Origin of the sequence: Pseudomonas sp. B28(2017) (assembly GCF_002113025.1) — a bacterium.
Lineage (GTDB): Bacteria > Pseudomonadota > Gammaproteobacteria > Pseudomonadales > Pseudomonadaceae > Aquipseudomonas.
Genome location: NZ_NEJH01000014.1, coordinates 1 through 108,084, shown reverse-complemented (window position 1 = coordinate 108,084; position 108,084 = coordinate 1). Strand labels below are relative to the sequence as shown.

The window sequence follows — 108,084 nt, the reverse complement described above, 5'->3', positions numbered from 1 at the left end:
TTTGCTTACTTTTTTTTCGACTGAAAAAAGTAAGGCGCCGTAAGGGCGCAAAGGTGATTCAGCGTCACCTCGGCAAATGGATAAGCTCACAACTCACAAAACCAACGCCAACGCCAACGCCAATCTTCCCCGGTAATCCGTGATGAACCAAAAAAAAGGCCTCGCATCAGCGAGGCCTTTCATTTGGGCTTCAATCTGTTCAATTCTGCGACCTCAATCCCTGAGAAAGTCCGAACATGAATAACAACAAATCATGATCGGGTCGAGTGGCCACGGATGCCTTCGCAACCCGCGGCAATGGACAATGTTCTTCTGCGTTTATCGAGCTGAGAACCTGGGGGCGTGGTTGCTCCCAGGCTGCCATCGCGATCGATGCAACTGCCAAGGCTCCTACCAGAAACAAACCTCGTGCAATTTCGAGTTTCATCGTTATAAACCCTTGATAGCGCTGCCAAACGCCGTTTCATAAAAGTAGACGAGCTTTTTCCAGTCTGCTTCGCTGAACGACGAGTGGCGACGTAATTGCTTCATGTCATGGGCCGCTGCGCGATGAGCGGTAAAACGCTGTCGGGATTTCTCCAGATCGATCAGGGCCACTTCGACCTTGGCCGTCTCGCCCTCACCGGTCACGCGAACGAATACGTGCTTGTCGTAAAGGCAACCGTGCTGCCAGCGGCCCTTGTGCATGCGCGCCAGGTTTTCAGCCAGGTCCTTGAGCACGCGGTCATGTATGGCTTCACCATGACGCTCGCGACCGCCACCGGCGTACCAGCGATCGATTTCCTCAAAGCCGTCCAGTGACCTGGTGACCAGCAAGGCACGCCATTTGTGCACTGGATCACGCTGCGCGCCGCAGAAAACGATATGCGGAACCCTTACGCCAAGCGCGGCGACACCGTTGAGCGCAGCACTCTCGCGCAGTACTGTCGGCCGCCCGAAAGGGTGCTGCCAGCTACGATGGATATGCCCGGTCTGACGCTTGGCGTAGAGCAGTTGACCATCACTGCCCATCACTCGTTGAACGCCGCTTTCCCCGCCGCGACGGACGTTAGGTTCCTCTACCCATTCACCGCGCTGATTCCAAAAGTAATCGAAGCGATCCTGGGGAGCGACTTCCGTTTCTGCTGCATACTGCACTGCCATCCTGTTACCTCTTGCGTAATACGTAAACTCGCCACATGGCATAGAGCGGCAAAAAGTCCAGTTGTTCCTGGATGCGGAAACCCGCCTGCTCAAATTCCTTTTCTACGGTAGCGACCGGTAACACAAAGCGGTTTTGGTAACCTTCCTGCCCACGGGTTTTCTCCGAACGCTTGCGTTTCCAGGCCTTGAAGTTGCCATCGACCCACAGCGAAAGGATCACGCTGTCACGGGTAACTCGCTCGAATTCGCGCAAAATAGCCATGCGATGCTCGGCTTCACCGATGTGGTGGAGCAAGCGCATGCAAAAAATGCTGTCGACGGCGTTGTCCGGCAAGGCGATGTCGAATGCAGACGTGCGCAAGGGCTGTACCCGTTTCACCACGTGGGCGGGTTGCGCCTGGGTTGCGACCTTCAGCATGGACTCCGAGTTATCGGCACCGATGATCACGCGGTTGGTTTTCTCCGCCAGCAAGGGCCAGAAACGCCCCGCACCGCACGGCAAGTCGAGGATCAGGCCGGGCTCGCCAACCAGGTCCAGCGCCTTGCGCGCCAATTGTTCGTCACGCCAGTGGGACAGTCGACGGCCGAGACCTTCCTGGTGTTTGCGCAAATAGCGTTGCGCGTGTTGCTCGTCGTACTTTTCGGAAAAATCGAGTTTGATCGGGCCGTCCATCACCTGGTCTCCTGAACTTCTGATAGCAGCTACCTTAGGTTTCGCGGTGTCGGTGACAGGTGATTCACTTGTGAAAATTTCATTACGGGAAACCTGGAAGTATTACAGGCTTTTACAGAATTGATAGGGGTTTGCCGGTCGCCTGACTCAACAGATCAGGTTCGGGACAACTCCACCTGAAAACGACAACCATTGGGCTCCATGGTTGTCAGGCTGACGCTCCAGCCCTGGTTTTCACAGATCCGCTGCACCAGTGAAAGCCCCAGGCCCAACCCTTCCCCGCGCTGTTCGTTGCCCCGGACGAACGGTTCGAACATCGCCTCGCGTTTTTCCTCGGGAATGCCCACGCCACTGTCTTCGACCAGAAAGCCCGTGCCCGTCAGGGTCAGGCGGATGAAGCCCTGTTCGGTGTAATGCAAGGCGTTGCGCAGCAAGTTCCCCATCACCGCGTGCAAGAAGGTCGCATTGTAGCCCTTGGCCTCGGGGTTGCCCGGTTCGAAGATCAGCTTCAATCCTTTGCTTTCAATGGGCTCGCGCCACAAACCGAGCAGGCCCTCGGCCACCTGGCCCAGGGACTGCTGTGGCGACATGCTGGCGTCTTCACGCTGGGCACGGGCCAGCATCAGGAAGGTTTGCACCAGCTCACGCATTTCTTCACATGCCCGGGCAATGCGCTCGACCTGGGCGCGACCGCGCTGATCGATACCTGGGTTTTCCAGCAGCAACTCGCAGGAACTGGCCAATATCATCAAGGGCGTACGCAATTCGTGGCTGACGTCGCTGGTGAACAACCGCTCGCGGGTCAGGGCCTGACGCAAGCGCCCGAGGGTGGCATCGAAGGCCACGGCCAGCTCGCCCACTTCGTCGGCGGCATAATCCGGAGCCAAAGGAGGAGCCAAACCGAGCAGTTGATCGCGATGGCGTACCTGACGGGCCAGCCGCACCACCGGCGCCATGACCTTGCGTGCCAGGACCCAGCCGAGAAACACCGCCAGCGCCAGGCTCAATACGAACCCCACCAGCGCCACGGCAAACAGCACCCGCTCACGCTCTTCGAAGTCGCTCTGGTCCTGCAACAGCACGTAACGTCGGCCGTCGACGATTTCGACCATGGCGTGGTACGACAGGTTTTCACGGAACACTTCGTGGAAACCCGGCTCCAGGTGCCGCAGATCCTTGGGCAAGCTGAAATCACCCGGTCCGCCGCTGAAGTAGAACAATTGGTCCGGTTCGGGACGATGGCTCCAGTCCGTGACATTGTCCATCAGCAACAGGCGCTGCAAATCGCCGCCCAGACCTGCCGAAATCAGTTTTTCTTCCACCAGGTGCACGGTCGCCACGATGCCCATGGCAAAGGTACCCGCCACCAGTGCGCCCATCAGCGCAAAGGCAATGATGATGCGTTGAGCAAGGCTCTGCTTAAACTCCATCACGGCCCTCGGCCAGGCGATACCCCACCCCGTGCACGGTTTGCAGCAATGGCTTGGCGAACGGCTTGTCGATCACCTGGCGCAGTTGGTGGACATGGCTGCGCAGGCTGTCGCTGTCCGGGCAGTCATCCCCCCACAGCGCTTCTTCAAGAATTTCACGGCGCAGCACATGCGGGCTTTTCTGCATCAACACGGCCAGCAACTTCAGGCCGACCGGGTTGAGCTTCAGCAACCGGCCTTCGCGGGTGACTTCCAGGGTGTCGAGGTCATAGCTCAGGTCGCCGACCTGCAAGGTCCGCCGCCCACCGCCCTGGGTCCGGCGCATGATCGCTTCGATACGGGCCGCCAGCTCAGACAGGGCAAACGGCTTGATCAGGTAATCATCAGCACCGGACTTGAAGCCTTGCAGACGGTCATCCAGTTGATCACGGGCCGTGAGCATGATCACCGGCGTTTCGCGGCGGGCATCTTCGCGCAGGCGCTTGCACAAGGTGTAGCCATCGATGCCGGGCAACATGATATCGAGCACGATCAAGTCGTAGTGCTCGGTGGCCGCCAGATGCAGGCCAGACAGACCATCCTGCGCGCAATCCACGGTATAGCCTTTGAGCCCCAGGTAATCAGCCAGGTTGGCCAGGATATCGCGGTTGTCTTCAACCAATAGAATTCGCATGGGTATCTCTCCGTCCACAGTAACGGCCGTCATGGCCCGCGCAGCTTAAGGCCAAGTGTGACTCACGGCTAGGGGAAGGCTGTGCATGGATCAATTCGCTCAACCAGTAGGTATGATTGACAAGTTTTTCACTATCGATTCACAGGCTGACTACAGCGGCCAGTGAAGACTGTCACGCGATTGATAATAAGGAATATAGAGAATGGACTATTTGAAGACGGCCCCCATGCGCTTTTTGCTGCTGGTCACAGGCGCCTGGCTGGCAATTTTTTTTCTGACTCGAACAGTCCTGCTTCTCACACACCTGGATGAGGCCGGAAGCGGCTTCCTGTCGGTGTTCGGCATCGGCCTGCTCTACGACCTGGGTTTCATTGCCTACGCAGCACTGCCCATGGGCTTCTACCTGTTGCTGTGCCCGCCGGCCCTGTGGCGCACGCGTGGCCATCGCTGGTTCCTTCAGGGGTTGCTGACGGTCAGTCTGTTCGCGATGTTGTTCACCTCGGTGGCCGAATGGCTGTTCTGGGATGAGTTCGGCGTGCGCTTCAACTTCATCGCCGTCGATTATCTGGTGTATTCCGACGAAGTACTGAACAATCTGCTTGAGTCATACCCGATCGGCACGCTGTTGAGCATCCTCGCCGTGCTGGCCGTGGCCCTGAGTCTTGCATTGCGCAAACCCTTCAACGCCGCACTTGATGCACCATTGCCGCCGCTGCGTGGGCGCTTGCTGAATGCGCTCGGTTTGTTGATCGTCGCTGGCCTGAGCATGCAACTGCTCAGCCAGGACGCCCCGCGCGCCCAAGGTGGCAACGCCTACCAGAACGAACTGGCGAGCAATGGCCCGTATCAATTCTTCGCGGCATTCCGCAACAACGAACTGGACTACCCGCAGTTCTACAGCACACTGCCGTCGGCCGTGGTTGCCCAACAGATTCGCGCCGAACTGGCAGAACCCAATGCCCGCTTCGTGGGTCAGGACCCGCAGGACATTCGCCGGCAGATTGATAACCCGGGCGCACCGCGCAAGCCCAATATCGTGTTGGTCACCATTGAAAGCTTCAGCGCCAAGTATATGGGCAGCAACGGTGACACCCGTAACCTGACCCCCTACCTTGATGCCTTGCGCAAGCAGAGCCTGTACTTCAACAATTTCTACGCCACCGGCACCCGCACCGACCGCGGTCTGGAAGCCATCACCCTGGCGATTCCGCCGACACCCGGTCGCTCGATCGTCAAACGCGTGGGTCGTGAAAGCGGCTTTGCCAGCCTTGGCCAGCAACTCAATGCCGTGGGCTACGACAGTGTGTTTGTCTATGGCGGGCGCGGTTACTTCGACAACATGAATGCGTTCTTCAGCGGCAATGGTTATCGCGTTGTAGACCAGAGCAGCGTCGAGGAGTCGGAGATTCACTTCAAGAATGCCTGGGGCATGGCCGACGAAGATCTCTACAGGCAGACACTGAAACTGGCCGATGCCGACTACGCCAGGCAGCAGCCATTCCTGCTGCAACTGATGACGACGTCCAACCATCGCCCTTACACCTATCCGGACAACCGGATCGACATCAAGTCCGGTAACGGCCGTGACGGCGCAGTGAAATACACCGACTACGCCATTGGTCAGTTCCTTGATCAGGCGCGTCAAAAACCCTGGTTTGACAATACAATCTTCGTCTTTGTCGCCGACCACACCGCTGGCAGCGCCGGTAAGGAAGACTTGCCCATCGCCAACTATCAGATTCCGCTGTTCATCTATGCGCCCAAGTTGATCGAAGCTCGGGAAACTGCACAATTGGCCAGCCAGATCGATCTGGCGCCAACGTTGCTGGGTTTGCTCAATCTGGATTATGAATCGACATTCTTTGGCCGTAACCTGTTGCAGGACAACCCGCTGCCACCACGCGTGGTGCTCGGTAACTACCAGCACCTGGGGTTGTTCGACGGCAAGGACCTGGCGATCTTGAGCCCACGCCAGGGCTTGCGCCGTCACGATGACGCGCTGACTGAAAGTCGCGAGTCCCGGTCTACCGCCAGTGATCCACTGATTACCCGCGCAATCACCTATTACCAAACCGCCAGTTATGGCTTCAAGCAACAGCTGCTTGGCTGGAAGGCACCCAAGGAGGGTGCCGGTCAAGTCGGCGAACGTTAACCGAATCGCCCCGGGCTGATGCCCCGGGGCTTTTTCCTTTGTTCAGGATCCACCATGTCATCAACTGCTGTCCGCCCCGCCCCTCGCCCGCTCAATTACTGGGTGTGCCTGGGGGTTCCCGCCGTTGCGGCGATCGTTCTGGTGTTGCTCGAACTGACCTCACTGGACATGGACCTTGCCAAGCTGTTCTACGACCCGGTCGCGGGTGACTTCATCGGACGGCACAGTTACTTCCTGGAAAACATCCTGCATACCCGCGCCAAGCAGGTAGTCATCGCCTTTTCGGTGTTCGCCATCCTCGGCTACGTCGCTTCGTTCTTCATGACCAGGCTCAAACCGTTCAAGCGTGAACTGGGTTGCCTGGTGCTGTCCCTGGGCCTGGCGACTTCCTTTGTCACCCCCATGAAAGCGGTGACCGCGGTGCAATGCCCTTGGAGCCTTGAGCAATTCGGTGGTCACGAGACCTACAGCGAACTGTTGAGCCCTCGCCCGCACACCGAAAAACCGGGACGTTGCTGGCCCGGCGGCCATGCGGCCACCGGTTTCACCCTGTTTGCCCTGTTTTTCGTATTGCGTGACCGTCGCCCGCGCATGGCTCGCGCAGCGTTTGTCTTCGCCTTCGCCCTCGGCTCGGTGTTCTCCATCGGGCGGATGATGCAGGGCGCGCACTTCTTCTCGCACAACGTGTGGACGGCGGTGTTCTGCTGGCTGATTTGCCTGGGGTCGTATTACTGCGTTCTGTATCGACCGGCGTTGAAGGCTGAACGCGAGGCAAATGCAGTGCCTGTCAGCGCCTGAACCACAGTTCAAATGTGGGAGAGGGCCTGTTCGCGATGACGGAGTGTCAGTCAACAGGTTTGTTGGCAGCAACACCGCATTCGCGAGCAAGCTCGCTCCCACTGGTGGATCCATGTGACCTTCGGATTCCGGACAATAAAAAACCCCGCCTGCTTTCGCAGGCGGGGTTTTTTATTACAGGGGTAAGGCTGGCTTACATCATGCCGCCCATGCCGCCCATACCGCCCATGTCTGGCATACCGCCGCCAGCTGGAGCGTCTTTCTTCGGTGCATCAGCGATCGCAACATCGGTGGTCAGCAGCAGACCGGCAATCGAAGCAGCCGCCTGCAGCGCCGAACGAGTTACCTTGGTTGGGTCCAGGATGCCCATTTCGATCATGTCGCCGTATTCGCCGGAAGCAGCGTTGTAACCGAAGTTACCTTTGCCGTTCTTGACTTCGTTGACCACGACGCTTGGCTCGTCACCGCTGTTGGCGGAGATCTGACGCAGCGGCGCTTCAACGGCACGTTTCAGAACAGAGATACCGACGTCCTGGTCAGCGTTGTCGCCCTTAAGCTCGGAGATCGCTTGCAGGGAACGGATCAGCGCTACGCCACCGCCAGGCACCACGCCTTCTTCAACGGCTGCACGAGTAGCGTGCAGGGCGTCTTCAACGCGGGCTTTCTTCTCTTTCATTTCAACTTCGGAACCAGCGCCAACCTTGATCACTGCAACGCCGCCGGACAGCTTGGCCAGACGCTCTTGCAGTTTTTCACGGTCGTAGTCGGAGGAAGTTTCTGCAACCTGGGCACGGATCTGGCTGATGCGTGCTTCGATGTCGCCCTGTACGCCAGCACCGTCAACGATGATGGTGTTTTCCTTGGACAGGGTTACGCGCTTGGCGTTACCCAAGTGCTCCAGGGTAGTGCTTTCCAGGCTCAGGCCGATCTCTTCGGAGATGACGGTACCACCGGTCAGAACAGCGATGTCCTGCAGCATGGCCTTGCGACGGTCGCCGAAGCCTGGCGCCTTGACGGCTGCGACTTTAACGATGCCACGCATGTTGTTCACAACCAGAGTCGCCAGGGCTTCGCCTTCAACGTCTTCGGCCACGATCAGCAGCGGACGGCCGGCTTTGGCAACGGCTTCCAGTACTGGCAGCATTTCGCGGATGTTCGAGATCTTTTTGTCGACCAGCAGGATCAGCGGGCCGTCCAGCTCAGCGACCATGGTATCTGGCTTGTTGACGAAGTACGGGGACAAGTAGCCACGGTCGAACTGCATGCCTTCAACAACCGACAGTTCGTTTTCCAGGCCCGAGCCTTCTTCAACGGTGATCACGCCTTCTTTACCGACTTTTTCCATGGCTTCGGCAATGATGTCGCCGATGGAGTTGTCGGAGTTGGCGGAGATGGTACCTACCTGAGCGATTGCCTTGGTGTCAGCGCATGGCTTGGACAGGGCCTTGAGCTCTTTGACGATCGCGATGGTCGCTTTGTCGATACCGCGCTTGAGGTCCATCGGGTTCATGCCGGCAGCGACGGCTTTCAGGCCTTCGTTGACGATCGACTGAGCCAGAACGGTAGCGGTGGTGGTGCCGTCGCCTGCGTCATCGTTGGCACGGGAGGCAACGTCTTTGACCAGCTGCGCGCCCATGTTTTCGAAACGGTCTTCCAGTTCGATTTCTTTGGCGACGGAAACGCCGTCCTTGGTGATGGTCGGAGCGCCGAAGCTCTTCTCGATGATCACGTTACGGCCTTTCGGGCCCAGGGTCGCTTTTACTGCGTCAGCCAGGACGTTGACACCGGTGAGCATTTTCTTGCGGGCGGAATCGCCGAATTTAACTTCTTTAGCAGCCATGATCGATATTCCTTAAATACTTTGAAGTAGCGGGAAAATGAGCGGGTAATCAGCCTTCGATAACAGCGAGGATTTCGTTCTCGCTCATTACCAGCAGGTCTTCGCCGTCGACTTTCACAGTGTTGCTGCCGGAGTAAGGACCGAACACAACCTTGTCGCCCACTTTCACGGACAGTGCACGCACTTCACCGTTTTCCAGTACGCGGCCGGTGCCTACAGCGAGGATTTCGCCGCTGTTGGCTTTTTCAGCAGCCGAACCTGGCAGGACGATACCGCCAGCGGTTTTCTTTTCTTCTTCGCTGCGACGGATGACGACGCGGTCATGCAGAGGACGAAGCTTCATTGTCGATCTCTCCTAATTGTGGTTTTCATCGGCCGGTGTAGTCCCGGCGGGTTTAACAAAGGCCGGCAGTGCCGGTTGCGGTTCGTCAAGCGAACCGCGGAAGTCTGTCTGGCATGTTCGCCAGAAACCTTGCGGTGACCGTTACATAAGGGCGCATAAGCTTATTACAAGGGCGGGGATCGAAATTTTTTCAGGTCGATGTTCCGCAAACGAACACGGCACCCGAAGGTGCCGTGTGTAGAGTGCCATTACTTGGTATCGCGGTGTTCGAACTCGCCTTCAATCACGGTCGGCTCACGCCCCAGCGGCTCACGGGGGGCTGGACCGCCGCGTGCCTGCAGGTCGTCGGCGAACGCTCGCTGACGCATGGCCTGCTCTTCGGCGCGCTGGCGCATTTTACCCGCCAGCAGGCGGCGACTGAACGGCAGCAGCATGAGCAAGCCGATCACATCACTGATGAAACCCGGAAGAATCAACAGGCCACCGGCCAATGCCAGCATCAGGCCTTCGAGCATGGTCTGGGCCGGCAGCTCACCGCGGCTCAGGCTTTCACGGGCACGCAGGGCCGTCGCCAGGCCGGCGATACGCAGCACGAACACACCGAACATCGAGCCGAGAATGATCAGCAGCAGGGCCGGGAAAAACCCGATGGACCCTGCCACCTTGACGAATACGAACAGCTCCAACACCGGGAACAGCAGAAAGAGCAACAAAAAAGGGCGCATCAAATGGTTCCTCAACGCAAGAATGCCTTGCCAGTTCACCTTAGATGACGTCGCCGTTTCGTGAATTCAAGCATCGGCCACTTCATTTTTCGGCCAATGTTCGGCGTGAGCCAGAGAAACCAAGGCCTCCCGGACTTGTGTCGGCGTATTACAAGGCGCTTGAAACGGCAACCAGTACAGACTTTGACCGATGCGCAGGTGCATGCCTTCGGTGTCGATACCGGCCATTTGCGCCGGCACGTTTGTCGGCAGTCCGGCCAGCTCGACGTAATGGGCGATGGCCTTGGCGTGGTCGGCGTTCATGTGCTCGACCATGCTCAGTTCAGCCTTGCCGGCGAAAGGGTTGGCCAGGGTCAGGTCATTGACCCAATGAATCGCGCCAAAACCGCCGATGTAACGGTGGCGTACCGGCTTGAGCACCCAGAAGTCGAAATCGTGGGCCTTGTGATAACCCTGCGACTCCGGGAAGTAGCGGTAGTAACGTTCGGAGGCGGCTTCGATGGCAGCTTCGTCTTCGAGCTGCTGCGCTTCGGCCAGGTAGGTCAGTCGACCAACGGCCTGGACATCTTCAGCGCCACGCTCGCCCACAAACAGCGAGCATTTCGGGTCTTTCTGCAAATTGTGGGTGTGCTGGGCGATGCGGCTGATCAGGATCAGCGGTCGGCCCAGCTCGTCCAGGCAGTACGGAACCACGGAGCCGAATGGGAAACCGGGCATCGATTTGGAGTGCGTCGAGAGCACTCCACGGTATTCCTTGAGAAGCAATTCTCGTGCATGCTTAGCCGCTTCAACGCTCAATTTATGACTCCTTAGATAGAATCCGTCATAAAAACGGACGAGCTGCTGGTGAAAGTCCCAGCACGCCATCGGGGCAGTTCTCATGTGCAGCCGGGCCACGTCAGGCGCAGATCGAGAGGCTCTCTACAAGGAAACCACTCAGACCTGCTACCGGGGGCATGCGAATGCAACTCACTGACAAAGTAATCATTATCACTGGCGGCTGCCAGGGTCTAGGCCGCTCCATGGCCGAGTATTTCGCAGGCAAGGGCGCGAGGCTCGCGCTGGTGGACCTTAACCAGGAAAAACTCGATGACGCCGTCGCGGCCTGCAAGGCCCAGGGTGTCGAGGCCCGCGCCTACCTGTGCAACGTGGCCAACGAAGAGCAAGTGACCCACATGGTTGCCCAGGTCGCTGAAGACTTCGGCGCGATCCATGGCTTGATCAACAATGCCGGGATCCTGCGTGACGGCCTGCTGCTCAAGGTCAAGGATGGCGAAATGACCAAAATGAGCCTGGCCCAATGGCAGGCGGTCATCGACGTCAACCTGACCGGCGTGTTCCTGTGCACCCGTGAAGTCGCGGCGAAGATGGTCGAGCTGAAAAACGTCGGCGCTATCATCAATATCTCGTCGATTTCCCGTGCTGGCAACGTCGGCCAGACCAACTACTCCGCCGCCAAGGCCGGTGTCGCCGCCGCGACCGTGACCTGGGCCAAGGAACTGGCGCGCTACGGCATTCGCGTCGCCGGCATTGCACCGGGCTTCATCGAAACCGAAATGACCCTGGGCATGAAACCGGAAGCGCTGGAAAAAATGACCGCCGGGATCCCGCTCAAGCGCATGGGCAAGCCGGAAGAGATCGCCCACTCGGCGGCGTACATCTTCGAGAACGACTACTACACCGGCCGGATTCTGGAGATGGATGGCGGGTTGCGGATCTAAGGCCACCACAAAACGACTGTAGGAGCGAGCTTGCTCGCTCCTACAAGGGGATTGCGTTCACACCCTCAATCGTCGCTGACGCTGATGTTCGGCATCGCCGGCGTCAAAGCTTCCTGCAACACGATCCGCGCACCGACATGGCGGGCCAGTTCCTGGTAGACCATGGCGATCTGGCTGTCAGGCTCGGCGATCACCGTTGGCTTGCCGCCATCGGCCTGTTCGCGGATGACCATCGACAGCGGCAGCGAGGCCAGCAACTCGACGCCATACTGGTTGGCCAGTTTCTCGCCACCACCCTCACCGAACAGGTGCTCGGCATGTCCGCAATTGGAGCAGATATGCACAGCCATGTTTTCCACTACGCCCAGCACCGGAATGTTGACCTTGCGGAACATCTCCACGCCCTTGCGCGCGTCCAGCAATGCCAGGTCCTGCGGAGTGGTAACGATGACCGCACCGGCCACTGGCACTTTCTGCGCCAGGGTCAGTTGGATGTCACCGGTGCCTGGCGGCATGTCGATGACCAGGTAGTCCAGATCGCCCCACGCAGTCTGGGTCACCAATTGCAGCAAGGCGCCGGAGACCATCGGGCCACGCCAGACCATCGGCGTGTTGTCATCGGTGAGGAAGGCCATGGACATCACTTCCACGCCATGGGACTTGAGCGGGACGAACCATTTCTGATCCTTGACCTCGGGACGGGTGCGCTCCGGTATGCCGAACATGATGCCCTGGCTCGGGCCGTAGATGTCCGCATCGAGAATCCCGACCTTGGCGCCTTCACGGGCCAGGGCCAGGGCCAGGTTGGCCGCCGTGGTGGATTTGCCCACGCCACCCTTGCCGGACGCCACGGCCACTACGTTCTTGACATTGGCCAGCCCCGGAACCTGTGCCTGGGCCTTGTGTGCGGCAATCACGCTGGTGATCTCGACACGGGCACTTGCCACGCCATCCAGCCCCTGAATGGCCATTTCCAGCATCTGCGCCCAGCCACTCTTGAACAGGCCGGCGGCGTACCCCAATTCGAGCTGAACGCTGACGCGCTCGCCCTGGATCTCGATGTTGCGCACGCACCCGGCGCTGACCGGATCCTGGTTCAGGTAAGGGTCGATGTATTGGCGAAGGACGGCTTCCACCGCTGCGCGATTGACGGCGCTCATGGGCAACTCCGAAAACAGGACTGGAAAGATGACGGGTATCGTACCTGTTCCGAGCGTTCGACGGGATGCTCAAAAGACTGTATCGACCCGTTATTCATCCAATGAAACAGGCTCACGGGGTGAAAAATATGTGCCGGCGCTTTATAGTGGCCGACCTCCGTTTCATCAAGTAGCCGAGCCCCATGTCCGAGCCACGCAAGATCCTCGTCACCAGCGCCCTGCCCTATGCCAATGGTTCGATTCACCTCGGCCATATGCTGGAATACATCCAGACCGATATGTGGGTGCGCTTCCAGAAGCACCGCGGCAATCAATGCATCTATGTCTGCGCCGACGACGCCCACGGTTCGGCCATCATGCTGCGCGCGGAAAAGGAAGGCATCACACCGGAACAACTGATCGCCAACGTCCAGGCTGAACACAGCGCCGACTTTGCCGACTTCCTCGTGGACTTCGACAATTTCCACTCCACTCACGCCGAAGAAAACCGTGAGCTATCGAGCCAGATCTACCTGAAGCTGCGTGACGCCGGGCACATCGCCACGCGCTCGATCACCCAGTATTTCGACCCGGAAAAGAAAATGTTCCTGGCCGACCGCTTCATCAAGGGCACCTGCCCGAAATGCGGCACGGAAGACCAGTACGGCGACAACTGCGAAAAATGTGGCGCGACCTACGCGCCGACCGACCTGAAGGATCCGAAGTCGGCAATCTCCGGCGCTACCCCGGTGCTCAAGGATTCCCAGCACTTCTTCTTCAAGCTGCCGGACTTCCAGCAGATGCTGCAGACCTGGACCCGCAGCGGCACCCTGCAGGACGCCGTCGCCAACAAGATCGCCGAATGGCTGGACGCCGGCCTGCAACAGTGGGACATCTCCCGCGATGCGCCGTACTTCGGTTTCGAGATTCCCGACGAGCCGGGCAAGTACTTCTACGTGTGGCTGGATGCGCCGATCGGCTATATGGCGAGCTTCAAGGACCTGTGCAACCGTACGCCGGAGCTGGACTTCGACGCGTTCTGGGGCAAAGACTCCACCGCCGAGCTGTACCACTTCATCGGCAAGGACATCGTCAATTTCCATGCCCTGTTCTGGCCAGCCATGCTCGAAGGTGCCGGCTACCGCAAGCCGACCGGGATCAACGTACACGGCTACCTGACCGTCAACGGCCAGAAGATGTCCAAGTCCCGCGGCACCTTCATCAAGGCCCGCACTTACCTGGACCACCTGTCGCCGGAATACCTGCGCTACTACTACGCCTCCAAGCTGGGCCGTGGCGTCGATGACCTCGACCTGAACCTCGAAGACTTCGTGCAGAAGGTCAACTCCGACCTGGTGGGCAAGGTCGTCAACATTGCCAGCCGTTGCGCCGGGTTCATTCACAAAGGCAATGCCGGCGTGATGGTCGACACCAACGCCGCACCCGAGTTGACCGAAGCATTCCTGGCCGCTGCGCCAGGCATTGCCGACGCCTATGAGGCCCGCGACTTCGCCCGCGCCATGCGCGAGATCATGGGCCTGGCCGACCGCGCCAACGCCTGGATCGCCGACAAGGCGCCGTGGTCGTTGAACAAACAGGAAGGCAAGCAGGATGAAGTCCAGGCCATCTGCGCCACCGGCGTCAACCTGTTCCGCCAGTTGGTGATCTTCCTCAAGCCAGTGCTGCCGTTGCTGGCCGCCGATGCCGAGGCGTTCCTGAACGTCGCGCCGCTGACCTGGAACGACCACGCGACCTTGCTCGCCAACCATCAGTTGAACGAGTTCAAGCCGCTGATGACCCGTATCGACCCGGTCAAGGTGCAAGCCATGACCGACGCTTCGAAAGAAGACCTGACCGCCAGCCAGACCGATACCGGCGAAGCCGCACCTGCCGGCAATGGCGAACTGGCCAAGGATCCGCTGTCGCCGGAAATCGAGTTCGACACCTTCGCGGCAGTCGATTTGCGCGTCGCGCTAATCGTCAAGGCTGAACACGTGGAAGGCGCCGACAAGCTGCTGCGCCTGACACTGGACATCGGTGACGAGCAACGCAACGTGTTCTCCGGGATCAAGAGCGCCTACCCGGACCCGTCCAAGCTCAATGGTCGCCTGACCATGATGATCGCCAACCTCAAGCCACGGAAAATGAAGTTCGGCATCTCCGAAGGCATGGTGATGGCCGCCGGTCCTGGTGGAGAAGAGATCTACCTGCTGAGCCCTGACAGTGGCGCCAAGCCGGGTCAGCGCATCAAGTAAGATCTGCGGCAAATCGATCCCACAGTCGTACCTGGTGCGACTGTGGGATTTTCATGTCTGGCCCACCCTCCCGCCTTGCCGGATAATGCCTACTCTTTTTAGACAACTGCGCTAAAAAAACCCGTTCTTGTCGGCACGAACAATGACCGAGATCCTGCTTACCCTCATCAGCGCCGCCCTGATCAACAACCTCGTGTTGCACTGGCCGCTGGCCGTCGATCCGCTGTTGGCCGGCCAGCGCCGTCAGGTCCATGCCTTGGGCATTGCGACGACATGCCTGATGCTGGTAGTAGGCATGCTCGGCTACGCGCTCTATCACTGGCTGCTGGTGCCACTGCAGTTGACGACGCTGCGTCTGTTTGTGTTTCTGCCATTGAGCGTGCTGCTGATCAGCCCATTACTGAAGTGGCTGGCGCGGCTGTTTTCGACACTGCCGTTCGAGGGCCTCTGGCCGTTGCTGCTGGGCAATGCCGGCGTACTCGGCGTGACCTTGCTAAATGCTCAAGAGAACAAGGGCTTCTTACACGCCACTGCCTTGAGCCTTGGTGCAGGGTTGGGCTTCTGGCTGGTGTTGAGCCTTTACACTGATTTGCGTGAACGCACGGCCGACAACGATGTTCCCCTGCCCTTTCGCGGCTTGCCGATCGACCTGATTGGTGCCGGCCTGATCGCAGTGGCTTTTCTCGGATTCAGCGGACTGATCAAAACATGAGTCTGATTCAACGCATCGACGCACTCTTGCCACAAACCCAATGCGGCAAGTGCGGCCACCCCGGGTGCAAACCGTACGCCGAAGGCATTGCCCGCGGTGAGGCGATCAACAAGTGTCCGCCCGGCGGCAACGAAACCGTCGCGGCCCTGGCCGAGTTGCTGAAGGTGCCGGTGCTGGAACTGGACATCACTCGCGGCTCGGCACCTGCGCAAATCGCCTATATCCGCGAAGCCGAGTGTATTGGTTGCACCAAGTGCATTCAGGCCTGCCCGGTCGATGCCATCGTCGGTGCGGCCAAACTGATGCACACGGTGCTCATCGATGAGTGCACCGGTTGCGACCTCTGCGTGGCGCCGTGCCCGGTGGACTGCATCGAAATGCGCCCACTGCCACCGAACACGGTACTGCCCGTTGTCGGGGGCCTGGCCCTTACACCGCAGGCAAGGCAAGCCCGCACCCTCAAGCGCGATCACGCACGGAGCCGCTTCGAACAACGCAATGCCCGCTTGCAGCGTGAGGAGCAACAGAAAGTGGCCGAACGGCAGGCCCGACAGCGGGCCGCCCAACCTGCCGAAGCGGCAGTCGATCCGGTGCAGGCCGCCCTCGAGCGTGTTCGCGCACAGAAAGCCGCCCATGCCGATGCCGCATTGAAAAAGGCAAAGATCGACGTGGCGATGAGTCGGGCGCAGCTGCACAAATCGCTGAAGGCCTTCGGACATCCACCGACCTTCGAACAGCAATCGCAGTTGATCGTCTTGCAACAGCAGTTCGAAGCCGCCGAACACAACCTGGCGCAACTGGAAAGCGCCACCCCGCCGCCCCCTGCGTCGACGGTCGCCACTGTGTCGTCAAATGATGCCGATCTGAAACGGGCCAAGATCCAGTTGGCCATGCGCCGCGCCGAACTCAAGAAGGCTCTGGCCAACGAAGCACCGGCGGAACAAATCGAAGCACTGGAGCGTGCACTCGGTGAAGCCGAGCGCCAGGTGGACGCCCATGCCAGCCCTTGAAACAACGGATGATCGCCTGCAACAGGCGATGAAACTGGTGCTGCTGGCCACGCTACCGGGAATGCTGGCGGCGTTCTGGCTATACGGCTGGGGCGTGTTGATCAACCTGGTTCTGGCGGTCGCTGCTGCGCTGGCCGTTGAGGCCGCCGTCGTGCAATGGCGCAAGCGACCACTCAAACCAACCCTGAGTGACGGTAGCGCGTTGGTCAGTGCCACATTGCTGGCTCTGGCATTGCCGCCTTACTGCCCATGGTGGATGCCCCTCAGTGCTGCCGCTTTTGCAATGGTGTTTGGCAAGCACTTGTATGGCGGCGTCGGCTCGAATCCCTTCAACCCGGCGATGCTCGGTTTTGCCCTGGTGCTGGTGGCCTTTCCCCAACCAATGACCCATTGGCCATCGCCCCAAGGCATGGACCTGCTGAGTGGCCTGCAGCAAGTGTTCGGTGTCGGTCATGCACCGGATGCGTGGGTGCAGGCCACGGCACTGGACAGTCTGCGGATCAATAAAAGCCTTACCATGGATGAACTGTTTGCCGGCAACCCGGCATTCGGCCACTTTGGCGGCCGGGGGGTGGAATGGATGAACCTGGCTTTTGTGGCAGGTGGAATGTTTCTCCTGCAACGAAGGGTAATCAGCTGGCATGCTCCCGTCGGCATGCTCGCCAGCCTGTTCATCATCAGTCTGCTGTGCTGGAACGGGTCGGGCTCGGACTCCCATGGCTCACCGCTGTTTCATCTGCTGACCGGCGCGACCATGCTGGGGGCGTTCTTCATCATCACCGAACCGGTGTCCGGCGCCAGAAGCCCTGGCGCGCGACTGCTGTTCGGCGCTGGCGTCGGGCTTCTGACTTATCTGATTCGTACCTGGGGCGGCTATCCGGACGGTATCGCCTTCGCCGTGCTGTTGATGAACCTGTGCGTGCCAGCGCTGGAGCGGTTCGTGGCGGCCAGGCAACAGCCGGAGGCGCCATGAGCCGGACTTCAAGCATCGCGCTTCTGGTGCTTTTGGCTGCACTGGGCTTTGGCGTGACGTACGTCATGCAACTCGTCAGCGCGCCGCGCATTGCAGCCGAACAGCGCCTGATCGACAGCCGCAATCTGCTCGACCTGATCCCGTCAGACAGCTACGACAATCAACCACTCGAACACCCCATCAAGTTCGAAACAACCGTCCTGACCAACAGCACCTTGCTGGGTGGTTATCTGGCGACCCGGGCCGATCAACCCTTCGCGGTGTTACTGCGTAGTCAAACCCTTGGCTACGCCGGTGCCATTGACCTGTTGATCGCTATCGACGCCAATGGCAGGTTGCTGGGCGTCAAAACCCTCAAACAGTCGGAAACACCAGGACTGGGAGCACGGATCGCCGACTGGCCCAATACCTGGCTGCAGATTTTTACCGGAAAATCTCGAACAGAACCCGGTGACAGCGGCTGGGCGCTGAAAAAGGATCAGGGGCAGTTCGATCAGATCGCAGGCGCAACCATCACCTCAAGAGCAGTGATCAATGCTGTCCACGATGCCTTGCGCTACTTCGATGAACATCGGCAACCACTGCTTGGAATACCTGCACATGGATAACTCATCGACTCTGCGCAAGACATTGATGCTGACGCCGCTGATCGGCGCCACCCACTCGCTGATGGCCGCACTTGGCCTGTGCCTGATGTTCATGGTGGTGACCCGGTTGTTCAGCCTGGTCATGGGCGCCTTGCGATCCCGACTGGTCCCTGCGACCCGCCTGCCGGCCAGCATCCTGCTGGCGGCAACGCTCACCATTTGCGCGGAACTCATGGCACAGGCCTGGTCGCTGCAATGGCAGCAGCATCTGGGGTTTTATGGCGCCTTGATCGCCTTGCAATGCGTCGTACTGGAACACACCGGGTACTTTCAGCGCGACTGGCGCCAACGCCTGCGACTCGATGGCCTGTTTGTCACGCTGATGATCTCGCTGGGCCTGCTGCGCGAACTCATCGGTAACGGAACACTTGGAAACCATCTATCGTGGCTGTTCGGGGCAACGCAAACTGACTGGCAAGGCTGGGTGCTGGTGACCGATGGCGGCCTGCGCCTGGCGACATCGGTCCCTGGCGGATTCATTCTGCTCGGACTGCTGATTGCCGCCTGGCAGGCCTGGCGCCCCACACCCACACATTGATTGACGTCGAGGAAACGCACCGCCCATGAATGCCGCAAAACGTCTGGAAATATTCCGCAGACTGCACGAGGACAACCCGGAACCAAGGACCGAGCTGGCCTATTCCTCACCGTTCGAATTGCTGATTGCCGTGATTCTCTCGGCGCAGTCGACCGATGTCGGCGTCAACAAGGCCACAGCCAGGCTGTTCCCGGTCGCCAACACCCCGGCAGCTATCCATGCCTTGGGTGTCGAGGGACTGTCGGAGTACATCAAGACCATCGGTCTGTACAACAGCAAGGCGAAAAACGTGATCGAAACCTGCCGCTTGCTGGTCGAACGTCACGCCGGTGAAGTGCCACAAACCCGCGAAGAGCTGGAAGCGCTGCCGGGCGTCGGCCGTAAAACCGCCAACGTGGTACTCAATACCGCATTCCGTCAGCTGACTATGGCCGTCGACACGCATATTTTCAGGGTCAGCAACCGGACTGGCATTGCTCCCGGCAAGAATGTGGTGGAAGTCGAGAAAAAGCTGATGAAATTCGTGCCCAAGGAGTACCTGCTCGACTCCCATCACTGGCTGATCCTTCACGGCCGCTATGTTTGCCTCGCCCGCAAGCCCCGGTGCGGAAGCTGCCGGATCGAGGACTTGTGCGAATACAAGCACAAAACCTCCGACGATTGAGGCGCTATTGGGATTAGCTAATTGTCGATTGAAAAAATCTTTTTTACCCGCCGGGAGATTGTCGATATAAGGAGCCCCAAAGGCCTTCTTAGCCTGGAGTAATTAAATGAGTACTGGCAAAGAGCAATTGGACGTAGAAGACGACTTCACCACCGCCGAAACCGATGACGCCGAGCCGGTGGTTGAAGTAGCGAAAACTAATCTGAGCAAACGCCGCACCATCGACAATCTGCTGGAGGAGCGCCGACTGCAAAAGCAATTGGCCGATTACGATTTTGACTTATGACACCTGAAAGCCTCCCGAAACGGAGGCTTTTTTTCTAAGCGCCCTACTCCGGTAGCCTCCCCCCGATCGCACAGTTACGTCATTACACCAGACCATTGCGTTGTGCCAACTCGATCAAATCGACCAGAGACCTCGCATTCAGTTTTAGCAACAAGCGGGTTTTGTAAGTACTGACCGTTTTATTACTTAGAAACATTCCATCAGCAATCTCTTTATTGGTCTTTCCTCTGGCCAACTGTTGCAGGACCATCATTTCCCGCCCCGACAATCGATCAACCATATCGGCCTCACTGGCGTTCCCCAAACTGCAACGCACGGTATGCAAGGCTTGATTGGGAAAGTAACTGTAGCCTGACAATACAGCCTTTATTGCACTGAGCAACTCCGTCAGGTCTTGTTGCTTGCAGACATAACCAGCCGCACCGGATTGCATGCAACGCATGGAAAAATGCCCCGGCGCCTGAGAAGTCAAAATCAGAACTTTCATCAGCATAGAGGTCGAAGACAAACGCGCGATGACTTCCAACCCGTCCAGCTTCGGAATCCCGATATCCAGAATGACAATATCCGGCATAAGTTCACGGGCTAGTTGCAGTGCATCTACACCATTATCGGTTTCCGCAATAACTTCGTAGCCATGACGTTCCATTAGCATACGTACCGCAAGACGAATGACAGGGTGGTCATCCACGATCAGCACTTTATTCATGGGCAGTCCAATTTTCGCTGTTCGAATTTTTAGAACCCGCACAATAGCCTAGTCGTTTCATCCATGGCATGTCGTTCCTTCCCGCCACCCACAGCAAGAGACATCCCCTACAAACAATACGGATTCTTCCTACAAAAAACCCTCGAGCGGAATGAACTGAAAACTGTATCGACGTCAGTGTTTCGCACTTTCCAGCAGTCGCTTCTATCGATTTACGACAAAAAATTTCCGAGAACCAGCCTGAACAGCCGCGAACTGACAAACATAACCAGCCACCCCCGTTAAAACGTAACTGATATTTACGCACTCAACATTCATACCAGAAACATCACACACCAGACATCCAATCACTATTACAGAAAATAAATTTTCTTGAGCATCCATCAATACATTGCCAACATTCAAAAAAACCAAAGAACAACACAACAAAAAAGCACTTATCAAAGCAAAAAAACAATGAAAAATACTTAAGCAATCACTACATTAAATCAACCTCACAAACCACTCGAGAAAAGACAAAACAATATGAATGCAGAACATGACAAAAAACGAATTACCAACCCAATGACCATCATTGCGATATTCGCAACGCTCTCTGAAACTTCTGCAGCCGTCTCTCTACCCTTTCTTGATCAAGAAGAACGAGAGCTCTATGTCTGGTTCCTGATCAGCTTTCCGTTTTATTTACTTCTACTTTTTTTTGCGACACTCAACTTCAACTACCGATCACTGTATGCGCCATCCGACTTTGAAAAGGGAAAACATTTCATGAAGGCCATGGATGATGCTGGGCGCTCGGAAAAAAAAGCCTCCGGGAAGTCGCTTGAGAATCACGCTCTGGAAACGTCAACGAATGACCAACAGTCAACTCGGACGCCCTGCGGTGCACAGGACCCGCCAACGGAGATTGCCCTGCAATCCACCGTCCTGGTTCAGCATCAACTTCAGTTACCGGCGCCTATAAAGGACCTGTACATCGTTGATGCACGCTGGATGAGCAAGGAGATCGAATTTGCAGCGCTGCTGGAAACCATCCAGAGGCCACGGGAAAAGACGGCGTACGTGATCCTGTTTGTCACTTGTGCCGTTTCGGAGACTTTGCTGAAAGCCAGTGCGCTTAAACATTCAAGGCAGACCAGGAAGCACTATGCCGCCTTTTATGTTGCCTACAATCTGGACTCGCACAGGTTGACGGTCATTGATCAAGCCGGACAACCGGCAAACAACAACGCGTAGAACAAGACAGACAGTTGGAAGGAGAAAAACAGGAAATCGTCAGCGGCAATAAAAACACCTGACAACGTAGTAACTAGCGTCACCTCCCATTTTCAGGAGCCTGATCTCGTCCTGGACGAGGTCAGGCTCCCATAACGATGTCAAAGGTCTCAGAACAGCTTCCGGCCTTTGTTCGCCGCGATACGCATGCGCAGGGCATTGAGCTTGATGAAGCCCGCTGCATCCGCCTGATTGTACGCGCCGCCATCTTCTTCGAAGGTAGCGATGTTGGCGTCGAACAGCGAGTCGTCGGACTTGCGGCCAGTGACGATCACATTGCCCTTGTACAACTTCAGGCGCACAACGCCGTTCACGTTGACCTGGGACGCATCGATCATCTGCTGCAGCATCAGACGCTCAGGGCTCCACCAGTAGCCGGTGTAGATCAGGCTGGCGTACTTGGGCATCAGCTCGTCCTTGAGGTGAGCCACTTCACGGTCCAGGGTGATCGATTCGATCGCACGGTGGGCGCGCAGCATGATGGTGCCGCCTGGAGTTTCATAGCAGCCACGAGACTTCATGCCCACGTAGCGGTTCTCGACGATGTCGAGACGGCCGATACCGTGTTCGCCACCGATACGGTTCAGGGTCGCCAGCACGGTGGCCGGAGTCATTTCGACGCCGTCCAGTGCGACGATGTCGCCGTTGCGGTAGGTCAGTTCCAGGTACTGCGGCTTGTCTGGAGCTTTTTCCGGGGATACGGTCCAGCGCCACATGTCTTCTTCGTGCTCGGTCCAGGTATCTTCCAGCACGCCACCTTCATAGGAGATGTGCAGCAGGTTGGCATCCATCGAGTACGGGGATTTCTTCTTGCCGTGGCGCTCGATCGGGATCGCGTGCTTATCGGCGTAATCCATCAGTTTCTCACGGGACAGCAGGTCCCATTCGCGCCAGGGAGCAATCACTTTCACCCCTGGCTTCAAGGCGTAGGCACCGAGTTCGAAACGAACCTGGTCGTTGCCTTTGCCGGTGGCACCATGGGAAATGGCGTCAGCGCCGGTTTCGTTGGCGATTTCGATCAGGCGCTTGGCGATCAGCGGACGAGCGATGGAAGTACCCAGCAGGTACTCGCCTTCGTAAACGGTGTTGGCGCGGAACATCGGGAAAACGAAATCGCGCACGAACTCTTCGCGCAAGTCATCGATGTAGATCTCTTTGACGCCCATGGCCTGAGCCTTGGCGCGTGCAGGTTCGACCTCTTCGCCCTGACCCAGGTCAGCGGTGAAGGTCACCACTTCACAGTTATAAGTATCCTGCAGCCACTTGAGGATCACCGAAGTGTCCAGGCCGCCGGAATACGCCAGAACGACCTTGTTTACGTCCGCCATGCCATCACTCCACGGGGTTCTACGGAAAGCCGGGAAGTCTACCGCTCATGCAGAATAATTTACAGTGGCGCGACAGCTTATGACGACGAAGCGACAGATTATGTCGAGAGGGCGACGATGACCACAGAGTCAGGAAGTAGCCGAAGTGGCCGCTTTCGTCGCTTGCGGGGCGACTTGTTCCGCAGGCGCTCCACGCTCCAGGCGTACCGCTACCCGTCGGTTCTTCGCGCGGTTGGCGTTGCTGGTATTGGGCGCCAGCGGATAACGCTCGCCATGGAAGCGCATGGTTATTTGCGACTCCTGGATGCCGTTGGCCTTGAAGAACTCCATCACTGCCAAGGCCCGGCGCCGCGACAGGTCGCGGTTGGTCAGACGGTTGCCGCTGTTGTCGGAGTGCCCGTCGAGCTCGATGTGATTGACCGTCGGATCGGCCTTCATGTACTCCAGCATGACCTGTAGCCTGGCCTTCGCGGCGCTGTCGAGCTCGATTCCGCCGCCGGGGAAGCCGACTTCGGATTGCTTCACCTGCTCGAAGTTCTGCGGCAACAGTTTGGCCACGCAGCTTTGGTAATCGGCAAACGCCTTGCTGAACCTGACCGGCAGCAAGCGCACTTCCGACACCCGGCCATCCCCCGAAGAATGGCGAACCACCGGGCTGCGACCATCCATCAATCCGCTGATCAGGCGTCCGGCCTGAACCTGTGAACTGTTGAACAACACGCTGCCGCTGCCGACTCTCACCGTCCCCAGATTGATATCGTCACGCCCGGGTTGCCACGGTGCCGCAGCGGCCAGCAAGGTCGCCGAACCGCCGCCGATCATCGGGTTGTAGGTTTTCAGACGAAAAGTCGCCTGCTCGCCGGCACGACGCACGAACTCGCCCGAACCGAAGTCGGTAATCGGCTGAGCCAGACGACATTCGAACTTGTCACCCTCGACCGTCCACTCAATGCTCTCCAGACGGGTCTGGAAAGTGAGCGCCATCGCGGGAAGGCTGGCAAACACACTGAGCAAGGCTAAATAACGCTGGCGCACGGGAGGCTCCACTGGCTTCTACAACAAAAAGACCGACACACGCATGTTTACGGCATACCTGTTGGATATCGGAAGCTTCCCGTAAAACTTGATAGCGAGTGCCTGCAAGAGTCTTTTCCGGTAGCATTCCCCTGAGTTTGACCCGCCTGGAATCCCCTCATGTCCGACCGCCTGACCCTGCTGCGTCCCGACGACTGGCACATTCATCTTCGCGATGGTGCCGTGTTGACCAATACTGTTGCGGATGTCGCGCGCACCTTTGGCCGCGCCATCATCATGCCCAACCTGGTTCCACCGGTGCGTAACACGGCCGAAGCCGACGGCTATCGCCAGCGGATTCTCGCTGCCCGCCCGGCCGGCAGCCCGTTCGAGCCCCTGATGGTCCTGTACCTGACCGACCGCACCCAGCCTGAAGAAATTCGCGAGGCCAAGGCCAGCGGATTCGTGTACGCCGCCAAGCTGTACCCGGCCGGCGCGACCACCAACTCGGACTCCGGTGTGACCAGCATCGACAAGATTTTCCCTGCACTCGAGGCCATGGCCGAAGTCGGGATGCCGTTGCTGATTCACGGTGAAGTCACCCGTGGCGATGTCGACGTATTCGACCGCGAAAAATTCTTCATCGATGAGCACATGCGCCGTGTGGTCGAGCGTTTCCCGACCCTCAAGGTGGTCTTCGAACACATCACCACCACGGACGCCGTGCAGTTCGTCAACTCGGCTTCGGCCAACGTGGGCGCGACCATCACCGCTCACCACCTGTTGTACAACCGCAACCACATGCTGGTGGGCGGGATTCGGCCGCACTTCTATTGCCTGCCGATCCTCAAGCGCAATATCCACCAGGAAGCCCTGCTCGACGCCGCCACCAGCGGCAGCGAGAAGTTCTTCCTCGGCACCGACTCGGCGCCCCACGCCCGGCACGCCAAGGAAGCGGCCTGCGGCTGCGCCGGTTGCTACACGGCCTATGCTGCCATCGAGATGTACGCCGAAGCCTTCGAACAGCGCAATGCGCTGGACAAACTCGAAGCCTTCGCCAGTCTCAACGGCCCGCGGTTCTATGGTCTGCCGGCCAATACCGATCGCATCACCCTGGTTCGTGAAGAATGGACCGCCCCTGCCAGCCTGCCGTTTGGCGAGCTGACCGTTATCCCGCTGCGCGCCGGTGAAAAACTGCGCTGGCGCCTGCTGGAGGAACACGCGTGAGTGAAGACCGTTTCGATGACGAACTGGAAGGCAATGGTGGCGGAGGCGGTTCCCGTCATCCAATGGCCGCGCGGTTTCGCGGTTACCTGCCGGTTGTCGTCGACGTAGAAACCGGTGGCTTCAACTCGGCCACCGACGCCCTGCTGGAAATCGCCGCGACCACCATCGCCATGGATGAAAAGGGGTTTGTCTACCCGGATCACACCTACTTCTTCCGAGTCGAGCCGTTCGAAGGCGCGAACATCGAAGCCGCGGCCCTGGAGTTCACCGGGATCAAGCTCGATCACCCGCTGCGCATGGCCGTGAGTGAAGAGTCGGCACTGAACGATATCTTCCGTGGCGTGCGCAAGGCCCTCAAGGCCAATGGCTGCAAACGGGCGATCCTGGTCGGGCATAACAGCAGCTTCGACCTGGGCTTCCTGAATGCGGCGGTTGCGCGCCTGGACATGAAGCGCAACCCGTTCCATCCGTTCTCCAGTTTCGATACCGCAACGCTCGCAGGCCTCGCGTATGGCCAGACCGTGCTGGCCAAGGCGTGCCAGGCAGCGGACATCGACTTTGACGGTCGCGAGGCTCACTCGGCCCGCTATGACACCGAGAAGACGGCAGAACTGTTCTGCGGCATCGTCAATCGCTGGAAACAAATGGGCGGCTGGGAAGACTTCGACGATTGATTGTTCTTTGTAGGAGTGAGCTCGTGCGCGATGTACGTGAACGATAACGCAGGCAGTCTGGCTCCCCGTGGCGTTCTTGAATCCATCGCGAGCAGGCTCGCTCCTGCAGGAGTTCCAGGTTTGTTCCGTGCATAAAAAACCGGCCTCGATGGCCGGTTTTTTTGTACCTGTTTTTTATAGCTGGAGCGTGTGCCTTACAGAGCGGCAGCGTGCTCGGTCAGGTAAGCCGCAACGCCTTCTGGCGAAGCGTTCATGCCTTTGTCGCCTTTTTTCCAGTTGGCAGGGCAGACTTCGCCGTGCTCTTCGTGGAATTGCAGGGCGTCGACCAGACGCAGCAGCTCTTCCATGTTACGGCCCAGCGGCAGGTCGTTAATGATCTGCGAACGGACAACGCCTTTGTCGTCGATCAGGAACGCGCCACGGAAAGCCACACCGTCAGCGGACTGAACGTCGTAGGCCTTCATGATTTCCTGCTTGATGTCGGCAGCCATGGTGTAGCGAACTTCGCCGATACCGCCATTGTTGACCGGAGTGTTGCGCCAGGCGTTGTGAGTGAAGTGCGAGTCGATCGACACCGCGACCACTTCAACGTTGCGTGCCTTGAACTCGGACATGCGGTTGTCCAGAGCGATCAGCTCGGACGGGCAAACGAAGGTGAAGTCCAGCGGGTAGAAGAACACCAGGCCGTATTTGCCTTTGATCGCCGAAGACAGGGTGAAGCTGTCAACGATCTCGCCATTGCCGAGTACGGCCGGTACGGTGAAGTCAGGGGCTTGTTTGCCTACGAGTACGCTCATTGGATATCTCCTGGTGTAATAGCGTGAGAAACAGGGTCCGCATCAGCCTGCCACCCAGAGGCGACAGCCCTGTGACACGATCCCCGGTCGCAAAAGACCGGTCATCATACACCGCGTATTTGAGCTGGCTTAGCTGTTTTTTCCCTGTACGATGAAATCCTCAACGGTTTTGTATCCCCCCGACTTGCCAGGCAGACCGTTCGTCAGCCATACCCGCTCATGACGAAAAGTGTTCTGAAAGCACTTTGACAATCATTCTCGTTAACATTAAGATCCATCGCAATTGAGTCACAATCAGCGACGGTCCTTCCTTATGTATGTTTGCCTCTGCACTGGCGTCACCGACGGTCAAATCCGCGATGCGATCTATGAAGGCTGCTGCAGCTACAAGGAAGTCCGTGTGGCCACAGGCGTTGCCAGCCAATGCGGCAAATGTGCCTGCCTCGCCAAGGAAGTGGTTCGCGAGACCCTGACAAAACTGCAAACGGCTCAGGCTGCAATTCCATATCCAGCAGAATTTACAGCCGCCTGAATATCGAATCTCAAAGAACCGGACATAAGTCCGGTTTTTTTATGTCTCAAAATCAACTAGTTATGCTCTAGACGCGGAACACAAACATTCTTATTCCGATTAATTTTCATTTAAGTTTCAATAACTTAGGTTTGACACTATTAAATACGCGGCTCAAACTCTGCTCTATTGACAGCTAATAAAGGGCAGGACCCCATCATGAAAGGCGACGTTACAGTCATCCAGCATCTCAACAAGATCCTTGCCAATGAGCTGGTCGCGATCAATCAATACTTCCTGCATGCGCGCATGTATGAAGATTGGGGCCTGAACAAGCTCGGCAAGCACGAGTACCACGAGTCCATCGACGAGATGAAGCACGCGGACAAGCTGATCAAGCGGATCCTGTTCCTTGAAGGCCTGCCGAACGTCCAGGACCTGGGCAAGCTGCACATCGGCGAACACACCAAGGAAATGCTTGAGTGCGACTTGCGTATCGAACGCACCGGTCACGCGGATCTCAAAGTGGCTATCGCTCATTGCGAAACAGTCGGTGACTTCGGCAGCCGTGAGCTGCTTGAAGATATCCTCGAGTCCGAAGAAGAACATATCGACTGGCTGGAAACCCAGTTGGGCCTGATTGAAAAGATCGGTATCGAGAACTACCTGCAATCGCAGATGGGCGAAGACGAGTAAGTTCTACGCCATTAAACTCGATGCATTAAAAAAGCCCACTGCTTTCACAGTGGGCTTTGCGGTGTCGCCATTCAGCGCTTAGTGATGCTCACGGGTCGCGCGGAACTTCACGTCCGGCCAGCGCTCTTCCATCAACGCAAGGTTGACCCGCGTCGGCGCGAGGTAGGTCAGGTGACCACCGCCGTCCAATGCCAGGTTTTCCACAGCCTTGTTGGAGAATTCCTCAAGCTTCTTCTTGTCGCTGCATTCGATCCATCGCGCGGAATAAACGGTGATCGGCTCGTAGGAGCACTCGACCTTGTATTCCTCTTTCAAGCGGCTGGCGACCACATCGAACTGCAGCACACCGACAGCGCCGAGGATGATGTCGTTGCTGCGCTCCGGGAAGAACACTTGGGTCGCGCCTTCTTCGGCCAGTTGCTGCAGGCCCTGGCGCAGTTGCTTGGATTTCAGCGGATCACGCAGGCGTACGCGACGGAACAGTTCCGGGGCGAAGTGCGGGATGCCGGTGAAGCCCAGGACTTCGCCTTCGCTGAAGGTATCGCCAATCTGGATCGTGCCGTGGTTGTGCAGGCCGATGATGTCGCCGGCGAAGGCTTCTTCCAGTTGCTCACGCTCGGAAGAGAAGAAGGTCAGCGCATCGCCGATCCGCACATCCTTGCCGGTACGCACGTGGCGCATCTTCATGCCTTTTTCGTACTTGCCGGAGCAAATGCGCATGAAAGCGATGCGGTCGCGGTGTTTCGGGTCCATGTTCGCCTGGATCTTGAAGATGAAGCCTGAGAACTTCTCTTCCACCGGCTCCACGGTGCGTTCGTTGGCGACCCGGGCCAGCGGGCGCGGGGCCCAATCGACGACAGCGTCAAGAACGTGGTCGACACCAAAGTTGCCCAGTGCCGTACCAAAGAAAACCGGGGTCAGCTGACCGTCGAGGAACTCCTGCTGGTTGAACTCGTGGCAAGCGCCTTGAACCAGTTCCAGCTGCTCGAGGAAACGCTCGTACTCGTCACCCAGGTGCGCACGCGCCTCGTCGGAGTCGAGTCTCTCGATGATCCTGGTTTCGGTGCGTTCGTGACCGTGACCGGCGGTGTAGACAATGATGTAGTCATCGGCCAGGTGGTACACGCCCTTGAAGTCGCGGTAGCAACCAATCGGCCAGGTGATTGGCGCAGCCTTGATCTTGAGGACGGCTTCGATCTCGTCGAGCAGTTCGATCGGGTCACGGATGTCACGGTCGAGTTTGTTGATGAAGCTGACAATCGGCGTGTCACGCAGACGGCAGACGTCCATCAGCGCAATAGTGCGTGGCTCGACGCCTTTACCGCCGTCAAGAACCATCAATGCCGAGTCAACCGCCGTCAGGGTGCGGTAGGTGTCTTCGGAGAAGTCTTCGTGGCCCGGGGTGTCGAGCAGGTTGATCATGTGTTCGCGATACGGGAACTGCATGACCGACGTGGTGATGGAAATACCCCGTTGTTTCTCCATCTCCATCCAGTCGGATGTCGCATGGCGGTCGGATTTACGGGATTTCACCGTACCGGCTACCGCAATCGCCTTGCCCATCAGCAGGAGCTTTTCGGTGATCGTGGTTTTACCGGCATCGGGGTGGGAAATAATGGCGAAAGTGCGGCGTTTCGCGACTTCGGCGGCCTGTCTGGTCATGGGAAATCGCCTGGCGGTGATTCAAAAAAGGGCCGCGATTATAGCCCAACTCAGTGCAATAACCGAACCGTTGAGCACATTAAGGGTGGCCAAATGCTGCCCCGGATGGGAACCTTTTAAAGCACGGAGACGTCCACTCCCCCGTAACGACCACTCGTCGGGGGCCTGAAACACCTGCAATTCAGCCTGACGAGGCTGTGCTCATGGCTCGATAAGCCGTACACGCTCCCCTCTGTAGGAGCGCGTTCGGCACATGAAGAGCTGCTTCTCGCGAACGTTGCCCGGCAGCCAATGATGGCCTGCCACACGGGACTGCGTTCGCCGACTGAAAAAAAGGAGTCCGCCTGTGGCTATCCGCTATGGCAAAGGGCTGATGGGAGGCGCGCTGGTAATCGCCCTCCTGGCCCTGCTGATCAACTGGATCGGCATCAACACGATCGAACACTACCGCGACGATTTGTTGTTTTACCTGCAAGCTCATCTGATTCTCGTCCTCGTTTCAATGCTGGCCGCCGTTGTCGTGGGCCTCCCCGCCGGCATCTTCCTGAGCCGCCAGACCATGGTCGGCCGCGCCGAACGCTTCATGCAGATCTTCAACATCGGCAACACCGTGCCACCGCTGGCCGTGCTCGCGATTGCCCTGGGCATCCTCGGCATCGGCAGTGGGCCGGCGATCTTCGCTTTATTCCTCGCTTCATTGCTGCCGATTGTGCGCAACACCTATGAAGGCCTGAAAAACGTCCAGGGCTCGCTCAAGGAAGCGGCTGTCGGCATGGGCATGACCCCGCGCCAGGTGCTGTGGAAAGTCGAGTTGCCCAACGCCGTGCCGATCATCGTCGGTGGCGTGCGGGTGGCGCTGGCGATCAACGTCGGCACCGCGCCACTGGCGTTCCTGATTGGCGCCAACAGCCTCGGCAGCCTGATCTTCCCCGGCATCGCCCTGAACAATCAGCCGCAACTGCTGCTCGGCGCCGCGTGTACCGCGCTGCTGGCCTTGCTGCTCGATGGCGTGGTCACCCTCGCCAGCCGTCTCTGGCTGGAACGCAGTTTGCGCCCGTCTTAACGCCTCGGCAAAGGAATATTCATGAAACGACTTAGCTTGATTCTGGGCTGCGTCCTGCTGTTCGCAGGAATCGTCCAAGCCGCGGAAAAACCGGTGATCCGCATCGGCGCCCGGGTGTTCACCGAACAGACTCTGCTGGCGGAAATCACCTCGCAATACCTGAGCACCAAGGGTTACGACACCCAGGTCACCGGCGGGCTGGGCAGCAACCTCGCCCGCAGTGCCCACGAAAGCGGGCAACTGGACATGCTCTGGGAATACACCGGCGTGTCGCTGGTGGCCTACAACCATGTCAGCGAAAAACTCGATAGCGAACAGTCCTACACCCGGGTCAAACAACTCGACGCGAAAAAAGGCCTGGTCTGGCTGACCCCGTCGAAATTCAGCAACACCTACGCCCTGGCCCTGCCGAAAAAAGTCGCTGACCAATACCCGCAGATCAACAGCATCAGCGATCTGAACAAAGTGCTGCACGACCAAACCAGGACCAATCACCTGGTGGCGCTGGACACCGAGTTCGCCAACCGCTCCGACGGTCTGGACGGCATGGTCAAGCTCTACGATATGAACCTGACCCGCAAGAACATCCGGCAGATGGACGCGGGGCTCGTCTATACAGCGCTGCGAAACGGGCAAGTGTTCGCCGGCCTGGTCTACACCACCGACGGTCGCCTCAGTGCTTTCGGCCTGAAGCTGCTGGAAGACGACATGCATTACTTCCCGGACTACACCGCCGCGCCGGTGGTGCGTCAGGCATACCTGGATGCACATCCGAAACTCGCCGAACAACTCAAGCCGCTGGCCGAACTCTTTGACGACGAAACCATGCGTCAACTCAACGCCCGGGTCGATGTCGATCACCAAAGCCCTTCCGCCGTGGCCGCTGATTTCCTGCGCCAGCACCCCATCAATTAAGGAGGAAAAGTCATGGAATTGCTGAACGCCTTTTCCCATTTCGACTGGCAACAGGTGATGCATCTGACCTGGCAGCACATCACCCTGGTTGGCATTGCCGTCAGCCTGGCGATCCTCACCGGTGTGCCACTGGGCATGTTGATGACGCGTTTCCCGAGCCTCGCAAGTCCGTTGCAGGCCAGCGCCACCGTGCTGCTGACTGTACCGTCGATTGCGCTGTTCGGTCTGCTGTTGCCGTTCTATTCGAAATTCGGCCAGGGCCTCGGACCGATGCCGGCGATCACCGCCGTGTTCCTTTATTCACTGTTGCCGATCATGCGCAACACCTATCTGGCCCTCACTGGCGTCGAGCCGGGCATCCGCGAAGCCGCGCGCGGCATCGGCATGACCTTCGGCCAGCGCCTGCGCATGGTCGAACTGCCCATCGCCGTGCCAGTGATCCTCGCCGGCGTGCGCACCGCCGTGGTGATGAACATCGGCGTAATGACCATCGCAGCGACCATCGGCGCCGGCGGCCTCGGTGTACTCATCCTCGCATCCATCAGCCGCAGCGACATGTCGATGCTGATCGTCGGCGCACTGCTGGTCAGCCTTCTGGCGATCTTCGCCGACTTGTTTTTGCAATGGCTGCAACGCTCGTTGACTCCAAAAGGACTCCTGAAATGATCGAACTTCAAAACCTCGGCAAGACCTTCCAAAGCAATGGCAAAGACGTGAAAGCCGTGGACTCGGTGAGCCTGACCGTCGATGAAGGCGAAATCTGCGTGTTCCTCGGGCCATCGGGTTGCGGCAAAAGCACCACGCTGAAAATGATCAACCGTCTGATCAAACCCACCTCGGGCAAGATCCTGATCAATGGCGAAGACACCACCGGCCTCGACGAAGTGACGCTGCGGCGCAACATCGGCTACGTGATCCAGCAGATCGGCCTGTTCCCGAACATGACCATCGAAGAGAACATCGTGGTGGTGCCGAAGCTGCTCGGATGGAACAAACAGAAATGCCACGACCGCGCCCGCGAGTTGATGAGCATGATCAAGCTCGAACCCAAACAATACCTGCATCGTTATCCGCGGGAATTGTCCGGCGGCCAGCAACAACGGATCGGCGTGATTCGCGCACTGGCGGCGGATGCGCCACTGTTGCTGATGGACGAACCTTTCGGCGCTGTCGACCCGATCAACCGCGAGATGATCCAGAACGAGTTCTTCGAAATGCAGCGGGCGCTGAACAAGACCGTGATCATGGTCAGCCATGACATCGACGAGGCGATCAAGCTGGGCGACAAGATCGCGATTTTCCGCGCCGGAAAGCTGTTGCAGATCGATCACCCGGACACGCTGCTCGCGCATCCGGCGGATGAGTTTGTCAGCCACTTCGTCGGCCAGGACAGCACCCTCAAGCGCTTGCTGTTGGTAAAAGCCGAAGACGCGGCGGACAACGCGCCATCCGTCAGCCCGGAGACCACAGTCGCCGAAGCGCTGGATCTGATGGATGAGCATGACCGGCGTTATGTGGTGGTCACCTGCGCCGAGAACAAAGCCCTGGGTTACGTACGTCGCCGCGACCTGCATCGTCAGACCGGTGCCTGCGCGCAGTACTTGCGCGAGTTCAACGCTACGGCGGCCTACGACGAGCATTTGCGTATCCTGCTGTCGCGCATGTATGAGTTCAACCGCTCCTGGTTGCCAGTGATGAATGCCGAGCGGGTGTTCCTCGGCGAAGTCACTCAGGAGTCGATTGCAGCCTACCTGAGCTCTGGACGTTCGCGGGGCATGAAGACCAGCATCGTGTCGCCGGCCTTGGCTGTAGTGGCGTAAAAATGCAAAACCTGTGGGAGCGAGCCTGCTCGCGATAGCGCAATGTCCGCCAGCGACGATGTTGGCTGTGAAAATGCCTTCGCGGGCAGGCTCGCTCCCACAAAAATCGCGCAATCTGGCAGCCGGAAAAAAATATCAACACCTGCCTCGGCAGGTGGTCTCTAAAAAGGCCTGCCGAAACAGTCAAATCCTCGCTCAACAGACCTTTTCGCCGCCAACGTCGCTTATGTTGACGCCATCGCACTTTTCCATGACTTGGCACACAAAAGCGTCGAACGTGCAGGTATTTTTAACACTTGAAAATTATCGGGGAACATCTTCCCGTCATCTCGGTCGGCTACAAAGAGTGATGCCTGCAACGCACGTCAGAAGAGTGCGAAAACGCGACATTTTTAGTTGATCTCAGGCCCCTCACGCCCTAAAGTTCGCGCCGAACGTCCATGCTGGAAACGATCCATCCGGCTCAAGTACTGACGACGAGACAGCAAGGCCAAGGGCGCAGCGCTCCCATGGCCTTTTTGCTTTCGGCGACATGCCTTGGGAAGTAGGCGAACCAAAGTGGGGATACGGAGGACGTTCACTAGGGCTGATTGCCCTTACACCCATTGTTACTGATGTTTGCCAGTAGGAGTCCCAACGTATGTCGATCCAGGTCGAAGACTATTTCGCGCGCGAAACCTTTCAGAAAATGAAGGCGTTCGCCGATAAGCAGGAAACCCCGTTCGTGGTGATCGACACCGCGATGATTGCCCAGGCCTATGACGACCTGCGCGCCGGTTTCGAATTCGCCAAGGTCTACTACGCGGTCAAGGCCAACCCGGCCGTCGAGATCATCGACCTGCTCAAAGAGAAAGGCTCGAGCTTCGACATCGCCTCGATCTACGAGCTGGACAAAGTGCTGAGCCGTGGCGTCAGCGCCGACCATATCAGCTACGGCAACACCATCAAGAAGTCCAAGGACATCCGCTACTTCTACGACAAGGGCGTGCGCCTGTTCGCCACCGACTCCGAAGCCGACCTGCGCAACATCGCCAAGGCGGCACCGGGTGCAAAAGTCTACGTACGTATCCTGACCGAAGGCTCGACCACTGCCGACTGGCCGTTGTCGCGCAAATTCGGCTGCCAGACCGACATGGCCATGGACCTGCTGATCCTCGCCCGTGACCTGGGCCTGGTGCCTTACGGCATTTCGTTCCACGTTGGCTCGCAGCAGCGCGACATCAGCGTCTGGGATGCGGCCATCGCCAAGGTCAAAGTGATCTTCGAACGCCTGAAAGAAGAAGATGGCATCCACCTGAAACTGATCAACATGGGCGGCGGCTTCCCGGCCAACTACATCACCCGCACCAACAGCCTGGAAACCTACGCGGAAGAAATCATCCGCTTCCTCAAGGAAGACTTCGGTGATGACTTGCCGGAAATCATCCTGGAGCCGGGCCGTTCGTTGATCGCCAACGCCGGCATCCTGGTCAGTGAAGTAGTGCTGGTCGCACGTAAATCCCGTACCGCGGTAGAGCGTTGGGTGTACACGGATGTGGGCAAGTTCTCCGGCCTGATCGAAACCATGGACGAAGCCATCAAGTTCCCGATCTGGACAGAGAAAAAGGGCGAGATGGAAGAAGTGGTCATCGCCGGCCCGACCTGCGACAGCGCCGACATCATGTACGAAAACTACAAGTACGGCCTGCCGCTGAACCTGGCCATCGGTGATCGCCTGTACTGGCTATCGACCGGTGCGTACACCACCAGCTACAGCGCTGTTGAGTTCAACGGCTTTCCACCGCTAAAGTCCTTCTACGTGTAAAACCACACGCACAAATCAAAAAGCCCATGACATGTCATGGGCTTTTTTTTAGAGCACTTCGGCCATTTGCACCAATTGCCTGGACATGGCTTCGACTTCACCGAGCGAGTCCGTAATCAACGGCAATGAAGCCTTGGCACGAGCCATCGTCTGATGCCCGTGATGGGTTCGAAGCGTTCGCCTCGCCTCATCCAGCATGTACGCCCACCGGAAACAGAAGTCGCCGAGATTGCCCGCTGCCACACTGGCACGCCGGTGAAGATCGAACAGCTGCCCGACATGCGCTCGGGCGAATGCCTGTCGTTGTTCTTCCGAGTACCATTGGCCTGGATCATAGCCCATACCCGGTAGACCGACTCGACCCAAAACGTAGTAGGCCTCGATCTTGGGGATTGGACCGTCGCAACTGCACAGTGGCATCCTCAGCGATTCGATAAAGCGAACAAAAATGCCATGGATCGATTCAGCGAGAATTGTCACTTGCGCTTTGAAATCCGACACAGCATGTTGGCAATAACCCAACCGAGCATCGAGTTCACGCAAAACATCAATCACATCAGCACAAGGGGCACTCCCCCAATTGGCAGATCTCACAACAGTGAACTGTTGCGGATCAATCACGGAAATTGCCAATCGTCGATTCTGAGCGACGGAGACAATGGCCTGAAACTCGCTGATAAAATCGCTCATGTCGTGCAATATCCGAGCGGATGTGTTGCCCAACAAAGGTATGGTGACGCCGATCACGCGCCAGCATTGTGCGTTGGCAAGCGCGACCTGAATCAATGCCGGAGCATTGGGTGGAGGCAACAGGGTATGCCCGGCTCGAGCCATGGCATCGGAAAATCGGTTGATTTCCTCCAGCGCCTTGGGCAATTCTCTCAAAAAATCAACGTACTGTTTTAAGGCAGTAAAATTCTTTTCTGCCAATAAATAATCAAGCATCTGTGGTTTCCTCAAACATGGCAAACCATCAATGGCCAACAGCCAGATATCGTTTGGCTAACCGTGTTAACCGATGTGTCATGGCACCTCGATTAACACGGATCAATGCTGTACTCAGCCCAACCTAGCGGTTAGGGACTGAAACAGGAGCAAGGAATGCAATGAACAAATTCGCTTGCGCTTTGAACGTGGCGCTGCGAACGTCATCATCGATGAAGGTATCCTTGTCGGTAGCGGCCAGGTACCTTTGAAAAGCGCTAATCGCCGGACTGTAATTCGCTACGTAGATTTTGCGTTGTTCTTCAATCGAGTGAATGGCTTGCAGGTATTTGATCTTGCCGGCCAAGGCACTGACGACGCCGTCTTGAAGATTGATTTCGTCGTCGAGTGCTGCGATTCTTTCTCGCAGCTTGTCGCTTTCACGAACCATATCCAGGAAACGAATACCTTCGCCGATATTGCCGATGGTCTTTTTGAGCTGTTCGATAGCGAACATTACCAACGCGACTTGCGCTGGTGTCAGGCCCAGCGCCACCACCTTATCGACAGTCAGTGCGATATTTTTGCCAAGCTCCTCGATGCCGTTCTTTTCCAGAGTCTCGATAGCCTCGATAACAGGCTTGCGCTCTTCCTTGAGAGCTTCCAATTTCCCCTTCAGGACGACGACTTCCGCTTTTGCTTGAGCTTCATCACGTTCAAAGTCGGTGATGTAGCCCAGTGTCAAACGCATGTCGAACGTATCACTGATTTCTTTCAGGCAATTGCGAACCTGAGTGGCTTGCAGGCCAATCGCGTCAGCAACCCGGTCCAATAGCTCTTGCCGTTCAGCTTTGAGAGCTTCGATCTCCTGGACGTCGCTTTCCTCTTCGAGCGCTTTCTCGAGCCTGTCCAGACGTCGCAGACTGACTTCCAACTCATTACTGCTATTAAGCGCCGCCGTTTGCAGGGCCATGGCGCCCTTACCGACGCCTTGGACCAGTCGATTGAAGCGATCAAACAGACCGGGCAGGTAATCCAGCTTTACCCGCCATATTTGCGCCTGCGTGCGCTGCTCGCTCATCCGTGAATGACTATCCCTCAACGCAGCCAGGTCGAGTGCCGGATATGTTTGTTCAAGCGATACGGTGTATGCCATCGAACGCAATGTTTTTCCGTAATTGCGCTCGTATTCTTCGTCCGCCTCCTTGAAAACCTCAATCAGCTTGTCCGAATCCGATTTAATCTGCTCCCATGGAGCAACCACTTCTTCAAACTCAGTCATGAAAATCCTGAGACTCAATGCGTCATTGATACGACCTACCGCGCCCATAGAGTTCCTGATGCTCAGATGCAGAACGCTCCAGACATGCATCAGGTTCTGCGTGGCGATATCGGCGTCGATCGCGACAATCATCAGACTTTGCAGATCATGCTTGACCCGCGCCAGCGATCCCAGGGTCTGGTTCTTGTTTGTAAGAGTTTGAATATCCTCTTCTTGTTTGGCGTACAGTTCGTTGCGCCGGGCACGGATGTTTTCCGCTTCCACTCCCATGTAAATGGCCATCGCCAATCCGACAATATTCATTCCGGCCGCAGCTTTCAGGGCTTCTTGAACAGCGGCCTTGTATTCGGTGTTCTTGATGTCGATTTCTTTTGCACGTTCATCGATCACGGCTTTTAGCTGCTTAATATCTTCCGCCAAAGAGTTGTTTTCAATCAGACCGACTCTCAGCTTTATACCTGGCAAGATGTGCTCACGCAGATCATAACCAAACAGATCGAGGTCTTTCTTGATACCTTCAACCGTTTGCAGGTTGAAATCGATTTTTTCAAAGATACGTTTCAGGTAATAATCAAGTGTACTGATGGTGTCATCTTCCAGTTCAATTCCGGGGAATTTGTCACCCAGTTCAAGCTCAACTTTCTTCAACTGTTCCAGCGTCTTGATTTTGCGACTTTCCAAAATTTCGTAGGCTTTTACTTCGCTGTAGACCTCTTTCATCGAAGCGCCATAGGTCAACATGCTGCCGGCAAAATCCTTGAGGCCACGCCCGGTCAGCATGATCCGCTCACGCAGTGGCGACCAGCGTCTGGCATGATTTCGGGTATTCAAAAAAGTGCTCAGGAAGTCTTCAGGCTTCAGCCCTGGGCCACCATCCTGACCTGCACCAAAACGCAGATAGTCCCTGACATCGTCCAGGGTATAGGGCAACGCCAAGCCTGCTGCCTCGTATTTGCGCAAATCGATTATTTGTTTTTTAGTCAGCAATAACCCCGCGCCACGGGTGGATCCATCAAGCACCCCGACAGAACCGTCAGCAAACAATTTCGGTGCATCAACGGAAAACCTTACCACTTCTTCTGGCGTTGCGTTTTTTAATGCATCTCCCCACAACAAATCATTAGACATAATTACTCCATTAATTAGTCAAAAAATAAAAATCCAAAAAAGGGCAAAGACCAGAACAGCCTTAACCCTCAAACCCAGACTATTCGAGAAAACAAAAAACTCAAAATGTTAACTTGAATCAAAATGTATTAAGTTAATCAGAAGTAGCGAATCAACATTGCGAGCCGTAAAGAACCGGATTTAAGGGTATCTCCAGCCAAGCTGAAATTATTCAACAGGAACTTTTAAAGAGTTTTTAACAACTGCGACCTTTGTTGATATTCCTCGGCCAACGCCTGAACACGTGGATCTGTCGCACTCATCAATGTCTGGGCTGCCACCTTCAGAAACGCAAGATTTCCGCCAAGCATCGCGCGGCGATACCATGCCAGACACTCCTCGATGTCAGTCAGGATACTGGCGTAACTGAACTGGCCACGAAAATCCCCGGCTTCAGCGGAGCGGCGATACCACTCGTGCGCGGCCACGGTATCGACCGAACAGCCCGAACCCTCCTCCAGGCACCGCCCTAACAGGTTCATCGATTTGGCGTGGCCCAGTTCAGCGGCACGACGATAGAGATTCAGCGCTTGCACCTGATCCTCGATCACCCCGCGTCCGGTAGCTAACAGATTGGCGTAGTTGTACATCGCCCAATCCAGTCCGGCTTCAGCGGCGACACGGTAATGCCTCGCGGCAATCGTCGCATCGGCGGTACAACCCCAACCATGTTCATGACAACGACCGAGCATGTTGCGCGCCATCAGATGCCCACGCCGGGCGGCAATCTCGAACCAGCGCACGGCCAGCGGCTGATCCTGTTCGATACCCTGCCCGTCCAGCAGGATTTGCCCCAGCATGGCCTGAGCATCGACAACACCTTCGCGGGCGACGAGCAGAATCGCCTGTGCTGCCCGCGCGGGGCTTTCAAGGAGCATCGATTTGAGGCTATCGCCGTCGAGGACTTCCTCGCGGCGCAAGCGAAAGTCCGCCACTTACACCTCGACCCAGCGACGCAACAGGTTGTGATAAGTGCCGGTCAGGCGGATCAGCGATGGATGATCCGGCATGTCGTGGGTCAGTTGCTGGATTGCCCCGTCCATTTCGAACAACAGGGCGCGCTGGCTGTCTTCACGCACCAGGCTTTGGGTCCAGAAAAACGAGGCGAGTCGCGTTCCGCGCGTCACCGCGTTGACCTTGTGCAGGCTGGTGCCGGGGTACAGCACCATATCGCCGGCAGGCAGCTTCACCCGCTGAGTGCCGAAGGTGTCCTGGATTTCCAGCTCGCCGCCGTCGTAATCCTCGGGCTCGCTGAAGAACAGCGTGGCGGACAAATCCGTGCGCACCCGCTCGATGCTGCCTTTGGGCTGACGCACCGCGTTATCGATATGGAAGTCGAAACTGCCACCGGCGGTGTAACAGTTCACCAACGGAGGAAAGACTTTGTGCGGCAGTGCAGCCGACATGAACAGCGGGTTTTTCCACAGCCGCTCCAGCATCGCCGCGCCGATCTCCTTGGCCAGCGGATGCCCTTCAGGCAGCTGCAAGTTGTGCTTGGCCTTGGCCGACTGATAGCCGGCAGTAATCTTGCCATCAGCCCAATCAGCTTGTTCCAGAGCTTCGCGGATGCGCTGCACCTCGTCTTTTTCGAACAGGCCGGGAATGTGCAGCAGCATGACAAGGCACCTGAAAACAAAGGGGCGCCAATGGTATTGATTCTTATTGCCTGTGTAAAACACATCTGACGAATGAGTCAGCAAAAACCGTAAGGTTAAATTGTAAAGAATGTAAATTAAGTGCGAATAGTAATGTTTCGCAATTGTTACGAATACCTGTTTACCCTATATTCCGCGGCCTCAAATCCTTGGGGAGGGGAATTCAAATGTCACGTCAGCAACCACAAGTACCGGTCAGTTCACCACGTCTGCTCGCATCGGCCATCGGCATGGCGATTACCGCCGGCTCCGCGGGCCACATGGTTTTCGCGGCGGAAAAAACCGACGAAAAAGCACCGGACAATGTGATTTCGCTGGGCGCCACTGCCATCACCGGCGAAGCCCATGACGAGACGACCTACAACGTCGAGAAAGCCTCCTCGCCCAAGTACACCGCGCCACTGATCGACACGCCGCGCTCGGTGACCGTTGTTCCGCAACAAGTATTGAAAGACACCGGCTCGCTCAACTTGCAGGATGCGCTGCGCACCGTTCCAGGCATCACCTTCGGTGCCGGTGAAGGTGGCAACCCGCAGGGTGACCGCCCGTTCATCCGCGGCTTCGACGCTCAGGGCGACACCTACCTGGATGGCGTGCGCGATACCGGTTCCCAGAGCCGCGAGATCTTCGCCGTTGAATCGATCGAAGTCAGCAAAGGCCCGAACTCCGCGATCGGCGGCCGTGGCGCTGCTGGCGGCAGCATCAACCTGGTCAGCAAGAAAGCACACCAGGGCAACTCGCTCGACGGTGGTTTCACCTGGGGCTCCGACCAGACCCAGCGCTACACCTTCGACGGCAACTACCAGTTCACCGACACCGCCGCTGGCCGCCTGAACCTGATGAGCCACGAGAGCAACGTCGCCGGGCGCGACAGTGTCGACTACGACCGTTGGGGTATCGCGCCGTCCCTGGCTTTCGGCCTGGGTACAGACACGCGTGTCAACCTCGACTACTACCACCTCGAAAGCAACGACACACCGGACTCGGGCATTCCTTACTCCATCCCGGCCGCAGGCTCGGCTGCCCGTACCAAGGCCAACCCGGACAAGCCGAATGACGGCGGCGACAGCAGCAACTTCTATGGCCTGGACAACCGCGACTTCCGCAAGACCCGCACCGACACGGCGACCTTCGCCATCGAGCACGACCTGAGCGACTCGCTGACCATCAAGAACACCCTGCGTCACGGCACCAGCATGCAGGATTACATCCTGACCCAGCCGGACGACAGTAAAGGCAACGTCAACAACGGCAGCGTCTGGCGCCGCGCGAACACCCGCGTGAGCAACACCGAGACCACCACCAACCAGACCGACCTGTTTGGTGATGTCTACATTGCCGGGTTCAAGAACAGCTTCTCCACCGGTGTCGAATACACCCACGAGGAAAACGAAAAGTCCTCGTACAACGTCAACACGGACACCACCCCGGGAACGGCAGCAGTGACCACCAACTGCTCGCCGGCACTGATCGGCGCGCCAAGCGGCTACAACTGCACCTCGCTGTCCAACCCGAACCCGAATGATCCGTGGAGCGGCGCCATCTCGCGCAACTACGCCGGCACCGACACCAAGGCCAACACCTACGCGCTGTATGTGTTCGATACCCTGGAGTTGTCCGAGCAGTGGCTGGTAAACATGGGCCTGCGTTACGACCATTTCGATACCCAGTACCGCACCTTTGACGGTTCCGGCGCCACCGTCGTGACCAAAGGCACCGCAGCCAAAGGCACCGCAGCCAAAGGCAAGGACACCAGCGAATTCGTCACCGGTCAGTTCGGCGTGATCTACAAGCCAGCGGAAAACGGCAGCATCTATGCCTCTTACGCAACATCGGCCACCCCACCAGGCAACACCCTCGGTGAGGGCATGGAAGGCAACCCGCTGGGCGGCACGACGGACCGCAACGGTAACCTGCTGAGCAGCGACATGGAGCCGGAAACCACCAAGAACTATGAAATCGGAACCAAGTGGGACCTGTTGAACGATCGTCTGTCCCTGACCGCAGATATCTTCCGCACCGAGAAAGAAAACGCTCGTGTGCAAACCAACACCACCACGTTTGAAAACGTCGGCAAAACCCGGGTTCAAGGTATCGAACTGTCAGCCAGCGGCAAACTCACCGACAAATGGCAAGTGTTCGCCGGTTACGCCTACATGGACAGCGAGCAAATCGATGGGGGTGACCTGCCGGCAAACAAGGCCAACAACGGCAACCAACTGCCTAACACGCCGAAAAACAGCGCCAGCCTGTGGACGACCTATCAGGTCACGCCGAAGCTGACCATCGGTGGCGGTGCGTTCTATGTCGATGACGTGTTCGGCAATGTCGCCAACACCACCATGGTTGATTCCTACATTCGTTACGACGCGATGGCGGCCTACAAGCTGAGCAAAAACGTCGACCTGCAACTGAACGTACAGAACCTGACCGACGAAACCTACTACGACAAGGCGTTCTCGACTCACTTCGCCAACCAGGCGGCCGGTCGTACCGCGTTGCTGAGCACCAACTTCCACTTCTGACCGCAGGAGCGAGTGAAGGCTGAAATCAGCGGCGGCCCCGTTCATCCAGGTGAACGGGGCTTTCGTGTGTAAAAAAGAATGCTTCTCGACAACCCCACGGCATAATGCGCGCCGTGATGAATCAATTTGAACGAACAAGGCGAGCGACGTGTTGAAGAAAACCCTGTTCCAGTTGCACTGGTTTTTCGGCATCAGCGCCGGGCTCGTCCTGGCCTTGATGGGCATCACCGGGGCGACGGTGTCGTTCCAGGATGAAATCCTGAACGCACTCAACCCTTCTGTGCTGCAGGTCGAAAAACAGGTCGCCGGTGTGCTGCCGCCTGCCGAACTGGTGGAGCGAATCGAAGCAGCGTCGGGTAAAAAAGTCTCGATGCTCACCGTGGAAATCGACAGCGGCAACGCCGCCAAAGTGTGGTTCACCCCGCCACCGGGTGAACGTCGTGGCGAGATGCGCTACTTCGATCCGTACACAGGAGAGTTCCTGGGCGACGCCACCGGCCAGGACTTCTTCGGCCTGATGCTGCAACTGCACCGTTTTCTCGCCATGGGCGACACGGGTCGGCAGATCACCGGTGCGTGCACGCTGATCCTGGTGTTCTTCTGCCTGTCCGGCCTGTACCTGCGCTGGCCTCGCCAGTGGAAAAGCTGGCGTGCCTGGCTGACCCTGGACTGGAAGAAAAAGGGCCGCAGCTTCAACTGGGACCTGCATTCGGTGGCCGGAACCTGGTGCCTGGTGTTTTACCTCCTGGCGGCGCTGACCGGGTTGTCCTGGTCCTACGAGTGGTACAACAAGGGCCTGACCCGGTTGCTCTCCGATGCACCGCAGAACGAGCGTGTTCGCGGCGGACGCGGCCCGGCGCCGGCAGGTCCGGCACCGACAGCCGATTACGCCGCCATGTGGAGCAGCATCTACAGTGCGGCCGGCCCGCAACTCAGTTCCTATAACGTGCGCATGCCACCTGTGGCCGGCCAACCAGCGACCGTTTACTTCCTGTTGAAAACCTCACCCCACGACCGTGCGTTGAACCAGATCACCCTCGACCCGGCCACCGGCGTGGTCAAACGGGTTGACCGCTACAGCGACAAGAGCCTCAAGGCGCAACTGCTGACCAGCATTTATGCGCTACACGTCGGCAGTTACTTCGGCATCGTCGGGCGCATCATCCTGACCCTCACCGCGCTGAGCATGCCGTTGTTCTTCGTCACCGGCTGGTTGTTGTACCTGGATCGTCGACGCAAAAAACGCCAGATCAGGGACGCTCGCCAAGGCCTTGTACAACCTGACAACGATGCGTCTGCCTGGCTGATCGGTTTCGCCAGCCAGAGCGGATTTGCCGAGCAACTGGCCTGGCAGACCGCCGGGCAATTGCAGGCCGCAGGCTTACCAGTGAAGGTGCAGCCGCTGGCGGACATCAGCGAGCAGGACTTGCAGGACTCGAACAACGCACTGTTTGTCGTCAGTACCTTCGGTGACGGCGAAGCGCCGGACAGCGCCAGGGGCTTCGAACGCAAGGTACTGGGCCGCACCCCGAGCCTGGAGCGCCTGAACTACACGGTCCTCGGCCTCGGCGACCGGCAGTATCAGCACTTCTGCGGATTCGCCAAGCGCCTGCACACCTGGCTCGGCGAACATGGCGGCAAGACTTTGTTCGCCCCGGTGGAAGTCGACAGCGGTGATCCATACGCCTTGCGCCACTGGCAACAGCAACTGGGCCTGCTGACCGGCCACGCGCCCGTCGACACCTGGCAAGCACCCAGCTACGACAACTGGACCCTGGCCCGTCGTGAACTGCTGAACCCGGACAGCAGCGGATCCCCTGTGTACTTGCTGGGCCTCAGTGCGCCAACCACCAGCAGTTGGCTGGCCGGTGATCTGGTGGAGGTGCTGCCGCGCAATTGCCCGTGGGTCATCGAGCACTTCCTCGATGGTCTGGGGATTCACGGTGAGACCAGGGTGCAACTCAACGGTCTGGAGGAAACCCTCGAACAGGCCCTGGCCAGCCGCCAACTGCCGGAGAACCGTGCCCATCTGGTCGGTCTGCACGCGCAGGCGCTTGCAGAGGCCCTGGTGCCACTGGCCATGCGCGAGTACTCCATTGCCTCGATCCCGGCCGATGGCATGCTCGAACTGATCGTGCGCCAGGAGGTGCATGCCGATGGCAACCTCGGTGTCGGTTCCGGCTGGTTGACCGAGCACGCGCCTGTGGGCAGCTCCATCAGCCTGCGCGTGCGACGCAACAGTGGTTTCCATCTGCCGGCCCAACCGCTGCCGATGATTCTGTTGGGTAATGGCACGGGGCTGGCCGGTTTGCGCAGCCTGCTCAAGGCACGGATTGCCGAGGGTCAGCAACGTCACTGGCTGCTGTTTGGCGAGCGCAATCGCGAGCACGACTACCTGTGCCGAAAGGAGCTGGAGGAGTGGCTGATCAATGGTGATCTGGAGCGCCTCGACCTGGCGTTTTCCCGCGACCAGGCCGAAAAGATCTACGTACAGGACCGCCTGCGTGAATCGGCAGCCGAGCTCAAAAAATGGCTGGCGGAGGGTGCGGTGATCTACATCTGCGGCAGCCTTCAAGGCATGGCTTCGGGCGTGGACCAGGTGCTCCACGAGGTGCTGGGCGCCGCCGAAGTGGAGCGCCTGATCGAACAGGGCCGCTACCGCCGAGACGTGTACTGACAGCACACCTTTAATGTGGGAACGAGCCTGCTCGCGATAGCGAACTGACAGCCAACATCAGTGTTGAATGTCACATCGTCATCGCGAGCAGGCTCGCTCCCACAGGGGGCAAGGTGTCGATCAAACCGGCTGCAGCTTCTGCTCAAACACAGACACCCCATCCAGATCCCGCAACACCACGCTCAACTCCCCGCTTTGCCCCTCAATATTCACCTCGCCAAAAAACTGAAACCCGGCAAATGGCGAGACGTTCTGCGCGGGTGGTGCCTTCTCGAACACCGCCTCAGGACCAAAGGTTTTATCCAGCGGATTGGGCCCGAAGCTGCCGGCATTCAAAGGCCCGGCGACGAACTCCCAGAACGGTTCGAAATCCTGAAACGCCGCCCGATCCGGATGGTAATGATGGGCCGCGCAGTAATGTACATCTGCGGTCAGGAACAGGAAATTGCGCACCTGCCGCGCCCGCAGAAAACCGAGCAATTCGGCGATTTCCAGTTCGCGCCCCTGGGCCGGGCCAGGCTCACCGTTGGCCACCGCTTCCCACCGCGTGATACCGGGGCTGACTTCGCCGTCGGGTACACCGAGGCCGATGGGCATGTCGGCGGCGATCACTTTCCATTGCGCATTCGAGGCCTGCATTTCGCGCTTGAGCCAGTCCAGTTGCTCACGGCCGAGGAACGGCTTGGCCTCGCCCAGATTGTCGTCATTGGCCCCGCGATAACTGCGCATGTCCAGCACGAACACATCGAGCAGCGGCCCGTAACCGAGCTTGCGATAGATCCGCCCGCCGCCATCGGCGCTCTGCAAGCGCATCGGTGCATACTCGAGCCAGGCCTGGCGTGCGCGGTCCACCAGGCTGTGGATATCCTTGCTCTGGTAGCGCGTATCCAGCTGCTTGCCGGGTGACCAGTTGTTCACCACTTCGTGGTCGTCCCACTGCCAGATCTGCGGCACTTCGGCATTGAAACGGCGGATGTTTTCATCCATCAGGTTGTAGCGGTAATTGCCACGGTACTCATCGAGGGTCTCGGCGACTTTGCTCTTGGTCTCGGTGGTGATGTTGCGCCACACCCGGCCACCTTCCGTGGTGAGCTGCGCCGGGATCGGGCTGTCGGCGTAAATGGTGTCGCCGCTGTGGATAAAGAAATCCGGCAGACGTCGACGCATCGCCTCGTAGATGCGCATGCCACCAATGTCCGGGTTGATGCCGAAGCCTTGGCCAGCGGTGTCGCCGCTCCAGACAAAACGCAGGTCGCGCCGGGTCTGCGGCACGCTGCGCAAGTGACCGAACCAGGGTTCGCTGGCAACGCCACTCTGGGCGTCCTCAAACTGCACTCGATAGAAAATCGCCTGGTCGGCAGGCAGCCCGGTGAGTTCGACCCGGGCGGTGAAATCGCTGCGCGCATCGGCCAGGGGCGAGACGAATCGCCGAGGGTTGGGAAACAGGCTGCGAGTGTCCCACTCCACCACCATCCGTGCGGGGCGATCGCAGCGGCTCCAGACGATCGCCCGGTCGCCCAGCAGGTCACCGGACTGCACGCCGTCGGTGAGTTGCGGCCGGTCCTTGACCGAAGCGATCACCGCTGGCGCCAGCCCTGGCAACAGCAATCCGGCGCCAACCGCTTGCATGACACGACGGCGCCCGAGGTTGAAATCGCTCATGGTGTTCTCCCTGAAAAAGGAAAAACTAAAGCATGGCTGGATGAAGCCGGCATGACATCCCCACCTTGTAGGAGCGAGCCCGCTCCTACAGGAATCGGTGTCAGGCCGTGACGGGTTCTACCGCCAACTCCACCACCTCCGGCCGCTTGACCAACGCATACACCACCGCCGTCAACAGGCTCCCCGCCACAATCGCCAACAAATAAAGCAGCGCATGATTGATCGCATTCGGGATCGCCAGCACAAACAACCCTCCGTGGGGCGCCATCAATTTGCAGCCGAAATACATCGACAGCGCACCAGTCAGCGCACCACCGGCAATGCTCGCCGGAATCACCCGCAACGGATCTTTCGCGGCAAACGGAATCGCCCCTTCGGAGATAAAGCACAACCCCAACACCAGCGCTGCCTTGCCGGCTTCGCGCTCAGTCTGCGCAAACTTGCGCCGCGCAATGAACGTGGCGATACCCAGGCCAATCGGTGGCACCATGCCCGCAGCCATGGTCGCCGCCATCGGCGCGTAACTCTGCGACGCCAGCAACCCGACCGAGAACGCATAGGCCGCCTTGTTGATCGGTCCGCCGAGGTCGACGCACATCATGCCGCCCAGCAACACCCCCAACAGAATCGCGTTGGTGGTGCCCATGCTGTCGAGAAAATGCGTGAGCCCGGAAAGCATCCCGGCCACCGGTTTGCCGACCACGTAGATCATCACCAGTCCGGTGAACAGGCTCGCCAGCAGCGGGATGATCAGGATCGGCTTCAGCGCCTCGAGACTTTGCGGCAAACGCGCATACCGGTTGATCGCCCTGGCCGCATAGCCGGCGAGGAAACCGGCAATGATCCCGCCGATGAAACCGGCGCCCAGGGTGCTCGCCAGCAGACCGCCGATCATCCCCGGCGCGAGGCCCGGACGGTCGGCGATGGAATAGGCGATATAGCCTGCCAGCAGCGGCACCATCAGCTTGAATGCAGTGTCGCCACCGATCTGCATCAGCGCCGCCGCCAGTGTGCCCTGCTCCTTGAAGGCGGTGATGCCGAACACGAACGACAAGGCGATCATCAGGCCGCCGGCCACCACCATCGGCAACATGAATGACACGCCAGTCAGCAGGTGTTTGTAGGCACCCGTCTTTTCCTGTTTGGCCGTTGTTTTCGCAGCGCCCGCAGCGCTTTCCTGCTGGCCTTCGGCCAAGGCCTTTTTCAAGGTCGCTTCCGCTTGCTTGAGGGCAATACCGGTGCCACAGCGATAGATTTTCTTGCCGGCGAAACGCTCGGTGGCGACTTCGATATCGGCCGCCAGCAGCACCACATCGGCCTCGGCAATCGCTTGCGCGCTCAATGGATTGCGCGCGCCGACCGAGCCCTGGGTTTCCACCTGCAGGTCATAGCCCAAGCGCCTGGCCGCTTGCTGCAAGGCCTCGGCAGCCATGAACGTGTGGGCTACGCCCGTCGGGCACGCGGTGACGGCCACCAGTCGCGGCGCGTCCCGGGCAACCGCCACAGGTTCGACGACCGCTTCTTCAGCAGCGTAAACCTGAGCGTCCTGCGCACCACGCCGCAGCACGGCTTCCACGTCTTGCAGGGCTTGGGCCGGGGTGCTCTGGAACAGTCGCTTACCGACAAACCGCGACATATCCACAGGTGCGCTGGTCACCAGCAGCACCCACTCGGCCGCGTCGAGAGTGGCCGCCGACAGTTGCTTTTCAGGATGCGTGGCATCGGTGATTTCGACACTGGTGCTCCAGCCCTGACGCTGGGCCGCGGCATCGAGCAACCGGGCACACAGCACACTGGTGACCATGCCGTTCGGGCAGGCCGTAACGATGGCTAACTTCATGACAAACCCTCTTATTGTTCTGTCAGGGGACGCACGCGCACACCCTGTTCAAGCTGCGCCAGTTGCGCTGCATCGCCAATGCCGAAACCGATCTGGGTCACTGCCATCGCGGCAATCGCCGTGGCGGTGCGCAAGGTTTGCTCCGGCGTATCGGCGCTGAGCAAACCGTGGAGCATCCCCGCCAGCAAGGAATCGCCCGCGCCCACCGTGCTGGCGACGCTGACATTGGGTGGCGTGGCATGCAATGCCGAGCCGACGCTGAACCAGTTCACGCCTTCGGCACCGTGGGAGATCACCACATGCTCGATGCCCTGGGCGTGCAAACGCTCTGCCGCTATGGCCTGGGCGCTGACCGACACGACCTCGCAGCCCAGCACCTCGGCCAGCTCTTCGGTGTTGGGTTTGATCAGCCACGGCCCCGCCTTCAGCGCTGCACGCAACGCCTCGCCGCTGGTGTCGAGGGCGACGTTCAGCCCCAGGTTCTTCAAGCGCACAATCAACGCCTGCAACCAATGCGCGCTGACGCCCAACGGCAAGCTTCCGGCGACAACCACCGCATCGTGCCCCGGTGCGATCTGCTCCAGTCGATCCAGCAAGGCCTGCTGCGCCACCTCGCTGACCTGTGGCCCCGGCCCATTGATGTCGGTGATGCGGCCGTCACCTTCCGCCAGTTTGATGTTGCTGCGGGTCTCGCCCGGCACGCGGATGAAGGCATCGACAAAACCGCGCCTGGCGAACAGCGTTTCAAACGCTTGCAGATTGTCCTCGCCGAGAAAGCCACTGACGGTCAACTGATGCCCGAGGTCCGCCAGCACTTGCGCCACGTTGACGCCTTTGCCGGCGGCGTGGGTGTGCATCACATCGCTGCGGTTGACCTGGCCGGCTTCGAGGCGCGGCAACTGGACGGTCAGGTCCAGCGCCGGGTTGAGGGTCAGGGTGAGAATCCGGGCCATTACAGGGCCTCCACAAGTGCGCGCACTTCATTGGCGCTGCCCACGGCCAAGGCCTGTCGGGCAAGGGTTTGAGTCTCAGTGAAGCCCAGTTCGCGAATTCGCGCCTTGACCTCGGCAATACTGCGCGCCCCGACGCTGAGTTCGTCCACGCCGAGGCCGACCAGTACCGGCACCGCCAGCGGGTCGGCCGCCAGCTCACCGCACACACCGACCCATTTGCCGTGAGCATGGGCCGCGCGCACGGTGATGTCGATCAGTTGCAGCACCGCCGGGTGCAAGCCGTCGGCCTGGGCCGACAGCGTCGGATGGCCACGGTCGATGGCCAAGGTGTATTGCGTCAGGTCGTTGGTACCGACGCTGAAAAAGTCGACCTCTTTGGCCAGCACCGGCGCCAGCAATGCCGCCGACGGCACTTCGATCATGATCCCCAGTTGCAGGTCAGCGACCGGAATTTCCTGACGCAGGCGTTCGGTCATGTCACGGGCCTGGCGCCACTCGTCAACGCTGCCCACCATCGGAAACATGATCCGCAGCGGCCGATTGTCGGCCGCCCGCAGCAAGGCGCGCAATTGCGCTTCCATGATCGGCGGGCGCTGCAAGGTCAGGCGGATACCGCGCACGCCGAGAAACGGGTTTTCTTCCTTCGCGATCGGCCAGTACGGCAGCGGTTTGTCGCCGCCGACATCAAGGGTGCGCACCACCAGCGGCCGCCCGGCCAGACCGTCGAGGACGCGGCGGTACTCGGTTTCCTGGGTTGCCTCGTCGGGCGCTTGCGGGTGGGCCATGAAGATCAGTTCGGTGCGCAACAGGCCGATGCCTTCGGCGCCCTGCTCCACTGCGCCAGCCACGCCGGCGCTTTCACCGAGGTTGGCGAACACTTCAACGGCGTGACCATCGCGGGTCAATGCCGGCTGGTGACGCTGCTCGGCGGCGGCCTTCAGGCGCTGCTCACGGGTATCGCGTTCGGCCGTGGCCCGCTGCAAGGTCGCCGCGTCAGCGTCCACATGCAGACGACCGCGCTGGCCATCGAGCAGCAACGGCGTACCCGGTGCCAGCAGCAACACGCCGGGACCGGCGCCGACCAGTGCCGGGATGCCCAGCGCCCGGGCAACAATCGCACTGTGCGCCGTAGCGCCACCCCGGGCGGTGAGAATCCCCGCCACGCGAACCGGATCGAGACGGGCGACATCGGACGGTCCGACCTCGTCCATTACCAGAATGTACGGTTGATCCGGTTCGCTCGGGGTTTCGATGCCGCTGAGCTGCATCAACACCCGACGCCCGATGTCGCGCAAGTCGGCTGCACGCTCGGCGAGCAAGGCATCCTGCAACGCTTCCTGCTGTCGGGCCGCCGCTTCGATCACAGCCATCCACGCCGCCTCGGCGCTTTCGCCCTGCTTGAGGCGCGTATCAACCTCATCGGTCAGTTCCGGGTCGTCGAGCATCTCTTGGTGGGTAATGAAGATTTCGCGAATGGCTTTGCTTTTGCTGCGCTCGATCAAGCCCTGGATGTCACGTCGTACCTGTGCCAGGCCGTGTTGCAGACGTTCACGCTCGATGGCGGCGGACTCACCGCGCAACGGGTAGTCGATGGTTTGCAGCACATGAATATGGGCCGGTCCGATGGCGATCCCCGGCGCAGCGGCAATTGCCTGAACCACGCTGCCCGACACCGGGGCGAGGACTACTTCGGCCATATCGGCAACGACTTCGCGCGCCTGGCTTACCGGTGGCAGCGGTTCGACTTCCTCACCGAGGCCTTCTTCGATGGCGGCCAACAAGGCTGGCAACGCATCGGCGGCAATGCCTGGCTCGGCGATGAACTCCAGGACCTGCCCCCGACGGGCGCCGAGGCTGAGCAATTTGCTCAAGCTCTTTACCGACACCGCGCTGTCGTGGCCATCGACGATCCGCACGCGGATGTCACCTTCAAAACTCTTTGCCAGTTGCGCAAGGATTTTCGCCGGTCGCGCATGCAAACCGTGGGCGTTGGCCAACGCAATTCGTGCGCTGGGCCAGTCGGCGGGCACTTCACCACCGAGCACTTCGAGGACTTTGCGGCTACTGGTGGCGCGCCCCAACTCATGGCCACGCCCTTCGATCAGCAACGCGCACAGGCGCTCGAGCAGGGTTTGATGGGCCTCACCGAGGCTGGCCAGGCAAAACAGGCCATTGAGCGGCTGGCCGAGATAGCGCAGCGGTTTGTCCGGAGTGACGAAGGCCAGGCCGGGGCGCTTCACCGTTTGCTCACTGTGCAGCCACCACAGGCCATCGCCCAACGGCAGCGCTTCAACCTGTTGCAGCACGGCGGAGAAACCGTTGCTCACGCAGTCGGCCTGGCGCAACAAACGTGCGCCGCGCCAGACCAGCTCTTCGAAATCTTCGGCCGCTACACCGAGGCCGATCATCTGCGCATCCAGCGCCAGCTCCTGCGGCGCACCTTGCAGCAATTTCAGCAATGCCTCGGCGGAACCGGCGCGACGCAAGGCCTGCCCCAGATCAGTCTCACCGAGAGCGCGAGTCAACAATTGCAACAGGCGCAGATGCTCATCGGATTTGGCGGCGATACCAATCGCCAGGTAAACGATATGACCGTCGCCCCAGTCCACACCGTCAGGGAACTGCATCAGGCGCACACCGGTGGTGAACACCAGGTCGCGGGTTTCGGGCGTACCGTGGGGGATGGCAATACCTTGACCGAGAAAGGTCGAGCCCTGGGCCTCCCGCGCCTGCAATCCGGCGAGATAACCCTCGGTAACCAGGCCGTCAGCAACCAGATGCCCGGCCAGCAATTGCAGTGCTGCGGACTTGTCCACGGCCGACTGGCCCATGGAAATCTGCTCTACAGTGAGCTCGAGCATGCTTTCTCCTTTTTGGCGCCTTGGGGCGCCAGGTATTGTTTTGATTGAGCCAGCTTAGGCGCCTGGTCGTCACTTTTGGCAGTTTCACGGCAGAACCGGCCAAAGGCGCCTATGACGTAGAAAATACGCTTGCTGAAACGTTTAATCTAGATTGAATGGCACGTTACTCGATAATGTCCCATCCTTGAAGCTCAACTTGTCGGATGCGTTGCGACAATGGTCACCTGCCTTAATCGGTTAGGATTGACGAAAATGTCGAGGCACACTCGAAAAAACAAGGAAACAGCGGGTTGAAACTCAGTGATATCGCCCAGTTGGCCGGTGTGTCCGTCACCACCGCCAGCTATGTCATCAATGGCAAGGCCGAACAACAGCGCATCAGCAGCGCCACCGTCGAACGCGTGCGCGCGGTCGTCGAACAACATGGCTTCACGCCCAACCCACAGGCCGCCGGTTTGCGCAGCCGACACACGCGCACTTTGGGGTTCATTCTGCCGGATCTGGAAAACCCCAGTTACGCGCGAATCGCCAAATTGCTGGAGCAAGGCGCGCGAGCCCGGGGTTATCAGTTGCTGATCGCCAGTTCCGACGATGCTCCGGACAGCGAACGGCAATTGCTGCAACTGTTCCGCGCCCGGCGCTGCGACGCGCTGATCGTTGCCAGCTGCCTGCCGGCCGGTGACGACAGCTATCGCCAATTGCAGGCCAAGGGCATTCCGATCATCGCCATCGACCGGGTCATGGAACCCGAGCATTTCTGTTCGGTGATCAGCGACGATCGCGAGGCCAGCCTGCAACTGACCCGCAGCCTGCTGGAGCCGCTGCCCAGGCAGATCGCGCTGATCGGCGCCCGCCCGGAACTGAGCATCAGCCGGGAACGTGCCGCTGGCTTCAAAGAGGCTCTCGCCGGGTTCAACGGTAAGGTGTTGATCGAAGAAGGTGAGTCCTTCAGCCGCGAGTGCGGTAAACAATTGATGGAAGAGTTGCTGCAGCGTCTTGGCCATTTGCCCGATGCCCTGGTAACCACATCCTACGTGCTGCTTCAGGGCGTGTTCGATGCGCTGCACGACTTCCCGCTGAAAAACCGTCCGCTGCGCCTCGGCACGTTCGGCGACACCCAGTTGCTGGACTTCCTGCCGCTACCGGTCAACGCCATGGCCCAGCAACATCAACTGATCGCCGACAAGGCCCTCGCGCTGGCCCTGGCCGCCATCGAGCAGTCGGATTACCGGCCCGGCGTACAAGCCATCGCGCGGACGTTCAAGCAGCGTATTCACCAGGATTGAACCGTGGAGCTGATCGACACCCACACCCATCTGGATTTTCCGGACTTCGACGCCGACCGTCAGACGCTGCTGGCCGACAGCCGCGCCCTCGGGGTGCGGCGGATCGTGGTGCTGGGGGTTTATCAGGCCAATTGGCAGCGGGTCTGGGAGCTGGTGCAGAGTGACCCCGACCTGTACGCCGCGTTCGGGTTGCACCCGGTGTATCTGGACGATCATCGACCGCAACACCTGAGCGAACTCAGTGACTGGCTGACACGTCTCGCCGGCCATCGGCAACTGTGTGCGGTGGGTGAGATCGGCCTGGACTATTTCATCGAAACCCTGGACCGCGACCGTCAGCAGGCGTTGTTCGAGGCGCAATTACAACTGGCGGCGGATTTCGAACTGCCGGCATTGATCCACGTAAGGCGTAGCCATGCGGCGGTGATTGCCACGCTCAAACGGTTTCGCCTGAAACGGGCCGGCATCATCCACGCCTTCGCCGGCAGCCAGGAAGAGGCCCGCGAATACATCAAGCTCGGCTTCAAGCTCGGCCTCGGCGGCGCCCCGACCTGGCCCCAGGCGCTGCGCATGCACCGCGTGCTGGCGCAATTGCCGCTGGACTCGGTGGTGCTTGAAACCGACTCGCCGGACATGGCGCCCGCCATGTTCCCCGGCCAACGCAACAGCCCGACACACTTGCCGGCGATCTGCACAGCACTGGCGCAATGGATGGCAATCAGCCCGGAACAGCTGGCGGCGGCCAGCACCGCCAACAGTTGCCAAGTGTTCGGCTGGTAATCAGTTGGCGTGAGCCTTGGCGGCTTCCAGGATCAGCGTCAGGTGCTGGCGTCGGCGGAAGTAACGGATCACCGCGAAATACACGAATATGGCAATCAGCGAAGCATTCAGCTGTTCGATGACGCTGAGCATCCCTACCCACTCCATCACCAACGCCACCAGCAAGGCGACGCCGACCATCATCCGCAGGCTGGCGCGCAGCAGTGAAAACGAGTCGAGCGACTTGAAGCGTTTGATCTGTTCCGGGCAACGTAACTGAAGGTGTTTCTGGCAGTAGGCACAGGCAAACGCTTCATTGATCGCAATGGCATTGAGTTGCCAGGGTTGAAGCCGCGATGTGCGCTGACAATGCGCACAGCGCCCCTGGACTCCTGTTGTCGCAACAGACATAACCGGTTTTCCTCCTTGCGCTCAGCGGCGTACATCTTCCTTGATTGAAATCCAAAAAACAGCGCACGGAGAGAATCAGGAGGACTTCCACCCGACAAGGGAAAAAGTATTACAAAACATTCTGGCAGTACACCAAACCTATGGGAGCGGGCATGGTCGTACAGGGTTTCCGGGCAGTCCTTCAGACCCGGAATGCACTGATCAACTGTTTCAACTCCACGACCTGAGCCGACAATGCGCGGCTGGCATCTTCGGTCTGATGCGCACCTTCGGCGGTGCGCTCGCCAGCGCGATTGATCTCGACGATGTTCTGGTCGATGTCGTGAGCCACGGCAGTTTGCTGCTCCACCGCGGCGGCAATCTGCTGGTTCTGGTCGACGATCATGCCGACCGCTCCCAGAATGTTTTCCAGCGCCCGCTGGACCTTTTCCGACTGTCCCACTGTGCCGTTGGCCATTTCGTGGCTGGTGCCCATGGCCTTGACCGCCGCGCCGACACCGCCATGGAGCTTGGCGATCATCTGCTCGATTTCTTCTGTCGATTGCTGGGTCCGTTTGGCCAGGGTCCGGACTTCATCGGCCACCACGGCGAAACCACGGCCCTGCTCACCGGCCCGTGCTGCCTCGATGGCGGCATTGAGTGCCAGCAGGTTGGTCTGCTCGGCGATGCTCTTGATCACTTCAAGCACGCGGCTGATGGACTGGCTGTCGCTGGCCAGTTGATTGATCACCAGCACCGATTGATCGATCTCGCTGGCCAGCGCGGCAATGCTGCCTTGCTGCGACTCCACCAGACCGCGACCGCTGATGGTCTCATCGTTGACACTGTGGGCACTGCTCACCGCCGCCGCGGCACTACGTGCCACTTCCTGGGACGTGGCCGACATCTGGTTCATGGCCGTGGCCACCTGTTCGATCTGCGTACGCTGCCCGGCAACGGCCAGGTTGCTTTGCGCGGAAACGTTTTCCACTTGCCCGGCCTGACGCTCGACCTCGCTAACGGTCTGCCCCACCCGTTCGATCAAATCATGGATTTTTTTCACCGTGCCATTGAACACTTCGCCCAACTCCCCCAGCTCATCGCGGCTGTGAGCGCTGAAGATCACCGTCATGTCCCCCGCCGCCACCTTGTCCATCACCGCCCCCAGGCGCTTGAGCGTGGTGCGGGTCGAGGCATAGAAGGCGCCGTAGAGATAAAAGATCAACACGAACACGACTGATAACGCCACCGCCTGCAAAACCATGTGCGTGCGGTTCTGTTCCAGGCGTTGCTGCAACTGTGGGCCCAGATACTTCAGGGTTGCTTCGTTGAGTTGGTAAGTCTGGTCCATCAGGGCGCTGACTTGATCGTAAAAACCCTGCCACGGCGCATCGAGGGTGTCAGCCATGATCACTTGTTCTTCGAACAACTCGCTGGACTTCTTCAGGGATGCCCGGCTGCTCTCGGCCTGAGCGGCCAAGGTATCGCGCGCGGCTTTGCTGGACCCCAAGGCATCCTGCAACTTCAGGCCATATTCGGCCTGGAGCTTTTCAATCTGCGCCAGCAATTCATCGAAACGGGTGCTCGAAGCCGAGTTGATGAACCCCTGCCCCAACGAATAAGAACCCATTGCCCGACCTTCACCCAGGATCTGGGTGACACGCGGCGTGACGAGGGTGACGAGCTCGCTCAACTGGCGCATGTCGCTCTGGTTGTCACGACTGAGGCCGGCCTGGCTGGTGATGAGCTGACTGAAAATCTGCGCGCTACCCACCAGCTTGCCAATCAAGGCGCTTTTGCTCTGCAGGGAGTTTTCCGTTTGCTGGGCCTTGAACGCAGCGATCATTTCATCGCGCTTGCCATCAAACACTGCGACCTGCTCCGGATCGCTGGTCATCGCCGTCAGCCCTTGCATGCGAGTCAGAATATTCTGCTCAAGGGCGCTGATTTTCGATTCGACATTGCCGGCCTTGCCGGATTGGCCGAGGCTGACATTGATCTGTACCAGGTTGTTCAGGGTTTCCAGATCGCGCCGTAACGCCAGGCTGCTGCCCAACAGGTCGAGACTTTGCAGTTCGATGCGCGTGCCCTGGAATTCGCGGTAGGAGTCACGCACCAGATAGAAGTTGGTCACCAGCATCGGCACCAGGAACAGTACGCTGATCAGGCTGAACTTCATGCCGAAGCTCAGGCGATTCATCAGTGCGACAGCGGGATAGAGCAAGCTCTTCACTGGATGTCTCCCTTCAATTTTTTATTTTTTTTATTGGCAGGCGCAGACCAGGAGCAGATAGCCACTATTCAGCGCTATCTCTGTATAACTTAAATCGGCGGGAGGTTTTGTAACTTAAGGTTAACGACAGGGCGATGCACTTCGGACAAGTGATCACCCTGTGGCGAGGGAACTTGATCTGACTACAGCCCTAAGACAGGACCGTCCACAGTGCAAACCCGGCATACCAGAGCACCGCGGCACGCAGCAGCAGGTCCCAGATGCGGTCCAGGTTGTTGATACCTTCTGCGCCGGCCACCGGTGCCGGAATTTCACCGGCCACCAGCCCGACTTTCTCGATCAATTGCGCGGCGCTGATGTTCCAGTTCAGCAGCTCATGCAGCATGACCCGACTGACCGCGACAAAATTGCCGACCAACGCCAGGCTCGCCGCCAGCAGACGCACCGGCACCCAATCAAAGGCATGACGCAGTTGCCCGGCGCGCTCGACCACCGCAGGATTTTTCCCGTGCTCTTCGGCCAGCGCCAGCAGCCGATAGCTCAGCGCCGCGACCGGCCCCAGCAGGAAGTACCAGAAAATCACCGCGAAAAAGCTGTGGTACGCCTCCCATAGCAAATGCCCTTCGACCTGTTCCAGCAGTTGCTCGCCACTGTCTGCGCAGATATCCAGGTCGCGCTTGGCGACATGGGCCGCGGCTTGCAGGTCCTCCCGACGCCAGGCATCGCGGAACGGCCCGAGATCGCCGAGCAGATCACCGCGCCCCAGGCTGTAGATCACCACCAGCAAATGGATCGGCAACGCCAGCAACCCGTAGGCCACCGGCTCGATGACGACCAGCAGCAAACCCAGCAACGCCACCGGCAACAAGACCATCACTGACAACACCAGCCATGGCCGGTCCGAAAGTCGCGGGCTGGCCTCAAGCCTGTTCAGCTTGTGTGTCCATCCACTATCGCGCTGAACGCGATGGCGCAAGGCCGAAAATTTCTCGATCCATACCGCCAACAGCAACACCAGAAAACTCATTGCCCTTCCTCTTGTGCCAGGGCGGCCCGATAGCGTGCCCAGTCGAACGCCGGCCCCGGATCGGTTTTGCGCCCGGGTGCAATGTCGCTATGCCCGCAGATGCGTTGTGCGGTGATGCCCGTGAAAGCGCTTTGCAACTGCCGGGTCAGGGCCGTCAACGTCTCATATTGGGCATCGGTGAACGGCAGATCATCCGTACCTTCCAGTTCGATGCCCACGGAAAAATCGTTACAGGTTTCCCGTCCCTCGAAACACGAGACGCCGGCGTGCCAGGCGCGCTCAAGACAAGAGACAAACTGAGTGACGGTGCCGTCACGTTCAATCAGAAAGTGCGCAGACACCCGCAGGTCGGCGATCCCTGCAAAGTAGGGATGTTCCGTGACATCCAGACGATTCTGGAAAAATTCCTGCACCTTGCCGGTCAGAAATTGCGCGGGCGGCAGACTGATGTTGTGGATCACCAGCAGGGATATCTCGCCCTCGGGGCGCGCATTGAAGTTGGGCGAAGGGCATAAACGCACACCCTGACACCAACCGCTCGCGGGGTCCAACTGCATACCGACTCCTTCAACGTCGACTGTGTTGGCACAGTATGCCGCGATAATCCATCGGGGCGCGATCACTTGCCGCGTTTAAGGCGCTTGTGGTTGTCCTTCTCGAACAGGCGCTTGTTCGGAATCGACGGCCAACGCGACAACGTCAGGCATTCGACCAAATGCAGGCACCAGCGCCAACGTAACGCGCTGATGCCTTGGGTTGGTCGCTGACATGGCCCTATAATCGAGCCACTTTGTTTGTGGAGTCCGTTATGCCGAATCTACGTCTCGCCGATCTGACCGCCGAAATCGAAGCCAACGTGCGCCGTGCGTTGCGTGAAGACATCGGCAGCGGCGACATCACCGCGCAGTTGATCCCGGCCGAACGCCTGGCCAAAGCCACCATCATCACCCGCGACGCAGCCGTCATCAGCGGCACCGCCTGGGTAGATGCCGTGTTTCGGCAACTGGACCCACGTGTGGCGGTGCACTGGCAAGTTGCCGACGGTGAACGGGTGATGCCCAATCAGGTGCTGTTCCACCTCGAAGGCCCTGCGCGCTCACTGCTGACTGGCGAACGCAGCGCCCTGAACTTCCTGCAATTGCTCTCCGGCGTGGCGACCCGCGCGCAATACCTGGCAGACTTCGTGGCCGAAACTCAGGTCAAGCTGCTCGACACCCGCAAAACGCTGCCGGGGCTGCGCCTGGCGCAAAAGTACGCAGTGACCTGCGGCGGTTGCCACAACCACCGCATCGGCCTGTATGACGCCTTCCTGATCAAGGAAAACCACATCGCCGCCAGCGGCGGTATCGCGCAGGCAATTGCCGCTGCGCACAAGATCGCCCCGGGCAAACCGGTCGAGATTGAAGTGGAAAGCCTGGATGAGCTGAAAGAAGCGCTGGCAGCCGGTGCCGACATCATCATGCTCGACGAACTGAGCCTGGACGACATGCGCGAAGCCGTGCGCCTGAATGCCGGCAAAGCCAAACTGGAGGCCAGCGGCGGGATCAACGAAAGTACGTTGCTGCCGATTGCACAGACCGGAGTGGATTACATTTCGATCGGTGCAATGACCAAGGATGTGAAGGCGGTCGATCTGTCGATGCGCCTGAGTATCTGATCACACGTATGTGAGTTGCCAAACTGTAGGAGCGAGCTTGCTCGCTCCTACATGAGTGTCAAACCACCAGATTGTTCATCTCGCAGTACTCCTCCCACTCGACGCCCAGCACTTCGGCTGCTTCTTTATGCAGCTTCAGGCGCTCAGCTTCGTACTCTTCCGGGGTGCAGGTGTACTTGAGTGTCAACTCCCACGGCTGCAAGCCCTGGGCTTCCGCCTCATCCTCGAACGCCCATTGGATCTGGTCTTTCTGATCATCGGGACTCAAGTCCTTGATCTCGTCCATCAGTTCGGGAGCATCCAGCACATACTTCTTCAGCGCTTCTTCGTGCCGGGCTTCCTGGGTCATCTCTTTAACGGTCATGTTGTTCTCGCTGATCTGGGGAATGGAAGATGGATCTGGATCATCAAGGATCTCTCTGACGCAGAAGAACCGCTTGTAGTCCGGTCTGTCTGGCCTTCAGAACCATTCGGGATCATCTGAAAACTGCTGGGCGAAGCTCATGCAGGCTCCGAATATAGGATGTTTGTCGGACGATTTACACGACTCTTTACATCTCCCTGCAAAAAGTCGTGCACACGATGTGTTGATGGTGACGGGAACATAAATTTATATTCCGAGTCATAGCAATATGCCATGCCGGCACCTCACAAGGAACCTTAGTGATGCGCAGCTTTTCGAAGTTTTCGTCTGTTCTGTCCGCAACGGTGATGACAACCTTGCTGGGGGCCCTGCCGCTACCGGGAACCGCACTGGCCAGTGTTGAATTGAGTAGCGGCTACACGTCCTCTGGCGACAAGTTCACGGTCATTCACAATGAATACGGCAAAGAGGTACTGATCAGAAGCGAATACAGCGTCGACGATCTGAAAGAATTGCAGGAGACGATCAACAATCAGACCCGGCAGATCGAAGAGCTCAAGCGCAGCAATGGTTCCAGCTCAAGCTCCAGCAGCAAGGAAATCGACGAACTCAAGCGCACGGTGGCCGAACAGGAGCGCGACATCAACAACCTCGGCAAGCAGGTTGAAGAACTCAAACGCAATAGAGACTCAAGCTCCAGTTCAAACAGCAGCGAGATTTCCAGCCTGAAGCGGGAAGTCAGCGATCAGGACCGCGAACTCGATAACCTCAAACGGACCGTCGAGGACTTGAGCAGAAAGGTGAAATAACCGAGAGGATGTGGTGCCCGAGACAGGAATCGAACCTGCGACCTTCGCGTTACGAGTGCGCTGCTCTACCGGCTGAGCTACACGGGCTGTGGGCTAAACCTAGCACTGAGTTTCAGCTCCGGCAACGTCGTCAATCATCTCTGTGATCTACAGACAAAAAAATGCCCCTCCGTTTTCACGGCGGGGCATTTTTTTACAACGTTGAAGCGGTCAGACGTGGGGCGTGATTAAACGCCCGAAGCCTTGGCCGCTGCCACGTCCTTGATGGACAGTTTGATACGGCCGCGGTTGTCCACGTCCAGTACCAGCACTTCCACTTCCTGGCCTTCTTTCAGGATATCGGTCACTTTCTCAACGCGAGCATCGCTCAGCATGGAGATGTGAACCAGACCGTCCTTGCCCGGCAGGATGTTGACGAATGCACCGAAGTCGACGATGCGCTCAACCTTGCCGACGTAGATCTTGCCGATTTCGGCTTCAGCGGTGATACCCAGAACGCGCTGACGTGCTGCTTCAGCCGCGTCCTTGGTTTCGCCGAAGATCTTGATCGAGCCGTCGTCTTCGATGTCGATCGAAGCTTTGGTCTCTTCGCAGATCGCACGAATGGTCGCGCCGCCTTTACCGATGACATCACGGATTTTGTCGGTGTCGATTTTCATCGCGATCATGGTCGGAGCGTTGGCCGACAGTTCGGTACGCGACTGGCCAATGATCTGGTTCATCTGGCCGAGGATGTTCAGGCGCGCTTCCAGGGCTTGGCCCAGAGCGATTTCCATGATCTCTTCGGTGATGCCCTTGATCTTGATGTCCATCTGCAGCGCGGTTACGCCTTTGGCGGTACCGGCTACCTTGAAGTCCATGTCGCCCAGGTGGTCTTCGTCACCCAGGATGTCGGTCAGGACGGCGAATTTCTCGCCTTCTTTAACCAGACCCATGGCGATACCGGCAACCGGTGCCTTCATCGGCACACCGGCGTCCATCAGGGCCAGGGAAGCACCGCAAACGGAAGCCATCGAGCTCGATCCGTTGGATTCGGTGATTTCCGACACAACACGGATGGTGTACGGGAACACGTCAGCGGCAGGCAGCATGGCCTGAACCGAACGACGGGCCAGACGGCCGTGACCGATTTCGCGACGACCGGCGCCACCCATGCGACCACACTCGCCCACCGAGAACGGAGGGAAGTTGTAGTGCAGCATGAACGGGTCTTTTTTCTCGCCTTCCAGGGTGTCCAGCAGCTGTGCGTCACGGGCGGTGCCCAGCGTCGCGACTACCAGAGCCTGGGTTTCGCCACGGGTGAACAGGGCCGAACCGTGGGTTTTTGGCAGAACGCCGACTTCGATGTTCAGCGGACGCACGGTGCGAGTGTCGCGACCGTCGATACGTGGCTTGCCGTTTACGATGTTTTCGCGAACGGTGCGGTATTCGATTTCGCCGAAAGCCGCTTTGACGTCAGCAGCGGAAGGCTGGCCTTCTTCGCCGGACAGCTTGGCAACGACCTGGTCTTTCAGTTCACCCAGGCGAGCGTAACGGTCGGCCTTGACGGTGATGGTGTAAGCCTGGGAGATCGCTTCGCCGAACTCGGCACGGATGGCGCCCAGCAGTTCGGTGGCTTCAGCTTGTGGAGCCCAGGTCCAGGTTGGCTTGGCAGCTTCGGCGGCCAGCTCCTTGACGGCCTGGATCACGGCCTGGAACTCGTCGTGGGCGAACAGTACGGCGCCCAGCATCTGGTCTTCGGTCAGCTCTTTGGCTTCCGATTCAACCATCAGAACAGCTTCCGAAGTACCGGCAACGACCATGTCCAGGCTCGAAGCAGCCAGTTGCTCGTAAGTCGGGTTCAGCAGGTAGCCGGTGCTTTCGTGGAACGCAACGCGGGCAGCGCCGATCGGGCCATCGAAAGGAATGCCGGAGATGGCCAGGGCAGCCGAGGTACCGATCATCGCAGCGATGTCCGGATCGGTCTTCTTGCTGGTGGAAACGACGGTGCAGACAACCTGCACTTCGTTCATGAAGCCTTCCGGGAACAGCGGACGGATCGGACGGTCGATCAGTCGGGAAGTCAGGGTTTCTTTCTCGGAAGGACGGCCTTCGCGCTTGAAGAAACCGCCAGGGATCTTACCGGCAGCGTAAGTCTTTTCCTGGTAGTGAACAGACAGAGGGAAGAAGCCCTTGCCTGGATCGGCTTGCTTGGCGCCGACTACGGTCACCAATACGCTGACGTCGTCGTCAACGGTGACCAATACTGCGCCGGAGGCCTGACGGGCGATACGGCCAGTCTCGAGGGTAACGGTCGACTGACCGAACTGGAATTTTTTGATTACCGGGTTCACGGTGTCCTACCTTCTTTGTGGCTCTTGGGGGAACTGGTTTCTTGCGAAATTCTTGGGCAACGCCGGGAATCGGCCCGACCGGTTGTCCGGGGTACACTCACGCAGGTAAAGCAGGTATCCAGATAAAACTTGAGGCTGGAAGCCTGCCATGCGCTGGCGGGAAACCCGCTGACGCACGACAGACAACCAACCTCTAGCGCAATCGCTTGTTAGCGACGCAGACCCAGGCGAGCGATCAGAGCGCTGTAACGGCTCACGTCCTTGCCTTTCAGGTAGTCCAGCAGCTTACGACGCTGGTTAACCATGCGGATCAGACCACGACGGGAGTGGTGATCTTTACCGTTGGCCTTGAAGTGACCTTGCAGTTTGTTGATGTTGGCGGTCAGCAGTGCAACTTGCACTTCTGGCGAACCAGTGTCACCAACGGCTTGCTGGTAGTCAGCTACGATTTGAGCTTTTTCTTGAACGTCGAGAGCCATGAGGCAATCCTTTTATCAGGAAACTGTTTCAGAAAAACAGTTTCAACAGGCCAGGGACAAATCCCTGTATCTAAAAAAGAGTAGTGACCGTGCCTGTTAACAGCCACCCTCGTCCGGTCATTCTGACCGAATCAGTCGACGCGGCGCGATACGCCCGTCTTCGCTCACTTCACCGATACCGATGAAGCGACCATTGTGATCCTGTACCCGCACCATGCCGAACTTCGGAGCATCCGGGGCACGTACCGGCTGGCCGTTGAGCCAGTAGAACGCGCTCGCTTCCGAGAACTGCAACAGTGGCCAATCCAGCAGGCCGCTGTCCGATGGCATCAGGAAGCGATCGACCGCTTCGTTGCCGCCTTCGGCATGTACCGCTTCCAGCTCTTCCAGAGTAACCGTCTGCGCCAGGGTGAATGGCCCGGCCTGGGTACGTCGCAGTTCTGCAACGTAAGCGCCACAACCGAGTTGCTCACCGATATCCTCCACCAGGGTACGGATATAGGTGCCTTTGCTGCAATCCACCGCCAGCCGCACAGTATCGCCTTCGAAGGCCAGCAATTCCAAGCGCGTAATAGTAACAGAACGCGGTTCGCGCTCCACTACTTCGCCTGCACGAGCCAGCTTGTACAGCGGCTGGCCATCACGCTTGAGCGCCGAGTACATCGGCGGTATCTGACTGATTTGCCCACGAAATTTCGGCAGTACGGCCTCGATGTCGGCGCGACCAACGGTCACCGGACGCTCCTGCAAAACTTCACCTTCGGCATCCGCCGTGGTGGTCGTCTTGCCCAGCTGCGCCAGGGTTTCATAACCCTTGTCGGAATCGAGCAGGTACTGCGAGAACTTGGTCGCCTCGCCGAAGCACAACGGCAACACGCCGGAGGCCAAGGGATCGAGGCTGCCGGTATGACCTGCCTTTTCGGCGTTCAGCAACCAGCGAACCTTCTGCAAGGCCGCGTTGGAGGTAAACCCCAGCGGTTTGTCGAGCAGGATAATGCCGCTGACGTTACGACGGATACGTTTGACCTGAGCCACCGATTACTCCTTGGTGTCTTCGGCTTCTGCCGCAACCGGATGGTGATTGTCTTCAGCCACTGCGCGCTCGATCAATGCCGACAGATGTGCACCACGCACGACGCTTTCGTCGTAGTGGAAGTGCAGCTGTGGAACGCTGCGCAGCTTCATCTCGCGAGCCAGCTGCATGCGCAGGAAGCCGGCGGCAGAGTTCAGCACCTTGATGCTTTGTGCAATTTCTTCGGCGCTATCCTGACCCATCACGGTGATGAAGATCTTGGCGTGACCGACGTCACGGCTGACTTCCACTGCGGTAATGGTGACCAGGCCGACGCGCGGGTCTTTGACTTCACGACGGATCAGTTGTGCCAGCTCGCGCTGCATCTGATCGCCGATACGTTGGGTACGGCTGTATTCTTTTGCCATGTATTGTTACCTGTTACTGCCCCACGGCTAAACCCGCAAGGTCTGAAAGCGGCAAACGCCCGGCCTGACAAAAGCCAGACCGGGCGTTGCGTTTAGAGTCCTGGTGACGAGCTGCGCACTTGCATGCGGCTACCCGTCACGGCTCTTGAAGTGCGCGAGTCAGAGGCTGCGAGCAACCTGCACCTTCTCGAAGACTTCGATCTTGTCACCGACCTTGACGTCGTTGTAGCTCTTCACGCCGATACCGCACTCCATGCCGGCACGCACTTCGGAAGCGTCATCCTTGAAGCGGCGCAGGGATTCCAGCTCGCCTTCGAAGATAACGATGTCTTCACGCAGTACGCGGATCGGACGGTTACGGTGAACAGTACCCTCGATCACCATGCAGCCGGCGATAGCGCCAAACTTAGGCGAACGGAACACGTCACGGACTTCGGCCACACCGAGGATGTTCTCGCGAACATCGCTGCCAAGCATACCGGTCAGGGCTTTCTTGACGTCTTCGATAATGTCGTAGATTACGTTGTAGTAACGCATGTCCAGACCTTCCTGCTCGACGATTTTCCGTGCGCCAGCATCGGCACGCACGTTGAAGCCGAACAGTACAGCGTTGGAAGCCAGTGCCAGGTTGGCGTCGGATTCGGTGATACCACCGACACCGCCACCGACAACGCGCACTTGCACTTCGTCGTTGCCCAGGCCGTTCAGAGCGCCCTGCAAAGCTTCCAGCGAACCACGGACGTCGGATTTGAGGACGATGTTGAGCGTCTTCTTCTCTTCCTGACCCATGCTTTCGAAGATGTTTTCCAGCTTGCCGGCGTGAGCGCGAGCCAGTTTGACTTCGCGGAACTTGCCTTGACGGAACAGAGCCACTTCACGGGCTTTCTTCTCGTCGGCAACCACGCTCATCTCGTCGCCAGCGTCCGGGGTACCGTCCAGGCCGAGGATCTCGACAGGGATGGCCGGACCGGCTTCCTTGATTGGCTTGCCGTTCTCGTCGAGCATGGCGCGAACGCGGCCATAGTTCGAACCGACCAGGACCATGTCGCCCTGACGCAGGGTACCGTCCTGAACCAGAACGGTAGCCACCGGGCCGCGGCCCTTGTCCAGGCGGGATTCAACCACGACACCACGGCCAGGAGCCGATGGGGTTGCGGTCAGTTCCAGAACTTCGGCTTGCAGCAATACCGCTTCGAGCAATTCGTCGACGCCAGTACCCATTTTCGCCGAAACCGGTACGAATGGCGTGTCACCACCCCAATCTTCCGATGTCACGCCGTGTACCGACAGTTCGCTACGGATGCGATCGAGGTCAGCACCTGGCTTGTCGATCTTGTTCACCGCGACAACCAGCGGAACGCCAGCAGCCTGAGCGTGCTGAACAGCTTCGATGGTTTGCGGCATTACGCCGTCGTCCGCTGCAACCACCAGGATCACGATGTCGGTCGCCTTGGCACCACGGGCACGCATCGCGGTGAACGCGGCGTGACCAGGGGTGTCGAGGAACGTCACCATGCCACGGTCGGTTTCAACGTGGTACGCACCGATGTGCTGGGTGATACCACCGGCTTCGCCAGCAGCAACCTTGGCACGACGGATGTAGTCGAGCAGGGAGGTCTTACCGTGGTCAACGTGGCCCATTACGGTCACGACCGGCGCACGGGAAACCGCTTCACCTTCAAACTTCAGGGACTCGGCCAGGGAATCTTCCAGGGCGGTGTCGCTGACCAGGGTCACTTTGTGGCCCAGCTCTTCGGCAACCAGCTGGGCAGTTTCCTGATCCAGTACCTGGTTGATGGTCGCAGGGGTACCCAGTTTGAACATGAACTTGATGATTTCAGCAGCCTTGACCGACATCTGCTGAGCGAGATCGCCAACAGTGATGGTCTCGCCGATCTTCACTTCGCGCACGACAGGGCCGGTTGGGCTCTGGAAACCGTGGGCGTTGCGCTTCTTCAGCTTGGCCTTGCCGCGACCACCACGACGGAAGCCATCGCTTTCTTCGTCGGTAGTACGTGGGGCAACGCGTGGAGCAGGCGCCTTCTCCTTGACCGAAGCACGATGCGGAGCGTTTTTGCGCTCGCCATCGCCGCCACCGCGACGATTGTTGTCGTCGGCACGTGGCTTGTCCGGACGACGCTGTTCGTCGCGCTTGCGAGTGTCCGCCGCAGGAGCCGGGGTAGCCACAACAACCGGGGCGCTTTCGCGCACAGGCTCGGCCACCGCAACTGGCGCTGCAACAGCTTCGACAGGAGCGATCGGCGCAGCAGCAGGCTGGCGACGCGCTTCTTCTTCGGCGCGGCGCTTGGCTTCTTCTTCAGCCTTCTGACGTGCAGCATTTTCTACTGCGCGACGTTCATCCAGTTCACGCTTGCGCTCGGCTTCGATTTCTTCCGGGCTGCGCTGTACGAAGACTTTCTTTTTGCGTACTTCAACGCTGATGCTTTTGCTGCCAGCAACACGCAGGGTGCTGGTGGTTTTACGCTGCAGCGTAATCTTGCGTGGTTCTTCCACTTTCGCCTTGTGGCTGCTTTTCAAGTGAGTCAGCAAGGATTGCTTCTCACTGTCAGTCACATGTTCTTCGGCGGCGGTGTGCGGCAGACCTGCCTCACGCATCTGCTGCAACAGGCGCTCTACCGGTGTTTTGACCTCATCGGCCAGTTGTTTCACCGTGACTTGCGTCATGCACTTCTCTCCTCAGGCCGCGCCTAATTACTCGAACCAGTGGGCTCGGGCGGCCATGATCAACTTGCCGGCACGATCATCGTCAATGCCGTCGATGTCGAGCAGGTCGTCAATAGACTGCTCGGCCAGGTCTTCGCGGGTAATTACGCCGCGCACCGCCAGTTCCATCGCCAAATCCTTGTCCATACCCTCAAGCGAGAGCAGGTCTTCGGCCGGATGGGCGTCTGCCAGCTTTTCCTCAGTAGCGATGGCTTTGGTCAACAAGCGATCCTTGGCACGAGCGCGAAGCTCGTTGACGATGTCCTCGTCAAAGCCGTCGATGTTGAGCATTTCTTCCAACGGTACGTAGGCAATCTCTTCCAGGCTGGTGAAGCCTTCATCAACCAGTACCTGAGCCAGTTCTTCGTCGACTTCCAGCTCGTCGATGAAATTGCGCAGGATGTCGCCGGTTTCTGCTTGCTGCTTAGCCTGGATGTCCGATTCGGTCATCACGTTCAGGGTCCAGCCAGTCAACTGGCTGGCCAGACGCACGTTCTGACCACCGCGACCGATGGCCTGAGCCAGATTGTCTGCGCCAACGGCGATGTCCATTGCGTGGGCATCTTCGTCAACGATAATTGCCGCAACCTCGGCCGGGGACATGGCGTTGATCACGAACTGAGCCGGGTTGTCGTCCCACAGAACGATGTCAACACGCTCACCGCCCAACTCACCCGACACTGCCTGGACGCGCGAACCGCGCATACCGATGCAAGCGCCTTGTGGGTCGATGCGTTTGTCCTTGGAGCGAACGGCGATCTTGGCGCGCGAACCCGGATCACGGGACGCAGCCATCACTTCGATCAGGCCTTCGGCAATTTCCGGCACTTCGATGCGGAACAACTCGATCAGCATTTCCGGCGCGGTACGCGACAGGATCAGCTGAGGGCCGCGGTTCTCGGTGCGGATTTCCTTGAGCAGCGCACGCAGACGCACGCCAACCCGGAAAGTTTCGCGAGAAATGATGTCTTCACGGGCCAGCAACGCTTCAGCGTTGTTGCCCAGATCAACAATCACGTTGTCGCGGGTGACTTTTTTCACGGTGCCGGAGATGATTTCACCCAGGCGCTCGCGGTAAGCGTCAACAACCTGAGCGCGCTCGGCTTCGCGAACTTTCTGCACGATGACTTGCTTGGCAGTCTGTGCAGCAATGCGGCCGAACTCGATGGACTCGATTTTTTCTTCGACGACGTCACCGACCTTGGCGCCAGGGTGCGTTTCAGCAACCTTGCTCGGCCAGGTTTCGATGGCCGGATCGTCCAGGTCTGCTTCCTCGACGACCGTCCAGCGACGGAATGTCTCGTATGCACCCGTGTGGCGATTGATTTCCACACGCAGATCAACTTCGTCTTCGAAACGCTTTTTGGTAGCAGTGGCCAGGGCCAGCTCCAGCGCTTCAAAAATAACGTTTGCCGGTACACCCTTTTCGTTGGATACCGACTCAACAACCAGCAGTACTTCTTTGCTCATCGTACGCCTCGCCTTTCGCAAGCCATTGGATCCGCGGGATCCGCAGTATCTGGCACGCCTCAGTCAAAACTGGGAATAATGTTGGCCTTGTCGATCATATCGATCGGCAACAGGAACTCATGATCTTCTACCTGCACCACGACATCCTGCTCTTCTACGCCGCGCAGAAGGCCCTGAAAGTTGCGTCGTCCTTCAAAAGGCGAGCGCAACTTGATCTTCACTTGTTCACCGGCAAATTTTGCAAACTGCTCAAGAGTGAACAGCGGGCGTTCCATGCCAGGCGAGGAAACCTCAAGGGTGTATTCAACGGAGATTGGATCTTCAACATCCAGAACACCGCTGATCTGACGGCTGACGATGGCGCAATCGTCCACCAGTACGCCGCCTTCTTTATCGATATAAACGCGCAACATTGAGTGGCGACCTTGGGCCGAAAACTCAATACCCCAGCATTCATAGCCTAGGGCCACGACCACCGGGGCCAGCAAGGCCTGCAACTCTTCTAGCTTGCTCGACACCTGAACCCCCTAGTGCATGTATGTGCATGCTATGAAAATAAAAAAATGGGCTAAACGCCCATCCTTGAAACGCCGTCGAACAGCGGCGTTGAAAGTGTCCAGCTAACAAAAAGCCCCTTAAAAGGGGCTCCTTAAACTGGTTGCGGGGGCCGGATTTGAACCGACGACCTTCGGGTTATGAGCCCGACGAGCTACCAGACTGCTCCACCCCGCGACAAAGCTGGGGCGGAAGTATACGACCGATCCCCTACAGGGTCAATGTAACCTTCCACCTGCAAGAAAGCCCGCAACAGCGGGCTCTCCTGACTAATTGGTACCGAGAAGGGGACTCGAACCCCTACACCCTATGGGCACAACCACCTCAAGGTTGCGTGTCTACCAATTCCACCACCTCGGCAATACTACGTTTGAAACCCTTCTTACTTCTGCTCTTGAGCTGGAGGTACGTCAGTCGCTGGAGTAGCCGACTTTTGCTCTTGAAGCACCGGGACATCATCAGAAGCCGGTTGTTGCTTTGGAACTTCCAGTACCGCTGGATTTGGCAGACCTGCTTGAGTCAGCTGATGAGCCTTCTCTTTAGCAAAGTAACCTAACCCCAAGCTGGTCATGAAAAAACCTGCGGCAAGTATAGCAGTAAACTTACTAAGAAAGGTAGAGGAACCTTGGCTTCCGAACACAGTATTTGATGCACCTGCTCCGAAAGACGCGCCAGCGTCCGCACCTTTACCCTGCTGCAGCAAAACCAGAGCTACTACGCCCAATGCACCCAGCAGATGAAAAACGACTACGACTGTTTCCAGCATTTTTTCAGTTTCCCGCGGCGCGACAAATCGCACCGAACTCATCTGCATTCAGGGAAGCCCCACCAATGAGACCCCCATCGATATCCGGCATGCCGAACAGTTCGACCGCATTGGCCGCCTTCACGCTGCCGCCGTATAGAAGCCGCACACCTTGCGCGACTTCAGAATTCTCTGCCGCCAACTGGGCGCGAATGGCTGCATGCACATCCTGCGCCTGTTGTGGCGTTGCAGTCAGCCCGGTGCCAATGGCCCAGACCGGCTCGTAAGCGATCACTGCCTTGGCAAAGGCACCGACACCCAGCTCCTCAATGATGCTGCCCAGCTGACGCGAGACAACTTCAAGAGTCTTTCCGGCTTCACGCTGCTCAAGGGTTTCCCCTATGCACAGCACCGGAATCAAGCCACATGCCTGTGCCGCCGCGAACTTGCGGATCAGCATTCCGTCCTGCTCGCCCATGATCTGACGACGCTCGGAGTGCCCGACAAGCACCAGGGAACAACCTGCATCCACCAACTGACTCGGTGCAACTTCACCGGTCAACGCTCCTTGTCCGGATTCCACCGCAGAATTCTGCGCGCCGACCGAAATCGACTTTCCTTCCAGACCATCAATCACTTGATTGATATGCAGGCAAGGCGGGAATACCGCGACATCAACACTACCCGGCAAGGCCAGGTCACGAAGGCCGTTGATCAGCTCAGCGACGCTGGCGCGGGTACCGTGCATCTTCCAGTTACCAGCTACCATAGGGCGACGCATGCTGTACCTCGTCGGTCAAAGTGGGCGCAGATGTTACCCAACACAATCATGGCTGGCAAGCCGAATTCAGGCAGAAACTTCAGTAATCAGTTTTGCCAGCTCTTCGGCATAGCCACGAACCTGTGCTTCGTCTTCGCCCTCGACCATCACACGCACCAGCGGCTCGGTCCCGGACTTGCGCAACAGCACACGCCCCCGACCTGCCATGGCCTTGGTCACACGCTCGCTGGCTTCCTTGACCGACGGATGATCGAGGGGACTTGCACCGCCACCGAAACGCACATTGATCAGCACCTGAGGGCACTTGCGCAACGCCTGCCGGGTCTGCGCCAGGCCTTCCTCACGCGCGCGCAACGCGATCAACACTTGCAGCGCGGCAATGATTGCGTCACCGGTGGTGGTGTGGCTGAAGCACACGATGTGCCCGGAGTTTTCACCACCCACGATCCAGTTGCGCTCCAACAGCTCGGCAATGACATAGCGGTCACCGACATTGGCACGCACGAATGGGATACCCAGATCAGCCAGGGCCAGTTCCAGCCCCAGGTTACTCATCAGGGTGCCGACCACGCCACCCTGCAGCTTGCCTCGCTCATGCAGATCACGGGCAATGATGAACAGCAACTCGTCGCCGTCCACTACTGCACCCGTGTGATCGACCATCTGAACGCGATCACCGTCACCATCGAAGGCAATACCCAGGTCAGCCTGTTCAGCGACGACGGCAGCCTGCAGCGGACCCATATGGGTCGAACCGCAATTGTCGTTGATGTTCAATCCATTCGGTTGCGCAGACAGCACAACGACTTCGGCGCCCAACTCGCGGAACACACTCGGCGCCACCTTGTAAGTCGCACCGTGAGCGCAATCGATCACGATTTTCAGGCCCGTGAAACTGGTGCCGGTCGGAACACTGCTCTTGCAGAATTCGATATAGCGTCCTGACGCGTCGTTGATTCGCGATACCTTGCCGATCTTGCTCGATTCCACCACGGTCATTGGCGTATCGAGCAACTCTTCAATCATCAGCTCGACTTCATCCGGAAGCTTGGTGCCTTTGCCGGAGAAGAACTTGATGCCATTGTCATCATGCGGATTGTGCGACGCACTGATCACGATGCCAGCCTCGGCATGGAAGGTGCGCGTCAGGTAGGCAATCGCCGGGGTCGGCATCGGACCAAGGAGCATTACATCGGCACCAGCGGAGGTCAGCCCCGCCTCAAGCGCAGACTCGAACATGTAGCCGGAGATCCGGGTGTCCTTGCCTACCAGGACCTTGCAGGCGCCCATCTTGCGGAACGCCATACCTGCAGCCCAGCCGAGCTTGAGCATGAAATCAGGAGTAATCGGGTATTCCCCGACACGCCCACGAATACCATCGGTGCCAAAATATTTTTTGCTCATAAGTGCTCCATCATTCTTATTCGGCTGATTCCACTGCGGCAATCATCCGCACCACATCCATTGTTTCGGCTACATCATGGACGCGCAATATACGCGCACCTTTCGCCGTAGCCAGCGCCGCGAGCGCCAAACCACCATACAGCCGGTCTCCCACCTGGCGATTCAACGCCTGACCAATCATGCTCTTTCGCGAAACCCCGACCAACAGGGGTCGCCCCAAGGCATACAGGGCTTCCATATGCTTGAACAAACTCAGATTGTGCTGCAAGGTTTTCGCGAAGCCAAAGCCGGGATCAAGAATGATCCGCTCGGCTGCAATACCCGCCAATGAACACTGAACCATGCGCTCGGCGAGAAACTCACCGACTTCCCTTGTAACGTCCTGGTACTGTGGATTGTCCTGCATATCGCCCGGCTCTCCCAGCATATGCATCAGGCAAACCGGTAGCCCGGTGGCCGCCGCAGCATCCAGCGCACCATCACGACGCAACGAACGCACGTCATTGATCAACCCGGCACCCAGGCGCGCAGTTTCACGCATGACGGCTGGCGTGGAGGTGTCGACCGAGATGATGACGTCAAGCTCGCGACTGATGCGCTCGACAATGGGCGCTACGCGCTCCAGCTCCTCCAGCGGCGATACCGCCCTGGCACCTGGGCGGGTGGACTCGCCGCCAACATCGATCAGCGTCGCGCCGGCCGCCACCATGGCTTCGGCATGGCGCATGGCCACGTCGAGCTGGCTGTACTGGCCACCATCGGAGAAGGAATCAGGAGTGACATTGAGAATACCCATGACATGCGTCTGGGCCAAATCAAGAACCCGGTTGCCGCAAGGCAACCGGGTCGAGGACTGAACAGAAGTCATTTCAAACCTTATACGTCAGCAGCAGGACCGCCGATCGGTGTTTCCGGACGCTCATCCTGCACCACCGGAGGGGTGCCGGAAGTACCTGTGCCACCCGACCAGTCGCGTGGCTCGCGAGGTGTACGACCCGCCATGATGTCGTCGATCTGCTCGGCATCGATCGTTTCGTACTTCATCAAGGCATCGGCCATCGCATCGAGCTTGTCACGGTTGTCCGTGAGAATCTGCTTCGCCGTGCCATAGCACTGATCGATGATGCTGCGCACTTCGGAGTCGATCAGCTTGGCTGTCTCACCAGAGAAGCTTGCATTCTGACCGCCACCGCCGCGACCGAGGAACACTTCACCCTCTTCTTCGGCGTACATCAGCGGGCCGAGTTTTTCCGAAAGACCCCACTTGGTCACCATGTTCCGCGCAATCTGACTGGCACGCATGATGTCGTTGGAAGCACCGGTGGTCACGCCATCGAAGCCCAGGGTCATTTCTTCAGCGATACGACCGCCGTACAGCGAGCAGATCTGGCTGATCAATGCGCGCTTGGACAGGCTGTAACGATCCTCTTCCGGGAGGAACATGGTTACACCCAGCGCACGACCGCGCGGGATGATCGACACCTTGTACACCGGATCATGCTCAGGCACGACACGCCCCACAATGGCGTGGCCCGCTTCGTGATAAGCCGTGTTCTGTTTTTCCTTCTCGGACATGACCATGGTTTTGCGCTCGGCGCCCATCATGATCTTGTCTTTCGCCAGCTCGAATTCCTTCATCTCGACGATGCGCTTGCCGGCACGGGCAGCGAACAACGATGCCTCGTTGACCAGGTTGGCCAGGTCAGCACCGGAAAAGCCTGGAGTACCACGAGCGATCACGGCCGGAGCAACGTCGTCGCCCATAGGCACTTTGCGCATGTGAACCTTGAGAATCTGTTCGCGACCACGGATGTCCGGCAGACCTACCACAACCTGACGGTCGAAACGGCCTGGACGCAGCAACGCCGGGTCCAGAACATCGGGACGGTTGGTCGCAGCAATCACGATGATGCCGTCATTCATTTCGAAGCCGTCCATCTCGACCAGCAATTGGTTGAGAGTCTGTTCGCGCTCGTCGTGACCACCACCCATGCCGGCACCACGATGGCGACCGACCGCATCGATTTCATCGATGAAGATGATGCATGGAGCGTGTTTCTTGGCCTGCTCGAACATGTCGCGAACACGACTGGCACCCACGCCGACGAACATTTCAACGAAGTCGGAACCGGAAATGGTGAAGAACGGTACTTTGGCTTCGCCGGCGATGGCCTTGGCCAGCAAGGTTTTACCGGTACCCGGAGGACCGACCATCAGCACGCCGCGAGGAATGCGGCCACCCAGGCGCTGGAATTTGCCTGGATCGCGCAGGAACTCGACCAACTCACCAACTTCTTCCTTGGCTTCGTCGCAACCGGCAACGTCAGCCAGGGTAGTTTTCACCTGATCTTCGGAGAGCAGGCGTGCCTTGCTTTTACCGAAGCTCATCGGCCCGCCCTTGCCACCCGCACCGCCCTGCATCTGCCGCATGAAGAACATGAACACGGCGATGATCACGAGGATCGGGAAGCTGGCGACCAGAAGCTGGGTCCAGATGCTTTGCTGTTCAGGCTGCTTGCCTTCGACCACGACGTGGTTATCCACCAGATCACCGATCAGGCCGTTGTCCTGGATCGCCGGACGGATGGTCTTGAAGCTGTCGCCATCGTTGCGTTTGCCGGTAATCACGTAGCCATCAACCGCCACGCGCTCGACCTTGCCATCCTTGACCTGCTGGATGAAGTCGGAATAGTTGAGGGTCTGCGGCTCGTTAGGGCTGGAGAAGTTGTTCATCACCGTCACCAGGACAGCCGCGATGATCAACCACAGGATCAGATTCTTTGCCATATCGTTCAATTAACTACCCTCTGAAGCAAGCTCCGCTACTGGCGCGCGCTTCGCATGATATTCACCGGCCTAACTTACTACATTACCTACAACTTGGCAGGCGCCGTCTGTAACCCTTTGTGAAACACTTCCTACACAATATTCGCTAATTCTGACAAGGCGTAATACAAAAATCCTATCACCTCGATCGAAAATTCACTCAACCTTCACTGCGTCCGCGGAAACCACGGCCCAGCAGGTACTGCTCGCGAGAACGGTCGCGCGACGAGGTCGGCTTGCGCATCTGCACCTTCTCGAACTGCTGACGAACGCTCTTGTGGAACTCGTCGAAGCCTTCGCCCTGGAAGATCTTGATCAAAAAATCACCACCGGGCTTGAGCACCCGGGTCGAAAGATCCAGTGCCAACTCGCACAGGAACATCGCTCGCGGCATGTCTACGGCCGGTAATCCACTCATATTGGGGGCCATGTCGGAAATCACAAGGTCTACTTCTTTATTTCCGACGGCCTCGAGGATCCGGGCCAGCACGGCATCCTCGGTAAAGTCGCCCTGAATGAAGGTCACGTCCGGGATGCTGTCCATTTCCAGAATGTCAGAAGCGATCAGTGTCCCCTGCCCGCCAATCAGACGACTGGTCACCTGGGACCACCCACCGGGGGCCGCACCCAGGTCGATTACGCTCATGCCTGGACGGATCAGACGGTCCTTTTCCTGGATCTCCAGCAGTTTGTAGCTGGCGCGGGAACGGTACCCGTCTTTTTGTGCCATTTTGACGAATGGGTCGTTGAAATGTTCTTTCAGCCAGTTAAGGCTTGTCTTGGAACGGGCCACGGGATACCTCGGAAATAAAACGGGTCGTGATTAACTGGGCGGTCCCGGACTCGCTCGGGTAAACTGGCCGCCGCTTTTTACAAGATCAGACGCAGGGGTCAGATTATGCCGCTCACTCAAGAGCAGAAGAAACAGTACAAATCCATTGGCCACCATCTGAAACCAGTTTTGATTGTGGCAGACAATGGTTTGACTGAAGGTGTGTTAGCCGAACTCGAGCGCGCTTTGGCGGATCACGAGCTGATCAAGATCAAGCTCAACATCCTCGATCGCGAATCGCGCCTGGCGTCCATTGCAGAGCTCTGCAAGGTCGGCAAAGCGGATCTGGTTCAGGTCATCGGCAAGATGGCACTGATCTACCGCAAGAACTTCAGCGTCAACAAGCAGCTGTCGAACGTCCATCGCTTCAAGTGATGGCAAGGGTCAAGGGTGTGCTTCGCGCACCCTGCCACTCCATCCCGGCACCGGCTGCAACACCAGCACCACTCCGCAAAAGCCCAGAACAAGATAGCTGAACGCCTGCCAACGCACGGCATCCGGCCAACCGAAACGCACCGCGAAGTACATCGCGCACGCGCACAGCGCCATCAACAGCAGCTGCCCGCGAATATCCCGCCATAGACTGACAAGGCCCTCGGCCTTAATCAGCACCAAAGCCTGAAAAATCAAACACGCCGTGGCGAAACCCACTATCAACGCATTGAGCGTGCCGGCGATTTCATCGATCAGTAGCGGCGCCAGGCCAATTCGCCCCAGCACCGGCAACAGACCGATTTGCAACAACCACAGGCCGCCGACCCACAGCATCTGGGTCAGCTGCCAAAGCATGGCGCCCGCACGGAGCGGGCGCCGGCCTTCAGATGTGGCGAACTTCGACAATCTCGTACTCGATAACGCCACCAGGCGTCTTGACTGCAACCACATCACCCTCTTCCTTGGCAATCAAGGCGCGGGCAATCGGCGAGCCGACAGAGATCTTGCCGAGCTTGATGTCAGCCTCGTCCTCACCAACGATCTGGTAAGTCACGCTTTCATCAGTTTCGACGTTGGCGATTTCGACGGTCGTGCCGAAAATCACCTTGCCGGTGTGAGGAATGGTCGTCACATCGATGACCACCGCATTCTGCATGCGGCCTTCGATATCACGGATCCGCGCCTCGACCATACCCTGCTGCTCACGGGCAGCGTGGTATTCGGCGTTTTCCTTCAAGTCACCCAACTCGCGGGCCGTACCGATGTCCTGGCTGAGCTTCGGACGAACGACCTTGGTCAGGTGAATGTGTTCTTCTTCCAGGGCGCGAGCGCCCTGAACAGTCATTGGGTACTTCGTTATGCTCATGCCTTCAATCCTGCGTGTAGATCCTGCAAGCGGCGCACGGTCTTCTCGGGACCGAACTTCAGCGCTTCACAGATAGCTTCGCCAGCAGCAATGGTGGTGGTGCAGTAAATCTTGTGCTGCAGGGCATTACGACGAATGGAGTACGAATCAGCGATCGACTGACGACCTTCAGTGGTGTTGATGATCAACGTGACTTCGTCATTCTTGATCATGTCGACCACGTGCGGACGACCTTCGGTCACCTTGTTCACACGGCGCACTTTCAGGCCTGCAGCCTCGATCAGCTTGGCAGTACCGGCAGTGGCAACCACTTCGAAGCCCAAGTTGATCAGATCACGGGCCACGCCCGCAACCAGCGGCTTGTCGTCGTCACGTACGCTGATGAACGCAGTACCGCCGGTCGGCAACACTTCGCTGGCGCCCATCTGGGCCTTGGCGAACGCCTCACCGAAGGTGTCACCGACGCCCATCACTTCACCGGTGGACTTCATCTCAGGGCCGAGGATCGGGTCAACGCCAGGGAATTTGGCGAACGGGAACACCGCCTCTTTCACGCTGTAGAAGTTCGGAATGATTTCCTTGGTGAAACCCAGCTCTTTCAGGGTTTTACCAGCCATCACGCGTGCTGCGATCATCGCCAGGGAAACACCGATGCACTTGGACACGAACGGTACGGTACGGGAAGCACGCGGGTTGACTTCGATGACGTAGATGTCTTCGCCTTGCAGCGCCAACTGAACGTTCATCAGGCCGACCACGCCGAGCTCCAGGGCCATTTTCTTGACCTGTTCGCGCATCTCGTCCTGGATGTGCGCCGGCAGCGAGTACGGAGGCAGCGAGCACGCGGAGTCACCGGAGTGAACACCGGCCTGCTCGATGTGCTGCATGATAGCGCCGATCACCACGTCTTTGCCGTCGCAAACCGCATCCACATCCATCTCGATGGCGCAGTTCAGGAAGTGGTCCAGCAGCACCGGGCTGTCGTTGGACACTTGAACCGCTTCACGCAGGTAGCGCTTGAGTTCTTCTTCTTCGTAAACGATTTCCATCGCACGACCGCCCAATACGTAGGACGGACGCACCACCAGCGGGTAACCGATCTTGCTGGCGGCACGAATGGCTTCGTCTTCGCTGCGCACGGTGGCGTTTGGCGGCTGACGCAGGTTCAGGCGCTGGACCATTTGCTGGAAGCGCTCACGGTCTTCGGCGCGGTCGATCGCATCAGGGCTGGTGCCGATGATCGGCACGCCAGCTGCTTCCAGGGCACGAGCCAGTTTCAGCGGGGTCTGGCCGCCGTACTGGACGATCACGCCTTTCGGCTTCTCGACACGGACGATTTCCAGCACGTCTTCCAGGGTCACTGGTTCAAAGTACAGGCGATCGGAGGTGTCGTAGTCGGTGGATACGGTTTCCGGGTTGCAGTTGACCATGATGGTCTCGTACCCGTCATCGCGCAGGGCAAGTGCCGCGTGTACGCAGCAGTAGTCGAACTCGATGCCCTGGCCGATACGGTTCGGACCGCCGCCCAGGATCATGATCTTGTCGCGACCCGATGGTGCGGCTTCGCACTCTTCTTCGTACGTCGAGTACAGGTAGGCGGTGTCGGTGGCGAACTCGGCGGCGCAGGTGTCGACGCGCTTGTAGACCGGGAACACTTCAAGCTTGTGACGATGAGCACGCAGGCTCTTATCGGTCACACCCAGCAACTTGGCCAGACGCTGATCGGAGAAACCCTTGCGCTTGAGACGGAACATCAGATCGCGGTCGATGCTGGTCAGGCCCAGGGTCTTGACCTTCTCTTCGTCCTTGATCAGGTCTTCCATCTGTACCAGGAACCAAGGATCGATCATGGTCATGCCGAAGATATCTTCAACGCTCATGCCGGCGCGCATTGCGTCCGCCACGTACCAGATACGCTCAGCGCCCGGCACGGTCAGCTCGCGCTTGAGTACGCTCATGCTTTCCGGGTTGCCCAGATCAACTTTCTCGTCCAGGCCGCAAACACCGACTTCCAGGCCGCGCAGGGCTTTCTGCAGGGACTCCTGGAAAGTACGGCCGATGGCCATGACTTCACCAACCGACTTCATTTGAGTGGTCAGGCGCGCGTCAGCCTTGGAGAACTTCTCGAAGGCAAAGCGTGGCAGCTTGGTGACGACGTAGTCGATGGACGGTTCGAAGGACGCCGGGGTCTTGCCGCCGGTGATGTCGTTCGACAGCTCGTCGAGGGTGTAGCCCACAGCCAGTTTGGCCGCGACCTTGGCGATCGGGAAGCCGGTGGCTTTAGAGGCCAGTGCCGAGGAACGGGAAACGCGCGGGTTCATCTCGATCACGACCATGCGGCCGGTGTTCGGGCAAATACCGAACTGAACGTTGGAGCCACCGGTTTCCACGCCGATCTCGCGCAGCACCGCCAGGGAGGCGTTACGCAGGATCTGGTATTCCTTGTCGGTCAGGGTCTGTGCAGGAGCCACGGTGATCGAGTCACCGGTGTGCACGCCCATCGGGTCAAAGTTTTCGATGGAGCAGACGATGATGCAGTTGTCCTTCTTATCGCGGACAACCTCCATCTCGTATTCTTTCCAGCCGATCAGCGATTCGTCGATCAGCAGCTCCTTGGTCGGCGACAGGTCCAGACCACGGGCGCAGATTTCTTCGAACTCTTCACGGTTGTAGGCGATACCGCCACCGGTGCCACCCATGGTGAAGGACGGACGAATGATGCACGGGAAGCCGAGCTTCTCGAGGACCGCATTGGCCTCTTCCATGCTGTGGGCGATACCCGAACGCGGGCACGACAGGCCGATGGATTTCATCGCCTTGTCGAAGCGCGAACGATCTTCGGCCTTGTCGATGGTGTCAGCGTTGGCGCCGATCATTTCTACGCCGAACTTCTCCAGAACACCTTCGCGCTCCAGATCCAGGGCGCAGTTCAGAGCGGTCTGACCGCCCATGGTCGGCAGCAGTGCGTCCGGACGCTCTTTCTCGATGATCTTGGCAACGGTCTGCCACTTGATCGGCTCGATGTAGGTGGCGTCGGCCATGGCCGGGTCGGTCATGATGGTGGCCGGGTTGGAGTTCACCAGGATGACACGGTAACCCTCTTCGCGCAGGGCTTTACAGGCCTGGGCGCCGGAGTAGTCGAATTCGCAGGCCTGGCCGATCACGATCGGGCCAGCGCCGAGAATCAGGATGCTTTTAATGTCTGTACGTTTTGGCATGGGTTTGTCACTCAAATCCGCAGGTCAGTCGGCAAGCCGTCTTGTTCAATCTCTGACTTGAGGGGGCCACCGGTATCGGGGCCGCCCTCAAGCTGTGCTACATCAGGGCGAGCGATCAGCGTCGCTTGGCCATCTCATTGATGAAGCGATCGAACAATGGCGCTACGTCGTTCGGGCCAGGGCTGGCTTCAGGGTGACCCTGGAAGCTGAAGGCGCTCTTGTCGGTACGCTCGATACCTTGCAGGGTGCCGTCGAACAGCGATTTATGGATCGCGCGAACGTTGGCTGGCAGGGTCGCTTCGTCTACGGCAAAACCGTGGTTCTGGCTGGTGATCATCACCACGCCGCTGTCCAGATCCTGGACGGGGTGGTTGGCACCGTGGTGGCCGTGACCCATTTTCAGGGTCTTGGCGCCGGAGGCCAGGGCCAGCAGTTGGTGACCGAGGCAGATACCGAAGACCGGAATTTCGGTCTCCAGCACGTCCTTGATCGCCTGGATCGCGTAGTCGCAAGGCTCCGGATCACCAGGGCCGTTGGACAGGAACACGCCGTCCGGCTTCAGCGCCAGTGCATCGGCAGCAGGCGTTTGCGCAGGCACGACGGTCACGCGGCAACCGCGCTCGACCAGCATACGCAGGATGTTCACCTTGACGCCGTAGTCGTAGGCCACGACGTGGTATGGCAGCTCGGAGGCTTCGAGGGTCGCGTGGCTGTCGGTTTTCAGATCCCAGACAGTCGAGCGCCACTCGTAGCTTTCCTTGGTGCTGACGACTTTCGCCAGGTCCATGCCCTTGAGGCCAGGGAAGCCCTGGGCGGCGGCGATGGCGGCTTCTTCGGAGATGTTGTCACCGGCCATGATGCAGCCGTTCTGCGCGCCTTTTTCACGCAGGATGCGCGTCAGGCGGCGGGTGTCGATACCGGCGATGGCCACAACATTGTTGGCTTTCAGGTAGTCGGACAGGGACATCGTGTTGCGCCAGTTGCTCGCCACCAGTGGCAGGTCACGGATGACCAGGCCGGCGGACCAGACGCGGTTGGACTCGGCGTCTTCCGGCGTGGTGCCGGTATTGCCGATGTGCGGATAAGTCAGGGTAACGATTTGTTGGGCGTAGGAAGGATCGGTAAGGATTTCCTGATAGCCGGTCATTGCGGTGTTGAACACCACCTCACCAACGGTTTGACCGTCGGCTCCAATGGCTTCGCCGCGAAAAATGCTGCCATCAGCAAGGGCGAGTATGGCTGGCTTAGTCAAGAAGACCTCCCGTAAATAAAGCCTGAAAGGGCGATCGCAGGTTGTAAAAAAGCGGAGTGACGTATGGACACGTCACCCCGCTTCTTCACTGAATTATTCTGCGCGCTTTTAGTGGACACACTAAAGCTGTAGCTTACAGAAAAAGGCATTTTTGGTCTACCGCCAATGAGCCTTAAAGGCTGGAGAATGCGACAGGACGTCGCTTGGCGGAATAAAACCGGGCTCAAACGCTGTGCGCGAGCCCGATTTCGGGTGCATCTTAACGCAGGTCGAGCACGTCTTGCATGTCATAAAGGCCAGGCTCGCGCCCGTCCAGCCACAACGCAGCACGTACCGCACCCTTGGCAAAAGTCATGCGGCTGGAGGCCTTATGGGTGATCTCCAGACGCTCGCCTTCGCAGGCAAACAGCACCGTGTGATCGCCAACCACATCACCACCGCGCACGGTGGCAAAGCCGATGGTTTCACGCTCACGCACACCGGTATGGCCTTCGCGACCATAAACCGCGACCTTCTGCAGATCACGGTCCAGCGCGCCAGCGATCACCTCACCCATGCGCAGGGCCGTACCTGACGGCGCATCGATCTTGTGACGGTGATGCGCTTCGATGATTTCGATATCCGCCTCATCACCCAGCACGCGTGCAGCCATATCGAGAAGCTTCAGCGACAGGTTCACACCAACACTGAAGTTGGCAGCGAACACGATGGGAATATCCTTGCCCGCCTCAGCCAGCAACTGCTTCTGCGCAGCGTCCAGCCCGGTGGTGCCGATCACCATGGCCTTGCCTGCCTTGCGGCAGAAGGCCAGGTTTTTCAGCATGACTTCCGGCAGCGTAAAGTCGATCAACACGTCGAACTCTTCCGCCACGGACTCCAGGCTTCCGGCCAGCGGCACACCAATGCGCCCCAGCGAAGCCAGCTCACCCGCATCCACGCCAATCAGCGTGCTGCCAGGGCGCACAACGGCCGCCGTCAGACCGGTTAGAGGCGCGCGCTGCTGCACGGCCTCGACCAGGATTTTACCCATGCGCCCGGCAGCGCCCATCACAGCTATACGTCGCATGCCGACTCCTTACAAATCGCCGAAGAAGCGCTTGACGCCTTCGAACCAGCCAGTGGTTTTCGGCGAATGACTGTTGTCGTCCGCCAGGGAGCTACGGAACTCCTCGAGCATTTCGCGCTGGCGACGGCTCAGGTTGACTGGAGTCTCGACCGCCACACGGCACATCAGGTCACCGGCACCGCCACCGCGCACAGGTGCAACACCCTTGCCACGAACACGGAACTGCTTGCCGGTCTGAGTGCCTTCAGGGATCTTCAGCTTGACGCGACCATCGAGGGTCGGAATCTCCAGCTCGCCACCCAGCGCAGCATCGACGAAACTGATCGGCACTTCGCAGAACAGATGCTTGCCGTCACGCTGGAAGATCGCGTGCTCACGCACATTGATCACCACGTACAGGTCACCAGTCGGACCACCCTGAGCACCCGCCTCGCCTTCACCGGACAGACGGATGCGGTCACCGGTATCGACACCGGCCGGCACTTTCACCGACAGGGTCTTGTACTCTTCGACACGACCTTCGCCATGGCAGGAATCGCATGGATCGGAAATGATCTTGCCCTGGCCATGGCAGCGCGGGCAGGTCTGCTGCACCGAGAAGAAGCCTTGCTGCATGCGCACCTGGCCGATACCGCCGCAAGTCGGGCAAGTTACCGGTGCAGAGCCTCTCTTGGCACCGGAGCCGTCGCAAGGCTTGCAGTTGACCAGCGTCGGAACGCGGATGTTCACGGTCGTACCGCGCACCGCTTCCTCAAGGTCAAGCTCCAGGGTATAGCGCAAGTCACTGCCGCGCTGAGCGCCACCACGGGAACCGCCGCGACCACCACCGAAGAAATCACTGAAGACATCGCCAAAGATGTCGGAGAAGTTCTGACCACCGAACCCGGCACCGCCGCCACCCATGCTCGGGTCGACACCGGCATGACCGTACTGGTCGTATGCCGCGCGCTTGCTGGAGTCCGACAGCACTTCGTAGGCCTCGTTGGCCTCCTTGAATTTCTCTTCCGACGCCTTGTCATCGGGATTACGGTCCGGGTGGTGCTTCATCGCCAGGCGACGGTAGGCCTTTTTCAGGTCTGCTTCGCTTGAGCCACGCTCAACACCCAACACTTCGTAATAGTCACGCTTTGCCATAAGTCTTTGCACTCTTGAGGATGTCCGACAAAACCCTCCTGAGCCTGCCGAACTCGTTGAGCCCCAATACAGGCCCGGACCCAACTCACGTCAATTCAACGATCCTGGTCTTTGATTCAATGCGGTACTTGCGGCTCGAAAAGCAGGAGCATTCCCGGCCATACCACCAACATCCCGAGGCAGACTGAATGGCTTGTTCGTTAGAGCCTCTCAATCCGCCACTGTCGCATGCTGTAAAAATTCGCGTATTCCAGACACGCCAACGCGGGAGCAAGCTCCCGCGCGGCGACATCCTACCAGTCACCGCCCAAAGGCAGTCAACCGGCCGACCAACAACTTACTTGTGGTCTTTGACTTCTTCGAACTCGGCGTCGACAACGTCGTCAGCCTTTTCCGCCTTGTCGTCGTGCGGTGCCGCGCCTTCAGCAGGCTGAGCCTGTTCGGCGTACATCTTCTGCGCCACTGGAGCGGAGACTTTCGACAGTTCTTCAACCTTGGCTTCGATAGCAGCCTTGTCGTCGCCTTTAACGGCGGCTTCCAGGGCAACCACTGCCGCCTCGATTGCAGTCTTCTCTTCAGCGGTCACTTTATCGCCGGCATCAGCAACCATTTTGCGCGTCGAATGAACCAGCGCGTCGCCCTGGTTGCGGGCGGTGGCCAGCTCTTCGAACTTGCGGTCTTCCTCGGCGTTCGCCTCGGCATCACGCACCATGCGCTCGATTTCTTCGTCGGACAGACCGGAGTTGGCCTTGATCACGATCGACTGAGTCTTACCGGTAGCCTTGTCTTTCGCACCTACGTGCAGGATGCCGTTGGCGTCGATGTCGAAGGTCACTTCGATCTGTGGCACACCACGTGGAGCCGGTGGAATGTCGGCCAGGTCGAACTTGCCCAGGGACTTGTTCTGCGAGGCTTGCTTACGCTCGCCCTGCAGCACGTGAATGGTCACGGCTCCCTGGTTGTCGTCGGCAGTCGAGAACACTTGCGATTTCTTGGTAGGAATCGTGGTGTTTTTCTCGATCAGCGCGGTCATCACGCCACCCATGGTTTCGATACCCAGGGTCAGCGGGCTGACGTCGAGCAGCAGAACATCCTTCACGTCACCGGCCAGTACCGCGCCCTGGATAGCAGCACCCATGGCAACCGCTTCGTCCGGGTTCACGTCTTTACGAGCTTCTTTACCGAAGAACTCGGTTACCAGCTTCTGAACCAGTGGCATACGGGTCTGACCGCCCACCAGGATCACGTCGTTGATCGCGCCAACGTCGATACCGGCATCTTTCATCGCGATGCGGCAAGGTTCGATGGTGCGCTGAACCAGGTCTTCCACCAATGCTTCGAGCTTGGCGCGGGAGATCTTCACGTTCAGGTGCTTTGGACCGGTGGCGTCTGCAGTGATGTATGGCAGGTTCACATCGGTCGACTGGCTCGAGGACAGTTCGATCTTGGCTTTTTCAGCAGCTTCCTTCAGACGCTGCATGGCCAGCGGGTCACCCTTGAGGTTCATGCCGCTTTCTTTCTTGAATTCGTCGACGAGGTAGTCGATCAGACGAATGTCAAAGTCTTCACCGCCCAGGAACGTGTCACCGTTGGTGGCCAGTACTTCGAACTGGTGCTCGCCATCGACTTCAGCGATCTCGATCACGGAAACGTCGAAAGTACCGCCGCCCAAGTCGTAAACGATCACGGTGTGATCGCCCTTCGCCTTGTCCATACCGTAAGCCAGAGCAGCTGCGGTTGGTTCGTTGATGATACGTTTTACGTCCAGACCGGCGATGCGGCCGGCGTCTTTGGTCGCTTGACGCTGGCTGTCGTTGAAATAGGCCGGAACGGTGATCACCGCTTCAGTCACGGTCTCGCCGAGGTAGTCTTCGGCGGTCTTCTTCATCTTCTTCAGAATTTCAGCCGAGATTTGTGGCGGTGCCATTTTCTGGCCGTTCACTTCAACCCAGGCGTCGCTGTTGTCAGCCTTGACGATCTTGTAAGGGACCATCTGGATGTCTTTCTGCACGACTTCTTCGTCGAAACGACGACCGATCAGACGCTTCACCGCATACAGGGTGTTGTGTGGATTGGTCACAGCCTGACGCTTGGCCGACTGGCCAACCAGAATTTCGCCATCGTTGGCGTAAGCGATGATCGACGGCGTGGTACGCGCGCCTTCAGCGTTTTCAATAACTTTTGCCTTGCCGTTTTCCAGCACGGAGACGCAGGAGTTGGTAGTCCCCAGGTCGATACCGATGATTTTGCCCATGTTCACTCTCCCGAAACTTTGGATTTGGTTGCCGCAGCAGTGGTGGCTAACTGCGGTAGCACTTAAACGCTTGACTTATAAATGGGGGCCTTGCGGCGGATTTCAAGCCTGCTCGTCAATCGAAGGCGAAACCGGCGCAGGCGCCTTGCTGACCACAACCATGGCCGGGCGCAGCAGGCGACCATTGAGCTGATAGCCCTTCTGGAACACCTTCAGAACGCTGTTCGGCTCGACATCGGCACTTTCCTGCATGGCCATTGCCTGATGCTGAACGGCATTGAACGGTTCGCCATGCGGATCGATCGCTTCAAGCTGATAACGCTTGAGGGTGTCGTGGAACATTTTCAGGGTCAGCTCGATGCCTTCGCGCATCGGACGGATGCTTTCGTCGTCCGGACTGGACAGCTCCAGGCCGCGCTCCAGGCTGTCGACGATCGGCAGCAGGTCGCCGGCGAATTTTTCCAGCGCGAACTTGTGAGCCTTCTCCACATCCTGCTCGGCGCGACGGCGGACGTTCTGCAGATCGGCGGCTACACGCAAAGCCTGATCCTGAGCGCCTGCCAGTTGCTCTTCGAGCACTTGTACACGAGCCGCCAGGTCTTCACCCGAAGCCTCGGGCGCCTGGTTGGCGTCTGGGTTTTGCGTATCCACTGTCTGTTCGTCAGCCATAGGTTTCTCCTTTCAATATCGTCCGCGAGCTCGACTCGCGCTTCTGCCCAGCTATATGGGGCCGCAAAATCCGGCTTCAAGGGGGCCCGATCATTAACCCTACAAAAAACAACTGCATTGTCATTCCCGCCCGCGATAAGGGTTTTGTCGGACCAAGCCAATCGAGCTAACGAGGGGCATTGTCAGCCAGAAACAAAACACTGTATAAATAACCAGACTCAACACCTGGGAGCGGCCCATATGCTGGTGCACCTGTCCGTACACAACTACGCCATCGTTGAACATCTCGATCTCGAACTCGATCGCGGGATGAGCGTGATCACTGGGGAAACCGGCGCGGGCAAGTCGATCATGCTCGACGCGCTGGGCCTTACCCTGGGCGATCGCGCCGACAATGGCGTAGTCCGCCCCGGCGCCGACAAGGCCGATATCCTGGCCACCTTTGATCTGGCCGACATTCCGGAAGCCAGCGCCTGGCTGGCCGAGCGCGACCTGGAAAACGACGGCCCTTGCATCCTGCGCCGGGTGATCACATCCGAAGGACGCTCGCGTGGCTACATCAACGGCACGCCCTGCCCGCTTGGCGACCTCAAGGCACTGGGCGAGCTGCTGATCGACATTCACAGCCAGCACGAACATCAATCCCTGCTCAAGACCGATACCCACCGTCGCCTGCTCGATGAATATGCCGGCGCGACGGATCTTGCCCGCCAGGTTCAACTCGCCGCCCAACGCTGGCGCCAGACCCGCCAGGAACTGGAGCGACTGTCCAACTCCGGCGACGAGCAACGCGCCCGCCACCAGCTGCTCAGCTATCAACTCGAAGAGCTGGAAAACCTCGGCCTTGGCGACAACGAGCTGGAGCAGTTGGAACAGGAACACAAGAACCTGACCAACGCCGAAACCCTGCTGGGAATCTGCCGGCAAGTCGTCGAGCAGTGCAGTGAAAGTGATTCAGGAAATGTCCTCAACGCCCTCACCGCCAGCCTCAACCGCCTGTCGAGCGTGAACAGCTCGATCGGGGCGCTGGGCGAAGCCAGCAGCTTGTTGACCAGCGCACAGATCCAGGTTGAAGAGGCCGTAGGTGAACTGAACCGCTTCCTCGACAATTTCGATGCCGACCCGTCGCGCCTTCAATACCTTGAGGAGCGCCTCGACACGATCTACACCCTGGCACGCAAACACCGCATCCAGCCAACCGAAGTTGCCGAGATGCAACAGAAACTGCTGGATGAAATCGAGACCCTGAACGCCAACGACGAATCCATCGAGCGACTGAGCGATGAGCTGTCGTCCTATGCTCGGCACTATCAGGAAAGGGCCCGGGAACTGAGCGACCTGAGGCACCAGGCGTCGAACAGCCTGGCCAGCGCCGTGGAGCAGGAAATCCAGCGACTGGGCATGCCTGGCGGGCGCTTTACCATAGAACTACGTCCTAACAGCAGCGATGAGCTACTGCCCAATGGCCTGGAACAGGTAGAACTGCTGGTCAGCGCCAACCCTGGCCAGCCGCTGAAGGCCCTGGCAAAAGTGGCATCCGGCGGCGAACTGTCGCGGATCAGCCTGGCGATCCAGGTCATCACCGCACAGACTTCCCGTGTTCCGACCCTGGTGTTCGACGAAGTCGACGTCGGTATTGGCGGCCCGACCGCAGAAATCGTCGGCCAGTTGCTGCGCAGGCTCGGCGAGCGCGGACAGGTACTGACCGTGACCCACTTGCCGCAAGTGGCAGCACAAGGTCATCAGCATCTATTTGTGCACAAGGTGCGCGGTGAAGATGCCACCCGTACGGCCGTTTCAAGATTGAGCAAAAACGACCGCGTGGAAGAAGTCGCACGGATGCTGGGCGGTATTGACCTCACCAAGGAGTCCCTGGCTCATGCAAGAAAAATGGTAGTTGCCGCAAAAGCTTAAATAGATAGAGGCAGAAAGCACGAAGGCGACCCTGGGGTCGCCTTCGCTCGTTTCGCGAACTGATGTTCACGCGACATGCTTACTTTTTCTTGCGCACGTACAGCACCAGATTGTGATCAACCATCTCGAAGCCATACTTGTCGACGATTGCTTTCTGAAGCCGCTCGATTTCCTCGTCGAAGAATTCGATCACTTCGCTGGTTTCGACGTTGACCATATGGTCGTGATGCTTTCCGTCGTCCAGCTCGAAGACTGCATGGCCTCCGTCGAAGTTGTGCCGCACCACAAGGCCAGCTGCCTCGAACTGGGTCAGAACACGGTAAACCGTGGCCAGACCGACGTCCTCACCAGCCTCCATAAGGGCCTTGTAGACATCCTCGGCACTCATGTGGCGCTGCTCGGCGGAATCGAGCATTTGCAGAATTTTGACCCGTGGCAGGGTCACTTTGAGGCCGGCTTTGCGTAGTTCGCTATTTTCAACCATGGTCAGCTTTCTCGCGATGCTGCTTCGCAGCTTCTCTTAATGCGGGTATGATCGGCGTTTACGTTGTCCCAGCCAAGATAGTGGAAGTCGCCCACCGATGCAAAACACCAAGCTCTTGCTAACCAGTTTCACCTTTGTGGGACTGCTCGCACTCGCCGGTTGTTCATTCCCCGGGGTTTACAAAATCGACATCCAGCAGGGCAATGTCGTCACGCAGGACATGATAGACCAGTTACGCCCGGGAATGACCCGCAAGCAAGTACGGTTTATCATGGGCAACCCTCTGCTGACTGACACGTTCCATGCCGATCGCTGGGATTATCTGTACAGCCTGCAACCCGGTGGCGGTGAACGCCAGCAAGAACGCATCAGCGTTATCTTCAACCCAAATGATCAGCTTGTCAGCCTCTCCGGTGATTTCATGCCCGGCGTGAGCCGCGACGAAGCCATTCTCGGCAAGGACAGCGGCACGACAGTAGTTGCCCCGGCAGAAAACGTCGAGAAGCCAAAACCGGAAAAACCGGTAAAACCAGGTTCGTTGCTGGACCAGATCCAGAAGGACGTCGACGGCGTAGAAACGGTTCCGGTCCCGACACCGCAACCACTGGAAACCTCGCCGCAATAATTTGCGACGCAATAAAAAGCCCGGCATGCCCGGGCTTTTTTTATTGCCTGACCTTCGGCGACTTACTGATTCCGGGCCTTCGCCTCGGCAGCCTTGGCCGCACGCAGCCGGCGAACCTCTTTCGGATCGGCCAGCAATGGTCGATAAATCTCGATGCGATCCCCCGATTGAACCAAACGGCTATCGGGATCGACAACGACCTTACCGAAGATCCCCACAGGACATTCAGCCAAATCCAGCTCAGGAAATGCCTGTCCTATACCGGATTGCAGCAAGGCCGCACGAACAGTCGTTCCTGCTGGCACTTTCACCGGCACAAGCACCTGGCGATCAACGGAGGCGTACACCACCTCAACCCCGATATCGGCCTCAACCATGCATTTGCTTGGCCCGCTGGCAGAATGCATCCACCAGCGTATTGGCCGCCTGATTGAACAATGGTCCCAGGGTCGCGCGAACAATCGGCCCCGCGTAATCGAATGAAAGGTCCAGGCTGATCTTGCAAGCCTTATCGGTCAACGCCTTGAACACCCAGATGCCGTGCAACTGAGTGAACGGGCCTTCCTCAAGGTTCATTTCGATCGACTGGCCAGGAACCAGGGTATTGCGCGTCACGAAATGCTGGCTGAGGCCCCCCTTCGCCACGCCAACGCTCGCCCGCATATACTCAGGGGAGCTCTCCAGGACTTCGGCCGATGAGCACCACGGCAGAAACTCCGGATAGCGAGCCACGTCGTTGACCAGGTCATACAGCGCTTGTGCCGGGTACGGCAGCAAGGCCGAACGTGAAATGTGTGTCGTCATGTCAGCGTTACTTCCACAGCTGGGCGGCAAACACTACGAGGATGCCGATGGGCGCCACATAGCGCATCAAGAACAAGGACAGACCAAAGAGCGCAGGATTGCGCATCGACAACTCGTCGCGCACCGCTTCACGCCCCATGATCCAGCCCGCAAACACCACGAAACACAAACCGCCAATCGGCAACATGAGTCGCGAGGTAAAGAAATCGATCACACCAAAGAAGTCGAGACCACCAGTTGCACCCCATTGGTAGAGGTGGAACATACCGCCTTCGCTCACGAAGAACTTGGCCTCCTTCCAGATATTGAAGGAAAACACCGTACCCAGGCCGACAAACCAGCAGCTGAAAGCCAGCCAGAAGGTGACCCATGCTCGCCTGACTTTAGTGCGTTCGACCAGGTAGGCCACCATCGGCTCAAGCAGGGAAATTGCCGAACTCCAGGCAGCGACCGCCACCAGCACGAAGAACACCACACCCATCATTTGCCCGAACGCAACGTTACCGAAGGCAAACGGCAGGCTGACGAACATCAGCCCCGGCCCCTCGCTCGGATTCAGGCCCGCCGCGAAAACAATCGGAAACAATGCCAGGCCGGCCACCAGGGACACGAAGGTATCGAGCAGCGCCACGCCAACGACAGTCCCCGATATTGACGAATCCTTTGGCATGTAGGCGCCGTAGATCATGATCGAGCCTACACCCACACTCAGGGAAAAGAACGCATGCCCCATCGCGGGCAACAGACCGTCCAAGACCTTTTCCAGGTGGAAGTCGAACATGAAATGCACGCCGTCCATGAAATGGCCGGTGGTCATGCTGTAACCCAGCAGCACGAGGACCATCACGAACAACAACGGCATCATGATGCGCAGACTGCGCTCAAGCCCGGCAACCACGCCCTTGGCGATCACCACCGCTGACAACAGCATGAAAATCGTGTGCCAGAGTGTCAGGCGCCAGGGATCGGCGATCACACTGCCGAAGTAAGCTCCCACCTGATCCGGCGTCGCGCCCTGGAAGTCGCCACGCCCCATGTCGATGATGTAATCCAGCGACCAGCCGCCAACCACACTGTAGAAAGACAGGATCAGCAACGCCGTGATCATTCCGGCAAATGCGCCCCAGGACCATTTGCCCGAGTGCCCCGCCTCAATCGCCAGCGCCCTCAAGGCATTGGCCGGGCTGTGCCGGGCACGCCGGCCGATCAGGGTTTCCGCCAGCATGACCGGCACGCCAATCAGCGCGATGCAAACCAGGAACATCAGCACGAAGGCGCCGCCGCCATAGACGCCGACCATGTACGGGAATTTCCAGATACTACCCAGCCCCACAGCCGAACCGGTCGCGGCGAGTATGAAGACCCAGCGGCTAGCCCAACTTCCGTGGACTGAAACCTTGTCCGTCGACATCGATATCACGCCCAAGCGTTCAAAAAAGAGGCCGCATTGTCCGGGATTCAATCAACCTGCTCAAGCACGCAGCAACACCGTAGCCGACTCGCGTGCAACTCCCTATAATGCCGCCCCTATGGCTAAACAGAAGAAACACCCAACAGGGACCATCGCGCAAAATAAAAAGGCGCGACACGATTACTTCATCGAACATCGGTTCGAGGCTGGTCTGGTCCTGGCCGGCTGGGAAGTAAAAAGTCTGCGGGCAAGCAAGTTGCAGCTGGTCGACAGCTACGTACTGCTCAAGGATGGCGAAGCCTGGCTGCTCGGCAGTCACATCACGCCACTGACGACCGCCAGTACCCACGTCATCGCTGATCCGGTCCGCACCCGTAAATTGCTGCTCAATCGGCGCGAGCTGGAAAAACTCTCCGCTGCCGTGCAGCAAAAGGGTTACGCCTGCGTGTGCCTGTCCTGGTACTGGAGCAAGCACATGGTCAAGTGCGAGATCGCTCTGGGCAAGGGCAAGAAGGAATACGACAAGCGTGACACCGAGCGCGAACGCGACGCCGGTCGCGAATTGCAGCGCGCTGTGCGCAACAAGGGCAAGGAAGAGTAATTTTCCTGCTTTGATGCTGCATTGTGGCGAGGGAGCGTGCTCCCTCGCCACAATTAAACTAGCGCCTCACATCCCCTTGCGTCGCTCCGCCCGGGCCATGCGCTGCACCTCCTGACGCACTTCTTCCAGCACTTCCTGCACATACAAAATGTGTCGGCTGGAAACCTCCCGCGCTTGCTCCGCCTGCCCTTCGATAATCGCCTGATACAACTCCCGATGCTGCGTGATCAACATGTCGCGGGTTTCGGTACGTTGCTTGTACATGCCACCGATGTTGGTCACCACATTGCGCTTGAGCAGGTCGAACAGCCCGCGAATGGTGTGCAGCAACACGGCATTGTGGCTGGCCTCGGCAATCGCCAGGTGAAACCTTGCGTCCGCAGCCCCCTCTTCGGCACGGCTCACCTCTTCGTGACGCGAATAGCAGTCCTGTAATTCGTTGAATGCCGCGGTCAGTCGCTCGCGATCCACATCAGTGGCACGCAACGCCGCGTAGTAGGCGCAGGACGCTTCCAGCGTATGACGAAACTCCAGCAGATCGCGTTGCGCCTCGGGGTTGCTTTCCAGCAGATGCAACAAAGGATCACTGAAGGTGCTCCCCAGTGATTCCACTACATAGTTGCCGCCTCCCTGGCGACTGACCAGCAATCCCTTGGCGGTCAGTTTCTGAATGGCTTCGCGCAACGAAGGGCGTGACACGCCAAATTGTTCGGCCAACGCACGCTCGGCCGGCAAACGCTCACCCGCCTTCAACGTGCCCTCGAGGATCATGCCCTCAAGCTGCTCGACAATATCGTCAGACAAACGGCGCTGACGAATTTGATCAAACCCCATAACTCGATTTCTCCACGATCCGACGGTTCGCCGGGGCTCTATTCTGGCCTATCGGCGCCGCGCCAGCACCTGCCACAGCGCATTTGGTCATACCAGTCAGACGGCCTGCGCACTTTGCATAAGACAAAAGTTTTAGGGCGGCAAATTGACACACCGCCTACAAGGCTTTTACCCTAGCCAACAGCGATTGTAAATTGGTCTTACCAATTATCCAAGAACGCTGATCAGTGCCTGACCAACAACAATTAGGGGCCACCCCATATGCAAACCTGGCAACAGCTCTATACCCCGCTCGGCAGCCTCGGCCTGTCCGCACTCGCAGCCGTTATCCCCATCGTATTTTTCTTCCTGGCTTTGGCCGTGTTCCGCCTCAAAGGGCATGTCGCCGGCAGTATCACCCTGGCTTTGTCGATTCTGGTAGCGATCTTCGCCTTCCAGATGCCGGTCGATATGGCGTTCGCCGCCGCCGGGTATGGCTTCGCCTATGGCCTGTGGCCGATTGCCTGGATCATTGTGGCAGCGGTGTTCCTCTACAAACTGACGGTCAAGAGCGGCCAGTTTGAAGTTATCCGCAGCTCGGTGCTGTCGATCACCGATGACCAGCGCCTGCAGGTCCTGCTGATTGGTTTCTGCTTCGGCGCCTTCCTCGAAGGAGCCGCCGGCTTTGGTGCACCGGTGGCGATTACCGCGGCCCTGCTGGTAGGACTGGGTTTCAACCCGCTGTACGCCGCCGGCTTGTGCCTGATCGCAAACACCGCACCGGTTGCCTTCGGCGCCCTGGGCATCCCGATCATTGTCGCCGGGCAAGTGACCGGCATCGACGCTTTCAAGATCGGCGCCATGACCGGTCGCCAACTGCCGCTGCTGTCGATGTTCGTGCCGTTCTGGCTGGTGTTCATGATGGATGGCCTGCGCGGCGTGCGGGAAACCTGGCCGGCAGCCCTGGTGGCCGGCTTGAGCTTTGCCCTGACCCAGTACTTCACCTCGAACTTCATCGGCCCGGAACTGCCGGACATCACCTCGGCCCTGGCCAGCCTGATTGCCCTGACCCTGTTCCTGAAAGTCTGGCAACCGAAACGCGCCGCCGGCCAACACATCGTCGGCGCCGTCTCGGCCTCCGTGGTGAGCGCCAGCGCCGGTGGTTTCGGCCAGAAGCGCACCACCGTGGCATCGCCCTACAGCCTCGGGGAAATTTTCAAGGCCTGGTCGCCATTCCTGATTCTCACCGTACTGGTCACCCTCTGGACCCTGAAGCCGTTCAAGGCCATGTTTGCCGCCGGCGGCTCGATGTACAGCTTTGTGTTCAACTTTGCCATCCCGCACCTGGATCAACTGGTCATCAAGACCGCGCCAATCGTGGCTACGCCAACCGCCATTCCGGCAGTGTTCAAACTGGACCCGATTTCCGCCACCGGCACGGCGATTTTCTTCTCGGCGCTGATCTCGATGCTAGTGCTGAAGATCAACCTCAAAACTGGCCTGACCACTTTTAAAGAGACCTTCTACGAACTGCGCTGGCCGATCCTGTCCATCGGCATGGTGCTGGCGTTTGCCTTCGTGACCAACTACTCGGGCATGTCCTCGACCATGGCCCTGGTACTGGCAGCGACGGGCGCGGCGTTCCCGTTCTTCTCGCCGTTCCTCGGCTGGCTGGGCGTGTTCCTCACCGGTTCCGATACGTCGTCCAACGCCCTGTTCAGTTCGCTGCAAGCGACCACCGCACACCAGATCGGTGTCAACGACACCTTGCTGGTGGCGGCTAACACCAGCGGCGGCGTGACCGGCAAGATGATCTCGCCACAGTCGATCGCCGTGGCCTGCGCCGCAACCGGTCTGGTGGGCAAGGAATCGGATCTGTTCCGCTTCACCCTCAAGCACAGCCTATTCTTTGCAACGATTGTCGGCCTGATCACCCTGGCCCAGGCCTACTGGTTCACCGGCATGCTGGTGCACTAAGACGACAAGCGACATGGAAATAACCGACGCCGGTTCGTGATTCCGGCGTCAGCAATTCACAACCCGGTCTGTAAGGCTGCTGAAAGCAACTCTCTCTATATTCAGCAGCCTCAGCGGACGGATAACCGGCCGAGAGACACGCCTGATGAGCGAGCTTTTTTACAACGCTGTGCCGAATGCGACCCGTGTCGCCCCGCCACTGCCCGAGCCTCGGCAATATCCCAGCGAGAAACCGTCACGGGTCTACCTGTTCGGGACCTGCGTGGTCGATCTGTTCTACCCCGAGGCCGGGATGGATGCGATCCACCTGCTGGAGCGCGAAGGCATTCGTGTCGAGTACCCGCAAGGGCAAAGCTGCTGTGGCCAACCGGCCTACACCTCGGGTTACACCGAGCAGGCACGGACCGTGGCGCGCTCGCAACTGGCGCTGTTCGCTGGCGACTATCCGGTGGTGGTGCCGTCGGGCTCCTGCGCGGGCATGCTCCGCGAGCATTACGCCGACTTGTTCAAGGACGAGCCACAGACGTTGAAACAGGTTCAGGCGCTAGCCGCCAGAACCTTTGAGCTGGCCGAGTTCCTGTTGTTTGTCTGCAAGGTACAACTCAAGGACAGCGGTGAACCGGTAAAAGTGGCGCTGCACACCTCGTGCTCGGCACGCCGTGAAATGAACACCCACCTGCATGGCCGTGAATTGTTGTCGCAGTTGAGCAATGTGGAGCGGGTCAATCACGATCACGAAAGTGAGTGTTGTGGCTTCGGCGGGACATTCAGCGTCCGTATGCCAGACATTTCCGGCGCGATGGTGGCTGACAAGACCCGGGCGTTGAAGGAGTCCGGCGCGCACAAGGTGTTGAGTGCCGACTGCGGTTGTTTGATGAACATCAACGGCTCGCTGGAAAAACAGCAGGAAGCGTTGCGCGGCCAGCATCTGGCCAGTTTCCTTTGGCAGCGTACCGGAGGTGCCCGATGAGCACTTCCACGATTATTCCTACGGTTGCCGTAGAAGAAGATTTCCGCACCCGCGCCCACCAAGCGTTGGGTGACGCGCAATTGCGAAACAACTTTCGCAAGGCGATGGATTCACTGATGAGCAAACGGGCAGCGGCTTTCAGCGATGCCCACGAAAGAGAACATTTGCGTGCACTGGGCAATGCAGTCCGTGCCCGTGCGTTATCCAAGTTGCCCGAGCTGCTCGAGCAACTGGAACAGAACCTGACCCGCAACGGTGTAACAGTGCACTGGGCGGAAACGGTGGACGAAGCCAATGGCATCGTCCTCTCGATCATCCGCGCTCACGAGGGGCGGCAAGTGATCAAGGGCAAATCGATGGTCAGCGAAGAGATGGAGATGAACCATTTCCTCGAGGCTCAAGGCATTGAATGCCTGGAGTCCGACATGGGGGAATACATCGTCCAGCTCGACCACGAGAAGCCTTCACACATAATCATGCCGGCGATCCACAAGAATGCCGGTCAGGTCGCGTCCTTGTTCCACGACAAACTTGGGGTGGAATACACCAAGGACGTTGACCAACTCATTCAGATCGGTCGCAAGGTCTTGCGGCAGAAATTCTTCGAAGCGGACATCGGCGTCTCCGGTGTCAACTTCGCAGTGGCCGAAACCGGCACCCTGCTGCTGGTGGAAAACGAAGGCAACGGCCGAATGACCACCACTGTGCCGCCGGTACACATTGCCGTCACCGGTATCGAAAAAGTCGTGGAAAACCTGCGCGATGTGGTGCCGCTGCTGTCGCTGCTGACCCGTTCGGCCCTGGGCATCCCGATCACCACTTACGTCAACATGATCTCCGGCCCGCGCAAGGCCCATGAACTCGACGGTCCGCAGGAAGTGCACCTTGTGCTGCTCGACAATGGTCGCAGCCAGGCCTTTGCCGACAGCGAATTGCGCCAGACCCTGAACTGCATCCGCTGTGGCGCCTGTATGAATCATTGCCCGGTGTATACCCGAATCGGCGGCCATGCCTATGGCGAGGTTTACCCCGGCCCTATCGGAAAAATCGTCACCCCGCACATGGTTGGCCTGGCGAAAGTCCCGGATCACCCGAGCGCTTCTTCGCTGTGCGGCGCCTGCGGGGAAGTCTGCCCGGTGAAAATCCCGATCCCTTCGCTGCTGCGGCGCCTGCGGGAAGAAAACGTCAAGGCCCCGGACAGCCCCAATCAAGTGATGCGAGGCCAGGGCAGCAAGTATTCGCGCAAGGAGCGGTTCATCTGGAACGCCTGGGCGAAGCTCAACAGCTCGCCGACGCTGTATCGCCTGTTCGGGCTCTTCGCCACCCGTTTGCGTGCCCTCACACCGAGCAATCTCGGCCCTTGGACGCAAAACCACAGCGCACCAAAACCCGCCGCCCGCTCACTGCATGACATGGCCCGCGAGCACTTGGCCAAACAGGGAGACCGCTGATGAGCGCCAAGCAAAATATCCTCGCCAAACTGCGTAAAAGTCTGACAGGCACCACACCGGTGGCCGACAACTTTGATGTCGACCTGGTGACCCAGCCTTACACCTACGCGCCTGAACAACGCATTGCACAACTGCGCAAACTGATGGAAGCGGTGCACACGGAAATCCATCTGACGTCCGGCGAAGAGTGGCCGAGGCTCCTCGCGCAATTGCTGCGAGACCGCCAGTTGCCGAGTCTGCTGATCGCACCAACCACGCCCCACGGTCAACGGATCACACAGCACTGGGCGAAAAATCCTGGCCTGCCGATGCTCAAGGCCTACGACCGCCCGGTTGAGGAATGGAAAGCCGAACTGTTCAACGACACGCCGGCGAGTCTGACCGGCACCCTCGGCGCCATCGCGGCAACCGGCAGCCTGATTCTCTGGCCGACCCGGGAAGAACCGCGCTTGATGAGCCTCGCGCCACCGGTGCATTTCGCCCTGCTCAAGGCCAGCGAAATCCGCGACAACTTCTATCAGGTACAGCAGGAATTCGAATGGGCGCAGGGCATGCCGACCAATGCGTTGCTGGTGTCCGGCCCGTCGAAAACCGCCGACATCGAGCAAGTGCTGGCGTACGGCGCCCACGGTCCGAAAGACCTGGTGGTGTTGATCCTGGAGGACAAATGAGTCTACCGGCCGCTTTCCTGCATGATGTACGGCAACTGATTCCTCAAGAGCGACGTTTCGACGACCCGCTGTCGACCCTGGCCTTCGGCACCGATGCCAGTTTCTATCGTTTGATTCCGCAACTGGTGATCCGCGTCGAGTCCGAAGACGAAGTGGTGGCACTGCTGCAACTGGCACAACGCGACCGGGTGCCGGTGACCTTCCGCGCCGCCGGTACCAGCTTGTCCGGACAGGCGATCAGCGATTCGGTGCTGATCGTACTGGGGGATAACTGGAACAGCCGCGAGATCCGCGACCAAGGCGCGCAAATCCGCCTGCAACCCGGCGTGATCGGTGCCCAGGCCAACGCCTGGCTGGCGCCGTTCGGACGCAAGATCGGCCCGGACCCGGCCTCGATCAATGCCTGCAAAATCGGCGGCATCGTCGCCAACAATGCCAGCGGCATGTGCTGCGGCACGGCGCAAAACACCTATCACACCCTGGCCGGCATTCGTCTGGTGCTGGCCGATGGCAGTCGTCTCGACACTGAAGACGCCGCCAGCGTCGCGGCGTTTCGCCAAAGCCACGCCGCCCTGCTGGAGCGCCTGGCGACGCTGGGGCGCGAGACCCGCGCCAATGCCGAACTGGCTGCGAGAATCCGCCACAAATACCGTCTGAAAAATACCACCGGCCTGTCGCTCAATGCCCTGGTGGATTTCGACGAGCCTGTGGATATCTTGAGCCACTTGCTGGTGGGCTCCGAGGGCACGCTCGGGTTCATCAGTGCGGTGACCTACGACACAGTGATCGACCACCCGAACAAGGCCTCGGCCCTGATTGTGTTCCCGGATGTCGAGACCTGCTGCAATGCAGTCACCGTATTGAAAAGCCAACCGGTATCGGCCGTGGAACTGCTGGACCGACGCAGCCTGCGTTCAGTGCAGGACAAGCCCGGCATGCCGCCTTTCGTACAGCATCTGTCGAACAATGCCTGCGCCTTGCTGATCGAGTCCCGCGCCGCGTCGACCACCTTGCTGCGCGAACAACTGGCGCAGATCATGGCGTCGCTGCAGCCGTTCCCGGTGGAAAAGCAGGTCGACTTCACTGAAGACCCGCAGGAAAACGCCCGCCTCTGGGCCATCCGCAAAGACACCTTCCCTGCCGTCGGCGCCGTGCGCAAGACCGGCACCACGGTAATCATCGAAGACGTCACCTTCCCGGTCGAACAACTGGCCATCGGCGTAAACCGCCTGATCGAGCTGTTCGACAAACATCACTACGACGAAGCGATCCTTTTCGGACACGCGCTGGAAGGCAATCTGCACTTCGTCTTCACCCAAGGCTTCAACAACGCGCAAGAAGTCGCACGCTATCAGGCGTTCATGGACGACGTGGCGCAACTGGTGGCAGTGGAGTTCGGCGGCTCGCTGAAAGCCGAACACGGCACCGGGCGCAACATGGCTCCGTTCGTCGAGCTGGAATGGGGCAGCGATGCCTACCAGTTGATGTGGCAACTCAAGCGTCTGCTCGACCCCCACTGCATTCTCAACCCGGACGTGGTGCTCAGCGAAGATCCGCAGATCCACCTCAAGCACCTCAAGCCATTGCCGGCCGCCGACGAAATTGTGGACAAGTGCATCGAATGCGGCTTCTGCGAACCGGTCTGCCCGTCGAAAGGCCTGACCTTGAGCCCGCGCCAACGCATTGTGATCTGGCGCGACATTCAGGCGAGAAAACGCGCCGGCATCAATACCGCCGAACTCGAAACCGCGTACGAATACCAGGGCATCGACACCTGTGCCGCCACCGGCCTGTGCGCGCAACGCTGCCCGGTCGGCATCAATACCGGCGAGCTGGTGAAAAAGCTGCGCAGCCGGAAGGCAACGCATACCAAAACCGCCAACTGGCTTGAAGGACATTTCGCCACGGCACTGCAAGGAGCACGTTTCACCCTGCACGTCGCCAATGGTGCGCGCCTGTTGCTGGGAGCGCCGCGACTGGCAAAGCTTTCCGCATCCGTGAGCAAACTGTCCAAAGGACAAATCCCGCAGTGGACCAACGCGATGCCCCAGCCTGAACGGCCGATTCGCTTCAGCCCGGCGATCACCGATGAGCGCCCGCGGGTGGTGTACCTGGCCGCGTGCGTATCACGGGCCATGGGACCGGCAGCCGGCGACAAGGAACAAATGTCACTGCACGACAAGACCCGAGGCTTGCTGGAAAAGGCCGGTTATCAGGTGGTTTTCCCGGACAACCTGGACAGCCTGTGCTGCGGTCAACCGTTCGCGTCCAAAGGCTACGCCGAGCAAGCCGAACACAAACGCCAGGAGCTGATTGGCGCCTTGCTGCATGCCAGCCGAGGCGGGCTCGACCCGATCTACTGCGACACCAGCCCGTGCACCTTGCGCCTGGTTCAGGACCTGGGCGAAGCCCGCCTGGACCTGTACGACCCGGTGCGTTTCATCCGCACGCACCTGATGGATCGCCTGGAATTCACACCTCAGGAGGCACCGATCGCCGTGCACGTGACCTGCAGCACCCAACACCTGGGGGAAAGCCAGGCGCTGATCGACCTGGCGCGCAAGTGCAGCAAAAACGTGGTCATTCCCGAAGGTATTCACTGCTGCGGCTTCGCTGGCGACAAGGGCTTCACCACGCCGCAGTTGAACGCCCACTCGCTGCGCACGCTCAAGGACGCGGTGCAGCAGTGCAGCGAGGGGATTTCCACCAGTCGCACTTGTGAGATCGGCCTGACGCAACATGGCGGCATTGATTACCACGGTCTAGTCTATCTGGTGGACCGCGTTACCCTGGCTAGGGCGACCTGAGCAGAACCCCACAAAAGGCGCATTCATGCGCCTTTTTTAGTGCTTGCTGCCAGAACCGACAGCATTACCGCAAAAAACAGAACCCTGACGTGCCACCGCAGTCCACAGATCAAGTCCTGCAATCGTGGGACCTTTCCTACACTCGGCAGCCCGTCCTGATGGTCAGCGATGCCTGGCCACTCAGTTCAAGGAGATACTCATGAAACGTTCTGTACTGTTTGGTCTGTTCGTTACTGCCTCAATGCTGGTCACCCCCTCGTTTGCCGCCGAAAAAGACCTATGCGCGGTCAATCTGAAAACCATCGAAAACGCAAAGGCACAGATTCCTCCCGAAATGGCTGAGCAAGTAGCGGACTCTGTCAAGAAAGCCAAAGCCGACCATGCAAAAGGCAACAAACAAGGTATTGATGATTGCGTCGCCGAGACCAACCAAACCATCCAGGACCTCAAGAACGCGAGCAAAGGCGGGAAGTAACTCTCAGCTCAGGGCCAGCCTTCGGGCTGGCCTTCCGGGGCTTGTTGGCGCACATCAACAACGGAGTACTGACAGCCGGGAGTTCAAGGCCCGGCTGCGTCCGAGATGAAGCAAACCAAAACCCGCCAGTAGCGGGTTTTGTTGCATCTGGGATCTGGAAATGTGCAACCGTGCGCATCGCTGGAAAAAGGTCGACACGTTTTCTGAAAAAAACGAATTCTTGCGTTGCGTCGCAGTCTTTTAGATAGGCCCAATCGATCGTGGCTGTTTTTCGGACTCGGCCTGACCGCTCGCTCATACGTCAGCACCGAGACCACCCACTCCAGGAGATATCCATGAAACGTAGCGCACTCGCTGGTCTGTTCATTTCTGCTGCAATGTTGGCCTCTCCCGTATTTGCTGCGGACAACAACCTTTGTAGGAGCAAGCTGCAAGAGCTCAAAGGCAAAGTGAATGCGCTGCCGGCAACCTCCGGAAACACCACAATGGAAATCAAAAGACTGATGTCCAGCGCCGAAGCCTCACAAGCCTCCGGAGACGACAAAAAATGCGTCACCGAGGCCACCCAGGCATTGGCACTCGCAGACAAACAGAGCAACGAGCCCAACCCATAATTTGTGGTGGCCAACCTTCGGGTTGGCCTTCCGGGTCGCATTGACGTACACTGTGCATGCCTGCTGCTCACTTGATTCAAAGAGCATCAGGCTCGGGGCCGTTTTGGATTCGACGCCGGTTGCGAAACTTTAGGTGCATGCCGAGTTGGTAACAGAACTCGTAAATCCACTGTTGCAACTTCCTATAGTTGCCAATGACGAAACCTACGGGGAATACGCTCTCGCTGCGTAAGCAGCCTTAGCCCTTCCCTTCTGGTACCTTCGGGTCCAGCAATCATCAGGGGATGTCTGTAAACCCAAAGTGATTGTCATATAGAACAGAATCGCCGTGCAGTACGTTGTGGACGAAGCGGCTAAAACTTACACAACTCGCCCAAAGCACCCTGCCCGTCGGGTCGCTGAGGGTTAACTTAATAGACACGGCTACGCATGTAGTACCGACAGCGGAGTACTGGCGGACGGGGGTTCAATTCCCCCCGGCTCCACCAATCGAAGCTGACAAAGCCCGCCCAGTGCGGGCTTTGTTGTTTCTGGCTGTATCACAAATCCTGCAACCGCCTGAAGCAGGAACAGTCAAGGCTCGGCGACTCAGCGGGTTTCGATGATACTCGTCCAGGCTGAAACATGACTCACGCTAACGATCAGTACTTGATGTCCCGCGCTGTGCGACGGGTATCCTGCTTGGTGCTGCGCTTGTCCTGGCGACATTCTACGTTGCTCTTGTCATTGCCCCTTCTACAGTCATCCTTGGTTTGCCGGGCAGCGGAGCGCCCTTCCTGCCTGGTATCGCGAGCTTCACGCCGTTGTTGACCCTGTTCGGTCGCGTACACGGGTAGTGTCACCCACTGCACGCCAGCGGCGATGAGCAGCATTGCCAAGGCTTTCAAGTAGTGCTTGCGAATCATGATTTTTCTCCAACGCTTTATCGATCAGTCACTTCGTTTACTCACCCGGGAATTCCGCGAAAACGTGCATTACATCGTACGCCCACAACTCACAAAACCACGTTGTGACACGTAGAATCCGACGATAGGGTCGCATTGGCAGTCGCGCAATGGTTGTTATGTGCATGATTGCAATATGAACATCGCTAACGACTAAGCTCTGCAACTGGCCTGCCCACCAAGAGGCCTGCGAGACCATCCGGAATATTTTGCATCCGCTGTCGCCCATATCACGGCCATCACCTCCGAGAAGCTCATGCATCAAGCCCTCCTGATCATCGATGTGCAACCCAGCTTCAACCCGCCGCAATGGCTGATCGACGGCATCAAGGCACTCATTGGCACACTGCCCAGTGTCGCCACTGTCGAGCGCCACGACGAGTCCATAACCCCCTTCGAAAAACAGCTCGGCTGGCACCCCGCGCCGGACGATGACAGCCTGATCCCCGCCGACCGCATCTTTATCAAGCACGGCTACGCGCCCACAGCGGAAACCATCGACTACCTGAAAAGCCTGAACGTCGAGCGCGTGCTGGTGTGTGGTCTGCAGACCGAAACCTGCTGCCTGGCGGCGGGGTTTGCTCTGTTTGATGCGGGTTTGCAGCCGACGCTGATTACGGATTTGACGGTGGGTTCGTCGCTGGACCGGACCGGCGGGTTAGGGGTCAGGCTTTGGGAGCATCATTTCAAGCACACGGTAAAACGGGTGGATTTGTAAGCTGTTGGATTCACGCTAAATATCTCGTTTGAGATCCTCCAACTCAAAGCCGCGATCACTCAACCACGCAGCCGCTTCACCCCAACCCCCACCAAGATCCCCAACACAATCGACACCAACGGCACCGTCCCCACCCAGGTCAGCGTCGGGAACACCAACAGGATCTGCGAGTCATTGCCGCCCAACATCATCGATGCACCGGTCCCCATCAACACACCCGCGAACAAATGCCTGCCCGCGGTCATCGCTGCAAAGCGCTGATAGTTGAACGTGCGGCGATGCAAGGTGTAACAGAGCATGCCCAGCATCAGCATGGCGAACACCGCCACACGCTGGGTGGTCAATGATGTGTCGCCCGAGCCCCGGAACATTTGCGAGAGATCGTAGAAGAACACGCTGGGCGTCCACAGCGGCTCGAAGGTGTAGAGAGCACCGGTCAGGGCACCCAGCAGCAGGCTCGACAGCACCAGGTGTTTGTCACCGTGAATCCGGATCAGGAACAGCAGAATCAGCAGCACGATGCCGATGACCAGCCAGTAATGACGGCCAGTGATCATCGGCATTTGCAGCGCCCGGTGTTCGGTCAGCATGTTCAGGTGATGCCACAGCACGATGCCCAGCACCCAGCCGAGGATGGTGAAGGCCTTATTGAGATTGCCGCTGGCGAGCTTGGTGAGAGTACCGACGCTGCATCCGTCGTTGAGCACCGAGGCAAGGCCGAACAGCACTCCGCCACCGACCAGTGACAGATAGCCAACCTCAGGGATGAACAGCGGCTGACTGACGCCGGACAAGGCATAGACCGGCGCGAGCAACAGACCGAACAAACCGCAACTGACCAGCGACACGAACAGGGTCGGTCGGCGTTTGAGCAGCAGCCCCATGGCATTGACCAGGCACATGCCCATGCGCTGAGACACCCAGCCGATGAGGAACGCCAGCAACAGCGAAATGAGCAGTGAATACACAGGCCTCCTTGTTTCCGGGTGGTCGCATCGGGTCGATGCCTGACAGACAGATTAGTCGCTGGGCAAACACTTCGGATGAACCCGCAAAGCCCTTCTACACTCCATTCGCAAACGCCCTGCAACACCTGTCCAATAGGTCCCCATGACCACACTCACCGACCGTTTGAAGCAAGGCAAGGATGCGCGCAAGAAGTGCTCGCGCAGTTCGCAAGCCTCCTTGGGAAATGTCGCCCGCGACCCGATACCGCTGATCAAGGCGTCGAGTGAAGGACGCGTCAAATCGCTGGTGGAGTTGCGCTACGGGCGCATGCTGGTGTCACCGTTCACCTTCTATCGCGGCAATGCGCTGCTGCAGGCCCACGACCTGGCGGGCACCTCGAACATGGGGCTGATTTCGCCGATTTGCGGCGATTGCCACCTGATGAATTTCGGGGGGTTCGCAACGCCTGAGCGCAACCTGTTGTTCAGCGTCAACGACTTCGACGAAGCCCATCCCGGCCCCTGGGAGTGGGACTTGAAACGTCTGGTGGCGAGCTTCCTGGTGGCGGCTCACGATCTGCGTCATGGGGAAACGGTTGAAGAGACGGTTTGCCATCAGGTCGTGGGTGCGTATCAGAAAACCATGCTCGAATGCGCCGAACAAAGTTCGCTGGAAACCTGGTACGAATCGATCAGCTATGACGACCTGCTGGCGCAGGCCAACAAAAGCACCCTGGAACATGTGCAACGCGCCATCGAAAAAGCCGAGCGTCGCACCCATGCCGAACTGCTGCCAAAAATCAGCGAACGCGACGCCCATGGTCGCCTGATCATTCGCGATGACCTACCGGAAATTTTCCACCTGCACAAAAACACCACGCTGCTGGACGCCGATGATGACTGGTTGCGCCTCTCGGACTGGCGTCCGCTCTACGACACCTTCATGCGCGACTATCGCGGCACCCTGCAAGCGGACCGCCGTGATCTGGTGTCGCGTTTTCACGTTCAGGACATGGCGTTCAAAGTGGTGGGCGTCGGCAGTGTCGGCACCCGTTGCCTGGTGGCGCTGCTGACCGACGATCAGGAGTTCCCGTTGTTCCTGCAGTTCAAGGAGGCGCGGCGCTCGGTGCTCGCCGGCTACGTGAAGGCCAAGTCCCGTGTGCGGCATGAAGGGCAACGGGTGGTCGAGGGCCAGCGATTGATGCAATCGGCCAGCGACTTGTTCCTCGGCTGGACCACAGGTCCCAGCGGGCGGCATTTCTATGTACGGCAATTGCGCGATATGAAAATCTCCGCCGAACTCGAGACCTTCGATGGCGACGCATTCGCGGCCTATGGCAGGCTCTGCGGCCGGGCCCTGGCTCGTGCCCATGCCAAGTCTTCCGGGCGCGCGGCGGTGATCAGCGGCTACATCGGCAAGAGCGAGGCACTGGCCGACGCGCTCTATCAATATGCTCGGGGTTATACCGAGCAGAACGAACACGATTTCGAACGGTTCCAGCAAGCCTGCCGCAAGGGCCGATTGCGTGCACGGTCGGAAGCCGACTTTGCCGCGGATCATTTGCCGTAGCGGTGTCGTAGCGCTGATATGGGGGCTTTGATCGAGATGAATTTTTCTTCACCCCACGATTGCGTTCCTGCCTGTACATTGCCCTCGCTCATTCAAGAAACTACGGTTTGCCCGCCCTCCCGCGGGCTTTTTTTTTGGTTCTTCTCGGATTGTCGGGAAAGTTTTTTTGCTCTGTAGCTGTGAGTGCTGTGAGTGCTGTGAGTGCTGTGAGTGCTGTGAGTGCTGTGAGTGCTGTGAGTGCTGTGAGCTTATCCATTTGCCAGGGTGGCGCTGAATCACCTTTGCGCCCTTACGGCGCCTTACTTTTTTCAGTCGAAAAAAAAGTAAGCAAAAATTCTTGCCCCACCAGGGGCCCTACGCTGCGCTTCGGGTTCCCTCGCTCCGGTGTCGCTACGGGGTATCGCGGCCTCCGAGTTGCAAGCAACTCTACATCTCGCGACTTCGGCTACGCCGAAGGTGCTGACGCACTCCCCCCCTACGCAACACCTCCACTCGGCCCTTCTGGTTAACGGGGCATT

General features: G+C 58.7%; 96 protein-coding genes, 3 tRNA genes and 1 other RNA gene. 41 read left to right on the top strand and 59 right to left on the bottom strand.

Annotated elements, in window-relative coordinates; translation table 11 throughout:
* Nucleotides 1-199: 199 nt before the first annotated feature.
* The 5 genes from CAF65_RS28915 to colR form a co-directional block, all read right to left on the bottom strand.
* The gene (locus CAF65_RS28915; protein WP_085718692.1) at nucleotides 200-427 is read right to left on the bottom strand and encodes a hypothetical protein; all 228 of its coding nucleotides are present in this window, start codon (nucleotides 425-427) and stop codon (nucleotides 200-202) included.
* Between the two features lie 2 nt (nucleotides 428-429).
* Nucleotides 430-1,143, bottom strand: coding sequence for a lipopolysaccharide kinase InaA family protein (locus CAF65_RS25115; protein ID WP_085718691.1), 714 nt, complete (start codon nucleotides 1,141-1,143; stop codon nucleotides 430-432).
* Nucleotides 1,144-1,147: 4 nt separating this feature from the next.
* The gene (locus CAF65_RS25110) at nucleotides 1,148-1,816 is read right to left on the bottom strand and encodes a class I SAM-dependent methyltransferase (protein ID WP_085718690.1); all 669 of its coding nucleotides are present in this window, start codon (nucleotides 1,814-1,816) and stop codon (nucleotides 1,148-1,150) included.
* Nucleotides 1,817-1,971: 155 nt separating this feature from the next.
* Nucleotides 1,972-3,246, bottom strand: a complete 1,275-nt coding sequence (locus tag CAF65_RS25105) for a HAMP domain-containing sensor histidine kinase (protein WP_085718689.1) — start codon at nucleotides 3,244-3,246, stop codon at nucleotides 1,972-1,974.
* Complete coding sequence (gene colR, locus CAF65_RS25100) at nucleotides 3,236-3,919, bottom strand: two-component system response regulator ColR (RefSeq protein WP_085718688.1); 684 nt, start codon at nucleotides 3,917-3,919, stop codon at nucleotides 3,236-3,238. The genes CAF65_RS25105 and colR overlap by 11 nt, the downstream gene beginning before the upstream one ends.
* Before the next feature lie 202 nt (nucleotides 3,920-4,121).
* On the opposite strand from colR, the gene CAF65_RS25095 reads away from it, so the two are divergent.
* A complete protein-coding gene (locus CAF65_RS25095) occupies nucleotides 4,122-6,071 on the top strand; it encodes an LTA synthase family protein (protein ID WP_085718687.1) in 1,950 nt (649 codons plus the stop codon).
* 54 nt (nucleotides 6,072-6,125) lie between these two features.
* Nucleotides 6,126-6,869 (top strand): phosphatase PAP2 family protein, encoded by a 744-nt coding sequence (locus CAF65_RS25090; RefSeq protein ID WP_085718686.1) that lies wholly within the window; start codon nucleotides 6,126-6,128, stop codon nucleotides 6,867-6,869.
* A 193-nt stretch (nucleotides 6,870-7,062) separates the two neighbouring features.
* Here CAF65_RS25090 and groL read toward each other — a convergent pair whose 3' ends face one another.
* From groL to CAF65_RS25070, 4 genes are all read right to left on the bottom strand, one after another.
* On the bottom strand, nucleotides 7,063-8,709 hold the full coding sequence (groL, locus tag CAF65_RS25085) for a chaperonin GroEL (RefSeq protein WP_085718685.1): 1,647 nt from the start codon (nucleotides 8,707-8,709) through the stop codon (nucleotides 7,063-7,065).
* A gap of 49 nt (nucleotides 8,710-8,758) precedes the next feature.
* Nucleotides 8,759-9,052, bottom strand: a complete 294-nt coding sequence (locus CAF65_RS25080; RefSeq protein ID WP_007985847.1) for a co-chaperone GroES — start codon at nucleotides 9,050-9,052, stop codon at nucleotides 8,759-8,761.
* A 248-nt stretch (nucleotides 9,053-9,300) separates the two neighbouring features.
* Complete coding sequence (locus tag CAF65_RS25075) at nucleotides 9,301-9,777, bottom strand: FxsA family protein (protein ID WP_057396774.1); 477 nt, start codon at nucleotides 9,775-9,777, stop codon at nucleotides 9,301-9,303.
* 66 nt (nucleotides 9,778-9,843) lie between these two features.
* Entirely contained in the window at nucleotides 9,844-10,575 is a 732-nt protein-coding gene (locus CAF65_RS25070) for a HugZ family protein (RefSeq protein ID WP_085718684.1), read from the bottom strand.
* Between the two features lie 164 nt (nucleotides 10,576-10,739).
* Between CAF65_RS25070 and CAF65_RS25065 the strand changes: the two genes are divergently transcribed.
* Nucleotides 10,740-11,498 carry an SDR family oxidoreductase gene (locus tag CAF65_RS25065; protein ID WP_085718683.1) on the top strand — a complete coding sequence of 253 codons (759 nt, stop codon included), beginning with the start codon at nucleotides 10,740-10,742 and terminating at the stop codon, nucleotides 11,496-11,498.
* Nucleotides 11,499-11,563: 65 nt separating this feature from the next.
* Here CAF65_RS25065 and apbC read toward each other — a convergent pair whose 3' ends face one another.
* On the bottom strand, nucleotides 11,564-12,658 hold the full coding sequence (gene apbC / locus CAF65_RS25060) for an iron-sulfur cluster carrier protein ApbC (RefSeq protein ID WP_085718682.1): 1,095 nt from the start codon (nucleotides 12,656-12,658) through the stop codon (nucleotides 11,564-11,566).
* A 182-nt stretch (nucleotides 12,659-12,840) separates the two neighbouring features.
* Between apbC and metG the strand changes: the two genes are divergently transcribed.
* From metG to CAF65_RS25020, 8 genes are all read left to right on the top strand, one after another.
* Nucleotides 12,841-14,892 carry a methionine--tRNA ligase gene (gene metG, locus CAF65_RS25055; RefSeq protein ID WP_085718681.1) on the top strand — a complete coding sequence of 684 codons (2,052 nt, stop codon included), beginning with the start codon at nucleotides 12,841-12,843 and terminating at the stop codon, nucleotides 14,890-14,892.
* A 142-nt stretch (nucleotides 14,893-15,034) separates the two neighbouring features.
* Nucleotides 15,035-15,604 carry an electron transport complex protein RnfA gene (locus tag CAF65_RS25050; protein ID WP_085718680.1) on the top strand — a complete coding sequence of 190 codons (570 nt, stop codon included), beginning with the start codon at nucleotides 15,035-15,037 and terminating at the stop codon, nucleotides 15,602-15,604.
* Nucleotides 15,601-16,614: an electron transport complex subunit RsxB gene (gene rsxB / locus CAF65_RS25045; RefSeq protein ID WP_085718679.1), complete on the top strand. Its 1,014-nt coding sequence runs from the start codon at nucleotides 15,601-15,603 to the stop codon at nucleotides 16,612-16,614. Before CAF65_RS25050 ends, rsxB begins: the two co-directional genes overlap by 4 nt.
* Nucleotides 16,601-17,587 (top strand): RnfABCDGE type electron transport complex subunit D, encoded by a 987-nt coding sequence (locus CAF65_RS25040; protein WP_085718678.1) that lies wholly within the window; start codon nucleotides 16,601-16,603, stop codon nucleotides 17,585-17,587. Before rsxB ends, CAF65_RS25040 begins: the two co-directional genes overlap by 14 nt.
* Nucleotides 17,584-18,195, top strand: a complete 612-nt coding sequence (locus CAF65_RS25035; protein WP_085718677.1) for an RnfABCDGE type electron transport complex subunit G — start codon at nucleotides 17,584-17,586, stop codon at nucleotides 18,193-18,195. Before CAF65_RS25040 ends, CAF65_RS25035 begins: the two co-directional genes overlap by 4 nt.
* Nucleotides 18,188-18,772 (top strand): Rnf-Nqr domain containing protein, encoded by a 585-nt coding sequence (locus tag CAF65_RS25030; RefSeq protein ID WP_085718676.1) that lies wholly within the window; start codon nucleotides 18,188-18,190, stop codon nucleotides 18,770-18,772. The genes CAF65_RS25035 and CAF65_RS25030 overlap by 8 nt, the downstream gene beginning before the upstream one ends.
* 25 nt (nucleotides 18,773-18,797) lie before the next feature.
* Complete coding sequence (nth, locus tag CAF65_RS25025; protein ID WP_085718675.1) at nucleotides 18,798-19,436, top strand: endonuclease III; 639 nt, start codon at nucleotides 18,798-18,800, stop codon at nucleotides 19,434-19,436.
* 106 nt (nucleotides 19,437-19,542) lie between these two features.
* Nucleotides 19,543-19,722, top strand: coding sequence for a PA3496 family putative envelope integrity protein (locus tag CAF65_RS25020; RefSeq protein ID WP_007972325.1), 180 nt, complete (start codon nucleotides 19,543-19,545; stop codon nucleotides 19,720-19,722).
* 82 nt (nucleotides 19,723-19,804) lie between these two features.
* On the opposite strand, the gene CAF65_RS25015 is transcribed toward CAF65_RS25020, so the two are convergent.
* Nucleotides 19,805-20,431, bottom strand: coding sequence for a response regulator transcription factor (locus CAF65_RS25015; protein WP_085718674.1), 627 nt, complete (start codon nucleotides 20,429-20,431; stop codon nucleotides 19,805-19,807).
* 525 nt (nucleotides 20,432-20,956) lie between these two features.
* On the opposite strand from CAF65_RS25015, the gene CAF65_RS25010 reads away from it, so the two are divergent.
* Nucleotides 20,957-21,667: a hypothetical protein gene (locus CAF65_RS25010; protein WP_085718673.1), complete on the top strand. Its 711-nt coding sequence runs from the start codon at nucleotides 20,957-20,959 to the stop codon at nucleotides 21,665-21,667.
* A 149-nt stretch (nucleotides 21,668-21,816) separates the two neighbouring features.
* Here the strand turns inward: CAF65_RS25010 and CAF65_RS25005 are convergent, their stop codons facing one another.
* Entirely contained in the window at nucleotides 21,817-23,034 is a 1,218-nt protein-coding gene (locus CAF65_RS25005; RefSeq protein ID WP_085718672.1) for an argininosuccinate synthase, read from the bottom strand.
* A gap of 129 nt (nucleotides 23,035-23,163) precedes the next feature.
* Nucleotides 23,164-24,069, bottom strand: coding sequence for an OmpA family protein (locus CAF65_RS25000; protein WP_085718671.1), 906 nt, complete (start codon nucleotides 24,067-24,069; stop codon nucleotides 23,164-23,166).
* 159 nt (nucleotides 24,070-24,228) lie between these two features.
* On the opposite strand from CAF65_RS25000, the gene pyrC reads away from it, so the two are divergent.
* Both pyrC and rnt read left to right on the top strand, forming a co-directional pair.
* Nucleotides 24,229-25,275, top strand: a complete 1,047-nt coding sequence (gene pyrC / locus CAF65_RS24995) for a dihydroorotase (RefSeq protein WP_085718670.1) — start codon at nucleotides 24,229-24,231, stop codon at nucleotides 25,273-25,275.
* Entirely contained in the window at nucleotides 25,272-25,949 is a 678-nt protein-coding gene (gene rnt, locus CAF65_RS24990; protein WP_085718669.1) for a ribonuclease T, read from the top strand. Before pyrC ends, rnt begins: the two co-directional genes overlap by 4 nt.
* Before the next feature lie 194 nt (nucleotides 25,950-26,143).
* Here rnt and CAF65_RS24985 read toward each other — a convergent pair whose 3' ends face one another.
* The gene (locus CAF65_RS24985) at nucleotides 26,144-26,746 is read right to left on the bottom strand and encodes a peroxiredoxin (RefSeq protein ID WP_007971324.1); all 603 of its coding nucleotides are present in this window, start codon (nucleotides 26,744-26,746) and stop codon (nucleotides 26,144-26,146) included.
* 313 nt (nucleotides 26,747-27,059) lie between these two features.
* Between CAF65_RS24985 and CAF65_RS24980 the strand changes: the two genes are divergently transcribed.
* On the top strand, nucleotides 27,060-27,278 hold the full coding sequence (locus CAF65_RS24980) for a bacterioferritin-associated ferredoxin (RefSeq protein ID WP_007985869.1): 219 nt from the start codon (nucleotides 27,060-27,062) through the stop codon (nucleotides 27,276-27,278).
* A gap of 198 nt (nucleotides 27,279-27,476) precedes the next feature.
* Nucleotides 27,477-27,953, top strand: a complete 477-nt coding sequence (gene bfr / locus CAF65_RS24975) for a bacterioferritin (RefSeq protein WP_057396758.1) — start codon at nucleotides 27,477-27,479, stop codon at nucleotides 27,951-27,953.
* Between the two features lie 78 nt (nucleotides 27,954-28,031).
* Here the strand turns inward: bfr and CAF65_RS24970 are convergent, their stop codons facing one another.
* On the bottom strand, nucleotides 28,032-29,615 hold the full coding sequence (locus CAF65_RS24970) for a peptide chain release factor 3 (RefSeq protein ID WP_085718668.1): 1,584 nt from the start codon (nucleotides 29,613-29,615) through the stop codon (nucleotides 28,032-28,034).
* A 373-nt stretch (nucleotides 29,616-29,988) separates the two neighbouring features.
* Between CAF65_RS24970 and CAF65_RS24965 the strand changes: the two genes are divergently transcribed.
* The 5 genes from CAF65_RS24965 (at nucleotide 29,989) to CAF65_RS24945 (ending at nucleotide 35,217) form a co-directional block, all read left to right on the top strand.
* A complete protein-coding gene (locus CAF65_RS24965; protein ID WP_178076739.1) occupies nucleotides 29,989-30,678 on the top strand; it encodes an ABC transporter permease in 690 nt (229 codons plus the stop codon).
* Between the two features lie 21 nt (nucleotides 30,679-30,699).
* Nucleotides 30,700-31,593, top strand: coding sequence for a glycine betaine ABC transporter substrate-binding protein (locus CAF65_RS24960; protein WP_085718666.1), 894 nt, complete (start codon nucleotides 30,700-30,702; stop codon nucleotides 31,591-31,593).
* A 12-nt stretch (nucleotides 31,594-31,605) separates the two neighbouring features.
* Complete coding sequence (locus CAF65_RS24955) at nucleotides 31,606-32,259, top strand: ABC transporter permease (RefSeq protein ID WP_085718665.1); 654 nt, start codon at nucleotides 31,606-31,608, stop codon at nucleotides 32,257-32,259.
* Nucleotides 32,256-33,413 carry a betaine/proline/choline family ABC transporter ATP-binding protein gene (locus tag CAF65_RS24950; protein ID WP_085718664.1) on the top strand — a complete coding sequence of 386 codons (1,158 nt, stop codon included), beginning with the start codon at nucleotides 32,256-32,258 and terminating at the stop codon, nucleotides 33,411-33,413. The genes CAF65_RS24955 and CAF65_RS24950 overlap by 4 nt, the downstream gene beginning before the upstream one ends.
* 640 nt (nucleotides 33,414-34,053) lie before the next feature.
* Nucleotides 34,054-35,217: a type III PLP-dependent enzyme gene (locus tag CAF65_RS24945; protein ID WP_085718663.1), complete on the top strand. Its 1,164-nt coding sequence runs from the start codon at nucleotides 34,054-34,056 to the stop codon at nucleotides 35,215-35,217.
* A 48-nt stretch (nucleotides 35,218-35,265) separates the two neighbouring features.
* Here the strand turns inward: CAF65_RS24945 and CAF65_RS24940 are convergent, their stop codons facing one another.
* From CAF65_RS24940 to CAF65_RS24925, 4 genes are all read right to left on the bottom strand, one after another.
* A complete protein-coding gene (locus CAF65_RS24940; protein WP_085718662.1) occupies nucleotides 35,266-36,162 on the bottom strand; it encodes a hypothetical protein in 897 nt (298 codons plus the stop codon).
* Between the two features lie 124 nt (nucleotides 36,163-36,286).
* Nucleotides 36,287-38,551 (bottom strand): alpha-xenorhabdolysin family binary toxin subunit A, encoded by a 2,265-nt coding sequence (locus CAF65_RS24935; RefSeq protein WP_085718661.1) that lies wholly within the window; start codon nucleotides 38,549-38,551, stop codon nucleotides 36,287-36,289.
* A 224-nt stretch (nucleotides 38,552-38,775) separates the two neighbouring features.
* Nucleotides 38,776-39,468 (bottom strand): tetratricopeptide repeat protein, encoded by a 693-nt coding sequence (locus tag CAF65_RS24930; protein WP_085718694.1) that lies wholly within the window; start codon nucleotides 39,466-39,468, stop codon nucleotides 38,776-38,778.
* Between the two features lie 57 nt (nucleotides 39,469-39,525).
* Nucleotides 39,526-40,206 carry a Fe2+-dependent dioxygenase gene (locus tag CAF65_RS24925; RefSeq protein ID WP_085718660.1) on the bottom strand — a complete coding sequence of 227 codons (681 nt, stop codon included), beginning with the start codon at nucleotides 40,204-40,206 and terminating at the stop codon, nucleotides 39,526-39,528.
* Between the two features lie 206 nt (nucleotides 40,207-40,412).
* On the opposite strand from CAF65_RS24925, the gene CAF65_RS24920 reads away from it, so the two are divergent.
* Nucleotides 40,413-42,770, top strand: coding sequence for a TonB-dependent siderophore receptor (locus CAF65_RS24920; protein ID WP_085718659.1), 2,358 nt, complete (start codon nucleotides 40,413-40,415; stop codon nucleotides 42,768-42,770).
* A 148-nt stretch (nucleotides 42,771-42,918) separates the two neighbouring features.
* Nucleotides 42,919-45,447 carry a sulfite reductase flavoprotein subunit alpha gene (locus tag CAF65_RS24915; RefSeq protein WP_085718658.1) on the top strand — a complete coding sequence of 843 codons (2,529 nt, stop codon included), beginning with the start codon at nucleotides 42,919-42,921 and terminating at the stop codon, nucleotides 45,445-45,447.
* Between the two features lie 120 nt (nucleotides 45,448-45,567).
* On the opposite strand, the gene CAF65_RS24905 is transcribed toward CAF65_RS24915, so the two are convergent.
* The 4 genes from CAF65_RS24905 to ptsP form a co-directional block, all read right to left on the bottom strand.
* Nucleotides 45,568-47,109 (bottom strand): alkaline phosphatase, encoded by a 1,542-nt coding sequence (locus CAF65_RS24905; protein ID WP_085718656.1) that lies wholly within the window; start codon nucleotides 47,107-47,109, stop codon nucleotides 45,568-45,570.
* 100 nt (nucleotides 47,110-47,209) lie between these two features.
* Nucleotides 47,210-48,949, bottom strand: coding sequence for a PTS fructose-like transporter subunit IIB (locus tag CAF65_RS24900; RefSeq protein WP_085718655.1), 1,740 nt, complete (start codon nucleotides 48,947-48,949; stop codon nucleotides 47,210-47,212).
* An 11-nt stretch (nucleotides 48,950-48,960) separates the two neighbouring features.
* The gene (gene pfkB / locus CAF65_RS24895; RefSeq protein WP_085718654.1) at nucleotides 48,961-49,902 is read right to left on the bottom strand and encodes a 1-phosphofructokinase; all 942 of its coding nucleotides are present in this window, start codon (nucleotides 49,900-49,902) and stop codon (nucleotides 48,961-48,963) included.
* Nucleotides 49,902-52,763 carry a phosphoenolpyruvate--protein phosphotransferase gene (ptsP, locus tag CAF65_RS24890; protein WP_085718653.1) on the bottom strand — a complete coding sequence of 954 codons (2,862 nt, stop codon included), beginning with the start codon at nucleotides 52,761-52,763 and terminating at the stop codon, nucleotides 49,902-49,904. Before ptsP ends, pfkB begins: the two co-directional genes overlap by 1 nt.
* A 290-nt stretch (nucleotides 52,764-53,053) precedes the next feature.
* Between ptsP and cra the strand changes: the two genes are divergently transcribed.
* Together cra and CAF65_RS24880 are read left to right on the top strand one after the other, a co-directional pair.
* The gene (gene cra, locus CAF65_RS24885) at nucleotides 53,054-54,049 is read left to right on the top strand and encodes a catabolite repressor/activator (protein ID WP_085718652.1); all 996 of its coding nucleotides are present in this window, start codon (nucleotides 53,054-53,056) and stop codon (nucleotides 54,047-54,049) included.
* 3 nt (nucleotides 54,050-54,052) lie between these two features.
* Nucleotides 54,053-54,829: a TatD family hydrolase gene (locus tag CAF65_RS24880; protein ID WP_085718651.1), complete on the top strand. Its 777-nt coding sequence runs from the start codon at nucleotides 54,053-54,055 to the stop codon at nucleotides 54,827-54,829.
* On the opposite strand, the gene CAF65_RS24875 is transcribed toward CAF65_RS24880, so the two are convergent.
* From CAF65_RS24875 to ampD, 4 genes are all read right to left on the bottom strand, one after another.
* Nucleotides 54,830-55,219: a hypothetical protein gene (locus CAF65_RS24875; protein WP_085718650.1), complete on the bottom strand. Its 390-nt coding sequence runs from the start codon at nucleotides 55,217-55,219 to the stop codon at nucleotides 54,830-54,832.
* Nucleotides 55,220-55,400: 181 nt separating this feature from the next.
* Entirely contained in the window at nucleotides 55,401-56,105 is a 705-nt protein-coding gene (locus tag CAF65_RS29130; RefSeq protein ID WP_371919027.1) for a methyl-accepting chemotaxis protein, read from the bottom strand.
* 1,516 nt (nucleotides 56,106-57,621) lie between these two features.
* A complete protein-coding gene (gene ampE / locus CAF65_RS24865; RefSeq protein WP_085718648.1) occupies nucleotides 57,622-58,458 on the bottom strand; it encodes a regulatory signaling modulator protein AmpE in 837 nt (278 codons plus the stop codon).
* On the bottom strand, nucleotides 58,455-59,015 hold the full coding sequence (gene ampD, locus CAF65_RS24860) for a 1,6-anhydro-N-acetylmuramyl-L-alanine amidase AmpD (protein WP_085718647.1): 561 nt from the start codon (nucleotides 59,013-59,015) through the stop codon (nucleotides 58,455-58,457). The genes ampE and ampD overlap by 4 nt, the downstream gene beginning before the upstream one ends.
* 251 nt (nucleotides 59,016-59,266) lie before the next feature.
* On the opposite strand from ampD, the gene nadC reads away from it, so the two are divergent.
* Complete coding sequence (gene nadC, locus CAF65_RS24855) at nucleotides 59,267-60,115, top strand: carboxylating nicotinate-nucleotide diphosphorylase (protein ID WP_085718646.1); 849 nt, start codon at nucleotides 59,267-59,269, stop codon at nucleotides 60,113-60,115.
* A gap of 58 nt (nucleotides 60,116-60,173) precedes the next feature.
* On the opposite strand, the gene CAF65_RS24850 is transcribed toward nadC, so the two are convergent.
* Nucleotides 60,174-60,479, bottom strand: coding sequence for a DUF6388 family protein (locus tag CAF65_RS24850; protein WP_085718645.1), 306 nt, complete (start codon nucleotides 60,477-60,479; stop codon nucleotides 60,174-60,176).
* Between the two features lie 302 nt (nucleotides 60,480-60,781).
* Between CAF65_RS24850 and CAF65_RS24845 the strand changes: the two genes are divergently transcribed.
* A complete protein-coding gene (locus CAF65_RS24845; protein WP_085718644.1) occupies nucleotides 60,782-61,288 on the top strand; it encodes a hypothetical protein in 507 nt (168 codons plus the stop codon).
* Nucleotides 61,289-61,299: 11 nt separating this feature from the next.
* Here CAF65_RS24845 and CAF65_RS24840 read toward each other — a convergent pair.
* The 16 genes from CAF65_RS24840 to rlmE all read right to left on the bottom strand — a co-directional run bounded on the left by CAF65_RS24840 (nucleotide 61,300) and on the right by rlmE (nucleotide 76,838).
* Nucleotides 61,300-61,375, bottom strand: a tRNA-Thr gene (locus CAF65_RS24840).
* A gap of 140 nt (nucleotides 61,376-61,515) precedes the next feature.
* Nucleotides 61,516-63,621: a polyribonucleotide nucleotidyltransferase gene (gene pnp, locus CAF65_RS24835; RefSeq protein ID WP_085718643.1), complete on the bottom strand. Its 2,106-nt coding sequence runs from the start codon at nucleotides 63,619-63,621 to the stop codon at nucleotides 61,516-61,518.
* Between the two features lie 209 nt (nucleotides 63,622-63,830).
* The gene (gene rpsO, locus CAF65_RS24830) at nucleotides 63,831-64,100 is read right to left on the bottom strand and encodes a 30S ribosomal protein S15 (protein ID WP_011332409.1); all 270 of its coding nucleotides are present in this window, start codon (nucleotides 64,098-64,100) and stop codon (nucleotides 63,831-63,833) included.
* A gap of 117 nt (nucleotides 64,101-64,217) precedes the next feature.
* Nucleotides 64,218-65,135 carry a tRNA pseudouridine(55) synthase TruB gene (truB, locus tag CAF65_RS24825; protein WP_085718642.1) on the bottom strand — a complete coding sequence of 306 codons (918 nt, stop codon included), beginning with the start codon at nucleotides 65,133-65,135 and terminating at the stop codon, nucleotides 64,218-64,220.
* Nucleotides 65,136-65,138: 3 nt separating this feature from the next.
* Nucleotides 65,139-65,540: a 30S ribosome-binding factor RbfA gene (gene rbfA, locus CAF65_RS24820; protein ID WP_085718641.1), complete on the bottom strand. Its 402-nt coding sequence runs from the start codon at nucleotides 65,538-65,540 to the stop codon at nucleotides 65,139-65,141.
* A gap of 159 nt (nucleotides 65,541-65,699) precedes the next feature.
* Nucleotides 65,700-68,225: a translation initiation factor IF-2 gene (infB, locus tag CAF65_RS24815; RefSeq protein WP_085718640.1), complete on the bottom strand. Its 2,526-nt coding sequence runs from the start codon at nucleotides 68,223-68,225 to the stop codon at nucleotides 65,700-65,702.
* Nucleotides 68,226-68,252: 27 nt separating this feature from the next.
* Nucleotides 68,253-69,734, bottom strand: coding sequence for a transcription termination factor NusA (gene nusA / locus CAF65_RS24810; protein WP_047537517.1), 1,482 nt, complete (start codon nucleotides 69,732-69,734; stop codon nucleotides 68,253-68,255).
* 59 nt (nucleotides 69,735-69,793) lie between these two features.
* Nucleotides 69,794-70,252, bottom strand: coding sequence for a ribosome maturation factor RimP (gene rimP / locus CAF65_RS24805; protein WP_007973115.1), 459 nt, complete (start codon nucleotides 70,250-70,252; stop codon nucleotides 69,794-69,796).
* 137 nt (nucleotides 70,253-70,389) lie between these two features.
* Nucleotides 70,390-70,466 (bottom strand) — tRNA-Met (locus CAF65_RS24800).
* 97 nt (nucleotides 70,467-70,563) lie between these two features.
* Nucleotides 70,564-70,649 (bottom strand) — tRNA-Leu (locus CAF65_RS24795).
* 22 nt (nucleotides 70,650-70,671) lie between these two features.
* Nucleotides 70,672-71,055 carry a preprotein translocase subunit SecG gene (gene secG / locus CAF65_RS24790; protein WP_057398830.1) on the bottom strand — a complete coding sequence of 128 codons (384 nt, stop codon included), beginning with the start codon at nucleotides 71,053-71,055 and terminating at the stop codon, nucleotides 70,672-70,674.
* 4 nt (nucleotides 71,056-71,059) lie between these two features.
* A complete protein-coding gene (tpiA, locus tag CAF65_RS24785; RefSeq protein WP_008018782.1) occupies nucleotides 71,060-71,815 on the bottom strand; it encodes a triose-phosphate isomerase in 756 nt (251 codons plus the stop codon).
* Nucleotides 71,816-71,881: 66 nt separating this feature from the next.
* Entirely contained in the window at nucleotides 71,882-73,219 is a 1,338-nt protein-coding gene (gene glmM / locus CAF65_RS24780; RefSeq protein WP_085718639.1) for a phosphoglucosamine mutase, read from the bottom strand.
* Between the two features lie 16 nt (nucleotides 73,220-73,235).
* Nucleotides 73,236-74,087, bottom strand: coding sequence for a dihydropteroate synthase (folP, locus tag CAF65_RS24775; RefSeq protein ID WP_085718638.1), 852 nt, complete (start codon nucleotides 74,085-74,087; stop codon nucleotides 73,236-73,238).
* Nucleotides 74,088-74,095: 8 nt separating this feature from the next.
* Complete coding sequence (gene ftsH / locus CAF65_RS24770; protein WP_085718637.1) at nucleotides 74,096-76,006, bottom strand: ATP-dependent zinc metalloprotease FtsH; 1,911 nt, start codon at nucleotides 76,004-76,006, stop codon at nucleotides 74,096-74,098.
* 199 nt (nucleotides 76,007-76,205) lie between these two features.
* Complete coding sequence (rlmE, locus tag CAF65_RS24765) at nucleotides 76,206-76,838, bottom strand: 23S rRNA (uridine(2552)-2'-O)-methyltransferase RlmE (RefSeq protein WP_085718636.1); 633 nt, start codon at nucleotides 76,836-76,838, stop codon at nucleotides 76,206-76,208.
* A 105-nt stretch (nucleotides 76,839-76,943) separates the two neighbouring features.
* Here rlmE and CAF65_RS24760 point away from each other — a divergent pair, with 105 nt between their 5' ends.
* The gene (locus CAF65_RS24760) at nucleotides 76,944-77,252 is read left to right on the top strand and encodes a YhbY family RNA-binding protein (protein ID WP_007942889.1); all 309 of its coding nucleotides are present in this window, start codon (nucleotides 76,944-76,946) and stop codon (nucleotides 77,250-77,252) included.
* Nucleotides 77,253-77,261: 9 nt separating this feature from the next.
* On the opposite strand, the gene CAF65_RS24755 is transcribed toward CAF65_RS24760, so the two are convergent.
* The 8 genes from CAF65_RS24755 to grpE all read right to left on the bottom strand — a co-directional run bounded on the left by CAF65_RS24755 (nucleotide 77,262) and on the right by grpE (nucleotide 87,770).
* Entirely contained in the window at nucleotides 77,262-77,666 is a 405-nt protein-coding gene (locus tag CAF65_RS24755) for an MFS transporter (protein ID WP_085718635.1), read from the bottom strand.
* Between the two features lie 28 nt (nucleotides 77,667-77,694).
* Nucleotides 77,695-78,171: a transcription elongation factor GreA gene (gene greA, locus CAF65_RS24750; protein WP_085718693.1), complete on the bottom strand. Its 477-nt coding sequence runs from the start codon at nucleotides 78,169-78,171 to the stop codon at nucleotides 77,695-77,697.
* Between the two features lie 2 nt (nucleotides 78,172-78,173).
* On the bottom strand, nucleotides 78,174-81,395 hold the full coding sequence (gene carB, locus CAF65_RS24745; RefSeq protein ID WP_085718634.1) for a carbamoyl-phosphate synthase large subunit: 3,222 nt from the start codon (nucleotides 81,393-81,395) through the stop codon (nucleotides 78,174-78,176).
* A gap of 115 nt (nucleotides 81,396-81,510) precedes the next feature.
* A complete protein-coding gene (carA, locus tag CAF65_RS24740; protein ID WP_085718633.1) occupies nucleotides 81,511-82,647 on the bottom strand; it encodes a glutamine-hydrolyzing carbamoyl-phosphate synthase small subunit in 1,137 nt (378 codons plus the stop codon).
* Nucleotides 82,648-82,906: 259 nt separating this feature from the next.
* On the bottom strand, nucleotides 82,907-83,713 hold the full coding sequence (gene dapB, locus CAF65_RS24735) for a 4-hydroxy-tetrahydrodipicolinate reductase (RefSeq protein WP_085718632.1): 807 nt from the start codon (nucleotides 83,711-83,713) through the stop codon (nucleotides 82,907-82,909).
* A 9-nt stretch (nucleotides 83,714-83,722) separates the two neighbouring features.
* Entirely contained in the window at nucleotides 83,723-84,847 is a 1,125-nt protein-coding gene (gene dnaJ / locus CAF65_RS24730; RefSeq protein WP_008018791.1) for a molecular chaperone DnaJ, read from the bottom strand.
* A gap of 337 nt (nucleotides 84,848-85,184) precedes the next feature.
* Complete coding sequence (dnaK, locus tag CAF65_RS24725; RefSeq protein WP_085718631.1) at nucleotides 85,185-87,101, bottom strand: molecular chaperone DnaK; 1,917 nt, start codon at nucleotides 87,099-87,101, stop codon at nucleotides 85,185-85,187.
* Between the two features lie 102 nt (nucleotides 87,102-87,203).
* Nucleotides 87,204-87,770: a nucleotide exchange factor GrpE gene (gene grpE / locus CAF65_RS24720; RefSeq protein WP_007988694.1), complete on the bottom strand. Its 567-nt coding sequence runs from the start codon at nucleotides 87,768-87,770 to the stop codon at nucleotides 87,204-87,206.
* Nucleotides 87,771-88,010: 240 nt separating this feature from the next.
* Between grpE and recN the strand changes: the two genes are divergently transcribed.
* Nucleotides 88,011-89,684, top strand: a complete 1,674-nt coding sequence (recN, locus tag CAF65_RS24715; protein WP_085718630.1) for a DNA repair protein RecN — start codon at nucleotides 88,011-88,013, stop codon at nucleotides 89,682-89,684.
* Between the two features lie 79 nt (nucleotides 89,685-89,763).
* On the opposite strand, the gene fur is transcribed toward recN, so the two are convergent.
* Complete coding sequence (gene fur, locus CAF65_RS24710) at nucleotides 89,764-90,168, bottom strand: ferric iron uptake transcriptional regulator (RefSeq protein ID WP_003197684.1); 405 nt, start codon at nucleotides 90,166-90,168, stop codon at nucleotides 89,764-89,766.
* A 97-nt stretch (nucleotides 90,169-90,265) separates the two neighbouring features.
* Between fur and CAF65_RS24705 the strand changes: the two genes are divergently transcribed.
* Entirely contained in the window at nucleotides 90,266-90,793 is a 528-nt protein-coding gene (locus tag CAF65_RS24705) for an outer membrane protein assembly factor BamE (protein WP_085718629.1), read from the top strand.
* A gap of 62 nt (nucleotides 90,794-90,855) precedes the next feature.
* Here the strand turns inward: CAF65_RS24705 and CAF65_RS24700 are convergent, their stop codons facing one another.
* Genes CAF65_RS24700 through CAF65_RS24690 form a run of 3 tightly spaced genes read right to left on the bottom strand, consistent with a single transcriptional unit; the run spans nucleotide 90,856 to nucleotide 93,008 of the window.
* Nucleotides 90,856-91,170 (bottom strand): RnfH family protein, encoded by a 315-nt coding sequence (locus tag CAF65_RS24700; protein WP_085718628.1) that lies wholly within the window; start codon nucleotides 91,168-91,170, stop codon nucleotides 90,856-90,858.
* Nucleotides 91,163-91,597, bottom strand: a complete 435-nt coding sequence (locus tag CAF65_RS24695) for a type II toxin-antitoxin system RatA family toxin (protein WP_085718627.1) — start codon at nucleotides 91,595-91,597, stop codon at nucleotides 91,163-91,165. The genes CAF65_RS24700 and CAF65_RS24695 overlap by 8 nt, the downstream gene beginning before the upstream one ends.
* A 7-nt stretch (nucleotides 91,598-91,604) precedes the next feature.
* Complete coding sequence (locus CAF65_RS24690) at nucleotides 91,605-93,008, bottom strand: sodium-dependent transporter (RefSeq protein WP_085718626.1); 1,404 nt, start codon at nucleotides 93,006-93,008, stop codon at nucleotides 91,605-91,607.
* A gap of 118 nt (nucleotides 93,009-93,126) precedes the next feature.
* Here CAF65_RS24690 and smpB point away from each other — a divergent pair, with 118 nt between their 5' ends.
* A complete protein-coding gene (smpB, locus tag CAF65_RS24685) occupies nucleotides 93,127-93,609 on the top strand; it encodes an SsrA-binding protein SmpB (protein ID WP_007988707.1) in 483 nt (160 codons plus the stop codon).
* 66 nt (nucleotides 93,610-93,675) lie between these two features.
* Here the strand turns inward: smpB and CAF65_RS24680 are convergent, their stop codons facing one another.
* Complete coding sequence (locus CAF65_RS24680) at nucleotides 93,676-94,443, bottom strand: FCD domain-containing protein (RefSeq protein ID WP_085718625.1); 768 nt, start codon at nucleotides 94,441-94,443, stop codon at nucleotides 93,676-93,678.
* Nucleotides 94,444-94,704: 261 nt separating this feature from the next.
* Here CAF65_RS24680 and CAF65_RS24675 point away from each other — a divergent pair, with 261 nt between their 5' ends.
* The 8 genes from CAF65_RS24675 (at nucleotide 94,705) to ssrA (ending at nucleotide 103,875) form a co-directional block, all read left to right on the top strand.
* Nucleotides 94,705-96,399 (top strand): lactate permease LctP family transporter, encoded by a 1,695-nt coding sequence (locus tag CAF65_RS24675; RefSeq protein WP_085718624.1) that lies wholly within the window; start codon nucleotides 94,705-94,707, stop codon nucleotides 96,397-96,399.
* Nucleotides 96,400-96,544: 145 nt separating this feature from the next.
* Nucleotides 96,545-97,369 carry a (Fe-S)-binding protein gene (locus tag CAF65_RS24670; protein WP_085718623.1) on the top strand — a complete coding sequence of 275 codons (825 nt, stop codon included), beginning with the start codon at nucleotides 96,545-96,547 and terminating at the stop codon, nucleotides 97,367-97,369.
* Entirely contained in the window at nucleotides 97,366-98,820 is a 1,455-nt protein-coding gene (locus tag CAF65_RS24665; RefSeq protein ID WP_085718622.1) for a LutB/LldF family L-lactate oxidation iron-sulfur protein, read from the top strand. Before CAF65_RS24670 ends, CAF65_RS24665 begins: the two co-directional genes overlap by 4 nt.
* Nucleotides 98,820-99,491, top strand: coding sequence for a lactate utilization protein (locus CAF65_RS24660; RefSeq protein ID WP_085718621.1), 672 nt, complete (start codon nucleotides 98,820-98,822; stop codon nucleotides 99,489-99,491). Before CAF65_RS24665 ends, CAF65_RS24660 begins: the two co-directional genes overlap by 1 nt.
* Nucleotides 99,488-102,298, top strand: coding sequence for an FAD-binding and (Fe-S)-binding domain-containing protein (locus CAF65_RS24655; protein WP_085718620.1), 2,811 nt, complete (start codon nucleotides 99,488-99,490; stop codon nucleotides 102,296-102,298). The genes CAF65_RS24660 and CAF65_RS24655 overlap by 4 nt, the downstream gene beginning before the upstream one ends.
* A gap of 199 nt (nucleotides 102,299-102,497) precedes the next feature.
* Nucleotides 102,498-102,773 carry a hypothetical protein gene (locus CAF65_RS24650; protein WP_085718619.1) on the top strand — a complete coding sequence of 92 codons (276 nt, stop codon included), beginning with the start codon at nucleotides 102,498-102,500 and terminating at the stop codon, nucleotides 102,771-102,773.
* Nucleotides 102,774-103,108: 335 nt separating this feature from the next.
* On the top strand, nucleotides 103,109-103,387 hold the full coding sequence (locus tag CAF65_RS24645) for a hypothetical protein (RefSeq protein WP_085718618.1): 279 nt from the start codon (nucleotides 103,109-103,111) through the stop codon (nucleotides 103,385-103,387).
* A 94-nt stretch (nucleotides 103,388-103,481) separates the two neighbouring features.
* Nucleotides 103,482-103,875, top strand: a transfer-messenger RNA (tmRNA) gene (ssrA, locus tag CAF65_RS24640).
* A gap of 153 nt (nucleotides 103,876-104,028) precedes the next feature.
* On the opposite strand, the gene CAF65_RS24635 is transcribed toward ssrA, so the two are convergent.
* A complete protein-coding gene (locus tag CAF65_RS24635) occupies nucleotides 104,029-104,292 on the bottom strand; it encodes a hypothetical protein (RefSeq protein ID WP_085718617.1) in 264 nt (87 codons plus the stop codon).
* Between the two features lie 295 nt (nucleotides 104,293-104,587).
* On the opposite strand from CAF65_RS24635, the gene CAF65_RS24625 reads away from it, so the two are divergent.
* Nucleotides 104,588-105,049 carry a cysteine hydrolase family protein gene (locus CAF65_RS24625; protein WP_085718615.1) on the top strand — a complete coding sequence of 154 codons (462 nt, stop codon included), beginning with the start codon at nucleotides 104,588-104,590 and terminating at the stop codon, nucleotides 105,047-105,049.
* 59 nt (nucleotides 105,050-105,108) lie between these two features.
* Here the strand turns inward: CAF65_RS24625 and CAF65_RS24620 are convergent, their stop codons facing one another.
* Nucleotides 105,109-106,017: a YeeE/YedE thiosulfate transporter family protein gene (locus CAF65_RS24620; protein WP_085718614.1), complete on the bottom strand. Its 909-nt coding sequence runs from the start codon at nucleotides 106,015-106,017 to the stop codon at nucleotides 105,109-105,111.
* A 142-nt stretch (nucleotides 106,018-106,159) separates the two neighbouring features.
* On the opposite strand from CAF65_RS24620, the gene CAF65_RS24615 reads away from it, so the two are divergent.
* Nucleotides 106,160-107,566 carry a DUF2252 domain-containing protein gene (locus CAF65_RS24615; RefSeq protein WP_085718613.1) on the top strand — a complete coding sequence of 469 codons (1,407 nt, stop codon included), beginning with the start codon at nucleotides 106,160-106,162 and terminating at the stop codon, nucleotides 107,564-107,566.
* The last annotated feature ends 518 nt before the right edge of the window (nucleotides 107,567-108,084 follow it).

Excerpts from the sequence above, each read along its gene's own strand:
- CAF65_RS25105 (WP_085718689.1), bottom strand. The coding sequence starts at position 3,246 with ATGGAGTTTAAGCAGAGCCTTGCTCAACGCATCATCATTGCCTTTGCG.
- nadC (WP_085718646.1), top strand. The coding sequence starts at position 59,267 with ATGCCGAATCTACGTCTCGCCGATCTGACCGCCGAAATCGAAGCCAAC.
- CAF65_RS25090 (WP_085718686.1), top strand. The coding sequence starts at position 6,126 with ATGTCATCAACTGCTGTCCGCCCCGCCCCTCGCCCGCTCAATTACTGG.
- CAF65_RS25050 (WP_085718680.1), top strand. The coding sequence starts at position 15,035 with ATGACCGAGATCCTGCTTACCCTCATCAGCGCCGCCCTGATCAACAAC.
- colR (WP_085718688.1), bottom strand. The coding sequence starts at position 3,919 with ATGCGAATTCTATTGGTTGAAGACAACCGCGATATCCTGGCCAACCTG.
- CAF65_RS25095 (WP_085718687.1), top strand. The coding sequence starts at position 4,122 with ATGGACTATTTGAAGACGGCCCCCATGCGCTTTTTGCTGCTGGTCACA.
- pfkB (WP_085718654.1), bottom strand. The coding sequence starts at position 49,902 with ATGGCCCGGATTCTCACCCTGACCCTCAACCCGGCGCTGGACCTGACC.
- CAF65_RS24845 (WP_085718644.1), top strand. The coding sequence starts at position 60,782 with ATGCGCAGCTTTTCGAAGTTTTCGTCTGTTCTGTCCGCAACGGTGATG.
- CAF65_RS24925 (WP_085718660.1), bottom strand. The coding sequence starts at position 40,206 with ATGCTGCTGCACATTCCCGGCCTGTTCGAAAAAGACGAGGTGCAGCGC.
- grpE (WP_007988694.1), bottom strand. The coding sequence starts at position 87,770 with ATGGCTGACGAACAGACAGTGGATACGCAAAACCCAGACGCCAACCAG.
- CAF65_RS24945 (WP_085718663.1), top strand. The coding sequence starts at position 34,054 with ATGTCGATCCAGGTCGAAGACTATTTCGCGCGCGAAACCTTTCAGAAA.
- CAF65_RS25080 (WP_007985847.1), bottom strand. The coding sequence starts at position 9,052 with ATGAAGCTTCGTCCTCTGCATGACCGCGTCGTCATCCGTCGCAGCGAA.
- ftsH (WP_085718637.1), bottom strand. The coding sequence starts at position 76,006 with ATGGCAAAGAATCTGATCCTGTGGTTGATCATCGCGGCTGTCCTGGTG.
- apbC (WP_085718682.1), bottom strand. The coding sequence starts at position 12,658 with ATGAGCGCCGTCAATCGCGCAGCGGTGGAAGCCGTCCTTCGCCAATAC.
- CAF65_RS24645 (WP_085718618.1), top strand. The coding sequence starts at position 103,109 with ATGAAACGTAGCGCACTCGCTGGTCTGTTCATTTCTGCTGCAATGTTG.
- CAF65_RS24875 (WP_085718650.1), bottom strand. The coding sequence starts at position 55,219 with ATGTCTGTTGCGACAACAGGAGTCCAGGGGCGCTGTGCGCATTGTCAG.
- CAF65_RS24965 (WP_178076739.1), top strand. The coding sequence starts at position 29,989 with ATGGGAGGCGCGCTGGTAATCGCCCTCCTGGCCCTGCTGATCAACTGG.
- CAF65_RS24625 (WP_085718615.1), top strand. The coding sequence starts at position 104,588 with ATGCATCAAGCCCTCCTGATCATCGATGTGCAACCCAGCTTCAACCCG.
- CAF65_RS24850 (WP_085718645.1), bottom strand. The coding sequence starts at position 60,479 with ATGACCGTTAAAGAGATGACCCAGGAAGCCCGGCACGAAGAAGCGCTG.
- CAF65_RS25030 (WP_085718676.1), top strand. The coding sequence starts at position 18,188 with ATGGATAACTCATCGACTCTGCGCAAGACATTGATGCTGACGCCGCTG.
- glmM (WP_085718639.1), bottom strand. The coding sequence starts at position 73,219 with ATGAGCAAAAAATATTTTGGCACCGATGGTATTCGTGGGCGTGTCGGG.
- CAF65_RS24690 (WP_085718626.1), bottom strand. The coding sequence starts at position 93,008 with ATGTCGACGGACAAGGTTTCAGTCCACGGAAGTTGGGCTAGCCGCTGG.
- recN (WP_085718630.1), top strand. The coding sequence starts at position 88,011 with ATGCTGGTGCACCTGTCCGTACACAACTACGCCATCGTTGAACATCTC.
- pyrC (WP_085718670.1), top strand. The coding sequence starts at position 24,229 with ATGTCCGACCGCCTGACCCTGCTGCGTCCCGACGACTGGCACATTCAT.
- CAF65_RS24960 (WP_085718666.1), top strand. The coding sequence starts at position 30,700 with ATGAAACGACTTAGCTTGATTCTGGGCTGCGTCCTGCTGTTCGCAGGA.
- CAF65_RS25040 (WP_085718678.1), top strand. The coding sequence starts at position 16,601 with ATGCCAGCCCTTGAAACAACGGATGATCGCCTGCAACAGGCGATGAAA.
- CAF65_RS24900 (WP_085718655.1), bottom strand. The coding sequence starts at position 48,949 with ATGAAGTTAGCCATCGTTACGGCCTGCCCGAACGGCATGGTCACCAGT.
- CAF65_RS24665 (WP_085718622.1), top strand. The coding sequence starts at position 97,366 with ATGAGCACTTCCACGATTATTCCTACGGTTGCCGTAGAAGAAGATTTC.
- CAF65_RS24905 (WP_085718656.1), bottom strand. The coding sequence starts at position 47,109 with ATGAGCGATTTCAACCTCGGGCGCCGTCGTGTCATGCAAGCGGTTGGC.
- CAF65_RS24650 (WP_085718619.1), top strand. The coding sequence starts at position 102,498 with ATGAAACGTTCTGTACTGTTTGGTCTGTTCGTTACTGCCTCAATGCTG.
- CAF65_RS29130 (WP_371919027.1), bottom strand. The coding sequence starts at position 56,105 with ATGTCGGCCACGTCCCAGGAAGTGGCACGTAGTGCCGCGGCGGCGGTG.
- CAF65_RS24635 (WP_085718617.1), bottom strand. The coding sequence starts at position 104,292 with ATGATTCGCAAGCACTACTTGAAAGCCTTGGCAATGCTGCTCATCGCC.
- bfr (WP_057396758.1), top strand. The coding sequence starts at position 27,477 with ATGAAAGGCGACGTTACAGTCATCCAGCATCTCAACAAGATCCTTGCC.
- CAF65_RS24670 (WP_085718623.1), top strand. The coding sequence starts at position 96,545 with ATGAGCGAGCTTTTTTACAACGCTGTGCCGAATGCGACCCGTGTCGCC.
- CAF65_RS25035 (WP_085718677.1), top strand. The coding sequence starts at position 17,584 with ATGAGCCGGACTTCAAGCATCGCGCTTCTGGTGCTTTTGGCTGCACTG.
- metG (WP_085718681.1), top strand. The coding sequence starts at position 12,841 with ATGTCCGAGCCACGCAAGATCCTCGTCACCAGCGCCCTGCCCTATGCC.
- CAF65_RS24920 (WP_085718659.1), top strand. The coding sequence starts at position 40,413 with ATGTCACGTCAGCAACCACAAGTACCGGTCAGTTCACCACGTCTGCTC.
- tpiA (WP_008018782.1), bottom strand. The coding sequence starts at position 71,815 with ATGCGTCGCCCTATGGTAGCTGGTAACTGGAAGATGCACGGTACCCGC.
- CAF65_RS25115 (WP_085718691.1), bottom strand. The coding sequence starts at position 1,143 with ATGGCAGTGCAGTATGCAGCAGAAACGGAAGTCGCTCCCCAGGATCGC.
- secG (WP_057398830.1), bottom strand. The coding sequence starts at position 71,055 with ATGCTGGAAACAGTCGTAGTCGTTTTTCATCTGCTGGGTGCATTGGGC.
- CAF65_RS25075 (WP_057396774.1), bottom strand. The coding sequence starts at position 9,777 with ATGCGCCCTTTTTTGTTGCTCTTTCTGCTGTTCCCGGTGTTGGAGCTG.
- dnaK (WP_085718631.1), bottom strand. The coding sequence starts at position 87,101 with ATGGGCAAAATCATCGGTATCGACCTGGGGACTACCAACTCCTGCGTC.
- dnaJ (WP_008018791.1), bottom strand. The coding sequence starts at position 84,847 with ATGGCAAAGCGTGACTATTACGAAGTGTTGGGTGTTGAGCGTGGCTCA.
- CAF65_RS24935 (WP_085718661.1), bottom strand. The coding sequence starts at position 38,551 with ATGTCTAATGATTTGTTGTGGGGAGATGCATTAAAAAACGCAACGCCA.
- CAF65_RS24950 (WP_085718664.1), top strand. The coding sequence starts at position 32,256 with ATGATCGAACTTCAAAACCTCGGCAAGACCTTCCAAAGCAATGGCAAA.
- infB (WP_085718640.1), bottom strand. The coding sequence starts at position 68,225 with ATGACGCAAGTCACGGTGAAACAACTGGCCGATGAGGTCAAAACACCG.
- CAF65_RS28915 (WP_085718692.1), bottom strand. The coding sequence starts at position 427 with ATGAAACTCGAAATTGCACGAGGTTTGTTTCTGGTAGGAGCCTTGGCA.
- CAF65_RS24700 (WP_085718628.1), bottom strand. The coding sequence starts at position 91,170 with ATGGTTGAGGCCGATATCGGGGTTGAGGTGGTGTACGCCTCCGTTGAT.
- dapB (WP_085718632.1), bottom strand. The coding sequence starts at position 83,713 with ATGCGACGTATAGCTGTGATGGGCGCTGCCGGGCGCATGGGTAAAATC.
- CAF65_RS25005 (WP_085718672.1), bottom strand. The coding sequence starts at position 23,034 with ATGGCGGACGTAAACAAGGTCGTTCTGGCGTATTCCGGCGGCCTGGAC.
- CAF65_RS24980 (WP_007985869.1), top strand. The coding sequence starts at position 27,060 with ATGTATGTTTGCCTCTGCACTGGCGTCACCGACGGTCAAATCCGCGAT.
- CAF65_RS24755 (WP_085718635.1), bottom strand. The coding sequence starts at position 77,666 with ATGCTTTGGCAGCTGACCCAGATGCTGTGGGTCGGCGGCCTGTGGTTG.
- CAF65_RS25020 (WP_007972325.1), top strand. The coding sequence starts at position 19,543 with ATGAGTACTGGCAAAGAGCAATTGGACGTAGAAGACGACTTCACCACC.
- CAF65_RS24675 (WP_085718624.1), top strand. The coding sequence starts at position 94,705 with ATGCAAACCTGGCAACAGCTCTATACCCCGCTCGGCAGCCTCGGCCTG.
- CAF65_RS25110 (WP_085718690.1), bottom strand. The coding sequence starts at position 1,816 with ATGGACGGCCCGATCAAACTCGATTTTTCCGAAAAGTACGACGAGCAA.
- CAF65_RS24695 (WP_085718627.1), bottom strand. The coding sequence starts at position 91,597 with ATGACGACACACATTTCACGTTCGGCCTTGCTGCCGTACCCGGCACAA.
- carB (WP_085718634.1), bottom strand. The coding sequence starts at position 81,395 with ATGCCAAAACGTACAGACATTAAAAGCATCCTGATTCTCGGCGCTGGC.
- folP (WP_085718638.1), bottom strand. The coding sequence starts at position 74,087 with ATGACTTCTGTTCAGTCCTCGACCCGGTTGCCTTGCGGCAACCGGGTT.
- CAF65_RS24970 (WP_085718668.1), bottom strand. The coding sequence starts at position 29,615 with ATGACCAGACAGGCCGCCGAAGTCGCGAAACGCCGCACTTTCGCCATT.
- CAF65_RS24660 (WP_085718621.1), top strand. The coding sequence starts at position 98,820 with ATGAGCGCCAAGCAAAATATCCTCGCCAAACTGCGTAAAAGTCTGACA.
- CAF65_RS24615 (WP_085718613.1), top strand. The coding sequence starts at position 106,160 with ATGACCACACTCACCGACCGTTTGAAGCAAGGCAAGGATGCGCGCAAG.
- CAF65_RS24760 (WP_007942889.1), top strand. The coding sequence starts at position 76,944 with ATGCCGCTCACTCAAGAGCAGAAGAAACAGTACAAATCCATTGGCCAC.
- nth (WP_085718675.1), top strand. The coding sequence starts at position 18,798 with ATGAATGCCGCAAAACGTCTGGAAATATTCCGCAGACTGCACGAGGAC.
- CAF65_RS24705 (WP_085718629.1), top strand. The coding sequence starts at position 90,266 with ATGCAAAACACCAAGCTCTTGCTAACCAGTTTCACCTTTGTGGGACTG.
- CAF65_RS25065 (WP_085718683.1), top strand. The coding sequence starts at position 10,740 with ATGCAACTCACTGACAAAGTAATCATTATCACTGGCGGCTGCCAGGGT.
- CAF65_RS24930 (WP_085718694.1), bottom strand. The coding sequence starts at position 39,468 with ATGCTCCTTGAAAGCCCCGCGCGGGCAGCACAGGCGATTCTGCTCGTC.
- CAF65_RS24985 (WP_007971324.1), bottom strand. The coding sequence starts at position 26,746 with ATGAGCGTACTCGTAGGCAAACAAGCCCCTGACTTCACCGTACCGGCC.
- smpB (WP_007988707.1), top strand. The coding sequence starts at position 93,127 with ATGGCTAAACAGAAGAAACACCCAACAGGGACCATCGCGCAAAATAAA.
- CAF65_RS24940 (WP_085718662.1), bottom strand. The coding sequence starts at position 36,162 with ATGCTTGATTATTTATTGGCAGAAAAGAATTTTACTGCCTTAAAACAG.
- fur (WP_003197684.1), bottom strand. The coding sequence starts at position 90,168 with ATGGTTGAAAATAGCGAACTACGCAAAGCCGGCCTCAAAGTGACCCTG.
- nusA (WP_047537517.1), bottom strand. The coding sequence starts at position 69,734 with ATGAGCAAAGAAGTACTGCTGGTTGTTGAGTCGGTATCCAACGAAAAG.
- ptsP (WP_085718653.1), bottom strand. The coding sequence starts at position 52,763 with ATGCTCGAGCTCACTGTAGAGCAGATTTCCATGGGCCAGTCGGCCGTG.
- CAF65_RS24680 (WP_085718625.1), bottom strand. The coding sequence starts at position 94,443 with ATGGGGTTTGATCAAATTCGTCAGCGCCGTTTGTCTGACGATATTGTC.
- CAF65_RS24955 (WP_085718665.1), top strand. The coding sequence starts at position 31,606 with ATGGAATTGCTGAACGCCTTTTCCCATTTCGACTGGCAACAGGTGATG.
- CAF65_RS24655 (WP_085718620.1), top strand. The coding sequence starts at position 99,488 with ATGAGTCTACCGGCCGCTTTCCTGCATGATGTACGGCAACTGATTCCT.
- ampD (WP_085718647.1), bottom strand. The coding sequence starts at position 59,015 with ATGCAGTTGGACCCCGCGAGCGGTTGGTGTCAGGGTGTGCGTTTATGC.
- groL (WP_085718685.1), bottom strand. The coding sequence starts at position 8,709 with ATGGCTGCTAAAGAAGTTAAATTCGGCGATTCCGCCCGCAAGAAAATG.
- rbfA (WP_085718641.1), bottom strand. The coding sequence starts at position 65,540 with ATGGCAAAAGAATACAGCCGTACCCAACGTATCGGCGATCAGATGCAG.
- CAF65_RS25010 (WP_085718673.1), top strand. The coding sequence starts at position 20,957 with ATGAATGCAGAACATGACAAAAAACGAATTACCAACCCAATGACCATC.
- rpsO (WP_011332409.1), bottom strand. The coding sequence starts at position 64,100 with ATGGCTCTCGACGTTCAAGAAAAAGCTCAAATCGTAGCTGACTACCAG.
- ampE (WP_085718648.1), bottom strand. The coding sequence starts at position 58,458 with ATGAGTTTTCTGGTGTTGCTGTTGGCGGTATGGATCGAGAAATTTTCG.
- rsxB (WP_085718679.1), top strand. The coding sequence starts at position 15,601 with ATGAGTCTGATTCAACGCATCGACGCACTCTTGCCACAAACCCAATGC.
- CAF65_RS25015 (WP_085718674.1), bottom strand. The coding sequence starts at position 20,431 with ATGAATAAAGTGCTGATCGTGGATGACCACCCTGTCATTCGTCTTGCG.